Origin of the sequence: Vibrio sp. B181a, from assembly GCF_030248375.1 — a bacterium.
Classification (GTDB): Bacteria; Pseudomonadota; Gammaproteobacteria; order Enterobacterales; family Vibrionaceae; genus Vibrio; species Vibrio campbellii.
The window spans coordinates 1-115,343 of the sequence record NZ_JAHGAD010000045.1 but is presented as its reverse complement, the minus strand read 5'-3'; the positions used below and the strand labels follow the sequence as shown (position 1 = coordinate 115,343).

The window sequence follows — 115,343 nt, the reverse complement described above, 5'->3', positions numbered from 1 at the left end:
CGAGTTAAAGCAGCTTGAGAAAGAGTTTCAATTTGGCTCGGAGAATACTGAATCAGTCCAGCGCATAAGACGAGATATTGATGAGTTATCTACTCAGGTCTCTGACTTGGAGTTGCAATGGAACAAAGAACAAGCGTGGGTTGAACAAGCGATAGCGTTACGCGAAAAAATTGCTCTAGAACCATTAAGTGAAGATAAGAAAAAATTAATGGGAATCGAAAGCGACTTAAACGCGAGTGCGCAGCCTTTAGTGTTTTCCCATGTTAGCGAGGCTTTGATTGCTGAAGTGATATCAGATTGGACTGGGATTCCACTAGGCAAACTGCAAGATGATGAAATAAAAGCTGTTCTAAACCTAAAAGAGAGTTTAATCGAGAGGGTTGTTGGCCAAGACCACGCGCTAGAAATCATGTCTGAGGTGATCAAAACGGCGAGTGCGCAATTGACTGATGAATCCAAGCCAAACGGAGTGTTTTTATTAACTGGTCCAAGTGGTGTGGGTAAAACGGAATCTGCGTTAGCGATTGCGGAAAAAGTGTATGGTAGTGAGGACAACGTTACGACAATCAACATGTCGGAGTTCAAAGAAGAACATAAGGTCTCATTGTTGTTAGGTTCTCCTCCTGGTTACGTGGGTTATGGTGAAGGTGGTGTATTAACCGAAGCCGTCAGACGTAAGCCATATAGTGTAATACTGCTGGATGAAATGGAAAAAGCGCACCCAGGAGTTCAAGACATTTTCTACCAAGTCTTTGATAAAGGCATAATTAAGGACGGGGAAGGCAGAGATATCGATTTCAAAAATACGATTATCATCATGACAGCGAATACGGGGACGGATACCACCATGTCACTGTTCGATGACCCAGAACTTGCTCCTGATCCAAGTACACTAAAAGAAGCACTACACGATGACTTACTAAACGACTTTAAGCCCGCGTTTTTGGGAAGAGTGAATGTCCTTCCGTATGTGCCTTTGGATAAGGAATTACTTGCCCAAATTACACGCCTCAAGCTGAAAAAAGTGTCAGACAGGATCGACAAACACTATTCGGCTGAACTTCATTTCAGTGACGACCTTGTAACCGACATTGTTGATAGCAGTAACGAGTCTGGGAGCGGGGCAAGAGTCGTGCAAACAACCATTGAAAATACGCTATTACCGAAAGTTTCTCATGAAATATTGAACGCTATTCTTAATGATAAGACATTTGAAATAATTAATGTTGAAGGTTCTGTTAAATCATTGAGTGTCTCACTTATTTAACAGTTTTTCTAAAGTAAAAATTATTTGAGAGTCGCTTCATAATAAACATTTTTGATCAGAAATAGCGCTTAATTTAATTCTTAATTAAAGATATAAAAGAGCGTATTTAAAATGAAGTTTTTGATACATCAATCATTAATTATCAAAACAAAATAGATAATTAAAACATTAAGCAATATGTCATTAATAATGCTATAGGAGATTAGCATGCAGTCTAACACGTATCTTAAATATGCAGATATTAAAGGTGAAGCAACTGCTGAGCAGTACAAGGATCTAATTACACTACTATCTGTAGATTGGAGTGTTGGTCGTGAAATTTCATCATTCACTGGTACTGCTATGGACCGTGAAGCAAGTGCAACACGTCTATACGACCTGACAATCACTAAGCTTCAAGACCGCGCGTCACCGGACCTATTTAAAGAAGCGACCATTGGTAAAGGTAAACCAGCTGTATTCCACATCACCAAGCAAGGTGAGAAAGTGGAAGAAATCATGAAAATCGAGCTTACAGATGCAATGATTTCAAACTACTCAGTGTCAATTCAAGATGACCGCCCAATTGAAACTATCACTATTTCATACACTGAAATGATGATGACAGTGACACCAACTGACGATAAGAACAACACATCTGCACCATTAGTATATGGCTACAGCGGTGTGAAAGGTCAACAAATGTAATTGAATTGCGGGAAGTCAACGCTTCCCGCTATTTTATAAAGAAGTATCTAATGAAAAAAGCGACACAGAAAAATAATTTTATTCGTATTTCTACACCATTTGGTACAGATGCCATTATTCTAAATTCATTTGAATATAAGGAAAAAGTATCAGATCTTTTTTCATTACATGCGCAAGCTTATTTCAACGGGCAACATGAAGATCTCAATAATATTATTGGAAAAGAGGTTGTTATCGCTATGGACAATGATCCAAGTGTTAGCTTTCAACCTCGTTACTTTCATGGTGTCGTTTCACGGGCTAAGTTAGCCGGATCGCGGGTGACCACTGTTCATCAAGGTGAAAACTATCGAAATATCGATTTACTTATTGAGCCTAAAGTTCGCTTTGCCGATTATCGAGTCCACTCCCGTATTTTTCAAAACAAAGACATTAAAGAAATTGTGTCGGAAGTATTATCTGAGCATGACGTAAGCTTTAGCCTAAAGCTTACCAAGTCGTACTCTAAATATACTTATAAAGTTCAATATGAAGAATCTGATCTGGCATTTGTTGAACGACTCCTGTCTGAAGAAGGGATTGCTTACTGCTTCTCACATACAAATTCAGCACACATACTGGAATTGTTTGATGATCTTAACTTTTACATACCCGGCTCAGAGTTTCTTGTCGAACATACGACGGGAACAGGTCAAGCAAGCCACATTTACTCTTGGAATGAAACGCAAATACTGACGACAAAAGCCGCACACAAGTCTGGCTTTAATATGCTTAAGCCTTTATCACCTCCACAGAATCTAACTAGTGGATCTGCACAACTGTTTTCGGTGCCAAATAGTGAGCACTACGAATACTTAGCTGAAGCTGAAACTGACGATGAGTTTGTGTTGCGAAATACACACGCGATTGAATCACTTCAGCAAGACGTTTATCAATGCAGTGGAGAATCGAGCTGCAGAACATTTGCTGTCGGCAAACTTTTTAAATTTAAAAAACATGAGGATAAGACTCGAGTAGGAAAAGAGTATGTGCTTTCTTCTGTCGCGCTTTCTGCTGCGGTATTTAACCAAACGGGACAGGGCGGTACGTCCTCACAAGGTGTAAGAGTTTCGTTTCATTGCGTTGACTCAAACACCATTCTGCGCCCAAAAATGCAGAGGTTTAAACCGCAGATTAGAGGTTTGCAAACCGCAATTGTGACAGGAAACAAAGATGGCGAAATCTACGTTGATAAATTTGGCCGAATCAAAGTGCAGTTTCACTGGGATCGTGAAGGTCAATATGATGCGAACAGTTCATGTTGGATTCGAGTCGCTCAAGCGAGTGCCGGCAATGGTTGGGGGAGTGTATTCCACCCAAGAGTCGGACAAGAAGTTATCGTCGATTTTGTAAATGGAGACCCAGATCAGCCAATCGTAACCGGTGCTCTCTATAACGGTACCCAGCTAACACCTTATCAATTACCTGCTCAAGCTTCCCAAAGCGGCTATAAGTCCCGTTCAGTACAAAAAGGCAGCGACAAGTTCAACGAGCTACGTTTTGAAGACAAACCCGGCGAAGAACACGTGTATTTGCATGCTGAGAAACTCTTTCAAATGGTGGTAGAAGACAATGCCGATATTGCTGTAGAGAACAATAAAAGTGAAAGGATTACCAATGATTTCGTGCAAGAGGTTGGTAATAACGCAAGTCAGAAAGTAGGCAAAAACCAAGGGGTTGATATCGGTGAAGCACTTGTCGTTAAAGCAGGTAAGAGCATTGAAATAAAGGTAGGAGGGGCGTCCATACAAATGTCGAGTTCTGGGGAGATCAACATTAAAGGTAACAAGATCTCTATTAATGGTTCAGCCATAGCACTTAAAGCTGGTCAAATTTCTCTTAACTAAAGGTGAGCAGATATGGGTAAACCAGCGGCAGTATTAGGGAGTCATCATGTGTGCCCTAAAAAGACAAATAAAGTCTCTCATGTGGGCGGGCCCGTCGTAGTTGGTTCTCCAAACGTCAAGATTTCTGGCATTCCAGCTGCGCGTCAGGGAGATAAGCTGTCTTGTGTGGGGCCACCTGACACTATTTCATCCGGGTCTTCGAGCGTTAAAGTCAACGGAAAACCTGCAGCTAGGCTAGGAGACTCCACCGCGCATGGCGGTAAAATTGTTGCCGGTAACTCAGCAATATTAATTGGTGGGTAAATGGCGCTATTGTTTCAATCCCAACTTTGTATGCTGGGCGATCAAGCGTTTTCTGTAGAGCAATTGGCTAACAACACGCTAAGGCCATCAGAAAATAACGAACGGATTCCGCAAGCTAGGGAAAGCTCAGTCCTACCTGTCTATGACAGATTAACTCACTATTCGAAAGCGCTGTCTGAATGTGGTATCGAAGGGCAAGTTTATCTTCTGTTACCAAAGCTATCGGACAAGGTTGAGCTTCAACGTATTACAACGCTGCTTCTTTCGGTGTTTCAACAAGTAGAACCGCAACATTTGGCGTTATATCCGTATGGGAGTGCGTCTTTTCTGATGGCACTGAGTCGCATCCAACGAGAAGTAAAACAAACTAAACCATTATGGATTGTCGCTTTACATGCTGCCGATGCTAAAGGGGAACATGACTCATTAGTTGTCGCGCGCAGCTCCGCGCAAAAGCAAGGACTTATATTCAATAAGATCGCAATTGATCTTCAACTCGATAGTAACAACACCGCGGTTTCAAATGTCGTTAAGCAACTCGGAAAGTCGTGTGTAGAGGAGTTGGATGAATTGATGTTGTCAGCCGAAGGCGATGAGCCTGTTTGGCTGGAATCAATTCAATTCCTTTCTCCTTGGGTTAATAGAGACACCTCCTATCGGCTAATAGGTACCACGACTGGCCCTTTGGGAGCGAGTGGAGGGGTATTGAAGGCGATTTGTACTTGCCTGCAACCGAAAGAAACACACGATAAAAATTATTCAGGTATTCAGCTTGATATTGAGCGTGGTGGGTATGCCGTTGGCGCCACTTACCGCTGGGGTAGTGAGTAACTTACAAAATGAATATACAAAGGATTGTTAAACTCACATCTTTAAACGGAATCACGTTTTACTTTTCCACGCAGCGACTCAGTACCGGCTTGGAACAAAGCTTTGCAACCGCTCGAAGTGCAGAAGCGTTTATTGAGAATTTTCATTTTTCCGATTTAGAGGAGCTCAGTGAAATTGCGTCATGGACAAGCATGAGTGCGACTTTTTCACATGAATACCAGACAAAAACTAAGTCTGAACTTCTTCAAATTATTGCTCAAGGATTACAAGAAAAAATCCTTTTTGCTATTGAGTTACCTAAGACTGCACCAAGCACATTTTATCCATCAGCCAACATACCTTCCCAAGTCATAAACCAACTGGCGAAGGTTGAGCGTAATAACTCGAACGCTACTCACTCAGGCACCAACACTTTCGCAGGTAATGGTAATCCTCAAGAAGAAAGTAGCAAAAGGCATGTAAAAGCAGGCGATCCTGTCTCCATGGTCACAGGGGAAGAAAATCTCTCATTGTCTGATGTCGTACTGCCGAATGGATTGGTTTGGTCACGAACGTATCGCTCATCGTTGTGCGATTCTACTACCACGCTTGGCTTTGGTTGGAGACATATTTTTCAATATGAGCTAACAGACGTATTGGATGAAAAATCTAATATTACGGGGTGGCTGTTCATTGACGAAATGGGGGACACAATCCTATTTCCTAATGTCGCCAAAGGCGGAATTAGTTACCAAACTTATGTAGGTGCGAGTTGTCAGTATCATCACAGCGGTTTTCGATTAGTTACGTTAAGTAATGAAGCTCAAATCAAGTTTTTCTTTAAGAATGAGCAGTGGGTTGCCACTGAAATCCGTCTAGGTCATATGAAAACGGTAAACCTCGAATACTCTCGAAATCACCGTATCACCCATATATGCGTCAACCGACAAAACCAGCTTGAGCTCCAATACAATCATCAAGGCCAACTAATAGAGATTAGAAATCCAAAGACTCAACATTTGCTAGCCAAGTATGATTTCGATGTTGATGGGCGATTGATCGTTGCTCAGAATGAAAATGGTTTAATTGAACAATACCAATACGATTACACAAACCTAATTGTTAAACGAACGAGAGCTAGCGGACTTTCTCACTACTTTACATGGTCTGGGCGAGGGCCTGATGCGCAATGCATAAAAAATTGGGCGGATGAAAGTGTTTATGATTACTCGTTTGAGTTTGATGGGAGCGAATCCAAATACCGAAATTCACTTGGACACTGTTGGCACTATAAACACAATGAACAAGGCAAGCTGCTTGAGAGTGTAAGCCCTGAATCGAGATGTAGAGCATTTGAGTACGACCCACTCGGTAGATTAGTTTGTACTATCAATGCAGATCAGACATACACCCATCATAGCTACAACCCATTTGGTTTGCTCGAGAAACAGACACACTCGTCTGGGGCTACAGAGGGTTTTGAGTACAATGAATTTGGTCAATGCATTAAGCATCAATTTCCTGACGGTGAAATCGAGTTTAAAGAGTTCAATGCACTTGGTCAGCTCGTATGGCATCAACACAGTAATGGGCTTCGAGAACGCGCCGTATTTGATAAATATGGCAGACAAGTAGAAAGGAGTGCAGATACTGGATCTCGTACACAATGGTGGTGGAATGAGTCGCATCAGCTGTTAGCAAAAAAAGTCGATCAAAGCTTGATTCGCTATAGCTATGACGAGCGCGATCGAGTGAACGGAGTCGCTTACCCACATGGCCTTATAAGCGGATTTGAGCGCAACGAAAGCAACTTACTCACACGCCTATACTTCCAAAGCTCAGAAGACGGTACGTCTCGAGAGCATCGCTACCAATATGACGAAGTTGGGCGAGTTAAACAGCTTAATACGCCAAGAGGGACGACCCAAATTGTTTGGGGGAACTTTGCTCAACCAACGGAAATTGTTAAACCAGATCATAGCTCTTTTTCCTTCTCGTACGATGCGGAAAGGAACCTGATATCTATCGAGCGTTCTGACGGTTGCCAATACAAGTTTGCATACACTCCAGATGGCCAGATCAGCCAGACAATTAGCTTCGATCAAGTGCAAACAAACTACACCTATGACCGCGCTGAAAGATTAAGTGAAATCTTGCATTGTAGTGGTCGCATCTCTTTTCAGTATGACGAAGTTGGTCGCATCGCTAGGGTGAAAGCCCATGGTAAAAATAGCGGTGTTGAGAACCATTACCAACACACCTTAGGCGGCAAGTTAATCCGCGCGCACAACCGTTTTTCAAACGTCTCCTATACGTATTTAGGTACAAAATTGGTAAGTGAAGAGCAGGGACGCTTTTCTTTCACCAATCAATACCAAGATAACGGTTTACTTCGCTCTCAACGTTATGACGACGGCACAGAGGTTATATATGAGCATGACCAATTTGGCACGGTATGCGGGTTAACGATTCATTCAAACTGCTCTGAAAGAGAAGATTCAATTAAGTTTGAATACGATGAATTACAACGTTTATCGATAATCACCTGTAGCGCGGGAAAAGAGCGGAGAGAGTTCGATGGAATAGGTCGCTTGAAGCGCCAAACATGGACTGGTTTTGAGCGTAAATACTATTTCAACGCACAGCATTATCTGTCGCTTATCATCGACAGTGAGAAGGGAGCTCAACATTATCAATATGATGAACTCGGCCAATTAGAAAGAGTAAAGACGGAAACTTCTGAAGAGTCATACGTTTATGACAGTTTTGGCAACTTTAATGACGAAGGTGTACAGCGAGAACATGACCGTCTTATTGAATACCATGGCATCAGGTACGACTACGATGAACTAGGAAACAGAACCAGTAGCCAAGGCAATGGACGAGAGCAGTACTGCACTTATGATGCAAAAGGGCAGCTGATTGTTGTCGAAAGCGAAGGGCATTTATGCCAATTTGAATACGATGCGCTAGGTCGAAGAACGAAGAAAATCAGCGAAAATGGGACCACTGAATTTATTTGGCAAGGAAGTCATCTAGTCGGCGAGTATTCTCGTTCAGGTTATCGGTGGTATCTATATCAACCAAACAGTTTTGTTCCGCTTGCTCTTATTGAAAACGGCGAGTGTTATTTTTACCAATGTAATCAAATCGGAACTCCTGAACGTTTGGTGGACTCGAATGGGCAGGTAGTTTGGCAAGCAACATACGATACATTTGGATTTGCGAACGTTGAAATCGAGACGGTTAAAAACAACCTTCGCTTACAGGGGCAATACTTCGATATTGAGACTGGTCTGCACTACAACTTAGCACGTTACTACGACCCTCAAATAGGTCGATTTATCCAACCCGATCCCCTAGGGCTGCTTGGCGGAACAAACCACTATCAATTTGCGCCAAATCCAGTTTCTTGGGTCGACCCCTTAGGTTTGTGTGCAAAAGAAGACACGCCGACAGTTCTTGCCGGACACAATGATAATTCGCCTGAGAGAGCAGTGTATGAAAAATCAGTAACTAATATTGCTGGGCCTACGATTGAGGAGCTCATCGCAGATCCGACATTACAGGGACTTAAACCAGTCAATATCGATCCAATGTCGATGATGGTCGAAGGAATAGAAGATATGATAGATGCTGGTAAAGCGTTTATTAATAATCCTTCGGTTGCAGGTGCAACAAATATAGCCATCTCTGCAATACCCGGTAGATATGCAGAGAAAGTTGTAAAGAAGCCAAAAAGGTTTGCTGACAACTCAAAATTAATAAGCCACTTTGAAAAACATGGGGCTGAATTTGATGCTAAAAGTGCAGATGAGTACTTATCTATGGCTAGAAAAGTTATGCAAGATGGAATTAAAGTGCAGTATCCTTACAAAGGCGAAGTTAGAATAGGGTTTGTTCAATTAATGGGGACTAATAGAAAAGGTCAGGCTAAATTTGCTTTTGTAGGTACGAATGGTCAAGGGCAAATAACAACGCTACATACCAAGAGTGGTAAGGATTTCTGGAAGACTCTAAACAACAACTCCAAAGAGAAAGTTATAAGGCCCGTTGAATAATGATTATATACAACGCAAAAGTTCTTGGATTAAATCCAGAGATTGAAGAAGAAGTTACGATTGAAGTTAATGGTATCGAATTAACCTGTTTTGCAGGAATGTGTCCCTATGAACTGAATATTGGGCAAGAGTATCCCGTTACATTTGAAATGTTGGATTTTGAATTAACAGAGCAGGAAAGTGCAGAAGAAACTAGTACGACAAGGGTCGATAGTACCTATGCTTACAAGCTATTAGGTAGACTAAACGGTGGGACCATAGACGCTGGACTTAAGATTTGCGATGATTTTTTAGAGTCTGATTATGCTTATTTGGATGGTCAGTTTATCTGCCTCTGTGTCGAGCGGCTGGACGTAGAGTTCTTGGATAGATAAACCAAGTGCTTGGGGGCATATTCTTTGCCCCCAAATAATGAGCGGGTTTGTGCAAGTAAATTAGGCAAAAGATATGAGCTCAAATGATTAATCAAAACTCTAGTTCGCTTTGTTATGAATGCTGATAAATTGAAAAAAGTACCTCATCAATCCTATAGCCTAGATGGACTAAAAAATGGTGAGTGTTTGTGTGTGATCAATCGAGATGATTCTTGGCAAGTTGTATACAACAGTCAAGGAAGAATTACGTCTGTAACTGAATGTCAAAATGAAGAAGATGCGTATGAGGAACTATATCGCCAAATCTCAGATGCTTATGGTTGGTAGATTTGAAGAACGCACAATTAGCTCGTTTATACTTTAACTTCAGCATACGCCACAAACCACATGAAAAGCTTACGAACTCAGGATATCCTAGGGGGATAATAAGATAGCGCCATGTAGATGGCAGAAAGTGAATTCGAATGAAGTTTATCCATACCTCAGATTGGCACCTTGGCCGACAGTTTCATAACGTCTCCTTGCTTGACGATCAGCAAGCCGTTCTTGACCAGTTAATCCAATACATTGAAAACAACCCTGTTGATGCGGTGGTTGTTGCTGGTGATATTTATGACCGTTCTGTCCCACCAACCATTGCGATTGAACTACTTAACAAAGTGGTGAAGCGAATCTGTGGTGAGCTAAACACGCCGATGATTCTGATTTCTGGCAACCATGATGGTGCTGAGCGCTTAGGTTTTGGCTCAGAACAGATGAAAAATGCGGGTCTTCACATTATCAGTAACTTCGAAGACATGCTTACCCCTGTTGTTATTGAAACCGAAAGCGCAGGGAGAGTGGCTTTTTATGGCATGCCTTATAACGATCCTGAGCAAGTCCGTTTTGCCTATCAAGAACCCGTTTCGACCCACGATCAAGCGCACAAGCTACTCGCAGAAAAAATCACTGAGCAGTTCCAACCAGAGCAACGCAACGTGTTGGTCAGCCACTGTTTTGTCGATGGTGCCATTGAGTCTGAATCTGAGCGTCCACTTTCGATTGGCGGTTCCGACCGTGTCAGTCACGAGCATTTTCTCAACTTTGACTATGTAGCGTTGGGGCATTTGCACCAGCCACAGAAAAAAGGCGAAGAGTACATTCGTTATTCTGGTTCACTGATGAAATACAGTTTTGGTGAACAAAACCAGAAGAAAGGTTTCACGCTGGTGGAAATTGACCAAAACGGTTTTGTCTCGGCAGAGCATATTGACCTTGCCGCACCTCATGAGATGCGAATCGTTGAAGGCGAACTTGAACAAGTAATAGAGCAGGGCAAAACTGATCCGAAAAACGAAGACTACCTGTTGGTACGTTTGATGGATAAGCACGCGATCTTAAACCCAATGGAAAAGCTACGTACTGTTTACCCAAACGTTTTGCACCTAGAAAAACCGGGCATGTTAATTGGTGTCGAGCAGGAGATGGCGCAAGCGAAGTTGGCGAGAAGTGAGATAGACATGTTCCGAGACTTCTTTTCGGAAGCGCAAGACAGTCAATTATCGCAAGAACAAGATCAAGCAATCAGTGACATCATTAAACAACTTTCCCAGCAGGCTTAGTAAGGACCAAACATGAAACCCATTAAACTGACAATGCAGGCTTTTGGTCCGTTTGCTCAAACAGAAACGATTGAATTCGACAAGCTGGGAACTAACCCTCTGTTTCTTATCAATGGTCCTACTGGTTCGGGTAAAACCTCGATTCTCGATGCGATTTGTTTTGCGCTTTATGGTGAAACAACGGGTAACGAGCGCCAAGGTGTTCAAATGCGTTGCGATATGGCAGCACCAACGTTATTGACCGAAGTGACGCTAGAATTCTCTTTACACGGCAAGTCTTATCGAGTGATTCGCTCACCAGAACAAGAAGCACCAAAGGCGCGTGGTGAGGGCATGACGGTGCGTAAGCATACCGCAGCTTTGTATGAGATTACGGAAGAAGAAAAGCTCATCACCAGCAAAACAACGCAAGTAAAGACAGAAGTGACCAATATTATTGGCTTGAACGAAACTCAGTTCCGCCAAGTGATGGTGCTACCACAAGGTAAGTTCCGAGAGTTGTTACTTGCAACGTCCAAAGAGCGTGAAGAGATATTTGGTCAGCTATTCCAAACGGATATCTACAAGAAGATTGAATATGCGCTGAAAGATAAAGCGAGTGCCATTAGCAAAGCCAAAGACGAGTTTGATAACCAAATTCGAGGCGCACTGCAGGTGGCTGGTGTTTCTTCAGAAGCGGAGTTGACAGAGCAGCGCGAAGCCTTATCTGTTCAATTTGAATCTGTACAAAAGCAAGAGCAAGAATCTCTGGCGCAATTAAATGCGGTAAAAACGGAACTGCAAAAAGCAGAAGCATTGAGCAATGAGTTCAAAAAGCGCGAGCAAGCCGAAATTGCATTGAAGCGACATTTAGAACAGAGCGATGCTGTCTCATCACGTCAATTGCAGTTAGACAATGCGAAGAAGGCAAGCAAGGTTGAGTTGCCTTATGTCACGTTACAAAATGCCTCAAAGCAAACGCAAGAACTTGAGCAAAAGGTGGCTAAGCTTTCTCAAGATCTTACTGTGGCAAATGACGCGGTAAAATCCAAAGAAGGCGCATTGCAAACCGCGAAAGAACAAGCCGCACAATTGCCAAAACTGACAGAGCAGCAATACCAACTTGAAGGCATGAAAGGAAAGTTGGTTGAAAAGTCAGAGCTAGAGAAAGCCATTAACGCAGGTTTGACGCAAAAGTCGGAGTTTGAGGCAACGCTTAAGAAATATATCACTCTGAAAGAGAAGTTAACGCTAGAGGCGCAACAAGGTCAGAAGTCACTGGATCAAGCTCGAGTCGATGTTGCAAGTATTGGCAGTGTAGAGGCTGAGATAAAACAGCAACAACGTTTGATGCAAGACCTACAGAAGCTCATTGGCTTAAACCAAGAGCTAGCGAAATTGGATGCATTGACGCCTAGCAAGCAAGCTTTGGTTGACCAAGCAAAAGCGCGATACGTAGAACTTCAACGCTCAGCAGATACACTTGAATTGAGCTGGCACAATGCTCAAGCTGCTGTATTGGCTCAGCGCTTACGGTCCGGTGAAATGTGTCCAGTGTGCGGTAGTGTAGAACACCCTCAGCCCGCTCAATTTGTTGGCGAAGAGGTAACAAAAGAGCAAGTTCAGCGCGCTCGAAACACAGAGCGAGAAGGGCAAGTTGCGCTTAACCAATTGAGCAATCAATTGGAGCAGCACAATATCGCAGTCGGACAATACAAGCAGCAGATTGAGCAACTATCCGTTGAGCTTGGCCAAAACGCATCAATGGATTTAAGCGCGTTACAAGCGTCTATGCAGCAGCTCAATGAACGTTTACAGCAATTGTCATCGATTAACTTGGATCAGCTGGAACAAAGCGTCAATGAATTAAACCAGCGTTGTGTTACTGGGGAAGGTAAGATCAATGATCTGCAAAACCAGATGGCAGCGAATGAATCGACGATAAAAGTGAACCAAGAGCAACTGGCTAAACTGTCTGCTTCGTTAGATGCCAAGTACTCATCTCTTGAAGTTCTTGAGCAAGACATTGTTACGATTCAAAAACAGATTACGGAGTTGAATACCGCATTCGAGTCTGCACAAAACCATTTACAACAAGCCGTGCTGGCGAAGACCAATATTGAAAGCCAACTGACAACCAATCAACAGTGGTTGAATGAGGCACTAGAGCGTTTGAACACAGCCAAAACTGATTGGGCGCAAGCGTTGCAGGCGAGCGCATTCGAGGATGAAGCACAATTCCTAGCAAGTAAAGTTGATGAAGCTGAGATGCAGGTTTGGCAGCAAGAAATTGATGCGTTCAAACAGACTCAAATCAAGCTAGAACAAACCTTGGCAGACTTGAGTTCAACGTTGAAAGAATTGGCGTTACCTGATTTAGAAGGGCTTAACGTTAAATTAAGCAGTGTTCAGCAAAGTTACGTTGAAGCGCGCAGTCAGCTTGATAGCACGCGCTCTTTGTTTGAACGTCTAGAGAAAGTCCGTAATGACATCGCGACGTTACATGACAAGAACACCAAGTTAGAAGACGAATACAAAGTGTTTGGCACCTTGTATGACGTTGCAAGCGGTAAAACGGGTAGCCGTATCAGTTTGCACAGATTTGTCCTTGGTGTGTTATTAGACGACGTGTTGATTCAAGCGTCACAGCGTTTAAGCCTGATGAGCAAAGGCCGTTATATCTTGGCTCGTAAAACTGAAGGCTTCAAAGGTGCGGCAGGGCGAGGCTTGGATTTGGAAGTAGAGGACAGCTACACAGGTAAAACGCGCGATGTTGCGACGTTATCAGGTGGTGAATCTTTCATGGCAGCGTTGGCATTAGCGCTCGGTCTATCTGATGTTGTGCAGTCTTATAGTGGTGGTATTCGTTTAGATACACTGTTTATTGATGAAGGTTTTGGCAGCTTAGATCCGGAATCTTTGGATCTTGCGATTCAAACCTTGGTCGACTTACAACAAACGGGTCGGATGATTGGCGTGATTTCTCACGTATCCGAGCTGAAAGAGCAAATGGCGCAGCGCATTGATGTTGAACCGTCGCGACTTGGTTCTACAGTTTCTGTGAAGTCTCAGATGGCATTTGATTCTTAATGGGTAACGGTAGGTAAACATTGATAAACAAAAAGCCCCGCTAGATTACGGTGTAAAATAGCGGGGCTTTTTGGTTCTCAGTCTCGAAGCATTTATTGTTCGCAGAAGCGACCTTCTTTAGGTGATTGCGTAATCGCATACTCACCATCAAGGTTGCGGTAAACAACCGTGTTCCAAACTGAGCCGTCATTCAATTCAAACTCTATCGCGTAGTTCACGCCACTAACAACCTGTGCATGAACGGACAAGATCTGTTTAAACGAAGCGAGAGTTTCCATTTTCTTTAGGACAAAGGCCATAGCCTTTTGAGCGTCTGGGGTGGCGTCAAATTCATTCCACCCACCTGGCATATTTCCTTGTGTATTACATACATCTGCCGAGGTTGTTGGTTGTGCCGCTTCATCTTGAGTATTTTGCTGACATCCAGCAAGAAGAATCAAGATAGCGCAAGCTGACACGGTTTTTAATTTCATAAAATTAACCTCTGTTTGCAAGCACGTATTATAAAGCTCGGTGTTAAAGCACAATGTCTACGTTGTGCAAACTTTTGATATGCAGAGGGTTAAATCCTGATGAAATCGTTGCGAGCGAGCTCCAAAAAAAGAAGATTGGTTAAGTTTTTGTGGGATTTTGATAGAACGTCACGCTTAATTGCGAGCGCAGCTATACGGTTCATTTCGCGTCGTGAATTAAGATCACAATTATAAAATAGACATTAAAAACATAACTTTGTAAGTGTATCTGTTTTCTTAGCCCAGCCATATAATCCAAACGAAATTCATTAAGTGCCAATACAAAGTACTGAATGATTGTTGTGATGAAACAAAATGGATGAGAGGTAACACGATGAAGCAAAAAGCGCTATATCTAGCAGTAGCAATGGGTTTGAGTGGTCTTGCGAACGTCGCATCCGCTAATGAGATGGTAAATCCTGATGGTGGTGTCGTAGTGGGTTACTGGCATAACTGGTGCGATGGTGCTGGTTACAAGGGAGGTAATGCACCGTGTGTAACATTGGATGAAGTTGATCCTATGTACAATGTGGTTAACGTCTCCTTTATGAAGGTATTCAATACCAGTGAAGGTCGTATTCCAACCTTTAAGCTCGATCCAAATATCGGCCTTTCAGAACAACAATTTATTGACCAAATTGAAGCTCTCAACCAACAAGGGCGTGCCGTTCTCATCGCTCTTGGTGGTGCAGATGCGCACGTTGAACTTAAAACTGGTGACGAACAAGCGTTCGCACAAGAGATTATTCGTTTAACGGATAGATTCGGTTTTGATGGTCTAGATATCGATCTAGAGCAGTCAGCAGTAACGGCAGAGAACAACCAAACCGTAATTCCAGCTGCACTTCGCCTTGTAAAAGAGCATTATCAACAACAAGGTAAGAACTTCCTAATTACGATGGCGCCTGAATTCCCTTATCTAACAGAAGGTGGCAAGTATGTTCCTTACATTACTGGTTTAGAAGGGTACTACGATTGGATCAACCCTCAGTTTTACAACCAAGGTGGTGACGGTATTTGGGTTGATGGCGTGGGTTGGATCGCGCAAAACAATGATGAGTTAAAACAAGAGTTTATTTACTACATTTCGGACGCTCTATCGAACGGTACACGCGGTTTCCACAAAATCCCGCATGACAAACTGGTGTTTGGTATCCCATCTAACATTGATGCTGCTGCAACGGGCTTTGTTCAAAACCCTCAAGACCTTTACGACGCGTTTGATCAACTTAAAGCGCAAGGGCAGGCACTTCGTGGCGTAATGACATGGTCGGTGAACTGGGATATGGGCACCGATAAAAATGGCCAAGCGTACGGTGAAAAATTCGTGAGGGATTACGGTCCGTTTATCCACGGGCAGACTCCACCACCAAGTGAAGGTGAACCAGTGTTTAGTGGCCTCAACGATGTTCGTGTGCATCACGGTAGTTCATTTGACCCGTATGCAGGTGTTACTGCGTCTGATAAAGAAGATGGAGACCTAACCAACAGCATCACTGTCGAAGGTTCAGTTGATGTAAACACCGTTGGCACTTATGTTTTGGTTTACAGTGTAAAAGACAGCGACAACAATGAAACTAAGCAAAGTAGAACGGTTGTTGTTTACAGCCTAGTGCCTGAGTTTGAAGGTGTCGCAGATACGACCATCCAGCTTGGTGACGCTTTTGACCCAATGGCAGGTGTAAAAGCGACGGATGCCGAAGACGGTGATTTGACTGATCAAGTGCGTGTAGAAGGCAGCGTAGATGTGAACGTACTAGGTGTCTACGACTTGGTTTACCGCGTAACGGACAGTGCTAATCAAACTACGACTGCGCAACGCTCTGTGATTGTTTCTGATGGCAGCAGTTACCCTCCGTATGAATCAGGAAAAACGTATGAAGAAGGTGACATTGTCACAGGTTCAGATGGCAACTTGTATCAATGTAAACCATGGCCATACACGGGCTGGTGTTCAAACCCTTCTTATGCGCCAGGTGAAACCGTTTACTGGTCAGACGCTTGGGATAAGTTGTAATTAGCCCATTAGTTGTTGCAAGCCTCCTTAATTGGAGGCTTTTTTATGCGCGTAACTTCACATCTAATTGAATCTACACTAGAACTTTAAAGCGTAATCATTAGTATCTCGCCTCCGCATTTTCCCAACTTTCCTATAGTTGGCGTGCGTTGCTCTTTGTCAATTTGGTACGGTCACCTAGGAGGATTTAATGAAAAGGATCAATGTAGTAGGCAGCAGTGGAAGCGGTAAATCGACGTTTTCAAAGCAGCTCGCAATGAAATTAGGTGTCACGTACATAGAAATGGACAGGTTGTTCTGGCTTCCCGATTGGAAAGAACTCGATGATGAGACGTTCTTCTATAAAGTCGTGGACGTGACTCAACAAGACGCTTGGGTACTCGACGGGAACTACAGCAGAACACAACCGTACAAATGGCAAAGGGTCGATACCATCATCTGGCTCGATTATTCACGTTCTATCACCACTTATCGCTCCGCAACTCGTGCTATCAAAAGGGCATGGACTCAAGAAGAGTTCTGGGAAGGAACTGGAAATAGAGAAAGTTTTAGAAAAGCGTTTTTGAGTAAGGATTCGATTATTTGGTGGTCGGTTAAGAATTACCGAAAGAATCGGAAGCGTTATTTAAAACTGAAGGAGGATTTAAAAGGTTCGCCTATCGAGTTCATCCACATCACTTCGCCCAAAATGGCAGAAGATTTTTTGCTTTCTCAAGATTTTATAAATAAATAGCTAACTTATTTAAGTGACTTTTCTGTCACAGATCGCAGCTGTGCGAATTCTGACATTCCGACTCCTTAAGATGATGAATACTAACGAAGTTCCCGTCGTATTCATTGTGGAGGTATTATGATCGGTTACGAGGAAATGGCGATATCCGGCTACCTAGGTTGGTTACTCGCTGTTTTGTTGGTTTATCCCTTTGCCTATGTTGGTATTCATATCGGTGTATTCGATATAAAAGTTCGTACCAAAGTCAGCCGTTGTTTCAATCGTATAGTATTAGCTTTGATTGCATTTCTACTGATTATGCATATGCAAACTGAAGTGGTTTACGGCAAGTACTTTCTTGGTCTTTGGGAAGCACAACAGTAACTCTGATCGCATTAATTCCCATCGCCTTGTGCTAAGTTGTCGAAATTGAACTAAAAATCGACAACTTAGCATGAAGCCATACGACATATATTTTCTTCATACTTCACCCGTACACATTCCACCTTTCTCCGAACTGTTGACAGAGCTCGCACCTGATTTAAAAGTCGCACACTTTGCCGATGCTGGCTTGTTAGAGCGTTTGGTTGCTGGGGAGGACGAATCTAAGGTGAAGCAATCAGTACAAGACAAAGTAAGCGAGCTTTCTGAGCAAGCAAACTTGGTGGTTTGTACCTGTTCTTCAATTGGTCGCTTTGCTGAATCGCTTACGGAGCAGGGCGTTAACGTTCAGCGTATCGACCGCGCGATGGGTGACCAAGCTGTAATTCATGAGCGAGTGTTGTTACTCGCGGCATTATCGACAACCATTGAACCTAGCTTGGCGTTACTTGAGACAAGTGAGGGCAATTGTATCCGTCAGCTAGATACGTTTGTGGTTGAAGGTGCTTGGGAGCGTTTTCTCGACCAAGATAACCAAGGTTATTACGACAAGATCAAAGCGGTAATAGAGCAAAAGGCTAGTGATTATGACGTAATCGTATTGGCACAAGCTTCGATGTCAGGTGCGGCATCATTAGTTGATGTCGATATACCAGTATTAAGCAGCCCACGTTTAGGCGTAAAAAGGGCGATTGAAACCTTAAGGACATTCCATGCAAATATCTAGTTGGATTCAGCTTTGCTTACGCGAGCTTGAAGGTACGCCCATAAAAGAACATTCCGATATCGACGCGTCTTTTGCGGAGTCTGAACGTTTCTCAAAATGGAAGGCAAGCAAAAGAGAAGTACGCTTGGAAGAAGTCAGTGATCGTTGCTGGATCAAGAGCTGCACAGGTGGCTACATCACAGAGGTGCACTTACATGCGGATGGTTCACTCGATGAATACACCTTGTTTGGACGCCTTCATACCAAAGGGCATTGGGAGCTAGAGGCTGGCGTACTTCATATCACGATCTACAAAGGCGAAAACACTTATGAACTTTCTGTTGTAGGAAACCGTGAACCTTCCATCCACTCTGCGATTGAATACAAAAATGGAGAAGTGCACTCCTATCTAAAACTGACTCCAATTTCTCAATAGCAATTTAACAAGGACGAGTACCACAATATGGATATTGTATTTGTAAGGCATGGCGTGCCAGATTTTACGTTAGCGGATGAGCGGCAGATGACTCAACTTGAGAAGGATTATGCGCCGCTTTGCCAAGAGCATTTGCCCGTGCTGCAAGAAAAACTCAATCATCCAGTCTTCAATGATGCTGAAATCATCATAAGCTCACCTTATACGCGTACTCTTCAAACTGCAGAAATTCTCAATCGTCATCGCGGTTTGCCTTTGTTTGTTGAGCATGACTTGAGAGAGTGGCGTGCTGACAAAGAAGGCGGCTACATTACCTTGAATGAGAGAGACCGACGCTGGCACGAATATCGAGAGCTTTTAAATGCAGGTATTCCAATGACTGACTCCCGCTATGAACATGTTGACGAGCTAAAAACACGAGCGGAGTTAGTACTGGAGCGTTACCGTCAATATCGAAAGGTTGTTGTCGTGAGCCACTTTAATGTGTTTGAAGCACTACAAGGTTTCCAAGACGTAGGACTGTCCTGTGGAGAATTTCGATACATTAATTTCTGATCGATTTCTTATCTTCTATAGTAAAATCAGACACTAAATTAATTTCAGGTTGCTGTATGAAATCTCTTAAAACACTTTTACTTTTGTCCCTTGCAACGTTGTTTGGCTGTACGTCTAAACCAGACGGCGTGGAGCCGGTCAACAACTTTGAACTTCAACCATACCTAGGTAAGTGGTATGAAATTGCGCGTCTTGATCACTCTTTTGAGCGCGGTTTATCAAATGTGACGGCTGAATACGAGCTTCGTGAGGATGGTGGCGTAACGGTTATCAACCGAGGTTATTCAGAAGAAGATAAAGAATGGACGCAAGCAGACGGCAAAGCGTACTTCGTCGATGGTGAAAACACAGGGCATTTAAAAGTGTCTTTCTTCGGTCCGTTTTATTCGTCTTACATCGTATTTGAGCTAGGTGAGAACTACGACTACGCGTTTATCTCTGGTTTCAATCACGACTACCTATGGCTACTGTCACGCACACCAACCGTCGATAAAGCAACGATCGAGCGCTTCAAAAAAGTAGCACAAGAGAAAGGCTTCGCGTTGGACGAATTGATTCTTGTAGACCAAACCAAGTAATAGTCACAGCGACAAATGAAACATGCCCCACAAAAAGTAGGGCATGCATTTTACTTAGTCCGGGATTACTTAATCAGTCGAACAACCAAAGAACCTGGCGCTCGGATCGATTCAATGTTGTGGCTCAGTACCGTGCCTTCTGTTGGCGCCGTGTAACGCTGAATCTCATCACCAAAGCTGTCGTATTGAATCGCAACCAATTGACCTTGTTCTACCTTATCCATCATCTTCACTTGTGGCAGTACAAAGCCACCCAATTCAGCGCGAATGCTGATGATGTCTTTGCCTTCTAGGCAAGGCGTGATCTCTGCAACTTCACCAGTCACTACGTCATGACGAGCGAGGATATTGAAGATGCCAGTCACGGTACGGTCGATCAGCTCTTGTTCTGTGTAACGACCCATGCCCACCTCGATGGTGATGCTTGGAATGCCGCTGTTGTTCCAGACGGTTTCAAGTACACCTGCGTCACCCGGATCGTTAAGAATCACGTCAGGGTTAATGAGGCGAGCCATTTCCAAAGATTGCTCAATACGGAAGTCGGCAAATACGTACAGTGGGTAAGCGGCACCAGTGGTTTGAGTGTGTAAATCAATCGCCAGTTCTGCGTTCGGCTTAAGAAGGTTATTCCACAAAGCAAATAGGAAGCGGTTTGCTTCGTTGCCGTTTGCATCGCCAGGGAAGAAACGGTTTAAGTTTGCAGGAGATGCATCAGGATCCGCAGAGAAGAAGTCACGGCTGTGGTTCAGCATACCAGTTAGGTTGATGGTCGGAACGACAGTTACAGAACCTGCGATGTCTTTACCAATCAGTTCCCGAGCGGTCTTTTGCGCTGCTAAAACGCCGTTGTATTCGTCACCATGAACACCTGCTGTGATCATGATTTTCTTACCTGGTTTTTCGCCTTTGAAAACCAACACAGGCAAATGTTGCCATTGAGATAGGGCGTTGGTTGCGATACGGAACCAAAACTTGTGCTCGCCTGCAGGCAAGTCTGTTACGTCAAGAGATTGAATGACTTGATGACCTTGAATTACGTCATCCAGAAATTGTGTTGCCATTAAAGTTGTCACTCCAAAACATCTTACTTCGATGCTTGTTTGCCATACGGCTTGAATTAAAAAAGGCGAGAACTTGTCTCGCCTTATTCTTTATACCCAAACTCCGCTTTCGCGTTTAAGTTGCTTGGGGATATTGGTAATCAGTTTACGCAAAACCCATCACGTGAGCTGCGACGACGACAATGCTCGATAGGGTAAAGAGTAATAGCATAAAGCGCCAGCAGAATTTCGCCCAGTCACCCCAGTCGATACGACATACACCCAGTGTTGCCATTAGAGACGCTGAAGTTGGAACGATAACGTTAGTGAAACCGTCACCAAGTTGGAACGCTAGAACCGCTACCTGACGTGTAACGCCGGCGATGTCTGCAAGAGGAGACAATAGAGGCATTGTCAGCGCTGCTTGACCAGAACCTGAAGTCACGAAGAAGTTGAAGATAGATTGGAAAACATACATCAACCAAGCCGCAGCAACATCAGGAAGACCGCTGATCACGCCACCAGCGCTGTTCAGAATCGAGTTCAACACGCTCGCTTCATCGGTAGTACCGCCACCTAGGATAAGCAATACGCCTTTCGCACAACCAACCAATAGAGCAGGTGCAAGCATGATCGCTGCACCTTCTTTAAATGCATCAGCCGCGCAGTTTAGCGTCATGCCGTTTAGACGGAAGATCGTACCGATGATCGCAACGACAAAGCCCATTGTGAAGAATTGAGACGCGATTTCTGGGATGTACCATGCGTTAGCCACTACGCCCCAAACGACCCATACTGTAGTTGCGATTACCGTAAGGATTACTAGGGTATCACCTAGGTTCCAACGAGAGTCGTGATCACCAAGTTCTTGCTGACGGAAGTATTTGTCAGTGCGGCGGCTGTAAGAAAGCTCAGGGTTTGCTTTGATACGCGCAGCATAGATCATAGTGAAAGCTATACCAATCGCGGTAAACGCAGCCCAAAGGCCCATACGCACAGTCATACCAGACAGAACCGGAATACCAGCAATACCTTGCGCGATCGCTACCGAGAATGGGTTCATCCAAGACGTCGCAAAACCAATCTGAGTCGCAACGTAGGTCACCATTACTGTAGTGATACCATCGTAGCCAAGGCGAACCATTAGTGGCGCGATAATAATCGCAAATGCAACGGCTTCTTCACCCATACCAAATACTGCGCCGCCCAAAGAGAACAGCAAGAACAGAACTGGAATGAATAGCGCCTCGTTACCTTTGGTCTTATCGATAAGGCGAAGGATACCGTTGTCGATTGTGCCTGTGCGCATTACCACACCAAATGCACCACCGATAACTAGCATGAACATGATAACGCCAATCGCGCTGCCCCATTTAGAACCTGAAACCAGGCCTTCGAATGGGAAGTTCATTAGGCCAATGCCCCCGCCTGACGCGAAAAGTCCAACCTTGTTGTAAACCAATTCACCGTTTTCGTCGGTTGCATAAGAGAAAGAAGATGGATCGATAACTGTGCGAGTTTTTTCTGCACCGTCGACCATGTACTTCACCTGTTGGCTATCGAAATGACCAGCAGGAATTAAGTAGGTAAGAATCGCAGCAAGAATACCAACAATGAAGATCAAAATGAGGGTATCAGGCATCTGCCATGATTTTGGGGTTGCCGCCGATTCCGATGGCTGAGCGTGTGTGTGAGACATAACCTATTTCACGTCGAATAATAGAAAGCATGAAATATCGATAAAATAGAATAAAAAGTCAACATTAACTGAGTTGGTGAACTATAAATTCATCAATAATTTGATCTGAAGAGGGTTGAGTTACTTATCAATGATTTATTGGTTAATTATTTTGGTTGGATGTTGTGCGAATGAAAATAGAGTTAGGACTTGTGGCGGTTCACAAGTCCCATAATTATTCACTTTTCTGCATGAGGTGTTTGTTCTGAATAAAACGCGGCAACATCGCGTAAATCTTCATCATTCAACATGCGTAATTGGGCTGCCATCATCTCAGCCAAAGGGCCTAAGCGAAGCCCATCTTGATAGGCTTTCATAGAATCATACAGGTACTGAGCATTCTGACCGGCTAGGTTAGGGTAAGCGTCGTTTGTCGTTATGCCGTTTGAGCCATGACAATAGACACAGCTTGGCGATTTAAGTTTGCCTTTTTCTGCGTCACCGAATGGTTTCGCCACAACAGAGGAAGAGAGAATAAGAGACGCTAGAAGCACGTATCTAAACATGGATAGTTCTCGAATTTAAAATATTGGTTTCGAGATAGAATAAAGCTTCCCCTTAGGGGAAGCTCAATGATCAAAATCAAGTTAAAGCATAGATTTAAGGCTAGATAGGAAAGTATCGATGTCTTGTGCCGAAATATCTTTGTGCGTCACGAAGCGGATTGGGTTTCCTGGCGTAATCGTGATGCCTTGCTCCTTCATCTTTTCTGCAATACCAGCGATATCCACTTGCGGGTCAAGCTTAGCAAAGACGATGTTGGTTTGAACAAATTCTGGATTAACAGAGAAACCAGGCAATTCCGCTAAACCTTCCGCTAATGTCTTTGCATTGATGTGGTCTTGTTTTAGTTGTTCCACTTGCTCGGTAAGGGCTAGTTTACCAGCTGCAGCAAGAATACCCGCTTGGCGCATACCACCGCCGACCATCTTTCTTAGGCGACGAGCTTTTGCGATGTACTCTTTGTTGCCAAGCAATAATGAGCCAACAGGGGCAGCCAAACCTTTAGATAAACAGATAGTCATTGAATCAAAGTACTGACCAATCTCTTTCACCGGAACATCAAGCGCAACGGCTGCGTTGAATACGCGAGCGCCATCTAGGTGCATCTGCAAGTTATGTTTGTTCACAAACTCACGAGCCTCTGCAAGGTAGGAAAGAGGAATCACTTTACCGTTGATGGTGTTCTCTAAGCTAAGTAGGCGAGTACGTGCAAAGTGCGCGTCATCTGGCTTGATTGCAGCTTCTAGCTTATCGAATGGCAAAGTACCGTCTGGGTTGTTTTCAATCGGTTGAGGTTGGATAGAGCCCAGTACCGCCGCACCGCCAGCTTCGTACTTGTAGTTATGCGCTTGCTGACCACATAGGTATTCGTCACCGCGCTCACAATGCGCCATTAAGCCAAGTAAGTTTGCTTGTGTGCCAGAGGTTGTGAACATTGCCGCTTCAAAGCCCGCAAGCTCAGCAGCAAATTGTTCTAACTCGTTAACGGTTGGGTCATCACCGTATACATCATCGCCGACAGGAGCGGTAAACATTGCTTCACGCATTGCTTGGGTAGGTTGTGTAACGGTATCTGATCGAAAGTCCATAATTCTCTCCTCGGTCGAAAAGACCTAAATATAACCGCAAAGACGAGCTTTGCTTAGGCAAGCGATAGTTTTGGCATCAGTAATCATGCCTTGAATAATCTGTTGTTCGAGTTCTTCTCGTGACAATGTCACCACTTCAATGACTTCATCGTCGTCACACTCGTATCGATTGGTCCTGTTCAGTTGCTCAGCAACAAACAAGTACTGGATTTCATCACAGAAACCAGCAAGAGGGGTAACTTGACCAAGCGATGTGAACTTTTCGGCGCTGTATCCTGTTTCTTCTTCTAACTCTCTTTGAGCGCAGTGCAAAGGATCTTCATCGCCTTCACGTGTGCCAGCAGGCAATTCAAGCAGCCATTTGTTAAGAGAGGGGCGGAATTGATTAACAAGAACGATGTTGCCATCTGAAGTAATGGGTAAGATAACGGCAGCACCGGGGTGTTGGATAGTGGTATGTTTGATCATCCGACCAGTTGGTAGCTTGATTTCCTCTTCGACCAGAGAAATCTGCTTCCATGTATGAATTGTTTTGCTCATGCAGTTGTGGATCCTAGCTGTAACCGCGTGTTGACGTGTTTTGCACATTAACCACAAACCGCGTGAAACAAAAGTAGAAAATGGTTTCATACTCTTATGAAACCTGCACTTTCAGTGAGTTATGTCCCATAAATGAAAACTATGGTTACCCGCGCACGCGCGCGAGGAGCATCTGGTATAACCGAGGTTCACTAAAAAATACACTTGTAACAAAGTGATAACAAATGTATAAAATTAAATATACAGCCTCAGTTCAACAGCCGGAGCTTTTATGATTCAACCATCTTTCGCATCAAATGCAGAAAAGGCGCTTCTTTCAGAGCGTATCAACAAGCTGGCTAAAGCACTGACCGACGGCGTTTACGAGCGTGAACACACCATCAAACTTTGTCTTCTTGCCGCTCTAGCGGGTGAGAGCGTCTTTCTTTTAGGTCCTCCAGGCATTGCAAAAAGCTTAATCGCCAAACGTCTTATCCAAGCATTTGATAACAGTAGTTACTTTGAGTACTTAATGACTCGCTTCTCAACACCAGAAGAAGTGTTTGGTCCGTTGAGCATTCAAGAGCTGAAAGATAATGGTCGTTATGTCCGTCTTACCCAAGGTTACCTGCCAACGGCGCAAGTGGTTTTCCTTGATGAGATTTGGAAAGCAGGTCCTGCCATTCTGAACACGCTTTTGACCGTTGTGAACGAAAAGACATTTAAAAACGGCAGCGATATCGAACGTGTACCGATGCGTCTTTTGGTTTCTGCATCAAACGAGCTGCCAGATGAAGACAGCGGCTTAGACGCACTTTACGACCGTATGTTGGTGCGCGTGTTTGTAAACCGCATTCAGGACAAACAAAACTTCAAATCCATGCTGACAGTGGGTACGTCTCAAGAAGCGCAAGTTCCAGAGGGCTTGGCGATCACAGACGAAGAATACCACCGCTGGCAGCAGCAACTCGACAAACTCACTCTGACCGATAACGCATTCGAAAAGCTTTTCCAACTAAAAACGATGTTGGAAACCAAAGTCGAGTCTGAGTTTGGCGACGCATCATTAACAGACATGTACGTGTCTGACCGCCGGTGGAAGAAAGCGGTCAAACTGCTTAAAGCGAGCGCGTTCTTTAATGGGCGTGACGAAATCAATCCACTTGACCTTCTGCTACTTCAAGATTGTTTATGGAACAGCCCTGAGTCACGCGATGTCGTTCGCGGTGTGATTCAAGAGTTCGCTCTTAAGCATGCCTTCGACCAGCAAGAAGCTGAGCAAGAGATCGAATACTGTCGTGAATCTTTGGTTGATGTACAGCATGAGCTTGAAGACAAGTATCGCATGACGCTAAACGCTGAAGCGGCAACAGGTCTGCTTCGCAAAGAAACCATGAGCTTCGATACATCCAAAGCGAAAACTTACAAAGTAGGCGCGGCGGTGAATCTGGTTAAGTTGGTTATTCTGCAAAGTAACATGTCGGTTTCTGAATCAGAGAAGGGTGACAGCCGCTGGGTATACGTGCCAAAAGACGAACTTGACCGAGTGATCAAAGAAGGTCATGGCGATGTGTATGGTTACGTGAACCAAAACACCAATATGTGTCGTCTGCGTTTTGATGTCGATGCAGCCAACAACCTAGTGATCCGTGACATTGCTAACCGAGGCGTGTTGGTGAGCTTGGTTACCCAACAAGGTTTAGATGTTGAGCTTTACCAAAAATGGTTGGCAGAAAGCGAAAAAGCAGTCAGCCAATTGAGTGAAGCTGAACATCATATGCGCAAGGTTAAAGCCAACTTCCATGGCGCATTACCACACAGCTTCGTGGATCCAGAGTTACCACGTCTAATGGAGTCGAGTCTACAACAGGTGAGCCAGAGACTTGAGTCTATCCAAGGTGAAAGCGAGAAGATCATTCAACGCTTTAAAAAGTTACATCAGTTTTTCTCTTAAGGAGACGACATGTTAGGTGCAGACGGACTCAACTTAGCGCTCATGGTGGCGGATTCAGGCATCATTGATAGTGCGGTTAACGATTTAATGGCGCGCTCACAAGTCATGATGGTGGCGGAAAACCGAGGTATGAAATCCTCGGTAAAAAACCATCTGCTTAAATGGCGTGGCAACGTGAAAAAGCGCATGACGAAAGTCTGTGAGACAGAACGTTTCCAACAAGAACTCGCGCTCTACCAAGAAGTCATTTATTGGGATGAGAACGAGTTCTTTGAGCGAATTGATGACGTGATCAAGAAGCTTGAATGGCACTCAGCGTTTTACATGCAAGCGCGTCGTATGATGGAGAAGAACAAAGGGGTGAACAATCCAATGTTCCCTCATTACTTCTGTGACCAGTGGTATCAAAGCCTTGCTGAAGCAATCAAACAAGCACAAGTTTCTGAGCTTGAAGAGAACAAAGAAAAAGTCCTTAACGACCTTTATCAACGTATGGAAACCATGCGTAACATGGACAAAGTGACGGAAGCTGGTGACGAAGAAAGCGTAGGGCGCTTATGGGACATGGCGTCAGCTAAGTTGAGTAAAACAGACTTAACTGTGATGAAGCGCCACGCAGAGTTCCTTAAAAAGCACAAAGGCTTGCAAGATATCGCAGAACAGCTTGGTCGCATGGCGGGACAAGTGAATGATCCTGACCTCAACCGCGCACCAGCAGAAGAGCTGCAAATGGTTGAGGAAAAGAGTGACGAAGCGACAGACGATATCGTCGGTATTCATGAAAGTGATGATCTCAACAAACTGTTACCTAACGAAACCATGTTTTTGGCGTACCCAGAGCTGGAAGTCGTGTTCTACAAGCATCTGGTGGATAAACGTTTGATGAACTACCGCACGCAAGGTAAGTCTCGCACACTACGTAAAGTGAAAGCGCACAAACCAGATCACAAAGCGGTCGACGTTGAAAAAGGACCGTTTATCGTTTGTGTTGATGCGTCAGGCTCGATGAGTGGCTTCCCAGAGCAATGTGCCAAAGCTATGGCGTACGCACTGATGCAAATCGCTCTGGCTGAACAACGTGACTGTTATGTGATTATCTTCTCCACTGAGCACATTACTTACGAGTTAACACGTCAGGATGGCTTACGTGAAGCTGCCGACTTTTTAACTTACAGCTTCCATGGTGGTACGGATTTGGAGCCAACGTTGATTAAATCCATAGATTTGATGAACAGTGACAAATACAAAAACGCCGACATGGTTGTGATTTCAGACTTCATTGCGCCAAAACAGCAAGATGAGTTGCTCGCAAAAGTTGATGCGTTAAAAGCGAAGAAGAACCGCTTCCATGCCATTAGCTTGTCGAAGTACGGCAACCCAGCGTTAATGTCGATGTTTGACCACACTTGGTCTTACCATCCAAATGTAGTGGGGCGCTTGTTTAAACGCGTTGCCAACGGTTAATCGCGAGAATAGAGATACAAAAGCGGCATCGATTGCCGCTTTTATTTCGTCTATCTGTTTTGATTTGTCTTAACCAAAGTGAGTAAATCTGTACGGTTTAGGTCGAATTAACATCGGATTGGTTTAAAACAAAGCAAACAAACAGAAATTTTGGATTTTTGTTTGACTATATTTCCTGAATCCGTAAAGTAGCAACCAACGCAACGGGGCAGAGCCTTTAAACGTAAACAATTTGGCGCCTTGGCAGAGTGGCTATGCAGCGGATTGCAAATCCGTGGACCTCGGTTCGACTCCGGGAGGCGCCTCCATATTTTTGGGTATGGCAATGGCGATATCCAGATGCGAAAGCATCAACAATAGACCAGCGAAAGCTGGTTTTTTTGTGCCCGAAATTTGGTGTGTGAATACGCCATATTCAGTATCTTAGATAGCCCTCAAGAACGTCTTACAAAAGTTTACCTCACCATACAAACTAATACGCTGTTGCTAGTTTATCTTTAACCCGATGATACAAAGAAGTTTTTGGCTTCGCTCTGCTGTTGTTTAGTGAGGCGATATCTTTTCTTGAGTGTGTATAGTATTTTGTATGTCAATCTTTGTTGTTATCATTTCTATCAATAAAAGCTGTCGCTGATTAACATCTGTGTAGCTTTGTAGCCTCTCCCATGTGCCACGGGGGGAACGCTCTTTACAATCGATACGACAACAGGAAAACAATACGTGACCTTTAGAATACATGCTGCTCATGCATATTCCCTTTTGATGTTTACCACCCTATTTGCTTTAGCAGGCTGTGGAGGTGACTCCGGCGGTACAACTGTTACACCGCTTGGTGAACCTCAAACTCCATACACCCCTAAATTTGCTTCTGAAAGTTTAGTTCTAAACTTAAAAGATAATAGGGACATTAATGTCGAACGTGTTGAAAATACAAGTCGACTCGTTTCTGCTTTTTATGATGAAGAAATGGAGAGACTCTTTTCCGCTGTAGGTTTACCTGACAATTCGACAATAGACGACTTAAGAAACAAGCTTTCAACCCTAGTTGGCGAAACGGAACGTGGGTATGACAGAATGTATTCTATTTACGATTCTGGTGTGAGTTTCCACATTGATTCAAATTCTTACCTCGCCTTTGGCCTAAAAGATATTTTTGAGGACCAATCTGAATTGCGAGGGGATCATTACACTCATATAGGGCTTGTTTCGATACCTAACCAGATAGATTGCTCTTTGATAATAAGTGTTTTTGATAAACCATCCCTCACGTGCGAGAGTAGTGATGACGGCAATCAACTTGCCATGTCATACAGAGAAACAAATCAGTGGGCTGAATACAGTTTTAAGTTGTCGTCAGATGATTTCAATTTCGATGAAACATCTGTCACCTTTCAGCCTAATACAAGGAAAATTGAGCTGAAGCAAAACGGTAACTCTGCAAAAGAAGGATGGTTAAACAATGACACATCAGTATCGTGGATTAACTAGAACGACCGATTAATTCTGACAACAAAGGCGAGCCATACCAGCTCGCCTTTCTCGTTGAGGAAGCCTTTAAAAGCCAAGTGTGAACTTTCTTGCGGCAATCTATGTGAAATCTCTTTAGAATGTCTTCTTCGACAAGGAAGCAGTGAAGACACATGAGAAATACCGACGACTACATTATTTTCTATCATTTGGTTGAGCAAGGTTCATTCAGCGCCGCTGCAAGACAAATGGAACTCACTAAGTCGGTCGTCAGTAAGCGCATTGCCAAATTAGAGCAGGAGATAGGTGTTCAACTGCTTTATCGAACCACACGCACGCTTAAACTGACAGAAGCAGGGCAATCCTTCTTCGAGCATGCGCGTAGTGTTTACCAAGCCGTCGCAACCGCAGAAGAATCCATTGTTGGTTTGGGTAAGAGCCTATCCGGCAACATCAAGATTACCGTTCCGACCATCTCTGGTGAACTTATCCTTCCTACTGTTATTTCTGAATTCAACCAAGCTTATCCAGATATCAACATTGATATGGAACTGGATAACCGCTTCGCCGACATCGTCAACGAAGGTTTTGACCTTGCCATTCGTACCGGGGTTTTGCCTGATTCAAGCCTGATAGCGCGTAAGCTGGTTGATGCAAACTGGATTGTGTGTGCATCGCCTAAGTACGTCGCCAAACATGGCAAGCCCCAAACACCGGACGATCTCACTAAACACAATTGCTTGGTTTACGCCTATCAAGAGGCAGGTGCACGTGAGTGGGCTTTCAAGAGTGATGATGAGGTGTATCAGGTTAAGGTGGATGGGAATCTATGTACCAATAACTCATCTGCGTTACGCAACGTCGCTTTGCTAGGGCAAGGTATCATTTATGTGCCTCGGGTGCTGGTTTATGAAGACTTGCAGCAAGGTAAGCTGATTCAGTTGTTTAAAGACGAAACGGCTAAGTGTTTGGGCATTTATGCCGTGTACCCATACACTCGTCAGCAACCAGAAAAGATTAAGATCTTTATCGAGCATCTGTATCAGTGCTTTCAACGTCGTAGCCATCAATTCTAGTGACTAAACTTTTCTCAAAAGGCGTTATTCTCCTTTGGTGGCAGGGGTGCGCTCTAAATTTTAAACTCTCCAATCTATCGACTTTCTTCATTAACCGACAATGTCACAGCCAGATAACGCTGCTATAACGCCATGGCATTCACATGTTGTGGTTTTGTTTTGACTGAATATTCTTTCAAGGTCAGGTATATAAGGCCTTGTTGACCCTTTCGACTTTCATTTTCTTCGATATCGTGCACATTTGTTAACAATGTACTTTGCTATTGTTTCTTTTTGGAAACGATAAGTTTCTTTGTTTACTTTATAGTTCTGAGCACTTTAAGTAATTGAATATATGGATAATTAATGTAGTTGACTTTATCTGGACGCCGTTATCGGACTTTGGCGGCATGGACGTTCAGATTCGGACTACTTATATTGGCTGGGCATAATAACTAGAGATACGGATATGAAACAGAAGCAGCTCATCGACGCATTTGTCACCATTGTCGGGGAAGAAAATGTCCTTACCGATGAAATCAAAACCAAGTATTACCGAAGCGGTTTTCGCTCAGGGAGCGGCACGGCGTTGGCGGTGGTTTTTCCCAATACTTTGCTAGAGCAGTGGAAGGTCATCCAACAATGTGTCGACAATAATTGCATCATCATCATGCAGGCGGCTAAGACGGGTCTGACCGAAGGCTCAGCGCCAAGTGGTAGTGATTACGACCGAGATGTGGTGGTGATCAATATCACCAAGATGAAGCAAATCTATCTGTTAGACGGCGGTAAGCAAGCGGTTTGTCTTCCGGGAGCAAGTTTACATTCATTAGAAAAAGAGCTGCGAGCGGTTAATCGTGCGCCGCATTCAGTGATTGGTTCTTCCTCTCTTGGCGCAACCGTCGTGGGCGGTATTGCAAACAACTCTGGTGGCGCTTTGGTTAAACGTGGTCCGGCTTACACAGAGTTAGCCATATTCGCTCAGGTGGACAAAGACGGTAAGCTCAATCTTGTTAACCACCTTGGTATTGAAGGATTAGGCTCGACGCCTGAAGAGATCTTACAGAACATCCAAGATGGTAATTTCGACCCAGATAAAGTGATTCATGATGAACGCATGGCGTCGGATAAAGAATACGACGAACGTGTTCGTGATGTGACTTCTGATATCCCATCGCGCTTTAATGCCGACGAACGTCGTCTGTACGAGGCGAGCGGTTGTGCGGGTAAACTGGGCGTGTTCGCTGTTCGAGTCGATAGCTATCCAATCCCAGAGAAAGAGCAGGTGTTCTATTTAGGCACTAACGATCCAGAGAAATTGACCAAGCTGAGAAAAGACTTCCTTACTCAGTTTGAAAACTTGCCAGAGATGGGTGAGTACCTTCACCGTGACATCTTCAACATGGCGGAAAAATACGGTAAAGATGTGTTCCTTTCTATCGATTTATTAGGCACGGACAACCTGCCTAAGATGTTCTCGCTAAAAGCTAAGGTTGAAAACTTCTTAGAGCGTGTACCGTTAGTCAGTAAATACCTGCCAGATACTATTCTCTACTACGCAAGCAAGCTATTCCCACAGCACCTTCCTAAGCGCATGTTGGAATACCGTGATAAGTACGAGCACCATCTTGTACTTAAAATGAGTGACAGCGGTATTGCCGAAGCGCAGAAATACCTCAAAGAGGTTTGGGCAGCTGAGCGCGATAGTGACTTCTTCGAATGTACACCAGAAGAGGGCAAGAAAGCGTATCTACACCGTTTTGCAGCAGCAGGTGCAGCAATTCGTTACGAAACCATTCACCGCAAGGAAGTGGAAGACATTGTGGCTCTTGATATTGCGTTACGACGTAACGATGAAGAATGGTTAGAAACATTACCTGAGGAAGTAAGTAAGAACCTCGTTAAGTCCCTCTATTACGGGCACTTTATGTGTTATGTTTTCCACCAAGACTATGTCTTCAAAAAGGGCACCGACACCAAGCTGATGAAGAAGCTAATGTTGGAACACCTAAATAGTCGTGGCGCGAAATACCCAGCGGAACACAACGTAGGGCACCTGTACGAAGCGGAAAACTCGCTGCAAAAGTTCTACCATCAACTGGATCCAACCAATACTTTTAACCCAGGCATAGGTAAAATGGACCGCTACAAGCGCAACTGTAACTGCTGTGCGTAAGCACTAAACCGATATGATGTGGAGAGTCGCTTAATACAGCGGCTCTTTTTTTAACAAGAAATAGTGTAATAAGCCGTTTGAGTTTTAATCGAATCGCTCAACTCCCATACGTTCAGTCGTGTTTTTAACCATCTGAATCAAAAAGAATAAATTTATTGTTGACCTGAAATCTTAATCCGTTAAAGTACGCCTCGTTCTCACGGCGAAGGTCGTTAGAGCAGGTGGTGTTACCATCGCATTGATTGCGTTGCCCTGGTGGTGGAATTGGTAGACACAAGGGATTTAAAATCCCTCGACGTTCGCGTTGTGCCGGTTCAAGTCCGGCCCGGGGCACCATCCGAAAATTGAGTGGGTGAATTTAATATCCCGCCGTCGAGTTGACCGGCCGAGTGTCGGACCATCAATTCTGGCTCGGGGCACCATCTCAAATTATGCGACACTAGCTCAGTTGGTAGAGCGCAACCTTGCCAAGGTTGAGGTCACGAGTTCGAACCTCGTGTGTCGCTCCAGTTGAGGCGCCTTGGCAGAGTGGCTATGCAGCGGATTGCAAATCCGTGGACCTCGGTTCGACTCCGGGAGGCGCCTCCATTATTTTCGAAAGCTCGTCATCATGACGGGCTTTCTTCGTTTTAGCGCAACAGAATTGACGCGCCTTACTTCCTCTTTCTGCTGTTTACTTATTATCTCCTCCCTGATTATTTGATCGTGATTCAATAATTGCGTTCAATTAGTTATTGGTTTTATAAATGTTACACAACTCAATAATTGTAGAGGGTGATTGGTGATAATTTCTCCACGATTGTAGTCCGAACTTTTTGTTGTACAACAGACGGTTAGTTGGATCTTTTCTTCCTGTCATGTTGGCTCTCTAAGCTCGAACTTCGTTCTAAAACGTGAGAGAAAAATAATGAAAACATTCAACCTTACACCCACACTTTTACCTTTAACTTTGCTGCTCAGTTCGCCGGTAATGGCGGCTCAAAATGGAACCATGATGCAGTATTTCCATTGGTATGTGCCAAATGACGGTGCACTCTGGACGCAAGTTGAAAACAACGCGCCAGCACTATCGGACAACGGCTTTACCGCATTATGGCTACCGCCTGCCTATAAAGGTGCTGGTGGCAGCAACGACGTAGGTTATGGCGTTTACGATATGTATGACTTGGGGGAGTTTGATCAAAAAGGATCGGTGCGAACCAAATACGGCACGAAAGACCAATACCTCGATGCCATCAAAGCGGCACACGCAAACAACATTCAAATTTATGGTGATGTGGTGTTTAACCACCGTGGCGGTGCGGATGGTAAATCGTGGGTCGACACCAAGCGAGTCGATTGGAACAATCGGAACATTGAACTCGGCGACAAATGGATTGAAGCTTGGGTCGAATTTAGCTTTCCGGGGCGTAACGACAAATACTCAGATTTCCATTGGACGTGGTATCACTTTGACGGCGTTGACTGGGACGACGCAGGTAAAGAAAAAGCGATCTTCAAATTCAAAGGCGATGGCAAAGCATGGGATAGGGAAGTCAGTTCTGAAAAAGGCAACTATGACTATCTCATGTACGCAGATTTAGATATGGACCACCCAGAAGTGAAGCAAGAGCTGAAAGACTGGGGCGAGTGGTACTTAAAAATTACGGGTGTGGATGGCTTCCGAATGGACGCAGTCAAACACATCAAATATCAATACCTGCAAGAGTGGATCGATTACTTGCGACAGAAAACGGGCAAAGAGTTGTTTACTGTCGGTGAGTACTGGAACTACGACGTGAACAATCTGCACAACTTTATCACCAAGACGTCTGGCAGTATGTCGTTGTTTGATGCACCGTTACACATGAACTTCTATAACGCTTCACGCTCCGGTGGTAACTTCGACATGCGTCGTATCATGGATGGTACCTTGATGAAGGACAACCCAGTGAAAGCAGTGACTCTGGTTGAGAACCACGATACGCAGCCTCTTCAAGCGCTAGAATCTCCTGTCGATTGGTGGTTCAAGCCTCTCGCGTACGCGTTTATCTTGTTACGTGAAGAGGGCTATCCGTCAGTCTTTTATGCTGATTACTACGGCGCGCAATACAGCGATAAAGGGCACGACATCAACATGGTGAAAGTGCCGTATATTGAGAAATTGGTGAAAGCCCGTAAAGATTATGCTTATGGCAAGCAGCACTCTTACCTTGATCATTGGGATGTGATTGGTTGGACGCGAGAAGGGGATGCAGAACACCCGAACTCAATGGCGGTTATCATGAGTGATGGCCCTGGCGGTACAAAATGGATGTACACAGGTTCACCAAGTACGCGTTACGTCGATAAGTTAGGTATTCGCACGGAAGAAGTCTGGACTGACGCCAACGGTTGGGCAGAGTTCCCAGTGAACGGTGGTTCGGTTTCTGTTTGGGTTGGCGTTAAATAATCCAACTTTCAGACTTGCAGATGTGACGAATTTCGAAAATAGTGCGCATTTAATCAATGTGTTGTTTGATATTCATGAAACATATGCGTAACTTTATACCAAAGTATTATCACTAGGCAGATTAAGGAAGGGAATCTATGGCTGACGTTTTGATTGTTGCGATTGTATTCGGTGCAATATTTGGTGGCGGTATCGTTAAGCTGATTCTTAATCATCGTAAGGAAGTAAGAGCGTTAGAGATTTCTGAACGCAACCAGATGAGTCAAGAAGAGCGAGATGGTCTGAACAAGCAAGTAGAAGACCTAAAACAACGTGTTGAAGTATTAGAGCGCATCGTTACTGACAACAGATACCAACTTGATAAAGAAATTGCGTCTTTGTAATTCCGAACCAAGAAGAAAGAGCCAGTTTAATACTGGCTCTTTTTGTATCTGCTTCTTTTTCCAAACTAAGTGAAGCGATTGACTACCGCTCATCAAAGAAGTCTTTGTTACGAATGTATTTACTCATTAGGTGGTAGGAGAAAGGGCGGATCAGCCAACTCACCAAAGAGCGTCCCAGACGCATCAATGTGGGCGTATTCTCATAAATTCTTCCGTTATAAAGCCAAAGCATTTTGCCCACATGCCAGTAGAGAAAAGGTACCGGAGGCATAAAGGTGACAATGTCGATATCACAACAAATACGATAGGTTTTATGGCCTAACCCATACCGTTTTCTAAATGTCCAATCGCCAATTGCTGGCTGCCCAAATGTGACTACACGTTTAATGCTTTTCGGGTACTTGCGTTCGATATAGTCGGCAAACACGCTGCCAATTGCGCCGCCCGATGAATGCCCAGTAATTGTGATTCGTTTGCCTTGTAGAATCAGTGGTACGACGGTGGCTTCTAGTCGCTCAATCACGCTCAAACCAAGACGATCTTCATTTCGAGAAGGTTGGCTTTCTTGAAATAGCAAATGGTAGAAACCTGCATGGATGCGATAGTTAAGCCCAAGGCGCTTGCAGCTACGAGTCCACATGGCAAAGTTCAAAAGCCAATCGCTAATGCTGTGCGACCCCTTAATGACAACAACGACTTCTGTGCGCTTTTTACTCCATAAAACACGGATCATGGTTTTGCCAAACTCGTTTTTAATGATCCGCTGTCCATTAGGATCAAACCCATAGCGGGTCTGTTTAAAGACTCTGGGGTAGGCGAGATTGCAGAGTACGGCGTAGCGTTCGTATTGGTATCGTTTTAGAGGCTTCACGTTGTCGTTCTGTTTTTTAGTCAACATAAACTCTAGACGTGAAATATGAAAAATAAATGACGAAGAGAAATGGACACAGATCACGAAGCATTTTTATCAAGAGTCAATGAAAGCAGATTATTGCGTCAGTATTCATTCAATATATGAGGATTTTGAAGTGTTTTTGTTTGTGTAGGCACCACAGTGAATAGTAGGTAAGCCATTTGATATGTATATGAATTGCGCAAAATGATCGCAGATTGTGCATGCAAGTCTGCTTTTTAACCGCATGAATAAAAAAGATAAAATTTGTTGTTGACCTAGAATCTTAATCCGTTAAAGTACGCCTCGTTCTCACGGCGAAGGTCGTTAGAGCAGGTGGTGTTACCATCGCATTGATTGCGTTGCCCTGGTGGTGGAATTGGTAGACACAAGGGATTTAAAATCCCTCGACGTTCGCGTTGTGCCGGTTCAAGTCCGGCCCGGGGCACCATCCGCAAATTGAGTGCGTGGATTTAATATCCCGCCGTCGAGTTGACCGGCCGAGTGTCGGACCATCAATTCCGGCCCGGGGCACCATCTCGCGCTAGTTGAGAACAACAATTCGGTAAGGCGCCTTGGCAGAGTGGCTATGCAGCGGATTGCAAATCCGTGGACCTCGGTTCGACTCCGGGAGGCGCCTCCATTCAACATCGACATTTAAAGGGTACCATCGCTCTAAGTGTTGAATGATAAACCGACAAGTTGCTGCTTTTTATATCGAACGACTCAGGCTTAGGTGTTTTCCTTTGACACTCACTGATAATTCCGTAAAGTAGCGGCCATCGAAAGGGGCAACCCAGACGATACATTTCAGAGTTTCTTTATTGAAACACTATGGCGCCTTGGCAGAGTGGCTATGCAGCGGATTGCAAATCCGTGGACCTCGGTTCGACTCCGGGAGGCGCCTCCATTATCTTTCTTTTCACCCGTAAATTGAATCCAAAGCCTTAGTTCAGACCTCTGACCATTGGAAATTCCCAACAAAACTAACTTCTTAGAACCCACAAAATCGTTACACTTGATCGTTATTTACGTAAGTAATTTCGACAGAACCCTCATTTTACACTTTTCGTCATTCTCTTTAGTTCCCAAAACACCGATTCAACTGTATTAACAGAACGTTGTTAATTATAAACTGAGTGCATTACCAAAGGCTAATTGATAACATCATATATAACTTATTGTTAATATATAACTTATTGTTAATATATGACATTGTTAGTTTTTGGCTCAGGATGAGCCCATTTTGTATTAGGGAGAAGTACACGTGTTATCTCATTTAAGCAGGCCATTCGTAGCCTTAACGTTAAGTGCTGCGTCGCTCACTGCTTTCGCAGCCTCAATGGCGAGTTACCCAGAAGGGTGGCAAGATTGGCCAGTGGTTAAAGAGTCACAAAACCTACCTGCAGACACTGTTCTGCCGCCTGACACCTCATTGTTTATTCAAGAATCCGTTCGAGCGTATAGCTGGATCAATAATGGTCAAGGATCACCACTCACGATCCGCGTAAACCCTCAGAAAATCCAACAATACAAAACTCACGGGCCATATACTGACGGTCCAACGGCAGTGGCTATTTCAGAAGTTGATGGGATCGTTTGGGTGACTGAGCATATCGGCGGCATGGCCATCTATGGTAGTTATGATCGTCAAGGCAAAGATATTAGCCATACTCATCCTTCTTTGGAGCCCTCATTTTGTCAGAGCTGCCACACGACATATCAGGACATTTGTATCAATGGAACATGTGCTGAGCCCGTTCTAGGTGCTTATAAAGACAAACAGTAGTTGATTGTGAGTAATCGAGTTTTCGGCTGGTTGACGATTAACCAGATGCTGTTTGTTTCGCATCTGGTGTTGGTTCTCTCCATTATCTTAGGTTTATCATTTACGCGTTTCCAAAGTGAATGGAACATGCGTATTGAGCATGCTGCGACCATGGCGAAAACCCATTTGTCTTCTCAAGTAACGTTTTTGTCTGGCTCGATAGCTGGTCGCAACTACGCCAACCTCATGATGCCATCGACGAAAGAAAATCTCAGAGCGATCGATGATCTTCTGTTTATTGAGATATCGGGTGTTTCAGATTACAAAACTCAAAATGTAGCAGTGCGCTATTTGTCTGAATCGAACCAAGTGTGGCGAATTGATGTCAGTGATCAAGAAGTTAAGGTCTTAAAAAACCAAAAGGCCAATCTGGTGAAAATGTTGTCGATGACGCCAGATACGGAGGAGATCAAACGCAATAAACTTCAATACCTAATAAACAAAACCAATGTGGATTTAGCGTCACTCTCGGCCAGTCAAACGTTAAACCGGGAGACAGAACTTCCTTGGAATAAAAGTGCTTTGCAGCAATCAGATTTTTATTATGATTCAACTCTTTCTGTATTACATGTCTGCTTGCCTTTAAGAAATATCAATGGTGGGTACATCTGGGCTGTGTTAGATGCGAGCGCATTGGATAACATTAAAGGTTACTTGATAAAAGAGCTGCTTAGTGAGGCGTTAACCGCGACACTGATTTCTATGGTGTTGATTTATATGGTCACAATATGGATTGTGAGTCCGCTTAAGCGTCTTTCTCAATCAATGAAGAAAGACATCGAAAAGATTGACCAATCACATATCCCAGAAATCACACGTTCAGATGAAATTGGTGAACTCGCACGTTCCTATTCAAGTTTGATCACCAAAATCAAAAACCAATTGAGGGTACTTCGTCAGCAAACGGATACGGATACCTTAACAGGGATTGGCTCACGTTATTTATACAAGCGCAGTGCCCCGGTATTCGTGAATGAAACCCTTAGCCACATGAATTATGCCTGCTTTGTGTTGTGCGATATCGATAACTTCAAAAAGTTTAACGATACCTATGGACACACTGAAGGGGACAACGCATTGTGTGATGTCGCTGAAGTCTTTCGTTCTCAGCTAGGTAAAGATCAAACTTCGTTTCGCTTAGGCGGAGAGGAGTTTGCTTTGCTTATCTACGGTAACACTTTAGACGTGTTGAACTCCAAAGTTGAGCACTTGAGACGAGCAGTCGAAACACTTGCCATCCCCCATATCAAAAACCTGCCATCTGAAGTTGTGACGATTTCAGTGGGTGCGGTTCCACTTACAAAAGTAACGCCACACCTTGATTTAGAAGCCTGTGAAAAAGCGTTAGAGCAAGCCTTTGAAGTTGCAGATAAGAACTTGTACACAGCAAAAGATAAAGGTCGAAACGTTGTCATTATGGCAGAACCGATCAGCCTGTAGTTTTTAGTTTCATTCCATTTAATTCGGCCGTTCGGCCATTTAAGACCAAAGAAGAGAAAGGAGTCTCGATGCATAACATCGGAGAGGATAAGCATAACTGTCGCCCACAAACACGAGTCTGGGTTGACACAGATATCACGATCGGACATCACGATGGCTTTAAACTTTGTGATGTCGATGATGGATACGCGTTAGGTTTACTACTAAGAAGCCAAGAAGTCGAAATCGTCGGAGTAAGCTCGACACTCGGCAATTGTGATGACATTGAAGTGACCACAAGTATTGCGAGAACTTTCATTAAGAAGTTTGGACCGACTTACCTTGAAGTGTCGCAAGGGAGTGCCACTTACTTAGACTCTACGAAAGATATTCCCCCGGCCGTCAACGATCTCGCCACTCAACTAGGACAAGAGCCATTAACCATTCTTGCAATTGGCGCACTGACCAACATTGCTTTGCTCATTCGTCATTTCCCAGAACAAGCTAAGAGTATTGAAAAAGTAGTGTGCGTAGCGGGTAGACGCAGTACAGAGCAGCACTTTGTTGCCAGCAAACGCCAACCGAGACCATTTCGAGATTTGAACTTTGAAGTTGATCAAGCGGCTTTTCAAGTACTGCTCGATAGCGATATCCCAGTAACACTTGTCCCATTTGAAGCTTGCGCGCAAGTTTGGATTAACTTTAAAGAGCTTCATAAAATGAGCCACGGGAGCAGTCTTAGCCATTTCTTAGAGTCCCATTCCATTGCATGGTGCGCTGAGTGGGAGGTGATCTTTGGTGCGAAAGATGGCTTTATTCCTTTTGATATGATGGCTGCCGCTTACGTTGTGAATCCTGAATGGTTTATTTCCCGCCATTGGAAATCAAAGGTAGAGCTCGCTGTGAGTGATACAGAGAAACACAAAGAGAAAGCGTATCTGATCTGTAACGAGTCGATAGAGCAGGGGCGAGAGATCGAATATGTGGTCGAAGTGTCACCGGATGCGGAGCCGGAAATGCTCAAGCGTCTTGCAGAACGCGACATTGGTGCTTTCGTGCTTGGCTTATCTCACATCAATGTCATTGTTGATGATGTTGATTTGGCAGCGGATTACTATCAGCGCGTGCTTGGATTTGAGCGTGCAGTCGATGCTCAAAGTCAAAAGATGGATTACCGGAGTGTGAGTATGGCCGAGTTTAACCAAGATGCAGGGTTAGGTGGGCAAGATGTCGTTGTTGATGTGTTATTTGTAAAGCATCCTTACGCATCAGTCTATCTTGAATTGATGAAATATCACACGCCAGTTGGGACAACCGAAATACCACCTCAACCAAAAACCTACGATATAGGTGGCCCACGCCATATTGCCCTCGAAGTCTCAAACTGTAGTGAGGTGTTCCGATACTTGAAAGAGCAAGAGGGCGTAACCATGATTGATGACTCAGATAACTATCACCCAGAAAAATTGGACGGATTCCCGATCTCGTTTTTCTACTGGATAGACAAATATGGCATTCAATGGGAAATGGAAGAAGGTCGTAGAGTAGGGACATCCCGCGGAATTATTTAACACAAACCTATGAAACCCACTTGAATTTGATTAAAAAGCAAGCGTTTAGTCGTTTGCTTTTTCTTTGTTATGAAGAAATATGACATTTATATTGGGTTGATATTAGTTGGGTTACAGAAATTTTGTTTGAATTACGAAAGCAAAGGTTTAAATACTGGTTAAAAACTACTCCTACCCCTTTAGGGTAGTTTGATTCTGTAATTGATTTACATCATGTATTAATTTTCTTTCACATTTAACAATGCGCTCAGTGATAAGAACCTAACCCTTAGGAAGTACAATGAGCAAGTTGAAGCTAGTAGTCATCGGTAACGGCATGGTAGGCCACCGTTACATTGAAGACTTAGTCGAGAAAGCTGATATGTCTAATATGGACATTACGGTTTTCTGTGAAGAACCTCGTGTCGCATACGACCGTGTGCACCTTTCCTCTTACTTTTCTCACCATACTGCAGATGAACTTTCTTTAGTGAAAGAAGGCTTCTACGAGAAACACGGTATTAACATGCTGATCGGCGAACGCGCGATTAACATCAACCGTGAAAACCGCATTGTTTACTCAAGCACTGGTCGCGAAGTTCAATACGACAAGCTGATTCTTGCTACTGGCTCATTCCCATTTGTTCCACCTATCAAAGGTCACGAAAGCAAAGACTGTTTTGTTTACCGTACTATCGAAGATCTTAAAGCGATCGAAGCGTGTGCGAAGAAGAGCAAATCAGGCGTTGTTGTCGGTGGTGGTCTGCTAGGTCTTGAAGCAGCAGGCGCATTGAAAGCTCTGGGAGTAGAAACGCACGTTGTTGAGTTCGCACCAAAGCTAATGGCTGAGCAACTTGACCTTGCTGGTGGTAACCAACTTCGTCAAAAGATCGAGCGTATGGGCGTGAACGTTCATACCAGCAAAAATACGCTTGAGATTGCGGCAGAAGGCACAAACGCACGCAATGTTATGCGTTTTGCTGACGGTTCAGAGCTAGAAACAGACTTCATCGTATTCTCTGCAGGTATTCGTCCACAAGACAAACTAGCACGCCAAATGGAGCTAGAAGTGGCACCTCGTGGCGGTGTTGCTATCAACGACTATTGTCAGACTTCTGATGAGAACATCTACGCGATTGGTGAATGTGCGTCTTGGAACGAAATGTTCTACGGCCTTGTTGCTCCAGGCTACAAGATGGCGACAGTTGCTGTTGATCACCTACTAGGTAACACAGAAAGCAAATTCGAAGGCGCTGACATGTCTGCGAAGCTGAAGCTGTTGGGCGTGAAAGTAGGCTCTATCGGTGACGCAAACGGCCGTACTGAAGGCTGTAAGAGTTACGTTTACCAAAACGAAGAGCAAGAAGTTTACAAACGTCTTATCGTTTCTGAAGACAACAAGAAACTGCTTGGCGCGGTTATGGTTGGCGATACGTCTGACTACGGCGATCTGCTTCAACTTATGTTGAACGAAATCGACCTACCAGAACACCCAGATGCGTTGATCCTTCCTGCACACGCAGGCGCAGAGAAACCAGCACTAGGTGCAGACGCTCTACCAGAAAGCGCAGTGATCTGTTCATGTTTCGACGTGACAAAAGGCAAGATCGCTCAAGCGGTTGCTGATGGTCACCACACATTGGGTGACATCAAAGAAGTGACTGGCGCAGGTACAGGCTGCGGTGGTTGTATTCCTCTCGTGACCTCTGTTCTAAATGCTGAGCTTGCTAAATCTGGCATCGAAGTGAAGAACGACGTGTGTGAGCACTTTGCATACTCACGCCAAGAGTTGTTCCACCTAATCCGCATTGAAGAGATCAAAACGTTTGATGAGCTTCTAGAGAAATACGGTAAAGGTTACGGCTGTGAGGTTTGTAAACCACTGGCTGGTTCTATCTTGGCTTCTTGCTGGGGTGAGCACATTCTTAAGCCGCAGCTGGTTAAGCTGCACGACACGAACGATAACTTCCTAGGTAACATCCAAAAAGACGGTACTTACTCTGTTATTCCACGTATGGCGGGTGGTGAAGTAACACCTCAAGCACTGGGTGCGTTAGCGAACGTTGCTGCTGAATACAACCTGTACACCAAAGTCACCGGTGCTCAACGTATTGGTCTGTTTGGTGCTCAAAAAGACGATCTTCCAGAGATCTGGCGCAAGCTTATCGATGCTGGTTTCGAAACAGGTCAAGCGTACGCAAAAGCACTTCGTATGGCGAAGACATGTGTGGGCTCTACTTGGTGTCGTTACGGTGTTCAAGACTCTGTTGGTCTAGGTTCTTATATCGAGAACCGTTACAAAGGCATTCGTACACCTCATAAGATGAAGTTCGGTGTTTCTGGCTGTACTCGTGAGTGTGCGGAAGCACAAGGTAAAGACCTAGGCATCATCGCAACTGACGCAGGCTGGAATATGTACGTATGTGGTAACGGTGGTATGAAACCTCGTCACGCAGACCTACTAGCAAGCGATCTAGATAAAGAAACGCTAATCAAGTACATCGACCGCTTCATGATGTTCTACATCCGTACTGCTGCGCCACTACAACGTACTTCGGTTTGGATGGAAAACATGGAAGGTGGAGTTGACTACCTACGCGAAGTGATTGTTAACGACAAACTTGGCATCAACGCGCAACTAGAAGCTGACGTAGCGAAGCTTGTAGACGAGTACGAATGTGAGTGGACTGCGACTATCAACGACGAATCACAACTGACTCGTTTTGCTCACTTTATCAACTCTGACAAGCGCGATGACAACGTTGTGTTTGTACAAGAGCGTGAACAGCACCGCCCAGCAACCTTCACGGAAAAACATCCTGAAGCGAAAGGCGACATCCTACACGTAGCGATCACTGAAGCATAAGGGAAGGTTGATTATGTCATTTGAAAAGATTTGCCAAATCAGCGACATCGTACCGGGCACGGGTGTTTGTGCACTGGTTGATGGTCAGCAAGTTGCGGTATTCCGCCCAACACAAGCAGAAGAAGTGCTGGCGATCAGCAACACAGACCCGTTCTTCCAATCAAACGTGCTTTCTCGCGGTTTGATTTGTGAGCACCAAGGCGAGCTTTGGGTGGCTAGTCCACTTAAGAAGCAACGTTTTAACCTGACAACAGGTGCGTGCATGGAAGACGAGCGTTTTAGCGTGAAAGCGTACAAAACGCGCGTAACCAACGGCGAAGTAGAAATTTCTGCATAAGCTTGGTTTCCATTCCCTCCTCTAAGGGGGAGGGAATGAACCGAAATCTAGATTTAATAGGCAAAGGCTTTCCGTGGTTCATCTGCGGGGACAGGGAAGCTAGGTGTTACTCAGCGGCAAGCCTTTCTCTATTCAATCTTTAATTTTTAACTTTCACTTTTGAATAAGGACACATTCATGTCTACTGATTATAAGCCTGCAGAATTCGTTCAAACCATGATCAACGTGGGTGAAGCGAAAACCAACACTAGCACTCGCGATTTGTTACTTCGCGGTACTATGGCGGGTATCATCCTATCGCTAGCCGTTGTCGTTGCTATTACCACTATGGTTCAAACGGGCATTGGCATCGTGGGTGCGCTTGTTTTCCCAGTTGGTTTCGTGATTCTAAGTGTGATGGGTTACGACCTAGTAACTGGTGTTTTTGGTCTAGCGCCTCTGGCTAAGTTTGCAAACCGTCCTGGTATCACTTGGGGGCGTATTTTCCGTTGTTGGGGTCTTGTAGGCTTGGGTAACCTTATCGGTTCTCTAATCGTTGCTTACCTTGTGGCTATCTCACTAACAGGTAACTTCTCTCTAGAACTGAACGCAGTAGCGAAGAAATTCATCGCTGTTTCTACCGCACGTAGCCTTGGTTTTGAAAACATGGGTATGGACGGATGGATCACGTGTTTCGTACGCGGCATCTTCTGTAACCTAATGGTATGTCTAGGCGTTATCGGCAACATGACAGCACGTTCAGTGTCTGGTCGCGTAGCAATGATGTGGTTCCCAATCTTCATCTTCTTCGCACTAGTATTTGAGCACACGGTAGTAAACATGTTCCTATTCCCACTAGGTATGATTCTAGGTGCGGATTTTGGTATCGCGACTTGGTTGAATTTCAACCTTATCCCTACCATCCTAGGTAACATTGTTGGTGGTCTAGTAATGACTTGTATTCCACTGTACCTAACTCACGCAAAAACTGCGCCTTCTATCAACGCTGAAGAAGAAGTAAAAGCACAACCTGCAATGGCTAAGTAATCGAGGTTTATTACCAATATTAGGTAATGAACGAGTCGGGACTCTCTTTGGACTTGAACCGAGAGATTCCCGACTACGCTCCTTCGTCGCTTTCGGGAATGACTCATATAGGAGCAATTCAACAAAGACTGCTCATCTAATGCGATAACTAGCAAAGCGAAAAGCCTGTCATTCCCTAGCTGGAGGAACGACAGAGTAGGGAATCTCGTTCCCATCTACGAATAAGCTATTTGGCTATAAAAAGCGCTTCTTTGCCAAGAGTCTCTCTTTATATCTAAATTTTTCGATAGGCGTTGATATGACTACTGCTCACTCATCTTTAAACAGCGGCTTTGTTTCTCTTGTTGGTGCAGGTCCTGGTGATCCTGACTTGCTCACAGTAAAAGGCTTAAAAGCCATTCAAGCGGCTGAAGTTGTTGTGTACGACCGTTTGGTGTCCAAAGACATTCTTGAATTGGCTCATGCATCAGCAGAGATGATCTACGTAGGCAAAAAATTAGACTTTCACTGTGTGCCTCAAGATCAAATCAATCAAATCTTGGTGCAAAAAGCGCAAGAGGGTAAGCGTGTTGTACGTCTGAAGGGCGGCGATTCATTTATCTTTGGCCGTGGTGGTGAAGAGCTAGAAGAATTAGCGGAATTTGGCATCAAATACGAAGTAGTCCCAGGTATCACAGCGGCAGCGGGTGCAACGGCTTACGCCGGTATTCCATTAACACACCGCGATCATGCTCAAAGTGTTCAGTTCATCACTGGTCATGTACAAAAAGATGGTCGTGAGATTGAATGGCACTCGCTAGCGCAGTCAAACAACACGCTTGTTTTTTATATGGGTTTGAAGCAAAGCGGTCATATTATGGACAAGCTGATCACACATGGATTAGACCCAGAAATGTCATGCGCAATCATTGAGAATGGCACGCGCCCAGAACAACGAGTGTTCCAAGGTAAGTTGAACGAACTTTCTAGCATGGCAGAGCAAGCAGTGAGTCCTGCACTGATTGTGGTGGGAAGTGTGACACAGCTGCACAACAAATTGGATTGGTTCGGCAAGTAACCGAAGACTTATTCTTAAGCATTAGATCGCGCAAGGACTGCGTTTCTGTTGCATCTCTCTTTTCCGCATTGGCATTTCATCGATAAGGTTGTTGATAAATTGCCAATCGGTCTTCGCTCCCCAGCGGTGTTTCTCTTCGCCATCTTTACCCAAAAGAATCGCCGTGTGTTGACCTGCTTTGACTTCGTAGAGAGCGGCCAGCATTTTCAAATCGAACTCTTCTTTTAACCATGAAGGTTCAGTAAAACCGTCCTCTGCAATCACTAAAGTGATCACGTCGCGGTCTTCCAATTCACATTCATTCATCAGGGCTTCGAGCAAAAACTGTTTTACGTGGTCGTCATTCGCAGGTGCAAAATACAACACGCTACGATGCGGCCAGTATTGGGCATGCGCTGGATAACCAAATACCGGGCTCGATATGAGGCATGAAAGCAACAGGGCAACGATTGTCTTACTCATGGCTTCACTCCTAGTAACGCGAATACCAAGTTATACGGTAAGTTTAGTGGAATTAGCTCATTGTGCTTTGGTGCAAAGTGGCATAGGGTATGCGACAAACAAATAAAGCGTATTAAATAGATGAATTCTGAAAGCAAACAAAAAATCGCAATCTTAGTCGACGTACAAAACGTCTATTACACCTGTCGCGAAGCGTACCGCAGCAATTTTGATTACAACCAGTTTTGGTATGTCGCGACACAAGGGAAAGAAGTGGTGAGTGCACGAGCTTATGCAATTGCGAGTAACGATCCTAAGCAGCGCCAGTTCCACCATATTTTGCGTGGTGTTGGCTTTGAGGTGATGCTTAAGCCTTACATTCAACGTCGTGACGGCAGTGCTAAAGGTGACTGGGATGTGGGTATCACGCTAGATGCGATTGAAATTGCCCCTGAAGTGGATGAAGTGATTCTGGTGTCTGGTGACGGTGATTTTAGCCTGTTAGTGGAACGCATTCAGCAACGCTTCAACAAGAAAGTCACTGTGTATGGGGTACCAAAGTTAACTTCCCAAACCTTGATTGATTGCGCGGACCATTTTGTTGCTGTCGATGAGGACTTTCTTCTTTAATCTCTCCTCACGGTATAGCTTCGGGAAAAAGAAAGGGCGAGTCACTTCAGGCTGTACGCAAACGTACAATGACTCGCCCCATATTCTGTCTAATGAATAGGTTATGACGGAATGATCATTTGCCCTAGCAAGTAACCCAAACAACACGCACCAATCACGCCGATTAAACCCACAGACATGAATGAGTGGTTGAAGTACCACTTGCCAATCTTAGTCGTACCTGAGGTATCGAAGTTAACAGTCGCGATATCTGAAGGATAGTTTGGAATAAAGAAGTAGCCGTAAACCGCTGGCATTAAACCGATAAGCAGTGCTGGCTCTAAACCTAGACCTAAACCGACCGGCAACATCATGCGAGCTGTCGCTGCTTGAGAGTTCACTACAACAGACACAATGAATAGTGCTAGTGCGAATGTCCAAGGGTAGTTGGTTACCATCTCTACGATGCCTGACTTAAACTGAGGCATTGCGTATTGGAAGTAGGTATCTGACATCCATGCAATACCGAAGATAGCAATCGCTGCCACCATACCGGATTTAAAGACCACACCGTTTGGCACGTCACGTGGGTCGGTTTTGGTCGCTAGCAAAATAATACCGCCGAAGCAGAGCATCATCATTTGAATCACAACCGCCATACTGATTGGCTTGGAGCCTTCAGCGATGGTACGGACCTCTGGCCACATCGCGATAACGACAATCACAAGAATCGATAGGATGAACAGCAGAACAGAGTTACGAGCACTAGACGGCAGTACTTCATCCAAAGAGGTTGCCGTTGTGTTTAAGATCTTGTCACGCCAAACCGGATCTTTTAGGCGCTCTTGATACTCTTCATCGTCTTCAAGCTCTTTGCCGCGTTTCAAGCTGTAAAGAGACATCAGCAATGTACCGAACAAGGTCGCAGGCACTGTGACAAGAAGAATCGATAGCAAGGTAATTTCGTGTTGAATGTCAGATAGCTGCGCTAGGTAGTAAACCACTGCTGCTGAAATTGGTGATGCAGTAATGGCGATTTGAGAAGCAACTGATGCCGCAGCCATTGGGCGCTCAGGACGAATGCCGTTTTTCAGCGCAACGTCGCCAATGATTGGCATGATGGAGTAAACCGCGTGACCAGTACCAAGTAGGAAAGTCATAAAGTAAGTCACGAACGGCGCAATAAGAGTCACACGTTTAGGGTTCTTACGTAGTACGCGTTCTGCCACCTGCAACATGTATTTTAAGCCACCTGCGGCTTCAAGAATGGAGGCACAAGTGACCACCGCGAGGATGATCAGCATTACCGTCACTGGCGGAGACGTTGGAGGCATCTTGAAGATGAAAACCTCAATCACCAAACCAATGCCAGAAACGACACCAAGACCAATGCCGCCATACCGTGAGCCGATATACAGCATCACGAGCAAAAATAAAAACTCAAGATACAACATGTTTAATTTCCTTATTAGAAACAGGGACTTCTATTGTTTCGGTATTGAAGGAAAAAATACTTAGCCTTGTTCACATTCCATTTTATAAGAAACAGCAATGTCCAATAATTGGGAATAACTCACGCTACGGAGCACAAGTGTTACGCGGCGTTTGTCGCAGTGTTGAACGAATGTTTGTATCCGCGGGTGGTTAAGTTAATTGCGTCCAAAATGGTGCAATAATCGACGTTAACAGGTTGTAATTTAAGCAATGAGTAACAGGTGCATAAAAACGTAATAAGTGATGGGTTTGGCTATATTGGCTGCTTTCATAATAACCGCAACGCATAATAGTGTGAGCGCGTAAGCAGGTAAGATACTTCGCGATAACAAATATTAAAAAAATTGATATGCATCAGGATAAGTATCTGGTTGTTTTATAGATTTTGCTTTCCAGTTGGAAAACACAATAAAAATGGCTTAATTATGAAACTTAGTAACCTATCCGTTAGAAACAAGCTGCTTGCGCTTGTTATTTTCTCTGCATTTCTTCTGATTGCGGCTTGCTTATACAACTTAAACGAACAACGTAAAAACTCGTTAAGCGAACGAGAGAGCAAACTTAGTGCACAAGTTGAAGTTGCCATTAGCTTGATTGACCATTACTACCAGCAGCGAAGTGAGTTGGGGGTTGAGGATGCAAAACAACAAGCGCTGAATGCGATCCAAACATTGCGCTATGACAGCAACAACTACTTCTGGGTACTGACGCCTGAACTCAAAGTCTTGCTTCATCCGACTAAACCTGATCTCAACGGTGCAGATGCGAGCAACTTTAAAGATGGGGCAGGTAAGTTCCACTGGCGCGAAATGGCTCAGATAGCCAAAACCACGCGTTCAGGCTTTTTGGATTACCACTGGAAAAGCCCAGAAGGGAAGTTGAAAGATAAGATCTCCTACGTACAAATCTACCCTGAGTGGCAGTGGATCGTTGGTTCAGGCATCCTTGTTGCCGATATTCAAGAAGCCTTTTACAAAGAAGCGATCAAAGAGGCAATCATCGCTACGGTGTTAATTGGTGCGTTAGCGGTTCTCGGTTACATCATTTCAAGTAATATCATCGATCCTCTTCAAAGACTGATCAGCAACACCCACAAAATTGCCGATGGTGATCTCACTGTGCGCCTAAATGCATCTCGTAAAGATGAGCTGGGTGAGATGAGTAACGAGATTGACCGTATGCTAGAAAAGCTACAAGGGACTTTACTCGCTGCCCATGAATCTGCGCAGCAGTCTGCCAATATGGCACAAAGCATTGCACAAGCAAGTGAAGAGGCTGCGACCAGTGTAAACAGTCAGCATGCACAATTAGAACAACTTTCAACAGCAATGACGGAAATGAGTACCACCATTTCAGATGTCGCCAACAATGCAGAGAATACAGCGCACAGCACGGCACTTGTAACCAACCATGCCGAGCAAAGCGGGAAAGATATGCAGCAAACCTCTCAAACCATTGCTGAAGTCTCTCAAGACATCGCCGCTGCGGACCAGATGGTCGCAGAGCTTCAAGCGGGTGTGAATGAAATCCGAGCGGTTGTAAGTGTGATTCGAGAAGTTTCTGAGCAAACAAACTTGCTTGCTTTAAATGCAGCGATTGAAGCAGCACGAGCTGGTGAGCAGGGCCGTGGATTTGCCGTTGTTGCCGATGAAGTACGAAACCTTGCGAGTCGCACACAACAATCGACCGACGAAGTTCAACAGACTATTGACTCACTGATTGAGCGTACAGAACGTACCGTCAAAGCGATGGAGCGCAGCAATGCGAAAGTGGAGCTGAGTGTCGGCATTTCACAATCTACGCAAACGCAATTGGAAACCATGGTTGAGGAGTTGATCCGTTCGAATGATATGGTGGCTCAGATTGCCGCAGCGTCAGAGCAGCAAGGCTTAGTGGCGAACGAGATGACGCAAAATGTCACGACCATTCACCTAGCGGCAAATGAAGTGAAAGAAGCGTCACAAATGCTTGCAGAGGAAAGCCAGCATTTAGCGGCAACCTCAGAGATTCTCCATGATCAACTGAGATACTTTAAAGTCTAATTCTTAAGTACCAATACAAGTAAAAGAAAAGCCGCGTTATGCGGCTTTTCTTTTATGCTTCATCTGTTGCTTGAGTCTCTTCAGCTACTCGTGAAGTTTGCTCATTTGCTTGCTCTTCGGCTTCCATCTTCGCGCGTTCTGCTTTTGAGATGTAGCGAGGCTTGTTGCTCTTATGAAGCTTTGCATTTTGTTTTTTCAACTTCGCTTTTAAGATCGAGTTGATTTTCTTCTTGCGGTTCATGGTGTTGGTCCTTTAATTTAGCGGAGCAGGATAGTGATTTTTCCGTCAAGTTACAACCCTAATGGATTCCCTATGAAAACACTTACTACTGAGCGCCTCACACTGCGTCTTGTCAGTGTAGAAGATGCGCCGTTTATTTTAGAACTCTATAACCAACCGGATTTTTATCGCTTCGTTGGTGACAAACAAATTCGAACCCTAGAAGAAGCTGAGCGTTATATCGAAGACAACATGCTACGCATGCAAGAGCTGAAAGGAGTCAGCTTGCTGGTGGTAGAAACCAAGCACGAACAACAACCCATCGGTATTTGTGGTTTGGTAAAGCGTGACACATTAACCGCGTTTGATATTGGCTACGGTTACTTACCGAGCGCTTATGGTAAAGGCTACGCTGCAGAAGCCGCTCGTGTCGTTGTGGATTTTGCTCGTGACGAAATGAAAATAGAAAACTTGGTCGCCATCACCAATAATGACAATATTCGTAGTATAAGTTTGCTAGAAAAATTGGGGTTTCAGTTTGAACGTGTCGAGCAGACTTACGATAATGGTCGGACTCTGCAACTGTACACCATGAAGTTGTAACCAGATAAGCTTCGATTAAGATGCAGCAATCAACGGCGCGTTAGCTTGAGGAAAAGAATGAGCGACATTTTATTAGGCAAACTCGCCACAGAATTTAAAACCGTCAAGGCGATGGTGGAGGTCTATTGTAAAGATCACCATGGCACGAGTGGCGAGTTATGCTCAGAATGTCGCGAATTGTTAGAGTATGCGGAAGTACGGCTTGATCGTTGCCCTTACGGAGAAGACAAGCCGACTTGCAACCAATGCCCAATTCATTGCTACAAGCCCGAGCCTAAAGAGCAAATGCGTTTAGTAATGCGTTACTCGGGGCCGAGAATGCTGCTAAAGCATCCAATCTTAGCGATTCGACACCTGTTACATGAGAAGCGGAAGGTTCCTGACAAGCCCGCTGCCAACGCATCTAATCGCCATAAACGAATGGAAAACCAAAAACGAGGGTGATAGTCCCTCGTTTTCGTATTTTGTTTTGCCGATATTACAGCCCAGCAGCCATTTGGTGTTTTGACTTAGTTGCTGCGATGAGCATGTAGATACAAGTCGCAAGCAGTGCGGCGAACAAGTAACCCAACAGTCCGTGCATTTGACCCATGAATTTATCAGCAACCACTGGGCCAGCCACTGAACCTACGCTGTAACTGAACAACATAACTTGCGTTGCAGATACGATGAAACGCTCTTCTAATCCTTCACAACCCAGGTTAATTGCGATTGGGTATAGTGCAAATGTCGCCATGCCCAATAGGAACAGTGCCGCTGCAAGTACTACCGCTGATGAAGATACAAAAGTCAGGCCGATAGAAAAAATACCAAGGATACAGAAAAACGCCATCAATACAGTACGAGCCATGTATTTATTTAACGTGGTAACCATAGGTTGAACCAGCATACCGCCAAGGATCACAAGCGCCATCAACGTACCAATGTCTTGGTGGCTAATCTTACGGTTTACAAGCTCTACTGGCATCAGGCCGTAGATTGCACCCAAAGTTAAACCCGAAACAATACAACCAATGATGGCTGCGTGGCTTAGCTTAGAAATTTGCTTAAACGATAGTGCTGTTGATTCATGGCTGTTTGGCTGTTCGCAATCAATAAAAAGCAAAACCAGAATTGCCATTAGGATCAGAGTAGTGATCGCAACAAAAGGAACGCCGCCACTTACACCAAGGATACCAATACCAAACTGACCAAGAGCAGAGCCACCGTATAGAGATAGCATGTAAAGGCTTAAGCGTTTTGCGCGAGAAGACTCATCGCCGGACATCAACCATGATTCCACAATAACAAATACGCCAGCAACCGCCATACCTGCGATGAAACGTGCAGCGAGCCATACCATGCCATTTGGAATAAGTGGAAGGGCAACGATCGTCAGTGAGAAGGTCGCCAAACAGCCAACAAACGCTTTACGGTGTCCAACACTACGAACAATACGCTCAAAGAAAATAGCACCAACTAATAGGCCACCATAAAACACACTCGCCAACCAACTCGCGTAATCAGCAGAGATGTTGTATTCACCAAGCATAAGAGGGATCAAGCTCATCAAATAGCCTGATGCCACTGCATAAAGAGACAGTGCTACGACAGGAACTGTGACTCGTGGTGATACTGAAGGAATGGCTGTGTTTTCCAATGTTTTGCGCCTATAAGTTAAGTGAAAATCAGGGTTTATTCGGCGCGAATATGAGGCTAATTAATAGGCAAGTAAAATGATATATTTGTGTCGTTTCGACAAAAGAAATTTATCGAAATTCTATGAAGAAAAGCTGAATAAAAACGCCAGCCTAAGAATAAGGCTGGCGAAGAGATTTATTTGCTAAGTGCTTGATTTAACCACTGATCAAATTGAGTTTTTGGTAGGGCGCCGTTGATCATGTCGACGCGTTGGCCATTCTTAAAAACCATAATGGTTGGGATACTACGAATACCAAATTGCGCAGCCAACTGTTGTTGCGCTTCGGTATCAATCTTGACAAAACGTGCGTTTCCGGTCTGTTCTTGCGCGACATCCTCAAAAACAGGAGCAAAACCAACACAAGGGTTACACCACGGTGCCCAAAAATCGACCACAACCGGCGTGTTGCTCTCTAGCAGCGCCGAAAAGTTATCGATAGTGCCTTCTACCGGTGAACCATCAAATAGAGCGTTCTTGCATTTACCACAGCTAGCAGCTTCTGCAACTCGCTCATTAGGGACACGATTTAAACCGCCACAAGACGGACAACGAGTTTTAAACGATGACATGACTTCTTCCTTTATGACAACTTCATGAAAACATGACTTACCAGTCAGCCTCATAATTTGTATACTTATTTTTTAGCCTGCCGAAATATAAGACGGCAAGTCTGTATTTGGACCCGAACAGGTTCTAAGAAATTTCATTAAAATACAACAATAAATAGGTCTGCGATGACAAATTACTACGCTGAAATTACCGGTTGGGGAAAATGTCTTCCACCAGCTACGCTCTCTAACGATGACCTTAGCACTTTCCTTGAAACTTCAGATGAATGGATTCGCACCCGTACTGGTATCGAAAACCGTCGCATTAGCCACGTAAACACGTCGGATATGGCAACGGTCGCTGCGCAACATGCGATGGCCCGTGCAGGTGTAGAAGCGAGTGACATCGACCTAATCATTGTTGCGACATGCTCTCCTGATTCACTTATCCCAAACATTGCGTCTAAAGTACAACAGAACCTTGGTATCCGTTCTGCTGCCGCATTCGATTTAAACGCAGCATGTACTGGCTTTGTGTATGGCCTTGAAACTGGCACACGTTTGATTCAATCAGGTAATTACCGTAACGCGATTATTATTGGAGCTGAGCGCCTGTCTTTCTACATTGACTGGGCAATGCGAGATACTGCTGTATTGTTCGGCGATGGTGCAGGGGCAGTCGTACTTACTCGTACAGAACAAGAAACCGGTCTACTGCAATCACAAATTGGTTGTGATGCGAAAGGTCGTGACATTCTTTCCGTGCCTAAGTTTGGTACATGTATGGATCGTTTTGCTGAAGATAACGGTTACTGGGACTTCAACTTTGTCGGACAAGAGATCTTCAAACGCGCAGTTAAAGGCATGGGTCTGGCTGCGAAAACGGTTCTGAAAGCTTCTCAACTAACCACAGATCAAATCGACGTGGTAATCCCGCACCAAGCAAACATCCGTATTATCCAAACGCTGTGTGACCTTTCTGGTATTCCACAAGAAAAAGCGTTTGTGAACATCCAAAACTACGGCAACACGTCAGCAGCGACTGTGCCAATTGCACTGTGTGAAGCGCTAGAACAAGGCCGTGTTAAGCCAGGCGACAACATGCTATTAGCAGCGTTCGGTGCTGGTTTGACATGGGGGGCAGCGGTACTGAAATGGGGTGACCGCGTAACGCCTATTGCTGAAAGTGACGCAGCGCTACCTGAAAGCGATAAGACAGCACTTGAGCTTTTAGAGCGAGCAATCAAGCTATGTAACGAACGCCCTCGTGGTGAAGACGCATAAGCGCTTGTATTAGCATCATAGGAAAAGGGAGCATAACGCTCCCTTTTTAATTTCTAGTTCCAGAGGTATTAAGACATAAAGCCAAGGTTTGGTGACGAGAAATTTCGAATGTTAGGGAACACGTAATCTAACGCTGCACCATCGGTAATACCCATCCATTGGGCTAGAGTTGAGCCTACTTGGTCGGTTCCGATTTTAGGAATCAAACGCCCTTTCGAATAATCATCCTCTCCACCTAATACCAATTCAGGCCAAGTGCCAATCGGCTTCGAGCCATTTACCGCACCACCCATAACCAACTGATGCCCACCCCAACCGTGATCGGTACCATTACCGTTGTTTGTCATCCGGCGGCCAAAGTCAGACATGGTAAAAGTGGTGACATTGTCACGCATCCCTAGAGCATCTATTGCACGATACATGGCCAATAGATTGGTGGCTAGATCGCCAAGTAACGCAGGGTGTTTGGAAAGCTGAGAATCATGAACGTCATATCCAGTATGTTTTACAAAGAAAACTTGTCGCTGCTGGCTTAAATGGCTTTGGCTTGCGATCAACTTGTAGACCGTTTGCATCTGTTTACCGAGCGTTGTCGATGTGAACAACGGGGCATTTTCTACGTTGTGCAGTTGTTCTGCTAACACACCGCTCATGGTCATTGACTCATCGACCATCAGATTAAAATGACCACTGAAAGGGTTACTGGCAGAAGTAGCAAGAAGCTGATCGTACACTTCTTTGTAACGAGGGTTCCCAAGCGCACTCAATTGAACCGCTCGGTCTTTCTTAAGAACCGTTTGTCGGTGCTCAAGGGAGCGCAACCACAATGAATCGCCGTGTACGCTGTATAGTGGTGTGATGTCCGAATGTGAACTCATCACATCAAGCATTCTGCCAGCCCAACCAAGATTAGCGAACGAATTCATGCCGCCGCGCATCAAGGCATTGGTTTGTGAGTTATGGGAGAAGAGCTGGTCGGGTAACGGGACTTCACCCGCGTCAATCATTCCCTTCGTCATGGGTTGTTCAAGAACTCCGCTATTAAGAACAACAGTTGCATCTCCGTTGTCAAATAGCTCCGTCAATCGAGCCAACTTAGGGTGCATGCCTAACGGCACATCATTTCCTTGTCTATCTTCCGCATTCAACCCGATAGGGATGATGCTGTTTTTAGCGACGGAAAGTTTGCCTCTAACATTCGCGTATTGGTCGTAATGAAAATCAGACAGAGGTAAGAACGTATTGATTGCATCATTGCCGCCATCTAAATACACGCAGATTAGAGCACGAAAATCATTACTTGGTGAAGCCAAGGCATAGCCGGGAAGCCCAACGGAAGCGAATGCGCTCAGAGAAGCGGTTCCTTTCATAAAATTGCGTCGTGATAGTTTCATAATTCGCTCCTAATTTTGAATGTAGAATTCGATGCCAGAAATTGCGGTGAAAATCACTAAGGCAAGTTTGGTGGTGGGAACATAATTGGTTTTGTACTCATTCAATGCGTTATGCATGATTTGTTGCAGCTGTGGTGACGCTGTATTTGCAAAGAAGCGCGCATCGATGGCTTCAACTAACGCGTCATGGTCATCGAGTAACGCATACAGCTCCGTCATGTCGAGTGTGTAGGTCGAACCTTCTCCTTTACGAACACTGTAAAGCATGAAGTTAACGGACTCTGTGTACACAGACCAATCAAGTAGCTCGTACTCAGGAGAAACAATACCGTTAAAGACAAAGTCTGCCGAAGGTTGGTAATCGGGTGAATAGAAGTTAAACACAGAAGGTGAGCGCAACGGACCTTGATTGGCGATGTTCATCACTGAAACGGCGCCATCGTATCGAGCTGCACTAAGCGTGAACCCCGCAGCACGATGGAAATTGGTAAGAGCTAAGATTGGCTCTTTCACTTTGATAGGGCGAACTTGAGTCAGGCCCCGAGCCTCATCGTCAAGTAAGATAGCGCGAATAACGGCATCAAGATCGCCTTTGGTGCCGTGGCCATTGTTATTGAACACGGTTGCTACTCGGGCTACGTATCCCGGCGTAGGGTTTGACGTCACAAAGCGTTGGATGAGCAGCTTAGAGACAAAAGGAGCAATATTATCGTGGGTCATTAAAATATCGACCACTCGCTCAAGCTCTTCCTCCGCGGTTAGACCTGCAGGAATGGTAGTGCCCAGTACCGTTTTTTCATTCGCATCATGGCGGTTCTTAATTACCCGCATCGGCAAAACGAACGCAGTATCCGATTTATTCCAACCAGTTAGTGCACGAGCTAACTCTTGGATGTCGGTTTGTGTGTAAGTTGCGAGAGCATGCCCCGTTTTCTGATCGTATTTAATGCTCCCGTCTAGGTTGAGCTGATACAAACCAATACTGAAAAGCTGCATTAGTTCGCGAGCAAAGTTCTCGTCTGGAAGCGCACCAGTGTTTACGTTTTCTTTGGCGCTGCCCATCATCGACAAATAGTTCCCCATAACAGGGTGCTTTGCCGTTTTTAGCAGTAACTCTCGGTAGTTCCCAAACGCGTTTTCAACCAGTAGATCATAATAATTCACGAGACCTTCAGGCTTGCTGCTCAGAATACCACCATGCTTAGATACAACCAGGATTTGGCTAAGGGCAAAGGCCATGCGTTGTCTGAGTTGATCCTCTGCGGTGAGGGCGATTTGATACCAAGCGTTTTCACGGTTTGCTTGAGCCCCTTTAGTAAAGGGCGTGAAGTAAAGATCACTGTGATAAGTCGGGGGGAGAAGAATTTGTTCTGAAATCCAGTCCTCGTAATTGGTCTGGTTGACTTGGTCGATTAAAGTAGGAGTAGGACCAAATGTGGTTTGATATAAAAAGCGTGCAGTAGGTAGATCTGGATCGTCTTCGTCAGCCGATACTGGCCCAACAAAGAAAAGCAGCATGGCAACAAAGCCTAATACCCAGCAAGAAATCTCATTCTGTTTCTGACGTCTCATAGTTAACTCGCTTACCCAAAGGAACGACTTAAATCCATTTAACGGGAGTAATGAAGCTCATGGTGAGCTAATTAATAAATTTAGTGAAATCAAGCAGCTGCAGAACGGATTATAGACGGTAAAATTTGCTATCAAAGTTGTTAATTACAGAAAATAGTCGCGTGGAAGCTTATTTTTTTACAAGAAATAATGATAAGTGATTGAATTGTAATTGAGTATTTTGTTGTGAGTTGGCTCAAGCAAAATATGAAACTTTTTTGAATTCATACTTTGGTGGGGAGAACGTTTTCGTCAAGTTTGAGTAACGTACGTTAAATGACATAACGCTTAGTTGTCTTGGTGTGAGCTTTTAAAGGAATTTTGAATAAGGAATGACTCAATCTAGTCTTACTGAGGGAATACTGCTCGCCAAAGGCGAAATGTTCGTGGTGACTGGGTGTTTGTACAGTATTTGATTGAGGTGCCATTAGCGGTATGTAGTAAACAAAACCACTCTATGAATGACAAAGAGTGGCTTCCCTAGATTTCAGGCTGTTACTTTCTTGCTAGCTTATGATGGGCACGAGAGAAATGATCGGCACAGAATGCACCAACAATTGAAAGCTCTCCTGCCAAACACAGACCAGCAGCGACTTCTGCTAACGCCTTTGCTTTGCCATTGCCGTGCAAGCCAAGGATATCCAAACACGCTTTTTGAGTTGGCAAGCCAGTACCACCGCCTACAGTACCAACCATGATGTTTGGCAGGGTGACAGAGGTATACAAGTTTCCTTGAGAATCCACGTCCATTCGAGTAATACCAACCGCAGATTCTGCTACGCAAGCCGCATCTTGGCCGCATGCGATGTACAAAGCGGTGAGGGCATTGGCGTAGTGTGCGTTAATACCTATGGTGCCACTTAGTAAGCCACCGACCGTATTCATCTTGCCAAATTTGACCATGGCTTCTGGCGTGGTGTGCAGGTATTTCTCAACCAAAGCCGCAGGAATCGTCACTTCAGCGGATACTTTTTTACCGCGAACGGAACGCAAGGTGTGAGCGTTGGCCTTCTTATCACCAGACAAGTTGCCGTCAAGGTAAGCATCAACCGGAGCGATAGGACTGTGTTCGAGAATGTAGTGGAATACCTTGTGTGTTGCGATGGTCACCATGTTCTGACCGGACGCATCGCCCGTCACGTATTCAAACACCAAGTAAACATGATTGCCTTCAATATTCACGTTGATGTCTTTTAGCTTGCCGTGCGTGGTGGTGGATTCTGCTTCTTTACGGAAGATATCGTATTGAGTCACCACCCAACTGACGAACTGCGCGGCTTCTGCAAGAGATTGGAAGCCAAACACAGGTGTACGGGTAACACCTTCACTGATCAAAAGGGTACTTGCGCCACCAGCGGCAGTAATTAAGTTTGCACCGCGGTTGTAAGAAGCGACCAATGCAGCTTCTGTTGTTGCGAGAGGGACTAAGTAGTCGTCGTTCGCGTAAAGACCGTTAATACGTAGAGGGCCGGCAACACCAACAGGAACATTAACTGTACCAATAAAGTGTTCGATGTTGTTGGCGTATTGGTCGTAATGCGATTGAGTAAAAGGATCCAGAAGAAGATCTTTGTCCGTCATGGATTCTAGCACTTTCCAACGGCGCGCAATGTGCTTTTCCGTCAGACCTGCGCTAAGGCAGAGTTTCTTTTCTGGCTTGTGGTATTTCGGTTCTAATGCCGATTGTACTTTTTCGCAGGTTCCATTCTCAGAGAGTGCAGAGCTATTCCTTGCGCTGTCTAAATTTAATTTCGGCATACAAACGTTTCTTTATTCATTTGGTTTGGAATTGTAGTGATACAAAACGTGATTACAATCCCGCGTATACGTTTTGCAACAAAAGGTTGCTCAGCTTCAAAGGGATGAGCATTCGTCTTGAACCGAAGATTACGAGCTATCTGCGTGACAAAAAACAAACAACACAATTGCGAACTAGCTTAACTCATTGAAAAGATGAACTTTAAAGATAGCTTGGTACGGATGGTGAATGAGTAAGAAATGAGCGAAAGCCTAAATTCTTATTATTGTTAAAATTGCGCAAGGTGGGTGAATTACTCTAATTTTGAACATCAAAATGATGGGGGTGAAATGTTCTGGCATGGCGTAAAATGGTAAATAACTTGGTTTGCGCCACGGCATAATAGCCCCACGTTTTCAATTGAGGGTAACGTATGATTGTTTACTTTCGAGTTCAGGACGTAGAAGTGCTGTGTGATGAAATAGAACTCGCAACACTGATGCAAGCCAAGCTCAAGCAATTAACTAATACCAAGCCTCAAATGGACTGAGCAGTATAACCTTACGAAGAGCTGACGTTCAGCGCTATCGACTGTTTATACACTTTAGGAGATAACCCGGACACTCTTTTAAATGCGCGTGAAAAGTGCGAAATGCTAGTGTAGCCAAGTTGATTGGATATATAGGTAAGAGAGTGTCCTTCTTCCATAAGCTCGCAAGAAACAGAGAACATCAATGACTCTTTAATATGTCGAAAAGAAGTCCCTTCATTCTTTAACTTTCTTTGAAAGGTTCGAACAGAATAGCTCAGCAACTGAGCCGCTTCTTCTATCGACAAATTACGCTCCCTTACATAAGGGCGAAGGAGTTCAAACACGCTATCGGTAAAACTCGTATGCCACTGGAGCTGACTGGGTTTAGCGCCTAACTGTGAGTCTGATATTTGGATTGGCACGTTAAGAATTTCATCGGGGATATAAACACCAGCTTTGTCTTGACCCACGAAGATCTGGCACTTGCTAGGCACGACACTTTTTACGATATCGCTGTTACTGCCCTGTAGACGTACCTTGCTCGGGTACCACGTAGTTTTGGTCAGTATGCTGATGAGTTCTGTGATGTAAATGATCGCAAATGCTTCTGACCAGTCGGCGATTTGAGTGTCTTTTTGTTCAGAGAAACGACAAAACCAAGCATGACCATGATGGGTTTCGAAAGAAACGTTACTGCCTGGAGAGTCTAAATGGAATATCTCGTCAATGTGCTGCATTGATTCACCAATGGTTTGAAAAGGCAAAAACTGATGCAAGACATTGGGTATAACGCGGCGACGAAAGACCAACACCAATAAGTCGGTAAATTTAGTGACGCCAAGTTGAGATGAAGTTAAGTGAATCAAACGTTTTACCGATTCAGACGGAATGTAGTCAGAATCGGTTTGGAACAAGTCTGCAGGTAAACCAGCATCACTGAGTAATTTGTGTTTATCCAACCCATAGTCGGCAAAGACTTCGACCAAGATACGCGCGTAGTTGGTCTGGATGACAGGTAAGTGGAACGTTTGATTCGGCATTGCTTTGATACTCCTTTATCAAGGATCCATCTTAGCGCATAACGCACGGTTTTTGATATAGCTCGCTAATTATTCTTCAATTAATGGCAGGTTGGACAGAACGATATATTCTTAAAATGTTCAATCTATTCAATGGTAAGGGGATAACATGTCCGAGAGCGAAAAAGAAAAACAGCCAACGGAAGTGTCGGAAAACAAAGAGACAAACAAAAAAGACAAAGTGAAGACGGTCACCAACTATCTGCTTTTGTTTATTGTCGTCATGCTCGGCTTCAGCATTGTGTCAGACCGTATTATTCCAGTGACCGATAATGCGCGTGTTAAAGGTTACATCGTGCCGATTAAGCCGCAGGTCTCTGGCAATGTACTCAATATTAACGTTCGTCCGAACCAACTTGTTGAAGAAGGTGATGAGCTCGCCGTTCTCGATAAATCTGACTATGAAATCGCGGTAAAGCAAGCCGAAGAGAATCTTGAAATCGCAGGGCAAAACGTTGGCGCGCAAACCGCATCAATCGCTTCGGCTCAAGCAAGATTAACGTCTGCGATTGTTGAGCGCCAAAACACCGAAGCGCAAGCCAACCGTGTACTTGCTATGGCAGAGAAAGGTGTGGTTTCTAAATCGGATGCAGACAAAGCCAGAGCATCATTGGCAACGGCAAGAGCAAACGTCGTAAATGCCGAAGCGGATCTTGAAAAAGCGAAACAACAACTCGGTGCTGAAGGTGAAGAAAACAGCCAAGTTAAAGCGGCATTGCTGGCACTTGAGCAAGCTCAGCTGAACTTAGAACGTACGGTGATTCGTGCGCCAACTCAAGGCGGCGTATCAAACTTTAGCTTAACCGAAGGCTTCTACGCTTCTGCAGGTCAGCCAATTATGACGTTTGTATCGACAGAAGATATCTGGATTGAGGCTTACTTCCGTGAAAACAGCCTAGGTAATGTCAGCATTGGGGACGAAGTAGAAATTGCCCTCGATTTTGTGCCGGGCAAGGTCATCAAAGGCAAAGTGAGCAGTATCGATTGGGGCATTGATTGGGGACAAAACCAGCAGGCGGGCAAACTGGCTCAAGCAAACCAGCAGACGGGGTGGTTACGCCAGACGCAAATGCTACCAATCGCGATTGAGTTTGATCGCGAAGAAGTCAGAGGAATGCTTCGCGTTGGCGGTCAAGCAGACGTGATTGTCTACAGTGGTGACAACTTTGTGTTCAACACCCTTGGCAAACTTTGGATTCGTCTACTGAGCGTATTGTCTTATGTCCGATAACCTGAGCATTGATAACGCAACTCAACGCCGGGTTCTGCGCTTCACCATAGGTGTGGGTTTGGCGGTGTTTCTCGCTGCTTGGATTAATTGGCAACTGGCGTTTGTCGCGCCAGTATTTACTGCGAAGTTCTTGGTTGATAAACCAAATCTTCATAGAGAAACGATTTACGAGTTGCTGCTGGCATTGATTGCCACCATGGGGTTGGGGCTGCTTCTTTCAGGAGGCATCACTCAATACCCAATTGTTCTACTGATTGCTGTCGGTTTAACGATGGCATGGGGTTACTACTTGTTTACTGACCCCAAATGGAATCTGTTCGCGACCATTTTGTTGATTGCGGTATTGATGTTGCCATTTATGGCAATAAACAACCCAGCGATTTCCTTGGTGCTCGCGAGTGGCTTGGCTATTTCTGGGGCGGTATCGGTAGCGATTTTTGCTCTGGTCCATATTTATCTACCAGAGCCAGATAGCGAGTTCGCTGGCTATGCGCAGCCACCTATTGGTAAGGAACAACGTTGGCATGCGTCATTTCGAGCCATGCTGATTTCGTTTCCTGTGGTGTGCTTCTTCTTTGTTTTTCAGATTTCAGAAGCACTGCTCACCATGATGTTTGTCGCGCTACTGTCTTTGATGATAACCGCAGAGAAGTCGGTGAAATTAAGCGCGTTCTTAATCATCAGTAATGCTATCGGCGGGATGCTCGCCATCTCGGCGTTCTCGATACTCGCCATAGTGCCAAACATTTTCTTTTATACCGCTTTTATCTCGTTATTGGCGGTATGGATAGGGAAGAAAATTTATACCGTGCCAGAAAAGGCACCGATATTCGCCACCGCGTTCAGTACGTTGCTTGTTTTAATTGGCAGCACGCTTATGAGTTCGGGCGATATCGACAGCAACACATTTATCCGAATCTTCCAATTGGTATTGGTCGGGACGTACATGATTCTCGCGTCGTTATTCTTAGAAACACGGCAATGGAAGTTTTTGCAAACATAACCGCTTAAATACGAAAAGGTAACGCTATGATAGCTTCAAATGATTTCTCTAAACAGGCGATAGACGCCGCAATCAAGATCGGAGCAGTAGCGTTACTGATCTGGTGGTGTTTTTCAATCCTCAGTCCATTCATCATGCTAGTGGTGTGGGGTGGCATTATTGCTATTGCTCTCTATCCAGTCATGATGACGCTTCATAATCGCTTAGGCATTTCAAAAGGCAAGGCGAGTGCGCTCCTCAGTACCATCGGTGTGCTGTTACTTTTAGTTCCCCTTATTGCACTTTCATCCGGTCTTTATACCAGTGTTACCGAGGTCGTCACTGGGTTGCAAGATGGCACTTTAGTTGTACCTAAGCCACAAGAAAGCTTAAAAGAGATCCCTGTCGTGGGGGACAAACTGTTCGTTGCGATTAACTACGCATCGAACAACATGGAAGGCTTCTTAGTTAAGTATGGCGAGCAAGTGAAAGGCTTCCTTTCTCAAGCCGCATCTATTGTTGGTTCGGTAAGTGGTGGTTTCATCCAGTTCATCATTTCGACCATGATTGCAGGAGCATTCATGAGTAATGCAGAAGTTTGCCAGAAAGGTTTTACTAAGCTAGCTGACCGCCTCACCAATAAGAAAGGCGAAGCGTTGATTGATCTTTCAAAATCGACCGTTCGCAGTGTCGTTCAAGGTGTGATTGGCGTTGCTCTGATTCAGTCTGTCATGGCGGGTGTTGGTATGGTCGCAGTTGGCGTTCCTGCTGCTGCGCTTTGGATGGTTGCCGTTATTCTGATTGCGATTGTTCAGTTGCCGCCGATTCTGGCGTTGATTCCTGCTATTATTTACGTGTTTAGCGTCGAATCAACACTGGTTGCTGGCATCTTCCTAGTTTGGTGTATTTTGGTGAGTGCGAGTGATGCGGTACTGAAACCAGTACTTCTAAGCCGTGGTTCTGACACACCGATGCTTGTGACACTGTTGGGTGCACTGGGTGGTATGGCAATGTCTGGTATCGTAGGTCTGTTTGTTGGTGCCGTCGTGCTGAGCCTGACTTACCAGTTGATGGTGAACTGGTTAGATGAAGATGACACTGAAGCAAACAAAGCACTGAGCATTGACCAAAAAGCGAAGGAGGAAGACAAAGTAGAGGTGGTGTCATGAAACCGATGACCAGGGAAGACAACTTTTACTTTTTGTTTTTCGCGCTCATTGCGCTGTTCTTCGGCTGTGCTGTGATGCATCAGTTTTATCCAGATGGGCAGGAATTTGTTCTTGCTCTTTTGGTGGTGACATTAGGCGCTTCGATTGCAGGTATCAACAAGAAGAACAAATCCAACCGAACATGGTATGGCGTGTTACTGATTGTTGCTGTCATCTCCTATGGGATGTCGTTTTTAGAGCATTTAGATCTGTCCATTTTGACGCTAGGTGCGTTATTGGTGTTCTTGTTTTCGCACATATATTCGGCGCTAAAGCAGGTGGTGTTAACTAAGTCGGTGACGACAAACCACATCATCGGTTCGATTTGTATTTATCTGCTATTAGGACTCGCGTGGGCGGTGATTTATTTGTTGGTGTTGGAGTTCTTCCCGAGCTCTTTCACTGGTTTAGAAGCAAAGCCTTGGCTGTCGAACTTGTTTAATGCCTTGTACTTTAGTTTTATCACGTTGACGACGGTGGGCTATGGTGACATTTCACCAACGGTTCCAGTGGCTCAGTTCTTCGTTTTCTTTGAAGCGATAGTCGGGAGCTTTTACTTAGCCATCATGGTGGCAAGTTTGGTGAGTATTCGTTTGGCCCAAGCACAGAGTTAGCAAACAAATGAATGGTTTAAATGGCGGAGCTGAAAAGTCTCCGCCATTTTTGTTTTAAGATGAAATGAACTTAGCCATTAAATGCACGAGCAACGCGACCTTCACAACTGATCGTGTAGTTCCCTACATAAGCAGGAATGAAAGCCGATTGCCCTTTGCCAAGCACCAATGTTTCGCCATTTTCTGCAAGCAGCGTTACGTCCGCATCGATTGGCATCAAGATTTCCGCACTGCTCATCTCAACTTGTTGATCTTTTGGCTCTTGGAAGACAGAGAACTTGAAGTCTTGCACAGGAACAGGGAAGTGGTGCTCACAGCCATTGATTTCTGCTTGGGTTAGCAGCGTGTTCATTGGCTTTGGAACGAAGTCGGTACACTTAACCAGTTCTTCCACATCCATATGTTTTGGTGTCAAACCAGCACGAAGTACGTTGTCTGAGTTCGCCATGATTTCCAGCCCCGTACCTTTGATGTAAGCATGAGGCGTTCTTGCACTCAGGAACATGGCTTCACCGGGTTTAAGCGTAATAACGTTTAGTAGCATTGGAGCAAACAAACCAACGTCATTTGGGTACTGATCAGCAAGGTCTAAAATCAAGTCGCACACAGGGTGTGCTTGGTTCATTGCTGCATAACTTAATAGATGATCCACCGCGTTTACTTTGCGAACTTCTTCCATGGACAGAATTTCAACGAAGAAGTGACACAAGCCGTCTTGGTTAGGGTTACGCTCAAACTGTTCTAGGTAGCCGTTAATCTCAGGAATGTCACACTGGCGGAACTCAGCGATGATTTCATCAAACGGACGAAAGCCGTTCATCGCTTGGTATTCTGTTAGAGCGTAAACCAGCTCAGGCTTGTGGTTGGCATCTTTGTAATTACGATTAAATGCATTCAGCGGTACACCTAGCTGTTGTTCTTTTGCATAACCGAGCTCCGCATCTTGCTTGTTTGGATGCACTTGAATCGACAAAGCTTTATCTGCGGCAAGAATCTTGAATAGGAAAGGTAGGTCACCAAAGGCGTCTGCCGTGCTTTGGGATAGAAACGCTGACGGATCCTGCTTGATCAATTCCGATAGCGAAACATTTGTACTCGGAGCAGCACTTCCTTGTTTAACGGTAGAACAACCATTTGGATGCGTGCCCATCCAAACCTCGGCTTGAGGTTGTTGAGCTTCGTTAACAAAACCAAACAAATCTTGGATAGCAGTGCGGCTTCCCCAGTCGTAGTTTTGGATCTTATTGTCCATTTTGAAGAAGCATTTTGATGAAATAGTATTCGAATTCATGAATTTTACCCGTAGAAAGCCCTCCGAACTGAATCGGAAGCAAAAAATAGTGGAGATTAGATGGGTGAGCGGTTAACTCACCCTAAGAGGTGTAGAAGTCGCTTCTACAATGATGTGTCTACAACCTAAGCTTGGGAGCGAGCGGCTTTCTGGAAGGTTGAGCCTGTAAGAACGGTAATAACAACAAGCCAATAACGGCTGCGCATACCGAGATAGTGATAAAGAATCCGGTCCAGCTGTATTCTTCAAGAATCAATGCCAATGGGTAGCCAGAAAGTGCGGCACCCATGTAAGCAAACAAACCAACAAAGCCCGTTGCTGCACCAGCGGAATCTTTATGCGAACATTCTGCTGCAGCCATGCCTATCAACATTTGTGGACCAAACACGAAGAAGCCAATTGAGAACAACCCCGCAGCTTGAAAGGCAAAGTTGGTTAATGGCATCAACCAAAGCGCAGCAACAGATAAGAAAATACCAGCCGCAAATAACAGGTTCATCGGGCCTCGGTTACCACCGAATAATTTATCCGAGCCCCAACCAGCTACTAGAGAACCAACAAAGCCACCAATCTCAAACATCGACAATGCTGCGTTGGCATTGATTAGGCTGTAGTGGTGTTGTTCTGTCAGGTACAAGTTCCCCCAGTCATTGATGGCGGTGCGCACGATGTAAACCAGAACGTAACTGAACGCGAGCAACCAAATGTACTTGTTATTGAACACGTAATGTTTGAGGATTTCTTTGTAGCTCAGCCCTTGTCCGTGATTTTCTTGCGCCAGTTCTAACTTGTCATCACGCCATTGACCAACCGTTGGGAGTCCCTGAGTGGTCGGTTTATCGCGCAAGCGCCAACAAACAATGACACCAAGAATGACGCCGATAACGCCCGGTACGATAAAGCCTTCTCGCCAGCTGTAATGGAATGTAAGAAACCCCACGAGTAGGGGAATCAAAGCGCCGCCTACGTTATGGGCGGTGTTCCAAATTGCCCACAAGAAGCCCCGTTCTGAGCGCGAATACCAAGTCGTAAGTAACTTAGAGCACGAAGGCCAACCCCAACCTTGGAACCAAGCGTTCATCACCCAAAGTGCAGCGAGTGCAACCAAAGAGCTAGAGAAACCAAATGCGATATTGATAAGGCCCGTCGCGATTAAACCGACACCCATGAAAAAGCGAGGGTTAGAACGGTCAGAAATGGTGCCCGAGATAAACTTCGATAAACCATAGGTGATGTAGAAAAGCGTACCAATCATACCTATATCGGCTTTATCTAAACCTAAATCAGCAATCATTGCGGGTGCAGCGTAGTTGAAGGTTTTACGGGTGAAGTAAAAGCCCGCATAGCCAAGATACATGCCCAGCATGATGTGCAGGCGCCAGTAACGATAGCGTTCATCCACTTGGTCTTTGCTAAGGGGAGCTTGGTTGTAGCTCGGAGACTGAAATAATCCAAACATGCTCGTTACACCTTAGCTAATGTGATGGCGATTTGCGTGCCATCCACATGATCGTTCAAAGAGTAGATATACATTTTGCCGCCGAGCGCTTGCACGCGTTCTTGCATGCCGCGAACGCCCATGCCTTTCATGCAGTCTTCGGTTTTGAAACCAATGCCGTTGTCAGCGATGTTCAACGAAATGTTCTCGTCAATCGACAGCTCGATTACGATAGACGTCGCATTCGCGTATTTCGCTGCGTTGTTTAATGCTTCTTGGCACAAACGGAATAGGGTGACTTTTAACGTGTCGCCCAAAGACTCATAATCGCCTTGCCAATCAAGCACAACGCGAGTGCCATGATTGTCGAACTCCATTTCACGGGTTAGCTGGTGAACGGAATCTTTCAAATCCAAATCATCGAGCATTTTCGGACGTAGTTTGCTCAGCAGATGTTTGGTGGTGTCATAAACATTGAGTGAGAGGTTCTCGATCATGTCGGCACAGCGCGTGTTCATTTCTGCGTTATCAACGCGCTTAATGATGCTGGCTTGGGTACGAATCGCTGTGATGTTCTGACCAATCTCATCGTGCAGTTCCCTCGCCACGTCACGACGTACCGACTCTTCCGCTTGAATGAGTTGTCGAGACAAGGTTTGGTTTCTCGACAATTCGCCACGCAGCTTTTGGTTAAGATCTTTTTGTTTCTGCACCGCTAAACCGAGCATGATGCCCGTTAAGGTTTGCGCCGAAAGGGACAACAGAAGGTCAGTGATTTCTAGATTCGAAACACCACTGCGCGCAGCAATCAAGGCAATACTGTTTAACATGGTCGCAAGCAGTGCACCTTGCCACCCGTAACGCAGTGCCAAGACAATGATAGGGATCGCCATACAGAAAGGTGCAAATCGAGCCAGTTCATCAGGCAAGCTGGTTTGAACCAAAATGCTGGCAATCAACAGCACGCTATAAAGCAAGATATGACGAACTTTGAATTGAACTTCGTTTGCCAGTAAATTCGAGGTCAGTGGCGACCAAGGGCTTTGGAAGAGGTAGTTCCAAAGCAAGTAGCACATTGGCAGAACCAACAAACCGCCCGCAATGCTCGCTAACCATGCCATGTAGACAGACTGAACGTGATAACCAACCGCTAGTACGTTAATGCAAGATGTTACGAGCAACACGACCGCCATCACCGCTAAGTGCTGATTCTGATCGCCTTTGTAATACCGCTTGGCAAAGTAAACTACAGGAATGCTTAATACGCTGGCTACCAACACCATTAACCATTGCGGCTGTTCAAGCAGCAGAGCCAGTGCAACGGTCAATCCCCATTCGGCGAGATAAATCGTTGCCCAATACTTTGTGCGCGTGTGCAGTGTTAGCCCCAAACGCAACGCGAAGGGGAACAACAAGATCGCCAGCTCCGCATCGTTCACAAAGTAATAAGCGATCACCCACAGACAGAACCACGAGCATCCTGTCATGAATAAACCGCAAATGGAGGTGATGGTGTAGCTACGCATTAAAACGACTCTTGCGAGAACAGTTTGGCGAGCTCAACGTTGTTCTTTACGCCAAGCTTATCCATGGCGTTTGCACGGTGAACGTGAACGGTTTTATGGCTTAAGCCAAGCTCAGTGGCGATGGACTTCACATCTAAACCACGAGCCAGCAATTGGCACACTTCGTTTTCTCGGCGAGTCAGTTGAGTCAGCGTTGCTGCTTTGTCACTTGGTGTTGCGAGCTTTAACGCAATATCGGGCGTTAGGTAACAACCGCCTGAAGCACTGGTTCTTACGGCTTGAATCAACTCATCAGGGCTACAACGTTTACTCAGGTAACCTTTCGCGCCCAGTTTGAGTGACTTTTCAACCATTCCGGGTGAGTCATGCACACTTAACATGACACAAGCAATGCCTGAAGGGATTTCGGAGAGTAGGGTAAGCCCACTTTCGTCTGCCATCGAGATATCTAGGATAACTACATTTGGCTTGCACGCAGGTAATCCCACTCGAGCTTCTGCTACCGAGCTAAATTCACCTACAACATTCATGTTTGTTTCAAGGCTCAACAACTGAGCAAATCCAGAACGAACAATGACATGGTCATCAACAAGCGCTACGTTAATCATCTTAAATACCAAACTTCAGCAATACACAAACGAAAATGAGCTCAATACCAATTGGCGCGAGATAGGAGACAATCCTTTGGCACCTTTGATATAGAGAGCTCAATAAAAACCTACAATGATACTAAATTGCCCCAGTTTATTTAATGATCTCGCGCGCTTTGACTGGCAAAGCGCGCTGTTTGATTAAGCTTGGTTTTCTGCCATTTCAAGCTTCTTCTTGTTTTGACGAATCTTTTTCTCTTCCGCGATAGCAACGAAAGCAAGCAAAACAATACAAATCATTGCTGAGGTATCTAGGGCAGCGAACGTGCCTTTCCAACCCGTTAGGCCAAAGATTGGTGTGCCATCTGCAATCATACCAAGTCCCAGTTTCGCGAAGCTGTCACCAATTAGGTAAGCGAATGTGCCTTTAACGCCATCTGCAACACTGATTGCTTTCTTAGGAACAAAGCCAACCGCAGCAACACCGATAAGCAGTTGAGGACCAAACACAAGGAAGCCAAGAACAAATAGCGAGGCTAGGTACATGAACTCGCTGGTTGCGTGTTGGTAGAACTCTAGTGATACGATGATCAAACCCAAAGAAACACAAGCCACTAGCGCACGGCGACCATTAGCAAGGTCAGATAAGTAACCCCACATCAAAGTACCCACAAGCGCACCCACTTCGAATAGGGTAAAGCCAGAGATTGCTGCTTCTTTTGATAGACCAAGTTCTTGGTATGCGTAAACCGTTGACCATTGGTCGATACCGATACGCACGATGTAAAGGAAGATGTTTGCGAAGCAAAGTAGCCAGATCACTTTGTTTTTCAGAACGTACTCAACAAAGATCTCTTTCTTAGTCATTTGATTGCCTTCAGCCGCTTCATCTTCTTCGCTGACTGCTTCATCAAATAGCTCTTCAACTTTACCTAGACCGTAAGCTTCAGGAGAGTCGTTACCATAGCGCATACCGATGAAACCAACGATGATCGCAATGATAGAAGGGAACACGAACATGCCGATTACGTGACCGTCGAACAAGTAGTTAGCACCAAACAGAGCCACACCTGCAGCACCAGCGCCACCAACGTTGTGAGACATGTTCCAAAGACCTAGGTAAGAACCACGCTTGTTACGCGGTGTCCACTTAGTGATGGTCGAGTAACTAGAAGGACCACCAGTACTTTGGAAGAAACCACTTAGTGCGTAGAACGCCACCATCAAGAACAAGCTCGCGCTGCCACCGCCCATGCTGAAGCTGAAACCAAGCATTGCCAGACCAGAAAGGATAAGCATGAAAGGAAGGAACTGTTTGGTATTCTTACCATCGGCGTAGTAGGAAACCACGGTCTTACCAATACCGTAAGTGATCGAGAAACCCAGACCAATCAAACCTAGATCGGTCATCGACAAGCCGTAAGTAGAAATCATGTCGTTTTGTGCGACGTTGAAGTTTTTACGGATCAGGTACATGGTCAAGTAACCAATGAATACCACTAGGTAAGATTGGATAAATGGTTTGAACCACATTTTTCTACGTACTTCGACAGGAAGATCGAGGGTAGGCTTCCGGACTTGTTCAAGGAATTTTAACATCGTGAACTCTCTTGTATTAGTGTGATGCACTTGCGTGCTCGCTTTCTTTTAGCTGTCGGCGATTGTAGAGAGTCCTATTTTGAACCACATGAGAGGAGGGCTTAGATCGACTAGGAAAAATTCCTAGAAAACGATTGCTGATTACGAAAGCGTGAAAATCATCACATTCATAGAAATATAAATAGCGCTTAAAAAGCGGATAGAACGTATCTGTGGCGTGAATTGGCAAGTATTTGAACAGGCAATGATCTATGTTGAAGACCAATGTGTGTTGGCTCTTCTGCTCAGAGTGAGTCGCCTCCATTATCAAATTGCACTTGGATTGTGACTAATGACAGCCCGGAAGTTTGTGCTTAAACTAAAATAATCCTCGGTATTTTAAGATGATAGCTTGCATGCCCAACACTGATATTCCTTTGGTTCATTCGGAAGAAGTAAAGTTGTTCGCCACTATGCTCAATGAGCTGGATGGCGATATCCATTCCTTACTTGAATCCGCACGTATGCCACAGGATATCTTATCCACCCAATCCCCTGATGCGTTTGTGCCAGAGAGTGCATTAAAATCGGTATTCCAAACCTTAGGTGAACGAGCATCACCAGAGAAGTTTGCTTTGCTTACTTGGACGCTTTGCCACGATATCTACGTTCCTAGGTTTGCCAATCAAATTACCCAAACGCACTCACTTAAAGCGGCATTGGAAGAAGTCTCCCAACTGCTAAAACAGATCTCAGATAATGTCAGTCTTTCGGTCGTATCGCGGGGCGGTAAATGGTGGCTCGTCAGAGAAAAGCAGGACGCAGAAAGAGAATGGTTTCGTTATGCAGAAATGTTCTCCGCCATGTTCATGAATGAACTGCTCAAAAAGCTTGTGGGTTCACAATGGCGATTGGCTGAAGTCGGGATTCAAGATCTAGAAGCCGAGCCATTCAATCTATTACCGGGAATGAAGAGCGCGCAGTTCTTTACTGGTAGACCGGTTACTGCCATCTCGATTCCTAATAATTGGATTAACCAGCCGATTGCTTTTACGCCATCTCAAACTGCACCAAGCACGAGTTTTCGTGGTGAGGATGATAAGTTCAGCGATGCGTTAGCAAGGGCGCTGACGCCTTATCTCTCGATGGGTAAGATCTCTATCCAGTTTGCTGGTGAACTGATTGATATGAATGCTCGAACCATTCAAAGACGGTTGGCGAGCGAGAACACAACTTATCGAGAAGTTATCGAAGGCTTAGTGCTTAAACAAACGCTGGAACTGTTGGCGGACCGAGACCTCAGTATTACGCACATTGCACTTAAAACAGGCTATTCAGACTCAGCTCACTTCACCCGCGCGTTTAAGCGAATGATGAATCTCACGCCTAAAGCGTATCGTCAATCTTTGTCATAATGAGTTACACATAAAGCCTTTGAATTTTTGGAGGTTTTGGTGTGAATTCACGTTTCAGAAGAATATCCGCATGTTGTCGTGTAAAGGCAATTAACCCTGCTTGAACTTCTTCATTATTACTCCTAGTTTTAACGTAAGCCGTCTGTTTCATATGTACTTTTTGTATTTGGTGATCATTTGTTTTTGGTTATCACTGAATCAGGCGCCCTCATAACACCACTGTTCTTGCAGGGAAGTTATAGGAAATGGACCCCAACTATCCAAAAAACGTAGGTGTAATAATGACAATTTCTAAGAAGAACCTTTCTTTCGTTGCGCTATCTTGTGCATTTGCCTTAAACGCGAATGCAGCATCGACACTGTTTACTAACGTTGATGTTTTCAATGGCACCGATGAAAAGCTACTTCAAAACCAGAATGTCTTAGTCGTGGATAACATGATTAAGGAGATCTCACCGAAGCCCATTAAAGCTGATAAGCAAACAACAACAATTAATGGCGAAGGCTTAACCATGATTCCTGGCTTAATCGACATGCATTCCCACATGTGTATTCAAGAAGGCATGTTGGTTGGTCGAGATGGTTATGATCAAATGGCGATGGGGGCTCGTGCCCATGTTTCCATGATGCAGTATCTAGACCAAGGCTTTACGACGGCTCGTGATGCTGGCTGTAATATTCTTGGTATCGCGAAAGCCATCAATAACGGTTTACTTGAAGGGCCGCGATTGTTCCCTGCAGGCGGTTTCTTGAGCCAGACTGGTGGTCACGCGGATACCGGTAGCTTTAACGATGTTCCAGGACGCGTTGACGATCTTGAACGCCACGGCTTCGGCTATATCGTCGATGGTGAAACAGAAGCTCGTCGTGCTGCACGTCAGAACCTACGTTCGGGAGCGACGCAGATTAAAATCATGGCTGGCGGTGGTGTTGCGAGTGAGTTCGATCCAATTCACATGACGCAATTCTCTAAACAAGAGATGGAAGCGATTGTAGGCGTAGCCGAGGATTACGGTACCTACGTCATGGCGCACGCTTATCATGATCGTTCGGTTAACCGTGCCATTGATGCTGGCGTAAAAGTGATTGAGCATAACTTCTTAATTTCCGAAGAAACCATTAAGCGGATGAAAGAAAAGGGTGTGGCACTTTCTGCACAAGCAGTGATGTCTCTCGAAGCCTTTGCTGAACCTGAAAAGATCACCTTCTTCAGTCCGGATCAAAAAGCCAAAGCGACCAAAGTAAACGAAGGCGCGAAACAGATGTTTGAATGGGCGCGTAAATACGACCTTTTGATTGTTACGGGCGGCGATATGTTCGGTCCGGCTTACAACACTCGCCAAGCAGACAACATGGTTTGGATGGAGAAAGTCGGATTTACACCATATGAGATCATGAAGATGGGCACATCGAATGCAGCAGAAGTGCTGAGTTGGTCGGGCGGCATGAACCCATAAATACGGTAAACTTGGCGTTGTGGAGCCTGGTGCTTACGCTGATGTGGTGCTGGTGGATGGAAATCCTCTGCAAGACATCACAATTCTTAACGATTACCAAGATAAATTCAAAGTAATTATGAAAGACGGGAAGATCCACAAGAATACCTTGTAGTAAACTCTTTCGACTATTTGGGGACGCTGGATGTCCCCAAATTTTTCTCTAAAAGACAAAAAACTATTCAAGGGAACGTATGAAGAAGTACCTATTGGCTGGCTTAGTTTTGCTGGCTTCATCAAATGTATCCGCCGATCAATTAAGCTGGGAGCAATTGCTGCCGGTGAATGTTCCTCAGATTGAAGACCCATTTGTAAAACTCACAGACCAACAACTTTTTGAACTGGGCTCTCTTGCAAGATATCGCGATTCTCAAAATCTTAATGAGCAACAAAAGCAAACCATGAAAGAACTGGAAGACAGTTTAAAAGCTGACGACTTAGACATTGAGTGGTTGTTTAAAAAGCGCAACGAAATTACTGAACATCGTCGTATGTTGGCATCGATGCCAAACGCAACGCTAACAGAAGACACTTATGAAATTCCTGGCTTTGTAACGCCAGTAGAATTTAACAATGACGTTGTCACAAAATTTTTCCTTGTTCCAACCATGGGGGCTTGCATCCATACGCCACCGCCACCTGCAAACCAAATTGTTTTGGTTGATTATCCAAAAGGCTTAAAGCTCACCTCTCTTTACGAGCCAATCTGGGTGAAAGGGGATCTGCATGTGAAAAAGACCAAAGCAGATGTTTCATACTCTGATGGTGCTGCGAACGTAGAAACCATCTACCAAATGGACGAAGTTTCAATTCGGCCTTACCGATAAGAGTACACCACCGAAAATACAAAAAGCAGTGAGCTGTCGCTTAATGGCAATTTTCAAAACTCTGAATCATTAAACTCTTTTTCTAGAAATCAATTTAATGAGAAACCAGACATGAAAGTAACTGTTCCAAAGCTTAGTTTTATCGCTCTTTCACTTGTAATGGCGTCATCGGTTAACGCGGCAAATTTCGGTAGCCCTGATACGGTAGACAATACCATTGCTGAAAATGCACGTGAAAAACGCACTTGGCGAGAGTCATTAGCGGAAGATCATAACTTAACGTTTGGTTTGGATTACCAAGCGCTTGGCTTAACGGCTTCTGACCCACAAAGTGGTGGTGAAGATACAGCAAGCGCTGGTGTTGCTCGCTTCTACGGTAGTTGGAATCTGATCGGCCTTGATTCTGGCAATACGGGCGGATTGGTTTGGAAAGTCGAACATCGCCATGCTTACAGTGATTTGTCACCGAAAGAATTTAGCTTTATCGGTAACGGTTTAGGTTACGCGGGCATGATTGGTCCTGCATACAGCGATCAAGGTGCTCGTCTAACTAACCTATATTGGAAACAAAAGCTCAATGGTGGCAAAACCGCGTTCATGGTGGGTTTCTTAGATACCACGGACTATGTTGATACATACGCTTTAGCAAGTCCGTGGACCGGATTCAGTAACCTTGCATTCAGTACTGGTGGCGGTTCCATTGGTCTACCGGATGATGGAATTCTAGGTTTAGCCGTCGGACACATGCTGACTGATAACTTCTATATGGTTGCAGGTGTGGCCGATGGCAAAGGGCGTTCAGATGAACCATTTGATGGCTTCGATACCTTATTCAACGATCATAAATTGTTTACGACGTTCGAACTGGGTTGGACGGCATCACAAGATCAAATCTATACCGATAATGTTCACCTAACCGCTTGGCATTTGGATGGCGACACGCAACATAACCTAACGAATAAGGACAGCGGGCAGGGTATTAACTTTTCAGCAAGCTACTTTGCTACAGAACAATTAATGCCATTTGTTCGTGGCGGCTTCTCGGAAGGCGATGTGGCACTTTATGATCGCTCCCTAACGGTGGGGATTGGTTACTTTGGTTTAGGTAAACCAACCAATAACCTAGGCTTCGCGGTCAACTGGAGCCATGTTAACGATAACCTAGAGCACGCTTATGGTGTGGACGACTCTGAACAGTTCACTGCCGAGCTTTATTACAACATGCAGTTGAACGACTACATCCAAATCACACCGGATATTCAGTACATCAAAGACCCAGCATTTTCGAACAAAAGCAGCACTTGGGTATTAGGTCTTCGTGCGAGAATATTCATCTAGATGATTATGTTTATTTGCTTCACTAAGAATAACTGTATATAAATACAGTTATTCTATTTTTGGGCTAATTTTGCTGTCGCAAAGAGAAAGGGAAAGGCAATGAACATCGCGTTGAGAGACAAAATCATTCAGGTGTGTAAGAAGAAAATAGAGCAGAAAGGCGACAATGTTGGCGTGTCCTTTTACGCCTTTTTCGCTAATAAGAATGACAACCCTGCGTTACTTATGGAAGCGGCGACTTGGTGGATTCAAACTCATCAACTCGATCACTTCGAAAAAGCGACCAAGATTATTCATTTAGTTGAATCCGAAATGTAGAAAGGGGCACATAATGTGCCCCTTTTTTCAGCCCCAAACTTAGATATTTATAATCAGAGATTAAGCTCTTGCGAACTTATAGGTACGGTAACCGCCAAGTAGGTTACGTGCTTTAAATCCTGAATTGACCAGTTGACGATAAGCGACGTTACCGCGCAAACCGACCTGACAATAAATCACGATCTCTTTGTCTTTCGGCAGTTCATTCATACGTTGACGAAGTTGGTCGACAGGAATATTGATCGCGCCTTCAATGAAGCCGACAGATTCCAATTCTCCCGGATTACGAACATCAAGCAGCACTTGGTTTTCTGACAGGTTGTCGATTTCATCAAAATGAATCGCTGTTGCATCACCTTTAATGATGTTGTTCGCAACGAAAGCCGCTTGGTTAATCACATCTTTCGCTGATCCATACGGTGGCGCGTAAGTGAGCTCAAGGTGTTGCAGCTGTTCTACCGTCATACCTGCACGCTGAGCAACTGCCATTACGTCGATACGTTTATCAACGCCATCTTTACCTACGGCTTGTGCACCTAAAATCTTTCCGGTTGCTGGATCAAACAACATTTTGAACGACACAGTTTCTGCGCCAGGGTAGTAGCTAGCATGACTTGCTGTGTGGACATACACTTTTTCATAAGCGATGTTTTCACGTTTTAGCTGCTTCTCGTTTTTACCAGTAGAAGCGACGGCTAAATCAAAGATCTTACAGATCGCCGTGCCTTGTGTACCTTGGTAAGTTTCTTGGCGGCCAAGCATGTTGTCTGCTGCCATACGACCTTGACGGTTTGCCGGACCTGCCAACGGAACAAGTGTTTGTTCACCAGTGACAAAGTCTTTCTCTTCAACCGCATCACCAACGGCATAGATGGAAGGATCGCTGGTTTGCATGTACTCGTTGGTGTAGATACCACCTAGCGAGCCGATTTGAAGACCGGCTTCTTGTGCGAGTTTTGTCTCAGGGCGAACACCAATTGCCATGATCAGGATATCGGTATCAAGCTGGTCACCATTGTTTAGAGACAGCGTCAGTTTTCCTTGAAGGTGTTGGTGCGTGTCATCTTCACCCGCTTCAGTGTTAGCGACAGATTGGTTCGCCACATACTCAACAGAAGATAGAGCAACGCCTAAACGCAGGTCGATGCCTTTCTCACGAATTTCAGCATGAGCAAAGCCAGCCATTTCTCGGTCAACGGGCGTCATCACTTGATCCACCATTTCAACCAATGTGGTTTTTACGCCAAGCTGGTGGAACGCTTCCATCATTTCCAGACCTATGAAACCACCGCCAACGACCGTAGCGTGTTCAACTTTGTTGGTTTCGATCGTTTTAATGATGCGATCCATATCTGGAATATTGCGCAGCGAGTGCGTTAACGGGTTATCAATACCCGGAATAGGTGGCACAACGGGACCTGCACCAGGGCTAAGTAGAAGAAAGTCGTAGCTCTCTTGGTATTCAGAGCCATCAAGTAGGTTCTTAACCGTAACCGTTTTATCTTGGCGGTTAATTGAAACCACTTCGTTCATCACACGAACATCAACATTGAAACGCGCTAAAAAGCTTTCAGGCGTTTGAAGAAGTAGTTTGCTGCGTTCTTGGATATCGCCACCAATGTGGTACGGCAAGCCACAGTTTGCAAATGACACAAATGGACCGCGTTCAAACATAATGATTTCTGCGCCTTCACTAAGACGACGAGCGCGAGCTGCTGAAGATGCACCGCCAGCAACACCACCAATAATCACGATTTTGCTCATGGATTTCTCCTACTGAATGATCGAAAACGCCTACACCTTACTTAATTGAATTAGCCATGTCTAATGTTATCTATCCTACATTAGCATTGACTTAATAATATTAATTAGTAATATCTAATAAAAGTTAACGTATTGATGAAGGGGCATAAGAATGGGCGACAGTATGCTACAAAGCGCGACCGAAGCGAGTGAGCTACTTAAAATAATGGCTCATCCAGAGCGCTTAATCGTGATGTGCAAGCTGATTGAAGGTGAAAAAGGGGTCGGTGAGCTGTTTGAAGGCTCAACATTAAGCCAATCTGCCTTTTCACAACACCTCACCGTATTGAGAAAACACAACATCATCAAGGCACGGAAGGTGTCTCAGCAGGTGTTCTATTCGATTTCTGATGGAAGAGTCGCTCCGCTGATCGAAGCGTTTAACCAAGTTTTCTGTAAGCAGTAATTCAAAACTTTATACTGGTGGTTGTTATGTTTGAAGTTCCTTGGGTGTCGCTTTTGGGCGGTGTCATGGTTGGCGCATCAGCGGTGATATTAATGCTTTTCAATGGCAAGACCGCGGGAATCAGCGGGATCTTAAATGGTGCCGTTGAGAATGCCGACAGAGTTTGGCGAATTGTGTTTTTAATTGCGATGGCATTGGGCGGTGTGTTTGCCGTTTATGTTCTTGGCGTGCATGTACCAACTGAGTACAGCGGCAATCTTGGTTTGGTTGTAGTAGCTGGTTTGTTTGTTGGGGTGGGTACGCGTATTGGTAATGGTTGCACAAGTGGTCATGGCATTTGTGGGATGGGGCGTTTCTCTGTCCGTTCCGTCGTTGCGACGTGTACTTTTATGGCCACAGCCATGTTAACCGTCTTACTGGTATCGTGAGGAATAGTGTTGTTATGAAAACTCACGTAATGAAAAGTATTAAACAAATTTCCATTGTCGCATTTTCTGGTGCGCTTTTTGGCATTGGTATGGTGATTTCCGGTATGGCTGATCCGGCAAAAGTGATTGGCTTCCTAGATATTACCGGAGAATGGGATCCAAGCTTAGCCTTCGTCATGGGGGGAGCACTTGCGGTGTTCGTTCCTGCTTATCTGTTATTAATAAAGCCAAGAAGTGAATCTGTGTTTGGTGGTGAGATTGTCTGTCCGACTTCTAAAACGATAGACAAAAAGTTAGTTGGTGGTGCAGCACTGTTTGGTATTGGATGGGGCTTACTCGGTGTGTGTCCTGGTCCTGCGGTTGCCAGCCTCTTTACTGGCAACACACAAGTCCTGTTCTTTATAGCGGCAATGTTGGTTGGTTCGTTCACCGCTAAAACAATTGTTCGCGGCTAAAGAGTACTTCAATTCTAAAAAGTGAGTGTCGTAGAAACCGGACAATGATCACTCAGTTTGTAGTCGAGCACATCTTGTGTTTTGAAAACGGTTTGAACACCAGACGACGCTTTTAAATCACCACTCACAATGATGTGGTCTATCACCGAGCGGAATTGGTGGGTTTTCTTCGGATTACGATTAGAACGTACTTTACATTCCGCTTTGGTATTTTTGGTCACTAGCTTTGCATCGGTATTGTCCGATAGCACTTCCCATAACCAATCTCCTCGATAACCCAAATTGTGGTTAAAGTCGCCAAGTACCACATATTGTTGTTTGTTGTCCTCACGCGCTTTTATCCACTTGGCTAGAGCCTGTCCTTGTTGTTTCACTATCTTACAATCGCGGTTATTGCGATATGCGCCACTGCAACCCGCCTTTAGGTGCACAGAGAGTAGGTGAGTTTCGTTATCTTGGTCTGGATTCAAAACAAGGTAGCTGGCGAAGCGGAGCTTGCTGTTGCCTCGTGTGATAGAAAAGTCTGGCTTGTCCAACACGCTCATACCATTACGTACCGCAAAACCTGTGTATTGATTGGTGTCATTGAACTGAAGGTGTCGGTTAGAGGCGTTTGAACGATCGGAAAGATAAATAGTGAAGTCATTGCCAACGGCTTTTTGGACAGCAGCGGCACTCTCGACTTCTTGAAAAGCGAGAATGTCGGCTTGTGTTTTATCCACATAGTGGTTCAGCTTTTCAAAATCTTGTGGTGTTCTTGACACTTTTCCACCATCTATAGATAACCATTCAATATTCCAGCTGGTTAAGTTGACGGAATTTTGAGCAAATGAAAAAGAACTAAAAAGTAATATCGTCGTAACAAAAAGTGATCGCATTTTGGTCTGTTGCACTCCTATTATTTAGCGCACTCCTTTCCATCCTTTATCCTATAAGACCTCGAAAAAAAGCAAGTGGATTTCGCTCCAATTTTGCAATTTTCACAGTTTTCTTCGCAACTGAGATCAACGCCAATAAGATCGATTTGTTCTTGTTCGCTACCCATTTTTTATTGATCAAAATCAATGTTTTCAATTGGTGCTTCTCGTTAAATACGCCACAATATATTGTGTCATCAGAATAAGAAATAACCCCATATAGTGTATTTGTGGATAAGTCTGTGAGTATTTTGGGGTAAGGAGAAAAAGTGAAACCAATCGTAATCAAGCGTGACGGCTCAAGAGCTCCGTTCAACAGGGATCGTATCCAAGCAGCAGTAGAAGCCGCAGCGGAAAACAAAGACAAAGATGTCGCCATTTATGCACTAAATGTTGCTCTGGCAGTTGAGTTACAGCTTCAGGATCACGATGAAGTTCACATTCATGAGATTCAAGACCTAGTCGAAAATGAACTCATGCAAGGTCCTTACAAAGCCCTAGCTCGTTCTTACATTGAATATCGCCACGATCGCGATATCGCTCGTGAGAAGCAAAGCGCACTAACTCGCGAAATCGAAGGTCTGATTGAAGAAAGCAACCTAGACCTAATCAACGAGAACGCGAACAAAGACGGTAAAGTAATTCCGACTCAACGTGACTTGTTGGCTGGTATCGTAGCGAAACACTACGCGAAGACGCACATCCTTCCTCGCGATGTGGTTCAAGCGCACGAAGTAGGTGATATTCACTACCACGATTTGGATTACGCTCCGTTCTTCCCAATGTTTAACTGTATGCTTATTGATCTTAAAGGCATGCTAACGCACGGCTTTAAAATGGGTAACGCTGAGATTGATACACCAAAATCAATCTCGACTGCAACAGCAGTAACGGCACAGATCATTGCTCAAGTAGCGAGCCACATTTACGGCGGTACAACCATCAACCGTATTGATGAAGTTCTAGAACCGTACGTAATCACCAGCTATGAGAAACACCTAGAGATCGCAAAAGAGTGGAACATTGCTGAGCCAGAAGAGTTCGCAAAAGCACGCACTGAGAAAGAGTGTTATGACGCGTTCCAATCTCTAGAGTACGAAGTAAACACGCTACACACTGCGAACGGTCAAACACCATTCGTTACGTTTGGTTTTGGTCTTGGCACAAGCTGGGCATCACGCCTTATCCAGAAGTCGATTCTGAAGAACCGTATTGCAGGTCTAGGTAAGAACCGTAAAACAGCGGTATTCCCTAAACTTGTATTCGGCATCAAAGATGGCTTGAACCACAAATCAGAAGATCCAAACTACGACATCAAGCAACTTGCGCTTGAGTGTGCGTCTAAGCGTATGTACCCAGACATTCTTAACTACGACAAAGTAGTGGAAGTAACGGGTTCATTCAAAACACCGATGGGCTGTCGTAGCTTCCTTGGTACTTACGAAGAAAACGGTGAGCTGATTCACGAAGGTCGTAACAACCTAGGCGTAGTGAGCTTGAACCTTCCTCGTATCGCTATCCGTGCAAACGGCAGTGAAGAGAAATTCTACGAGCTTCTAAACGATCGCCTACGTCTTGCACGTAAAGCACTAGAAACACGTATCTCTCGTCTAGAAAACGTGAAAGCACGTGTTGCTCCGATCCTTTACATGGAAGGTGCGTGTGGTGTTCGTCTGAAAGCAGACGACTCAATCGCAGATATCTTCAAGAATGGTCGTGCGTCTATTTCTCTTGGTTACATCGGTGTACACGAGACAATTAACGCGCTATTCGGTACAGAAGCGCACGTTTACGATGACGCTGTTCTGCGTGAAAAAGCAGTAGCAATCATCAAGCACCTGAAAGACACAGTAAACGGTTGGGCAGAAGATACTGGTTACGGTTTCAGCCTATACGCAACGCCAAGTGAAAACCTATGTAGCCGTTTCTGCCGCATCGACGCGAAAGAGTTCGGCGTAATTAAAGGCGTAACAGACAAAGGTTACTACACAAACAGCTTTCACCTAGATGTTGAGAAGAAGGTGAACCCGTACGACAAGATCGACTTTGAGATGCCTTACCCAGAAATCTCAAGCGGCGGCTTTATCTGTTACGGCGAGTTCCCGAACATGCAACGTAACGTTGAAGCACTAGAAAACGTATGGGATTACAGTTACACCCGCGTACCTTACTACGGTACAAACACGCCAATTGATGAGTGTTACGAGTGTGGCTACAACGGTGAGTTTGACTGTACAAGTAAAGGCTTCACTTGCCCAAGTTGTGGCAACCATGACTCAACCAAAGTGTCAGTAACACGCCGCGTTTGTGGCTACCTAGGCAGCCCAGATGCGCGTCCGTTTAACTTCGGTAAACAAGAAGAAGTGAAGCGTCGAGTTAAGCACCTGTAAGGTTTACTTAAGCTCAAACCCAATAATGAAAATCAACCTGTCGTGGGTTGATTTTCTTTTCTAGCCAGCAAAACAAGGCACGATTATGAATTACCACCAATACTATCCAATCGACGTTGTTAACGGACCAGGTACACGCTGCACACTATTTGTGTCGGGCTGTGTACACCAGTGCCGCGGCTGTTATAACCAGTCGACGCAACGTTTGGATTCTGGTGTGTTTTTCACTCAAGAGGCGGAAGACAAAATCATTGCAGACTTAAACGACACGCGCATCAAACGCCGAGGTTTATCTCTGTCTGGTGGTGATCCTTTGCATCCAGCGAACGTGCCGCACATTCTTAAGCTTGTAAAACGCGTAAGAGAAGAGTGCTCAGGCAAAGATATTTGGGTTTGGACAGGTTACACGCTTGAAGAGCTCGACGATGCACAGCGCGAAGTGACGCAATACATCGACACATTAATCGATGGGAAATACGAGCAAGATAAACGAGACCTCAACCTAGAATGGCGAGGAAGCTCAAATCAAATCATCCATCGATTTACTGAGCTTTAAAGGTCCAACTCAAGAAAAACCAAATATAAAAAGGGCACATTCGGATATTTCGAATGTGCCCTTTTGGTGTGAGTTCTTTAAAGCTATTTATTAAAAACAGAGAGTTATCTTAGCTCTTACTTGTATAAACATAGCACCACTTTATAGTTACGCCGTCACTCCAGAGTCATCTTCAACCATGTTGTTAATCCAACGCTTAGATTGGATTCGGTGTGTGGTCAGAATGCCTTTTACCAACTCTTCGACCAGTAGGGACATCAACACCCAGTGCAGCGGTAAACCTAACACCATCCCGGTGTAGTAAGTGAGCGGAATGCCAATCACCCATTGACCAAATGTGTCAATGAAGATGCTATAGCGAATATCAGCGCCACTTTTCAACACGCCGCCAATACCGACCATGTTGAATACTCGCAGAATCATGCCCAGTGCTAACACCAAGCATACATTCAGTGCCATTTGCTTATCAGTAAGCGGACTCATCTCCAGCAAGTTCAAAATCAATGGTGAACATGCCCAAACAACTAAGAATAATATCGTTGCGAGTACAGCACTGGTAAACACATACCACCAAGCGGTTTTCTCTACACGGTCATATTCTTGAGCGCCAATGTCATTACCCAAAAGTACAGAGGCTGCAACAGCAAATCCCATAAACGTTGAAATCAACACACCTTCAATTGGTGATAGGAACGAGATAATCGCCAGTTCAGTTACACCTAATTGACCATAAATGATGCTGTAGACAATCAAGCCGCCAGTCCACAACGCATCATGGATAAGCATTGGCATTGAGACTCTGAAATATTTGTTTCGGTACTTCTTTACTGTGCCTTCAAGCCAGTCTGAGCGAGTAGGGAGCAGATGTGAATATCGGCGACAAAAGAAGTAAACCAGCACCGCAGTTTGGAAAAAGCGTGAGATAAAAGTACCGACAGCAGCCCCAAACACACCCCATTGTGGAAATCCGAGTAAGCCAAAGATCAAAACGGCATTGAGGAAGACATTCACAACGATTGCGGTGATACTGACGTAAGTTGGCATCTTCGCCTCACCGACGGATCTCAACACCGACTCAATGGGAACAACGACAGCGGTACCTATGAGACTCAAGCCAGTCACTACTAAGTATTCTCTCGCATAGCTAACATACACAGGATCGTCCGCCATAAAAGAAACGATCTCTTTGTCATAAACCACATACAGCCAAATAAATGGCAAAGTCACCACTAGCGAAATAAACCAAGATTGCGCTAACGTTCTGCGTATACCAGAGAGGTTTCCAGAACCATAATACTGAGAAGCCAAAACCGTCACTGCGCCACACAATCCAAACACCACGGCGAGGTTAAAGAAAAAGATTCGGTTACCAACGCCCACCGCGGCCGTTGCAGATTCACCAAGTTGGCTCACCATAAAAATGTCCACCGCACCGAGCAGTGAAAACAGCATGGATTGCAGTGACACAGGGACACCGATCGCAATCAGTTTTTTCCAAAATGCTTTGTCTATGTATTGACGTGTTAAGAGCATCGCATTTCTCCTCTAAGAACAATGCGAGTAGTTTATCCGTATGATTTGGCGGTGTATTTTTCGAAGACATCCAAAAGTTTTGTCAAACTATCCAGTCTTTATCGGTGGTTTGGTAGAACACGTTTGCCGTGAGTGCATTTGTGAGCCATCGAATCATGGAAGAAAAGCAAGAACGTTACACCATTTCAGAAAAGACCTATCAAGAGTTCATCGACCACACTCGCGTACTTGCTCTTGAAGAAAGAGGCATCGTTCAATGTGGAATCGCCACTTGCCGAGAGTTCTTTTCCGTTTATCGCAAAAACCAGAAAAAACACATGTTGCTCTATACAGTTCGCGGTAAAGGTTGGCTGGAGAGTGGCGCTTGCCGTTATGAACTTGAGCCAGGATCGTTGGTGATCGTGCCTGCGGGCATCGAAAATGGCTTTGGAATGGAAGACGAAACGTGGCAAATCGCGTGGGTGTTTCTTTCACAAGATAAAGAATGGCCGATGGTGAAAGAAGAGATTGAGTATCAACTTACACCGGCACCAGAAGTGATGTATTTCTGCATTCAGACTCTATTGCGAAGTATCAATCTACCTATCGATTACGGCGGTGAAGTTGGTGCACACAGCGTTGCCCAGTTAGAGCTCATGCTGAATATGCCGCACTCAGATTCCATATCACGCAACCAGTTAAAGTTGCGCCGCGTGTTTGATTTGGTTCAGAGACAACTCCATAAAGAATGGACGGTAGAACAACTTGCAGCCTTGTACCCATGCTCTGAACCTCACTTGCATCGTTTGACCCAACAACAGTTTGGACGAAGCCCAATGGCACACCTAACTCGGATGCGAATGGAGTATGCTGCGCGTTTGTTGCGCTCAACAGAATGGTCAATTCAGCACATCGGTGAAATAGTAGGGTACCCAACGGGCGCCAACTTCAGTACACGATTTAAAGCTTGGTCGAGTATGACTCCACGTGAATTTAGGAAAAATGGCAAGCTAGATTCAAACTTCAATGAGTGAATCGTTCTTTTTATGACCGATTGAGCTCATAAAATTCCCCAGTCACCAGAATTTTGTACTCTAATTGGCGAAATGTGTGAAAAATCGTTTCGCCATTTATAACGAAAGTGTTACCGTGAGGTTCGATACTTGAATTTCAAAGGGTTATGACTTTCATGTTTTCTAATCTACCAACACCTGTATTAGATCCTATTTTATCTCTTTCCGTCGCATACCGCGGCGATGAACGTCCAAACAAGGTTGACCTTGGTATTGGCGTGTACAAAAACAGCGCTGGTGAAACGCCAATCATGAAAGCCATTCAAATGGCACAAGAAGTGGTTGTCGAAAACCAAAAGACCAAATCCTACGTTGGGCTTGCAGGCTGTGAAGAATTCAACCAAAGCATGATCGATCTACTTCTGACGGGTACGTCAGCAACAGATCGTGTGGCAGCGATTCAAACGCCTGGTGCAAGTGGTGCGTTGCGTATGCTGGGTGACCTAATGAAGGTAGCACAACCAGATACGACGGTTTGGATTTCAAACCCAAGCTACGTAAACCACAAGCCAGTGATGGAAGCGGCTGGGCTTAAGGTGAAGTTCTACCATTACTTCTCACCAGAAACGAAACAAGTTGATACGGCGAAAATGCTAGAAGACCTATCTAAAGCAGGTCCTTCTGACGTCGTGCTTCTGCATGGCTGTTGCCACAACCCAACGGGTGCAGATATTGATTTTTCTGCGTGGCAAGCGATTACAGAGCTTTCACAAAAGAACGGTTTTACCCCATTTGTAGATATTGCTTACCAAGGTTTTGGTGATGGTCTAGAGGAAGACGCAAAAGGTCTCCGCTTTATGGCTGACAACGTTGAAGAAATGCTGATTACAACCTCATGTTCTAAGAACTTTGGTTTGTACCGTGAACGTACTGGTGCTGCAATTGTGATCGGTAAAAACACGCAAGACGTGGCGAATGCAAAAGGTAAGCTTCTTACGTTAGCTCGTTCAACTTACACTATGCCGCCAGATCACGGTGCTGCATTGGTGAAAACCATTCTTCAAGATGCCAACCTTACTTCAGTTTGGAAACAAGAATTGAACGAAATGCAGCAACGCTTGCTGAATCTTCGTCAAACTTTGTGTAACGAATTGAGAAACAACCATAATACAGATCAATTTGATTTCATTGAGAGTCACAAAGGCATGTTTACTGTGCTAGGCTTTAGTGAAAACCAAATGGCGCAACTGCGTGAAGATTATGGCATTTATGGTGTCGGTGATGGTCGTATCAACATCGCTGGTTTGACCGAAACTCATATTCCTTACGTTGCTGACGCGATCCAAAAAGTATCTCAACGTTAATTGGGAGAGTTAATGAAGAACTGGAAACTGATTCTGCCGCTAATGATGAGCGGTGGTCTTATTGCTTGTACGTCGACACCGACGACCACTGAGCCTGTTGAGCCAGAAAAACCAGTCGTGGAGCAACCGGTTGAAAAGCCGGAAGTAAAACCTGAAGTAGAGCCAAAGCCTGAGGTGAAGCCGGAACCAAAACCGGAAACGAAACCTGAGAAGAAGCCAGAACCTAAACCAGAAAAGCCAGCTAAGGTACAGAAAACACCTGATGGCATGTTGATTCTAGGTGCGGAAGAGTGGGTGCACATTCCTGCTATTAACCAGACTTTCAAAGGTCGTGTTGATACTGGTGCAACAACATCTTCAATCAGTGCGACTGAAGTGGTTCCATTTGAGCGCGACGGTAAAGATTGGGTTCAGTTCAAAATTGACATCAACGGTAAGGCGAGCAAAGAGTTCAAACTACCTGTTGAGCGCTGGGCTAAAATTCGTCAATCTTCTTCAGAAGACGTCGACAAGCGCCCAGTTGTGGTTGCCTACATCCAAGTTGGCGACTTAAAAGAACAAACCGAGTTTACGTTAACAGAACGTGGTCATATGAAGTTCCCAATCTTGTTGGGTCGTAGCTTCTTCCGTGACGTTGCGGTTGTGGATGTATCTAAGAAATACGTTCAGAACAAACCAAGCGGTAAGTAATCCAATACTCGGACGCTAAATATCGTATCGAATAACAAAAAGCCTCTCAACTGAGAGGCTTTTTTATTTTATTCAATTGGTTAGCTCAGTGTCAGTGCATGAGCTTGGCCAGTTAAACTTAGTAAGCGAAACGCGCTGACAACACAAGTTGCTGTCCGTAAGTACCGTTGTTTTTAAAATCGGCACCAAGTGACAACTGCTGTGTCGAGTGGAAGCGGGCACCAAGGTTATAGACGGTCTCAGAGTCATCATTATCGATTAACTGACCAATACGGCCGTGCAATTCAATGTTCTGCATGAACCAAATACGAGTACCGATATTTACTTCGCTTTTCCACTCGTCACCTTCACCATTGTCTTTTTTGATATTGTGAACCAGCATTTGGCCGTAAATGTCGGCAAACTGTCCGGCAGGACCGTTAAAACCAATACCACCGGCAAGGTCCCAATCTCCGCTAAATTCACTGTCGGCACGACCAATGAAATGGGTGTTTTCGGTGAAGTAGGTTGTGACTTCACCACCAAACGTACCAGGACTGGTACCCATGCGGAATTCCATCATGTTGTAGTTGAAGTTGTTTGCATGTGCAGAAAGCGGCAAAACAGCGCACAAACCAAAGGCTGCAACCTTTAGAGCTTTACCTAGCATGGGTGTCTCCGGGCAAGAAAATAATACGAACGAAAAAAAGGTCTGCAAAATGCAGACCAAGATTTACAAAATATCATTTTAGGCGTTTATAGTCACCCAATGCACTAGGACAAAGTGCTAACTGATCAATGTTTTGCTGCTCAATTGAGCGGCTAAGAAGCCAGGTTACATAACAACGAGGTGTTCAACTTCAATTTCAGGCTTGCTGCCGCCTTCAAACTCGCCAAATAGACGTACTTTTGTCGTTTGGTCGATTGGCGTAGTTAGTCGAATATCATCATCTAGCTCAACCATGATTTCACCAGAACCGTCGCTAAAGATAAATTGATCCGCGCGCGTTTGACGAAGTAGGTTACCTTCTACAACCACGTCTTTTTCGGTGAACATACTTGAGTCTTTAATCAGTGCATCGACTTTCTCAACCGTAACAGGGCCATTAAATTGAATGCTTGATTGGCCATGGTTGTGGTCTTTCGCCATTGCAACAGTAGGAGCGATAGCAAGTGCAGCGATAGTAGCGATAACAGTGTTTTTCATAATTTGGTTTCTCTATATAGGTGTTCGTTTTTGATGGTGCTATTAAAACAAACCTTATTTGAACCATTACTGATTCGAACATTCATATTCGATTCATTTTCTTGAGTCCTATGCTGAGATAACGTTATGATTGTTCACCTTCTTTTTTCTCTTATTAAACGTTCATGAAATCACCAATCCCATCATTAATGGTTCAAGGCACCACCTCAGATGCCGGAAAAAGCGTCCTTGTGGCAGGTTTATGCCGTGTCTTAGCCCGAAAAGGGATAAAGGTTGCCCCATTCAAGCCACAGAATATGGCCCTCAATAGTGCGGTAACCAAAGATGGCGGAGAGATTGGGCGTGCTCAAGCCGTTCAGGCACAAGCCTGTAACGTTGAGCCAACGGTTCACATGAATCCTGTTCTGATTAAGCCTAACAGCGACACAGGTGCTCAGATCATCTTACAAGGTAAAGCATTGTCGAATATGGACGCTGTTGGGTTTCATGATTACAAGAGAGTGGCAATGGGAACGGTGCTGGATTCATTTGTAAAACTAACGGATGAATACGAATCTGTCATGATTGAAGGCGCTGGCAGCCCTGCGGAAATCAACTTAAGAGAAAATGACATCGCGAACATGGGGTTTGCTGAAGAAGCTGACGTCCCCGTTATTATCATCGCGGATATCGACCGTGGTGGCGTATTTGCCCACTTGTATGGCACTTTGGCGTTATTATCCGAATCAGAACAAGCACGTGTGAAAGGCTTTGTGATTAACCGTTTCCGTGGTGACATCGGCTTACTTGAATCTGGCCTTGATTGGTTAGAAGAAAAGACAGGTAAACCTGTGTTGGGCGTATTGCCGTTCTTGCACGGTTTAAACCTAGAGGCAGAAGACGCCATAACGGCAGAGCAAGAGCTGTCTTCACAAGTGAAACTCAATGTTGTAGTACCAGTACTAACGCGTATCAGTAATCATACCGATTTTGATGTGTTACGTCTTAACCCAGACATTAACCTTCGCTACGTTGGCAAAGGCGAAAAGATCGACAAAGCCGATCTGGTGATCCTACCGGGAACCAAATCAGTTCGTGATGACTTAGATTATTTGCGCAGCCAAGGCTGGGATAAAGACATTCAACGTCACATTCGTCTGGGCGGCAAAGTCATTGGCATTTGTGGTGGTTACCAGATGCTTGGCAAATTAATTGACGACCCTAATGGCGTGGAAGGCAGTCCAGGGAAGAGTGAAGGGCTTGGGTTGCTAGACATTACTACGACGCTAACTGACAGCAAACAACTGACCAACACACAAGCGCAGCTTTGCTTAAACGGTAAAACAGTGAATGTGAAAGGTTACGAAATCCATGTGGGACGAAGTGAAGTGCAGGGCGCTCAACCTTTGAAGTTAAGTTCTGGCGAAGCTGAGGGTGCGATCAGTGAGTGTGGCCAAATTATGGGAACCTACCTACACGGTTTTTTCGATGAGGCCGATGTACTAAGCCTCGTGTCTGAATGGGTAAACGGCACTCAAATCAAACAGCAAGATTTTGAGCAGCTCAAAGAACAGGGCATTAATCGCATTGCAGATGCGATAGAACAACATATGAATCTTGACTTTCTGTTCAAATAAAACCAGTTTTTAACTGTTTGAAGCATAAATAGAAGTAGACATTGTGCTCTACATTTTCTTTTTCTGCCTGTCTAGCACTGGAGTGTTTTTATGAAAGCATGGAAGATTCATGCTTGCCTAGCGGCAATATTGAGCGTTTCGTCAGCAGCAAACGCAACGACTGATATTAAAGTCTACGCGGCCTCGTCAATGACTAACGCGATCGATGATATCGCGCAAAAGTTTGAGCAACAGTATGACGTAAAAGTCACGCCAGTTTACGGAGGCTCCTCATCCATCGCTCGCCAAATTCTAAACGGCGCACCAGCTGATGTGTTTATCTCTGCAAACACTAAGTGGATGAACTATCTAGTAAAATCAAAAGCAGTAAAGAGTGACAATGTCACTGAATTAGTTCACAACAGTCTCGTTCTTATTGCACCACAAGCTTCAACGGTTACTTCTTTCAACTTTTCAGATGCCAATGCATGGAGTCAAGCATTAGCAGGTAATCGCCTTGCGCTTGGCAACCCGGTCTCGGTGCCTGCTGGTATGTATGCTCGTGAATCTCTTACCAACCTTGGCGTTTGGAAGCAGCTTGAGCGACAAGTGGCGCCAGCAAAAAATGTTCGTCTTGCATTAGCGTTAGTTGAACGCGGTGAGGCACCACTTGGCGTTGTCTACAAAACCGATGCACTCTTAACGAATAAAGTAAAAGTGGTCGGCGAGTTTGCCAATAACACCCACGCGGGCATTGTTTATCCAGCGGCAATCGTAAAAGACTCAACGCAATCTAAGCAGTTTTTTGAATACTTGAAATCCGACGATGCCAAACAAGTATTTGTGCAATACGGATTTCAATAAAAAGGGCACAGAGTGACAGAACTTGAATACCAAGCCTTAATACTAAGCCTAAAAGTCGGCGCCTATGCCGTCGTTTGGTTAATACCACTCGGCATTGCTCTGGCTTGGTTACTTTCTCGAAAACAGTTTATCGGTAAATCCATTCTCGACAGTCTGATCCATTTACCACTGGTATTGCCGCCAGTGGTGATTGGTTATCTATTGCTGATCTCATTAGGTCGACAGGGGTTTCTTGGCAGTTGGCTTTATGAACACTTTGGTTTGGTGTTCAGCTTCAACTGGAAGGGGGCGGTTATCGCTTGTATCGTTGTTGCGCTGCCTTTGATGGTGCGTTCCGTTCGCCTTAGCTTAGATAATGTTGATCCTAAACTAGAACACGCAGCTTCAACGTTAGGCGCATCACCTTTAAAAGTATTCCTTACTATCACGCTGCCTTTAACGATCCCAGGCATTATCACTGGTACAATGCTTTCTTTCGCTCGCAGCTTGGGAGAGTTTGGAGCAACGATCAGTTTTGTTTCTAACATTCCCGGCGAGACCCAAACCATTCCTTTGGCGATGTACAACTTCATCGAAACGCCGGGAGCAGAGATGGAAGCCGCGCGCTTGTGCATCATTTCCATTGCTTTGGCTCTCTCGACATTAATGATATCAGAATGGTTAAATCGCAAAGCTTCAGCGCGTCTAGGAGCTAAACGATGAGCATAGAAATTCAATTTAAACGATCACTTGGTGAAACTGATTTTGACATCGCCTTATCGTTACCGGGTAACGGAATAAGCGCGTTGTTTGGCCGTTCTGGCGCCGGAAAGACTACACTAATTAACGTTATCAGCGGGTTGGTGACGCCAAAGCAAGGTAAAGTGTCGATTGGTGAACACGTTCTTTTCGATAGTGATGCCGGAATTAATTTACCGACACACAAGCGCAAGATTGGCTATGTATTCCAAGACTCTCGTTTGTTTCCGCATTACTCCGTGAAAGGCAACTTATTCTACGGCGTAGTCGAAAAAGATGATGATTATTTCGATAAAGTGACAGAGCTACTCGCTATTAAGCCACTATTGAAGCGCTTCCCAATCTCTTTATCCGGTGGTGAGAAGCAACGTGTCGCCATCGCTCGAGCCTTGCTCTCAAAACCTAATCTGCTACTGATGGATGAACCATTGGCATCATTAGATATGCCACGTAAGCGCGAAGTGATGCCATTTTTGGAGGAGTTGTCTGAGCAGGTCAACATTCCAATCGTTTACGTTACTCATAGCTTGCAAGAGATCCTTCGCCTGGCACAGCACCTGTCGATTCTTGATAAAGGCAGAATCATGACGTCAGGTAAATTAGAAGAGGTGTGGGCTTCTCATGCCATGCGCCCTTGGCAGTCATTCTCGGACCACAGCAGCTTGTTTGAAGGAAAGATCGCGACTCATCACGAGAAATACGCGTTGACGTGTGTGAAGCTCGCACCAAGTGCTTGTCTGTGGGTGCAAAAAGTCGATGGCGAGCCAGATACGCCAATCCGGCTTCAAGTGCGTGCAAACGATGTTTCTATTGCGTTAGAAAAACCGGTCTCTACGTCGATTCGTAACGTGCTGCCAGCGACCGTTGCATCTATAGAAGAGCTAACTACGGGCGACGACAAGCAAAGTATCACCGTTTCACTTAAGTTAGATGAAGAATGCCACTTATGGGCGACGATAACACCGTGGGCATTGGATGACTTGAACTTAAAAGTCGGTGATAAGGTTTATGCGCAAGTTAAAGGTGTGAGTGTCACACAACGCGATATTGCTTTGGCGCACCATTAAATTGACTAAACCGCAGATACGCAAAAGACCACAGATACACAAAAGGCCGCAGGTGCGGCCTTTATTATTAAAGAGAGTGTCGGAATTACTTCACGAATACTTCTTTGAATTCACGCTTAAGAAGAGGGTCACGACGTGCTTTCTTAAGTTGCTTAACCATGTCTTTCACGCAGTTGTGTAGAACATTGTCTAGCAGTTGAGCACGGTAGTCTTCTTTATCTTCATCTGTCATGTTTTCTGGCAGGTTTAGAGTCGGGAACTCTTCCATTACGTTTAGACCAGCGAAAGCTTGGCCTACAGACACTAGAGCGTGGAATTGCTCGAAGTTGTCCAGAATGTTTTGTGCACTTGCTGGCATTTCATTCCAAGATTCACGAACAGCTTCTTCAGACACTTCATGGATAGAGGTAACCATCTCAAACATTTGCTCAGGAACTTCGTCAAATTCGATAACTTTACGTAGTTCTGGAGAAATAGTTTCTAGATCGATTTTTTTGCTTTCGTTGTTAGTTGCTTCTGACATGGTGAGTCCTGTTAGTACATAAAAGCGCACATTATTTATAGTGCATGTTGTAACGAGATTCGAGTGGCTCTTGCTACAAAAGGCGGGAATATTAATACCAAATGCATCAAATAGCTACCATAAGAACTATTTGATTACGTGACCGTTCAACAAAAAAATATAGCACGAAATTTGTCGCGTAATGCAACAACCGTGCGTGTATGATATATGTTTAGTAAAGACTGAGAAAAAAATGGAACGCGCTATGCAACCGACAGGGACCTCTATGCGCATTCTCCTGGTTGATGACGTACAACTAGACCGAATGCAGTTGGCTATACGATTAAAACAGCAAGGTCACATTGTAAAAGCCGTTGGCAACGGGATAGAAGCACTGAACACTTATGAAAGCTTCGACCCAGAGCTCGTACTGCTGGATATCGCGATGCCAGACATGAATGGTTTCGAAGTCTCACTTCATATCAGAGAAACCTTCCCAGATTGGATCCCAATCATCTTCTTGAGTAGTCACGAAGAGCCCGAAATGATAGCAAAAGCAATAGAAGCAGGTGGTGATGACTACTTGATCAAACCTGTCGACAAACTTGTTCTCAACTCTAAGCTCATGGCAATGCAGCGTATTGCGCATATGCGTCGTGAGCTCAAGCAAGCGACTGCCCAGTTAGAGGAAATGAACTCTCTATTGCAAGAACAAGCCAACGAAGATAGTTTGACCAAGCTCTATAACCGTCGCTATATAGACCAAAAGCTAGAAACCATGATTGCGTGGCATGGACGTCATCATATGCCAATGGCGTTGATTCTTTTGGATGTAGACTTCTTTAAGCCATTCAATGACAACTACGGCCATATAGAAGGGGATCGCTGCCTACAAGCCATCGCAAATCAACTTAAAGCAACCTTCTGTCGTTCTGGAGAATATGTCGGCCGTTATGGTGGTGAAGAATTTGTCATCCTTCTAAATAGTACCGACGCGCAAACCGCAGAAAGAGAAGCGGAGAGGATTCAAGAAGCATTGTACTTCTTAGATTACCCACATGCATATTCAAGTGTGGCAAATAGAGTGACAGTGTCACAGGGTGTGTTTGCGCTCCAACCAACGGGGAAAGATAAAGTCGCCGATTTGTACGCAACAGCAGACAGGGCGCTATATACGTCTAAATCCTTGGGAAGAAATACCTACACAGTGGTAAATGCTAGTTAAGTCAGAAGGATAGAAACCATTGAATCATAGTGACACTGTCACTTATCTTGGGCGATTTTCTAGGTAGGGCTCGAAAAGTCTTGTCTCTTTAGTTTGAAAGCAGCACAGCTTCAGGATAGTTTCGTTAACTGGGCTTGTTTTAGCAGTCCTAGAGCCTAAAAAACAAGCTTTAAAGAATTGGGAAGAAAGAATTAAGCGTGGCAGTACTTCACACAGTTACGGCCCGCTTTTTTTGCTTTATATAGAGCATCATCTGCCAGCTTAATCACATCAGCAGGGTTACGTGCGCTGCGGCTATCCGCAACACCAAAACTGGCTGTTACAGATACCGTTTTCTGCTTCGAATCCGCGTTACCGCGTTTTTTGCGTCCTTGTTTATTGTCGTCAGGACGGTTGTCTTGGTCACGTAGAATCATTTCATACTGAGCAATAAGCTCACGAACTTCTTCTAAATGCGCTTCGCAATCTTCGGTGTATTTACCTTTAAACACGATGGCGAACTCTTCACCACCAAATCGGTAAACCTTTGCGCCGCCTTGTGTCTTCATCAATCGAGAAGCGACCATTTTGAGTACATCGTCGCCGGTATTGTGGCCATAGGTGTCGTTGAACTTCTTAAAGTGGTCAACATCCAGCATCGCAATAGTAAACTTGCGTCCCATATGCTTAAGGTCGAGATCCAATGCGCGACGGCTAGGGATGAGCGTCAAACTGTCGGTGAAAGCCAGTTGGTGGCTGGCTGATGTCGAGTAGATGATGATCAGCAAACCCGTAAGGGTAAACATGGTGCTCGAAATGTATTGAACATCGAAGAAGATAAACGTCGCTGATGCCAATACCATGGCTGAGTATGTCATGGCATGAATGATCTTGTTTTTCTTTAAGACCAAAATGCCCAAAAAGCACACAATGCCAATGCAATACAGCACTAAAACCAATGGTAACTTTGAAACGGTTGGAACAATAAACAAGATGCCATTGGTCCACTCCTCAAACCCACCTTCAACATAGTAGGTCAAGGTTACGTAAGACCAGAACACAAACATACTCAACATAAGTACATAAGTGAGTGTCGCTTTGGAATCGAAGCCCTCTTTATTGAAGAGGAACACGGCCAAGAACGAAACGGGAAGGAGGCTTGCTAAAATAGTGAGCTCTAAAAGTGCAGTGCCAGTTTGTAGTGGTACCTGTAAACGATGTTGAATCACAAAGTAGGCGAGCAACATGGCAATACATACCATGGACTCTCGTCCTTGCTTGAACGAGTAACACATCAACAACGCACAACCGAGCAAAATGTAGGGCAAGTTTGCCGCAATTCCCCAGTTAGATTGGGTCATCTGAATGATGTTATCCATACCCAAACTGACCATGCCCAATAACAAGACTGGGAATAGGAAGCGGAAGCCTGGGGAGGTCATTAAAGATGATGCCATCTACTACAAATTACCTGAAAATAGTTGAATATATCTAGAGGGTTACATTAAGCATTCAATTAATACCGTGCGTAAACAGTATAATTTCAGACGCTTTCAAAACTAACAAGAATACGTGTATTTCGGAATTTTCCAAGTGTTTTACAGCGAACGCTGACAAAAAGAGAGAGGTTGATTAAATTAAGAGCAATCAACGAGTTGCAGAGCGAGTTCGACTGCTATAATTTCAAGGTGTTGAACAAAGGAGAAAAATCGATGCAGATCAGTTCAGACGTACACAATTACATGGAAACCTTGGTTGGACAGGTGCTCGCTTCAGACCAATACGTAGATCAGTTCGACAACGAACAACTGGCGGATATCGCGTGTTTAGCTCTGATCCAGCTGAAGCCTGTTTATATTCGTCATGACATCGATTTTCTGTCGGCACTCCCAGAACGCAAATTGGCGCAGTTCAAACAAAGTGTTGATGTCGCTGTTGAGAATGCAGCGACAATGATTCAAGAAGACAGACGCAAAAATCGTAACAATGATGTGCCTGTAATTTTGTCGCATACCAGTTATGATGAAGACAAAGAACTGGATTGGTTCGAAAAACCGATCCTCAACGTCAACATAAAGTAAATGATGTTCGCTACCGTATATAAGAATCAATATACAGAAGAGTGGGCGTCCCCAAGGAGGAACCGTGGGATTCTTTTCGCGCTTGTTTGGTGGCAGTGATAAAACTGCTGAAGTAAAAACCGTCGAACCCGTCGAGTACAAAGGCTACCTGATCTATCAAGAAAGCCTTTCAGAAGGCGGTCAGTACCGCATTGCTGGACGCATCGAAAAAGACTTCGACGGAGAAGTGAAATCACACCGTTTTATCCGATCGGATTTGTTGGGGTCAGAGCAAGATGCCAATGAGTTGATGTTGAAAAAATCGCAGATGTTTATCGACCAAATGGGTGAAAAGATCTTCGATTAAGAAATCACTGCAACTTGATACGAATCATCTTAAAGAGAGCCATTAGTGTATATGCTGATGGCTCTCTTTCTTTTTTAGGCTTAAATATTTGTAAAACAAGCAATTAACACATATCTGGTTAGACCTCTGCTGAGTAGCGCTAATCGTAGTTATTTTTCAGCGCGAAGTAGACAAATATTCATTACTTAGCGTTATATGTAATGAAATTTAGTATTTTTATTACAAAATACTTGAAGTCACGATAGACGTTCGATAAAAACAGAAGAATAACAGGGCTGTTAGTCAAGATGTGGCTGTGCAAATGGGTGACCCCAAACACCATCATTCGTTTGTGTTTTCTTGCGTAGTAAACAGATAGAAATAAAAAAGAATTAGAGTAGAGCGACGCTCTGTTTTGGGACTAATTATTGATATGTATACAAGGAGTATGCGTTTTGCAAATCGGTGTACCTAAGGAAATACTCGCAGGTGAGTCGCGAGTAGCTGCATCACCTAAATCGGTTGAGCAGTTAATTAAGTTGGGGTTCGATGTCGCAATCGAATCACAAGCGGGGGTGCTAGCCAGTTTCGATGATGCCGCTTATGAAGCAGCAGGGGCGAAAATTGTATCTAGTGAAGAAGTATGGACGTCAGGTTTAATCCTTAAAGTGAACGCGCCACTCGTAGATGAAGAAAAAGGCATCGACGAAATCGCATTACTGCAAGATGGCGCAACATTAGTGAGCTTTATCTGGCCAGCTCAAAATGCAGAGTTAATGGAACAACTCTCTAGCAAGAACATCAACGTTCTCGCAATGGACGCGGTTCCTCGTATCTCACGTGCGCAAGCATTAGACGCACTCTCTTCTATGGCGAACATTGCCGGTTACCGTGCAGTGGTTGAAGCCGCTCATGAATTCGGTCGATTCTTCACCGGTCAAATTACCGCAGCAGGTAAAGTGCCGCCAGCGAAAGTACTGGTTGCAGGTGCAGGTGTTGCAGGTCTTGCTGCTATCGGCGCTGCTGGTAGCCTTGGCGCTATCGTTCGCTCTTTTGACGTTCGTCCTGAAGTAAAAGAGCAAGTTGAATCGATGGGCGCAGAGTTCCTAACCGTAGACTTCAAAGAAGATTCAGGTTCAGGTGACGGCTACGCGAAAGAAATGTCGGATGAATTCAACAAAAAAGCCGCTGAGCTATACGCTGAGCAAGCGAAAGACGTTGATATCATCATCACAACGGCTCTGATTCCTGGTAAACCTGCGCCAACGCTTATCACCAAAGAAATGGTGGATAGCATGAAAGCGGGCAGCGTAATCGTCGACCTTGCTGCCGCAAACGGTGGTAACTGCGAATACACAGTAAAAGATCAAGTGATCACCACGGCGAACGGCGTGAAAATCGTTGGCTATACCGACATGGTAGGTCGCCTGCCTACGCAATCTTCTCAGCTTTACGCAACCAACCTTGTAAACCTTCTAAAACTGCTTTGCAAAGAGAAAGATGGCAACATCGATATCGACTTCGAAGACGTTGTGCTTCGTGGCGTAACAGTAGTAAAAGAAGGCGAAGTGACATGGCCTGCGCCACCAATTCAGGTGTCGGCACAGCCACAAGCTAAACCGCAAGAACCCGTTAAGCCTCAGCCTAAAGTTGAAGAGCCAACGTCACCAGTGAAGAAATTCGGTGCACTCGCTGTCGGTTTAGGTGCCTTTGCTTGGGTTGCTTCTGTTGCTCCGGCTGCGTTCTTATCTCACTTCACCGTATTCGTACTGGCGTGTGTGGTAGGTTACTACGTAGTTTGGAACGTAACACATGCACTGCATACTCCACTAATGTCTGTAACCAACGCGATTTCAGGCATCATCGTAGTAGGTGCACTGCTGCAAATTGGTCAGGGTAATGGCGTCGTTACCTTCCTATCATTCATTGCTGTACTCATTGCAAGCATAAACATCTTTGGTGGCTTTACCGTGACCAAACGTATGCTTGAAATGTTCCGCAAAGATAAATAATAGGAGTGACCAATGTCTGCAGGATTAGTACAAGCGGCATACATTATTGCTGCGCTATTTTTCATATTAAGTCTCGCGGGACTTTCTAAACAAGAATCGGCAAGAAAGGGTAACTACTACGGTATTGCGGGTATGGCGATTGCGCTTATTGCGACAATCTTTAGCCCGAATGCAGAAGGGTTCGTTTGGGTCATCATCGCGATGGTCATCGGTGGTAGCATCGGTATCCACTACGCGAAGAAAGTAGAAATGACTCAAATGCCAGAACTGGTTGCGATCCTACACAGCTTTGTAGGTATGGCTGCAGTTTTGGTAGGTTACAACAGTTACCTTGAGCCACCAGCACCAGTTTCAACTGACCTTGCTGGTATTCACGCTGAGCACGTGATTCACCTAGTGGAAGTCTTCCTTGGCGTGTTCATCGGTGCGGTAACCTTTACGGGTTCAGTCGTTGCTTTCGGTAAGCTACGCGGCACGATCTCATCTTCGCCACTTAACTTGCCTCACAAGCACAAAATGAACCTTGCGGCGATCGTCGTATCTACGCTTCTTATGATTTACTTCGTAAAAGCGGACGGCAGCATGTTCGCACTGATCGTAATGACGCTGATTGCATTCGCATTCGGTTACCACTTAGTGGCGTCTATCGGTGGTGCAGATATGCCAGTTGTGGTTTCAATGCTGAACTCATACTCAGGTTGGGCAGCGGCGGCGGCAGGTTTCATGCTTGCAAACGACCTATTGATCGTGACAGGTGCACTAGTTGGTTCTTCGGGTGCGATCCTTTCTTACATCATGTGTAAAGCTATGAACCGCTCGTTCATCAGCGTTATCGCTGGCGGCTTCGGTCAAGAAGTTGTGATTTCAAGTGATGAAGAGCAGGGCGAACACCGCGAAACATCAGCTGAAGAAGTGGCAGAAATGCTGAAGAACTCAAAATCAGTGATCATCACGCCGGGATACGGCATGGCAGTAGCTCAAGCACAATACCCAGTGCATGAGATCACGGAGACATTGCGTAATCAGGGCATTGAAGTTCGCTTTGGTATTCACCCAGTAGCGGGTCGTCTACCTGGCCACATGAACGTACTGCTAGCGGAAGCAAAAGTGCCTTACGATATCGTGCTAGAAATGGACGAGATCAACGATGACTTCCCGGAAACAGATACCGTTCTGGTTATCGGCGCGAACGATACAGTGAACCCAGCAGCGCTTGAAGATCCAAATAGCCCAATCGCAGGCATGCCTGTATTAGAAGTTTGGAACGCGCAAAACGTAGTCGTATTCAAGCGTTCAATGAATACCGGTTACGCTGGCGTACAAAACCCACTGTTCTTTAAAGAAAACACCTCAATGCTATTCGGTGATGCGAAAGAAAGCGTCGAGGCAATTTTCAAAGCATTGTAAAATATTTGCTCTAAAACTAACCAAGGCCAGCATTCGCTGGCCTTTTTTTGTGGGGCTTCAATGTTATAGTACTGCAAATCCTTGAGCCGCCTAATGTCATTCGCTTGTTTATTGATGTATAGTTCTGGCTAATATAACAAGTACCGGTAACAGTTTGATTAAACAGTTTTTGCTCCGTTCTGCTTTAATGCTGCCAATTTTCTCGGCACCCGCATTTGCAGATTCATTACCAGAACGAATAGATACGTTTACAGAGCTATTTAATTACGAAGTAGCCCTTAAATCGTATGATATACGCATACTGCAATCTAACTACCCAACCAAATTGCTCTCGCCGGACTCAATGTTGCCGCAAACGGCAGACTACCCGCTGAAAGATATTCAGCAGTTGTACCGTTTAGCCAACACGTGTCGCGGAAAGTTACCGTTAAGCCCTTTAATTACTGAACCTTTAGTCTTTACGCGTGCCATATGTAAGGGGACGCTACTGACACCGCGTTGGTTCTCGCGCAGCGGTTTGATCCACCCAGGTGGGGGAACCTATGCAGCGCGTTATGCAGAAAAGTATCCAGAGCTTCGTCCTAAACTTGCTCAATACATGCATATCAAAGAGCGAACTAACGATGAAGGGGATGAACTACTCGCAAGCTTGCAAAATATGGATGACGATGCGATCAACGCACTCATCGCCGGCGCGAGCATGTTTATTGAAGGCAAAGAGCTGTGGCTACGCCGTGGCGACCATTATTTTGTATTCGCCAAAAACGTATGGCAGGAAAACGTTGCAAACGCTGGCCTGTCTTACGGATTAGCATCAGAAAGCCGAAGCTGTTTCGTAAAACGCGGCAATATCTGCTGGGATGTAGAAGATCACTCACAAGTGTTACGGATCAGTATGATCATCCTTGTGATTGCCAACATCTTGCTGGTAATAGGCTGGGCAGTGTATCGTTGGAACAGCAAGCGTGAAGAAATGCGCAGCCGTATGCTGGTACTGCAGATTCTAACGCACGAGCTAAGAACGCCAATTGCATCGTTGTCTTTAACCGTTGAGGGATTCCGTCGCGAGTTTGAACATCTTCCTGAAAGTGTTTACGACGAATTTCGCCGATTGTGCGAAGATACGCGCCGATTACGCCAGTTAGCGGAGGCAAGTAAAGATTATTTGCAATCTGATAACCAAATGCTTGCAACAGACTGGGTTCCATCGGTTGCAGAATGGCTAGAATATAAGATTGAAGAAGAATTTGATAACGCTGTACTATTCAAAATAAACGAAGATGTAGCTGCTAAAGTTAACGTGTACTGGCTTGGGACCTGTATCGACAACTTGCTACGAAACGCACTGAAGTATGGCGAAGCACCGGTAGAACTACGTGTAGAAACCAGTGCAGATAAGATCATTATCCAAGTCATAGATGCCGGCAGCTTGACTGCAAAAGATTGGGCAAACCTAAGAAAACCGTTCGTAAGTAAGAGCGGACTAGGGCTTGGATTAACAATAGTTGAATCAATGGTAGGCCGCATGGGCGGAAAAATGTCCCTAATGGGACCACCTACAACCTTTATATTGGAGATACCTTGTGAAACAGACACTGCTTCTCGTTGAGGACGATAAAAACTTGGCTGACGGCCTGTTAGTAAGCCTGGAACAAGCAGGATATGAGTGTTTACATGTGGAGCGTATTTCAGACGTTGAGCCACAATGGAAAAAGGCTGACTTAGTCATTCTGGACCGCCAACTACCAGATGGCGATTCAGTACAATCTCTTCCTGAATGGAAAAAAATTAAAGATGTTCCAGTAATTCTGCTTACTGCACTTGTTACTGTTAAAGATAAAGTTGCTGGTCTAGATTCTGGCGCGAACGACTACTTAACGAAACCTTTTGCTGAAGCCGAGCTATTTGCTCGTATTCGTGCACAACTTCGTGCACCAGATGCAGCAGAACAGGGCAACGCTGACAAAGTGATGACCAAAGACCTAGAAATCGACCGCGCGACACGCGAAGTTGTATTCAAAGGCGAAATGATCACACTGACTCGTACTGAGTTTGATCTGCTGTTGTTCTTGGCATCAAACCTTGGCCGCGTGTTTACGCGTGATGAACTACTAGACCACGTTTGGGGTTACAACCATTTCCCTACAACTCGTACAGTAGACACACACGTCCTGCAGCTTCGTCAAAAACTGCCAGGTCTTGAAATCGAAACGCTTCGTGGCGTTGGCTACAAGATGAAAGCGTAATCGCAAGAATGAAAACACTACTTCCTGTAGTTCTATCATTACTGTTAGTGAAACCAGTCCATGCAACGGACTGGTTTCAATCCAATACGCCTTTAACTCAAGCACACCAACACCTGTTAGAGGATGACCTTGGTGGCATGTTCAACTCCCTTGTTGAACTTTGGCAAAGCGAACCCAACAAAGAAACCAGACCGCATCTTAATGACTTGCTCGCTCAATCATTATCAAAAGACTGTGGTAAGTCTCTCACAGGCGTTACGCTTCCAGATTGGATCAGCGGTATTAACGTTATCCGCCAAACTATTCAAAGCCCAGGGCGAGATACCTATCGACTCGTGGTTAAGCTGCGCGCGACAACCGATATCGAAGACATCTCATTTCGGCGTTGGGTTGATAGCTCAATCTCTGCTGATAGCTCCTTCAATTATGAAGAGCCGCAAGAGGGAACCGAGCTGGCTAACGAACGCAACTTCCTTAAACGCTATAACTTAACCGGTAAGTTAGACGCGGGGTTGTACCATCTCTCTATCACCACAAAAGACAAGCGCACATATCGCACTTGGGTGATTTTGGGGGATTCAAACTCATCGCAATACGTTCGTTGGACATCAAAAGAGAATTGGAAAGTAGAAAAGAGCGCACTTCGTAACCCGCACTGTCCTTTACCGCAATTGGAAGTAGGCTTATACGACTACATCGAAGGCCAATACGATCAAGTGTGGAAAAAGACCTACGAATCGAACTACCCAAATGCACTCGAACTCGACGGTATTCCAAACGATCGCTACGTTTTAGCTGTCAGCATTAACAGTCGCCGTTGGCAAGGGGACATAATTGTGGAGCAAGCTCAAACTATTAGCCGAACTTATGATGTTTCTCTCGAAGAATAGCTAAAGAAATTAAACTTGTGCCGATATAAGTTCAGGAAGAACGAAAACACAAGTGTAGTATGAAGACACAATACAAAATTTTAGCCACCACTATGACTGCAGCGCTATTCTCAGGCGCTGCTTCTGCTGCCACTTACGCAATTGAAGCTCGCAGTGATGCAATGGGTGGCGTTGGCACCGTATCTGCCTCTTACCTAACCGCACCATTCTTTAACCCAGCGCTTACCGCCATTTACCGACGTAACGACGACGCAGGTATGATTGTGCCGAGCTTTGGTATCAACTATAACGACCAAAACGGTTTAATCGATGAGATTGAGCGAATAGGCAAGCTCACGGACCCAACCGAAATCGTAAATTCATTAAATGCCATTGATGGCCAGAAAATGGACTTCGATTTAGGCGGTGTGGTTGCCGTTGGTATCCCAAACAAGTTCTTATCTGCGACCGCTTACGGCAAACTGTATACCGAATCGTTCGTAGAGCCGACCATCGATACTGTAAGCGGCGACCCGTTAAATGACAGTTACGTGCGCGGTGTCTCCATTGGCGTGGCGGAAGCGGGTATTTCACTGGCGAAGTACACCAACTTCATGAACCAGCACCTGTCATTTGGTATCACACCAAAACTGCAACGCATCTACACCTATTCATACGCGACCAGCTTTGCCGCATTTGACACTAAAGACCTGCGTGAAAATGAAACCGCAGAAACCATGTTCAACTTAGATGCTGGCGCACTTTGGTTCTTTGGACCATATCGCTTGGGTATCTCTGCCAAGAACTTGATTGGCCGCGACGTGAAAACCAAATCGTTCACATACAACGGCGACACGATCCAATCCTATGAGTACAGCATGCGACCAGTTTACACCGTTGGTGCGGGTTACGTAGCCGATTACTTTAGCTTTAGTGTCGATTACGATTTAAACGAAGAGAAGAAGTTCTCTACATTTGATGACAACACACAAATGCTACGCGCCGGTTTTGAGATTGATGTCCTTCGCCAGCTTGCACTTCGTGGCGGTTATATGACAAACCTAGCTCGTTCAGATGACGAGGGGACGATCACTGCCGGTCTTGGCTTATCGCCACTTAACTTAATTGAAATAGACATTGCTGCCCGATACACCAACGCAGATGCAATGGGCGCTTCAATTAATTTCCTTGCGACCTATTAAGCGAATCGTTATAGTCAGCTCCTCACATTGAGGAGCTTTTTTATGTTTGACGATTTACCACCTCTGTCCCATCAAGAACAGCAACAAGCTGTAGAACGTATTCAAGAACTAATGCAAAAGGGCACTAGTACCGCAGAAGCGATTAAGATCGTTGCAGAGCAAATTCGAGCAGAATACGCCGCAAAGAAACAAGACTAAGAAATTACAAAGAGCAGGGCACAGACCCTGCTTTTTTACGCCCGTTGTATATCCCTCGAAAACAGACAACTCACCACCTTTCCGCCACGTTCATCTGACAAAACATTTAGTTACCGCGTCACACTCATAGACCCAAAGTAGAGTGGAAAACACTGCCATAATGCATTGGTAAAATTTTACTAATCGTAATTAACTGTCACCTTTTCCAAGCAGTCGAAAACCCTGCAAAAAACCCACCCCAAGCGTTAACTTGTTTAAATACAGCGACTTAACTCAATATAAAGAACTAATGCATACTCACTTGCCGCCTGCGCTTGTAATTAAATTACAAAGCTAAATTTAAAGGGTTTTCAGAGTAGTTAAATATCCTGTAAAAATCCAAAAGAGACACTGTCACTCTCAGGTTGGGTAATTTAAATATTGTATATAGGGACTTTTAAAGGCAGTAAGTACTTGCGGACTAAATTCCATAGAACCAGAAATACTCGAGGGAAACGGAAAATCTAAAAGCCTAAATCGCACGAATTGAGATTGGTTGGATGTCCAGTTAGAGCCGTTATGTGAGAGAAAATGATCACTGGGCTACATAGCGAGCCATAGCACTTTGAGGGCAGTTTTACTTACATGTTACATCGTCACTTTTGGTCTAATATAAAGAGAGGAGACCAGCCGCTCGTACCTTTGATAATGAATACAGAGAGCAAACATTGGTAACGAACATCAATTACTGCTTGGAGGGACGCTTGCTTTCTTCACTTGATTTTGCTTCAAGACGGAAACCCTCAAAACAGAAACCGAGTGGCGGGCGCCAAAAGGAAACGAAGCGTGCCGGCTGGGTGAGTTATGTAGAGTGTGTCTAAACATTGTGTAATGTGGGTCTTCAAAACGTTTAAACCTTTCGAGTGAGTTCAGAACCATACTAATGATGATTTACACAGCGTAATCTGAACCGATACCTTGGGCATGTCTATTGACCTAGACGGGCTTCGAAAATGTTAATACTTACGTTTCCATGATCAGTGAGAAGCCTACTAAAAAGCCGAACCCTTGGCGATGGGGTTCGGCTTTTTGCTCTTCATAGTAGTCTGATTCACTTCGTTCCCAACCACACCGAAAACACAACATAGTGTTGATGAAAGGTTTACCGCGTTGGTTCGCAGATAGGGCCAAACTAATCTTCAATATCAATCCATTTGGGCATTCATTGGGAAGCTTCTTGAGTTACTGTATTGGATATCCTTGTAATTACCCTTCATTGCACCATTCGCAACAGACAGATAGTTGATCGTCACTGCTGGGTTACCACCATATCCGTTAATATTAATTTCTATTTTGCCATCTTGTTTGGTGGCCACACCGACACCTGACTTAAACACATTGCCATTATGCTCGTAAGTCATGCGCACTCGGATATCGGTACTAGGGTAAGCTTGATCTAAGAACTGAAGCTTCCAGTTATCAGTCAGACTCCACTTGGTATTTGTTAGCATGTTGATTGAACTTGGGTTCGCGAAGTTTCTGGCGATTTTCATGGTGCCATATTGGTCAAGAAAAATGATCTCGTCTCTGCCATCACCATCCGTGTCACCCAAAGCAAACTGAGACACTTGATGGCCACTTAAGATCGTTTCTACAGAGAAATCGCTTTCAGCCACTGCATTGTAAGATAGGAAAAGTAGGGGTAGGCATAACGCTTTTGATTTTGTAATTAGCACAACATATTGACTCTTATTATGAATTTGCGAGCAATATATATTCTCTGTTGTAACTCAGTGCAATGATTGATTTTATAAAATCATGAGAATCTATCGAGGATCCCACAAACGACCAGATTTAACTTTAGTTCTCATTCTAAATAGAACTATCGTTTGGCTCAATAAACCGTCAGGTAGGGAAGAATGATTCTGCCTAGATAGCATGTTGGTTCTAAAAGCTTCGCGCAACGCTGACGCATAAAGGATGAAAACGTGCGACAGACTTCGAACCCACAATAATGACGATTTACACAGGGGGCAGGGAGTCAATACATTTGGCAGGTCGATTGACCTCGACAGGCTTCCAATTCGTTTTCATCGACGTCCACCAAAATCAAGAAGCCTACAAAAGCCGAACCTTAGCGATGGGGTTCGGCTTTTTTTGATTTAAAACAATAAAATACAGTCACTACAACATTCTATATGATTCGTTACTTATAGTATAATCGACTTCTTTTTTTATCGTCCAAGGTTAGTTATTTGAAAACCCTCCCAACCGCAATCAATTTTAACGATGGCTTGTCACGCGTAAAAATTGACTACAACGAACATCGTGAAAATAGTCATCAACTGCTTTTAGCAGCTGGTTTTTATCTTCGCGCCACTGAAAAGTTTGAGAAGCATTTAGCTGAAGCAGTAGACCCAAATTGTGAAATTTCATACGAGTACGTAAAGGCTGAGAATGCATCACTTGGTATCGCTCGGATAAAGAAAATGTTTAGTATCGCTGGTCAAACAATGCTAAAACAATCAGACAAGGAATGTGAAAAGATTAGTGGCATTGATAACAAAGCGATTGAAAAGCTGGAAGAAATAACAACTGAAGACGTCAACGACAAAGATAAACTGGATTGTATTTGCGAGGAAATTTCCATTTGGCTGCAAGAAGAGTTTGAACTCAAAGAAGCTCCTTTTATAGACCCTCTAATTTTATATGAGGTACTTGAAGATTTGACGAACTCATTCTCTAACTTAGAGCAATCCGAAACGATTAAGACAATCTTTAGTAGCGATAACATTCGCACTCTAAACACTTCGTTTAAAAGCACTCTGAAGCGTTCCGATGTCAAACGAGTCGTCGTCGTGCCATATAAAGATGGTCCAGACACTTTAAAGGTCATTGCTCCTATCAATGAAGGTAGGCGTAAGTGGGTAGTTAAAAGCACAAAGACGGGCGACGAGTATGTTATTTCCTCGTTTGAAGGGCAAGCCGCGAAGTGGGTAGAAGAGTATATGCGTGGCGAGCATTTAGGTATAACATCTAGAGACAACGTCGAAGTGACTGTCAGCTACAACCGTTATGAACCTGTAAATGGTAAACCTCGGGTTCGAGATGCAGTTGTATCTAAGTTAAAAGTGAATTATGACTCAACAGCAAAACAAGAATCTCTCTTCTGAGCAAAAAAAGAGACTGAGAATAGTTTTTAACTCTTATGCGTTTATCGTTATACCATTTCTAATCATAGCCTTTATCAAGGTGTATCAATTGGGTGTGTTTGAAGGTGCCAAAGCACTCTTCATGTTGTCTGATTGGTCATTGATTAGTTTTGTAATTTTCTCACAATCTATGTGCACTTACTTAACGCTCTTGGGGGAGAAAAAAGAGTTTGATGCACCGTATATGGTTACTGTTTTTCTTCGCTACATAGTCTGTGGGTTGTTACCAGCAGCTGCAACGGTATGGATAATTAATGTAGAGGAGACACCTCCAACGCCCATATATTTTATACAGGCGGCGGTTTTCATCTATGCATCGTACCGGTTCATAATAGATAACCTAAACGCACAAGTTTTAGCGAAAAAGTAATTTCAACGCTTTTTTGATGGTATCCACTCGGCGGCTTTCATTCGATGGCCGCCACGAAACGGTAGAACATTTTTCTTTGCGGGATAGACCTTAGGATGGTCTATATGCCCAAACTTTTCGACAAGCTGACGATGCTCGTCACGCCAGAACACAAAACTTTCCAATTCTTTCGGACTGAACTCACGACCAGATGGCGTGATGATGATGGCGCGTTTCTCACAGACACGAAAGCCAGACCAACGTAAATCATTATAATCAACATGAGTTTTTCTGCCATGGGATTGATTGGAACCGTGCCATTTGTTCAACACATCTTGGATAATAGAGAAACGTATCCTTAGCTGTTTGTAAGCAAAGCTTAGTATCTACGAACTAAAGAGGCATTTTAACTTGGAAATATTAGGACATTATCGCTTTGGGTTTACAAATTCAGTGCGCATTATGGGCCCTTATGTTTAATGCAGTTGCATATCACTTATTTATAAAATGTCCCGCTTTTGAGGGACAGTTCAATGAAGTATCACGAAATGACAAAAAACTATATTTTTCGTGAATTTGAATGTGGTTTAACCGTTGAAGAAGCCGCTGAACTTTGTTTGAAAAGTGTGAGGACGATCAAACAGTGGGATAAGGGAAAAGCCATTCCGCCAGAGTGTAGACGGCTGATGCGCATGAACAAGGGCAGGGAACTGAGCATCTGCGATGACTGGGAAAACTTCGTAATGAGGCATGATCGCTTAGAGCTTCCAACTGGCCAGCGAGTCACGGCTCAACAAGTGTTAATTGGTGTAGCATTGTTAGAGTTAGGCGCTTCAAATGATATGGCAATTGCTCACCAAATACTGAAGTATGCGAGAGTGTTGAAGAAAATGGTGTAAAAGTAAGGATTCCAGATTTAAATTGCGCCGCGCAATTTTTTTTGTATCTCTTGTTAGGTTGTGTTGTAATACTTCTCAAGAGAAAAGAGCCCAGATGAGCGGCAACTCATACTGAACTCTTTTTAGAGGCTTATTTGTTTTTGTCTCCTCTTATCTTGACTATAGAATTGGTTACTGCCCCTACTAAAGCTGTAATCGCGGTTAAAATTGCTATTATCTCTTCAGCACTCAAGTGAGTGGTTATTTCTATCATTCCTTGTAACGCCCTCTATTTCTATAGAACAGAAAGCCCTAGGCCCAATGCATAGGGCTTTTTTATTACCTACTGTTTTGTAAGTTTTTCTAGTATATCGATCCCTTCTGGCTATTCCAAATCGACCTACGCTACTTTTTTAAATACGGTTGTATAAGATTCAACAGGCCTTGCCTTAAATGTCCTTTATTGTCCATTTGATTTTTACGCCATGTAATTTAAATTATTGATATATAATACAATATTTCCAAATGTGTGATTTACACAGCACTTTGAATAAAAAGCATCAAACTAAAATACGAGAGATTGTAGCTATCTAGCTATGTACAAGGTGGAGGCGATAATTTTGCGTTTTTTAACGCGCTAACAGATATAGAGGAGAAAGGCTCCAAAGGGAGCCTTATTTGAATCTATACGACCTCTAGTGACTCAGGCCAAATGAAGTAGGGGCCGAAGCGCTTACTGTATTTGAACTCGCCACCAAACGACTTACCCTCATCTGTTAACGAATGCTTGCCATCATCAAAAGATAGGTATCCCTTAGTAACACACAGTTTAAGGAAATCGTCCGTTTTGAGGTTGTGCTTTTTCGCTAACTTAGAAGAGGTGATCTTCGTTTGTTCTTGTACGTTAGCAGCTGGCTCAATACTTTCGGAAGGGGATGATTCAGCTTGCACCTTCTCTAAAGATATTCTCACCTCATCACTTATACGGATGATGCGTTGCGCTTCTTCGTAAGAGTCTTTGTAGATTTCCGCATCTTCATCACGGTCAATGAAGATACCCATCTCATTGTTGTTTACCTGACTGAACTCGTAAAGATTCAAGCTTGTAATTATGCATGAGCTTTCGTTCATGTAACACTTAGCATGAAGATTCTTACAAAAGCTTGTACGAACAAAAGAGAGCCCTTTAAGCCAGTTAATCTCGTCTGGTTGAAGTTCGCTCTTACCATAGACAATTCTGATATCAATCTTTAAGCGATCTTTATCTTCTAAAAGCTCTCGAATACGGTCATTCAGTTTGAGAAAAGGGCTGATAAGAATCAGCCTTTCTGAAGCATTTTTGATAAGTTCTTCGAGGTAGTAGTTTGTAGCACTTGTGTTTAAAAACTTAGCCATTTCATATCCTTGACATATAAAACCTAGCGCACATAGGCTACGTCTAAGGGCATATTGGATCAAGCATTAGAAATGAAAAACGCGTGGTCAAATGCCACGCGTTGCGAATCACTCTTAAACAGATTGTATGGTTTATTTACCGCAGCATGCACAACCCGAAGGAGAAGGTCCAAACACAACTCGGTTTGACTTATTCAATATTGATGCTTCGGATATGTTTTCTAGCCCGATCGAGTCTTTAATCTTTCGCTCTGTGGTGTGAGGATAATCTTCGAAATCTTTAATCATTTCGAAAAACTCTCGTTTTTCTGCGTCACTTAGTTTACGAAAACCGTTTAAAACAAATTTAACACTATCATTCATATTAATTACTTCCTAAAAGTTACCGCATGTATCACATGCTGTTGGATTTAAGTTGATGGGCTTAACATTACATGTTGGACATGTACTTTTGAAATGAAAGAGACTGTACTTCATTGCGAATCTCTTTTCTTCATCGCTGATCATTTGACCCATGTCGCTTTCATTCTGACGGTCATATTCATCACGTATAGGTTGATATAGATCGTTTAGTTTTTCTTCGCTAATTTTCTTGAGCTTACTAAACTCTGTTGTTAGCCTCGTGTTACTTCGGACAGCGCCAATTGCATACGAGTACTTTTCATCCCACTTATAGACGAGTGAAAACAGTGAAAGTACAGCCTGCGCTATTGTTAATAGACCACATAAGGGCAGTAAGATTTGTTTTAACACTTCACTATCAGTGCTAAATGCCGCAACAAAGCCGCCTAAAAGAACCGGAGATAGTAATCCTAAAAATGATATTCTTTTTAGCCAAGTACCGTAATGCTTTACTCTTTTCTCAAATATTTTCACTGTTCCAAAACTATAAAACTCACAGTCAAAACATTCTTTTTTCATATCCACTGTATTCAATATTCCTCCTATATAACTAACGCCTTGTTAAGGGGTGAGCAACGCAATACCGAAGCCGCCGCACACCACCTTAAACACTAAAACCAACGCATGGTAAAAATGCCATGCGTTGCGAATCACTCTTAAACAGATTGTTAAGTTTCTTTTAGTTAACTGAAACTCACCAAATGCCAAGACCAAAGAAGCAGCAAAGTGATTGAAAGAATATAATGGGAAAAACCTAACGCTCGATACCAATATATTTTCAACTTATAGTTAAGAAGTACATCAGAATTGGATGGTTTTTTCCCATGCTCAATGAGGTAGTCCAATCTTGCAATCAGATAATCATGTGAAACATGGTTTTCGTGCCTGTTAAGGCAAATATAGTAGCTATTCACGAAGTCTAAATATTCATGTTCGGTAGATTGATATTGGTGCGTCACACGATAATGTAGTTTCCGTGAAAGTTCTGCCAACTCCAAACCACATTGATGAATATTCGAAGATCTAGCAGAGAAATCCCCCATACCAAGTAATAATGAATATGTAAGAACAACTACCGCAAAAAATAGACTAGCCATATCAATTTGGTTCTTCGTCACTGAGTCATCAACAAGATCAAACGTAGTAAACAGTGCTAGAACTATCTGCCCGACAGCTAGAAACGCGAGTGTCCATTGAGAGCACCAACTGTGGAGCCTTAAACGCCTACTAGCTTCATACCTAGCTTTAGATGTAACCAATACTCTTTTATGTAAATATTCGTATGATTTCATTTATATTTATTGTGTACCTTACTTTGAAGAAGAAACTTAACGCCCGCTTAAGTGGTGAGCAACGCAATACGATGTTTCCGCACACCACCTAAATCACTAAATTTACCGCAAACCAAGAATGCTACGCGTTGCGAATCCGTCTTGAAGCGTTTGTTATGTGTTTTCTTCGTCACCTTCGAAGACTAGAAATTCGTTCGACTCACTAAGTTCTGTTGGCATTTCATACAATTTGCCATCAGCTTGATATAGCGTAAGCCCAAAACCAAATGAAGCTAGTTGAATTCCTAACTCTGTCAGCTCCCAACCGTTTGATTTACCAGAGTTAACAGCCAAACCAACAGAGGATAATTGAGCTATATATGGCTTTGAACGTTGATAATAGGTTCTTACTTGATTGCTATATAAGTTCATTAGCCCTTGCATCGCTCTAAGAGCGGGAACTGTTGCAGCACATGTAATATGCATTAACGAGTTAAACTCATTCAGGTCGATTTTACCCTTAGCAAAACTAACACAGAGGCGTCCAAGTATTTCAGCCTTAATTGGGCGCTCTGCAGAAGTAATAATTTCAAAAATGGATTCAGCTGCTTCTTCCGCCTGCTCAGTATTAGCAAAAATCTGATCGGTGAAATATAGGGCTTCTTCCGAGTTTAGAGTGGATGCAGACTTGATAAAGTTAGCATAGTTTCTTTTAACCTTTGCGACTTGGTATTTATCATATGCATTCTTTATTGAGAACGCATACTCTACGAATGGGACTTCCGACAAGACTTCACTTTCAATGAAAAAATCTATTGAAGACTCTGTAGCCTGACAGAGTTCCTTTGCCGCTTCACCTGCATTCAAAAGCGAGTCTTTCATATTTCGAATCAATTTCATCTTACTCTCGATAATTGTGAGCTCTTCGGACACATAACGCCCTGTTAAGG

The 115,343-nt window shown here is 44.5% G+C and carries 104 protein-coding genes, 7 tRNA genes and 1 pseudogene (1 of these 112 running past the window's edge); 76 read left to right on the top strand and 36 right to left on the bottom strand.

The features are described from left to right. The 9 genes from tssH to KIO97_RS19555 form a co-directional block, all read left to right on the top strand. Nucleotides 1-1,267 carry the 3' portion of a type VI secretion system ATPase TssH gene (gene tssH / locus KIO97_RS19595; protein WP_285383739.1) on the top strand. The gene continues 1,298 nt to the left of window position 1, outside the view, so only the last 1,267 of its 2,565 coding nucleotides appear in the window; the start codon falls outside the window, past its left edge; the stop codon is at nt 1,265-1,267. Between the two features lie 207 nt (nt 1,268-1,474). Then, nucleotides 1,475-1,954 (top strand): type VI secretion system tube protein Hcp, encoded by a 480-nt coding sequence (locus KIO97_RS19590; protein WP_005426862.1) that lies wholly within the window; start codon nt 1,475-1,477, stop codon nt 1,952-1,954. Between the two features lie 50 nt (nt 1,955-2,004). Continuing rightward, entirely contained in the window at nt 2,005-3,840 is a 1,836-nt protein-coding gene (gene tssI, locus KIO97_RS19585; RefSeq protein ID WP_285383738.1) for a type VI secretion system tip protein TssI/VgrG, read from the top strand. Between the two features lie 12 nt (nt 3,841-3,852). After that, nucleotides 3,853-4,143, top strand: a complete 291-nt coding sequence (locus KIO97_RS19580; RefSeq protein WP_285383737.1) for a PAAR domain-containing protein — start codon at nt 3,853-3,855, stop codon at nt 4,141-4,143. Continuing rightward, a complete protein-coding gene (locus tag KIO97_RS19575) occupies nt 4,144-4,974 on the top strand; it encodes an NAD/NADP transhydrogenase beta subunit (protein WP_285383736.1) in 831 nt (276 codons plus the stop codon). 8 nt (nt 4,975-4,982) lie between these two features. Beyond that, nucleotides 4,983-9,014, top strand: coding sequence for an RHS repeat-associated core domain-containing protein (locus tag KIO97_RS19570; RefSeq protein WP_285383735.1), 4,032 nt, complete (start codon nt 4,983-4,985; stop codon nt 9,012-9,014). Beyond that, entirely contained in the window at nt 9,014-9,388 is a 375-nt protein-coding gene (locus KIO97_RS19565; protein WP_285383734.1) for a hypothetical protein, read from the top strand. The genes KIO97_RS19570 and KIO97_RS19565 overlap by 1 nt, the downstream gene beginning before the upstream one ends. Before the next feature lie 464 nt (nt 9,389-9,852). Continuing rightward, a complete protein-coding gene (locus KIO97_RS19560) occupies nt 9,853-10,989 on the top strand; it encodes an exonuclease SbcCD subunit D (RefSeq protein WP_285383733.1) in 1,137 nt (378 codons plus the stop codon). Nucleotides 10,990-11,001: 12 nt separating this feature from the next. Further along, nucleotides 11,002-14,058: an SMC family ATPase gene (locus tag KIO97_RS19555; RefSeq protein WP_285383732.1), complete on the top strand. Its 3,057-nt coding sequence runs from the start codon at nt 11,002-11,004 to the stop codon at nt 14,056-14,058. Nucleotides 14,059-14,150: 92 nt separating this feature from the next. Here KIO97_RS19555 and KIO97_RS19550 read toward each other — a convergent pair whose 3' ends face one another. Then, nucleotides 14,151-14,531, bottom strand: coding sequence for a cystatin domain-containing protein (locus tag KIO97_RS19550; RefSeq protein WP_038891246.1), 381 nt, complete (start codon nt 14,529-14,531; stop codon nt 14,151-14,153). Nucleotides 14,532-14,904: 373 nt separating this feature from the next. On the opposite strand from KIO97_RS19550, the gene KIO97_RS19545 reads away from it, so the two are divergent. From KIO97_RS19545 to KIO97_RS19515, 7 genes are all read left to right on the top strand, one after another. Then, nucleotides 14,905-16,587 carry an immunoglobulin-like domain-containing protein gene (locus KIO97_RS19545; protein WP_285383731.1) on the top strand — a complete coding sequence of 561 codons (1,683 nt, stop codon included), beginning with the start codon at nt 14,905-14,907 and terminating at the stop codon, nt 16,585-16,587. Between the two features lie 190 nt (nt 16,588-16,777). Next, nucleotides 16,778-17,320: a (d)CMP kinase gene (locus KIO97_RS19540; protein WP_045367932.1), complete on the top strand. Its 543-nt coding sequence runs from the start codon at nt 16,778-16,780 to the stop codon at nt 17,318-17,320. Between the two features lie 117 nt (nt 17,321-17,437). Beyond that, nucleotides 17,438-17,683 carry a hypothetical protein gene (locus tag KIO97_RS19535; protein ID WP_045401237.1) on the top strand — a complete coding sequence of 82 codons (246 nt, stop codon included), beginning with the start codon at nt 17,438-17,440 and terminating at the stop codon, nt 17,681-17,683. A 70-nt stretch (nt 17,684-17,753) separates the two neighbouring features. Then, the gene (locus KIO97_RS19530) at nt 17,754-18,407 is read left to right on the top strand and encodes an amino-acid racemase (protein ID WP_285383730.1); all 654 of its coding nucleotides are present in this window, start codon (nt 17,754-17,756) and stop codon (nt 18,405-18,407) included. Beyond that, entirely contained in the window at nt 18,394-18,822 is a 429-nt protein-coding gene (locus tag KIO97_RS19525; protein ID WP_012129279.1) for a hypothetical protein, read from the top strand. Before KIO97_RS19530 ends, KIO97_RS19525 begins: the two co-directional genes overlap by 14 nt. A 27-nt stretch (nt 18,823-18,849) precedes the next feature. Next, nucleotides 18,850-19,377, top strand: a complete 528-nt coding sequence (locus tag KIO97_RS19520; protein WP_285383729.1) for a histidine phosphatase family protein — start codon at nt 18,850-18,852, stop codon at nt 19,375-19,377. A gap of 56 nt (nt 19,378-19,433) precedes the next feature. Further along, nucleotides 19,434-19,955, top strand: a complete 522-nt coding sequence (locus tag KIO97_RS19515; protein ID WP_010644236.1) for a lipocalin family protein — start codon at nt 19,434-19,436, stop codon at nt 19,953-19,955. A 65-nt stretch (nt 19,956-20,020) separates the two neighbouring features. Here the strand turns inward: KIO97_RS19515 and KIO97_RS19510 are convergent, their stop codons facing one another. The 5 genes from KIO97_RS19510 to KIO97_RS19490 all read right to left on the bottom strand — a co-directional run bounded on the left by KIO97_RS19510 (nt 20,021) and on the right by KIO97_RS19490 (nt 24,865). After that, nucleotides 20,021-21,016 (bottom strand): succinylglutamate desuccinylase/aspartoacylase family protein, encoded by a 996-nt coding sequence (locus tag KIO97_RS19510; protein WP_077201676.1) that lies wholly within the window; start codon nt 21,014-21,016, stop codon nt 20,021-20,023. 145 nt (nt 21,017-21,161) lie between these two features. Continuing rightward, nucleotides 21,162-22,694, bottom strand: a complete 1,533-nt coding sequence (gene yfcC, locus KIO97_RS19505; RefSeq protein WP_285383728.1) for a putative basic amino acid antiporter YfcC — start codon at nt 22,692-22,694, stop codon at nt 21,162-21,164. A gap of 218 nt (nt 22,695-22,912) precedes the next feature. After that, nucleotides 22,913-23,239 (bottom strand): cytochrome c, encoded by a 327-nt coding sequence (locus KIO97_RS19500; protein ID WP_045376844.1) that lies wholly within the window; start codon nt 23,237-23,239, stop codon nt 22,913-22,915. A gap of 81 nt (nt 23,240-23,320) precedes the next feature. Beyond that, nucleotides 23,321-24,325 carry a low-specificity L-threonine aldolase gene (gene ltaE, locus KIO97_RS19495; RefSeq protein WP_005426721.1) on the bottom strand — a complete coding sequence of 335 codons (1,005 nt, stop codon included), beginning with the start codon at nt 24,323-24,325 and terminating at the stop codon, nt 23,321-23,323. A gap of 24 nt (nt 24,326-24,349) precedes the next feature. Beyond that, entirely contained in the window at nt 24,350-24,865 is a 516-nt protein-coding gene (locus KIO97_RS19490) for an NUDIX hydrolase (protein WP_005426847.1), read from the bottom strand. 271 nt (nt 24,866-25,136) lie between these two features. On the opposite strand from KIO97_RS19490, the gene KIO97_RS19485 reads away from it, so the two are divergent. The 11 genes from KIO97_RS19485 to KIO97_RS19435 all read left to right on the top strand — a co-directional run bounded on the left by KIO97_RS19485 (nt 25,137) and on the right by KIO97_RS19435 (nt 35,774). Further along, nucleotides 25,137-26,798: an ATPase RavA domain-containing protein gene (locus tag KIO97_RS19485; protein WP_285383727.1), complete on the top strand. Its 1,662-nt coding sequence runs from the start codon at nt 25,137-25,139 to the stop codon at nt 26,796-26,798. A 9-nt stretch (nt 26,799-26,807) separates the two neighbouring features. Continuing rightward, nucleotides 26,808-28,262 (top strand): ATPase RavA stimulator ViaA, encoded by a 1,455-nt coding sequence (gene viaA, locus KIO97_RS19480; RefSeq protein WP_045376836.1) that lies wholly within the window; start codon nt 26,808-26,810, stop codon nt 28,260-28,262. A gap of 234 nt (nt 28,263-28,496) precedes the next feature. Then, nucleotides 28,497-28,570, top strand: a tRNA-Cys gene (locus KIO97_RS19475). Between the two features lie 412 nt (nt 28,571-28,982). After that, on the top strand, nt 28,983-29,750 hold the full coding sequence (locus KIO97_RS19470; RefSeq protein WP_050906870.1) for a hypothetical protein: 768 nt from the start codon (nt 28,983-28,985) through the stop codon (nt 29,748-29,750). A 152-nt stretch (nt 29,751-29,902) separates the two neighbouring features. Beyond that, nucleotides 29,903-30,805, top strand: coding sequence for a LysR family transcriptional regulator (locus KIO97_RS19465; RefSeq protein WP_050906869.1), 903 nt, complete (start codon nt 29,903-29,905; stop codon nt 30,803-30,805). A gap of 448 nt (nt 30,806-31,253) precedes the next feature. Beyond that, the gene (gene dld, locus KIO97_RS19460; protein WP_050904550.1) at nt 31,254-32,960 is read left to right on the top strand and encodes a D-lactate dehydrogenase; all 1,707 of its coding nucleotides are present in this window, start codon (nt 31,254-31,256) and stop codon (nt 32,958-32,960) included. Nucleotides 32,961-33,209: 249 nt separating this feature from the next. Then, nucleotides 33,210-33,296, top strand: a tRNA-Leu gene (locus KIO97_RS19455). Nucleotides 33,297-33,393: 97 nt separating this feature from the next. Next, nucleotides 33,394-33,469 (top strand) — tRNA-Gly (locus KIO97_RS19450). A gap of 5 nt (nt 33,470-33,474) precedes the next feature. Then, nucleotides 33,475-33,548, top strand: a tRNA-Cys gene (locus KIO97_RS19445). Nucleotides 33,549-33,867: 319 nt separating this feature from the next. Continuing rightward, the gene (gene amyS / locus KIO97_RS19440; protein WP_285383726.1) at nt 33,868-35,391 is read left to right on the top strand and encodes an alpha-amylase; all 1,524 of its coding nucleotides are present in this window, start codon (nt 33,868-33,870) and stop codon (nt 35,389-35,391) included. A 137-nt stretch (nt 35,392-35,528) separates the two neighbouring features. Next, the gene (locus KIO97_RS19435; protein ID WP_005427091.1) at nt 35,529-35,774 is read left to right on the top strand and encodes a hypothetical protein; all 246 of its coding nucleotides are present in this window, start codon (nt 35,529-35,531) and stop codon (nt 35,772-35,774) included. An 82-nt stretch (nt 35,775-35,856) separates the two neighbouring features. Here KIO97_RS19435 and KIO97_RS19430 read toward each other — a convergent pair whose 3' ends face one another. Beyond that, the gene (locus tag KIO97_RS19430; protein ID WP_105066485.1) at nt 35,857-36,645 is read right to left on the bottom strand and encodes a lipase; all 789 of its coding nucleotides are present in this window, start codon (nt 36,643-36,645) and stop codon (nt 35,857-35,859) included. 385 nt (nt 36,646-37,030) lie between these two features. Here KIO97_RS19430 and KIO97_RS19425 point away from each other — a divergent pair. The 10 genes from KIO97_RS19425 (at nt 37,031) to cobA (ending at nt 46,749) form a co-directional block, all read left to right on the top strand. After that, nucleotides 37,031-37,117, top strand: a tRNA-Leu gene (locus tag KIO97_RS19425). Nucleotides 37,118-37,235: 118 nt separating this feature from the next. Further along, a tRNA-Cys gene (locus tag KIO97_RS19420) sits at nt 37,236-37,309 on the top strand. 193 nt (nt 37,310-37,502) lie between these two features. Then, a tRNA-Cys gene (locus KIO97_RS19415) sits at nt 37,503-37,576 on the top strand. A 357-nt stretch (nt 37,577-37,933) separates the two neighbouring features. Next, nucleotides 37,934-38,455: a hypothetical protein gene (locus tag KIO97_RS19410; protein WP_373417330.1), complete on the top strand. Its 522-nt coding sequence runs from the start codon at nt 37,934-37,936 to the stop codon at nt 38,453-38,455. 126 nt (nt 38,456-38,581) lie between these two features. Continuing rightward, nucleotides 38,582-39,934, top strand: coding sequence for a diguanylate cyclase (locus tag KIO97_RS19405; protein WP_306417213.1), 1,353 nt, complete (start codon nt 38,582-38,584; stop codon nt 39,932-39,934). Nucleotides 39,935-40,002: 68 nt separating this feature from the next. Continuing rightward, entirely contained in the window at nt 40,003-41,484 is a 1,482-nt protein-coding gene (locus KIO97_RS19400; protein ID WP_285383725.1) for a nucleoside hydrolase, read from the top strand. Between the two features lie 280 nt (nt 41,485-41,764). After that, entirely contained in the window at nt 41,765-44,329 is a 2,565-nt protein-coding gene (gene nirB / locus KIO97_RS19395; protein ID WP_285383724.1) for a nitrite reductase large subunit NirB, read from the top strand. Between the two features lie 13 nt (nt 44,330-44,342). After that, nucleotides 44,343-44,666 carry a nitrite reductase small subunit NirD gene (gene nirD / locus KIO97_RS19390; protein WP_005387969.1) on the top strand — a complete coding sequence of 108 codons (324 nt, stop codon included), beginning with the start codon at nt 44,343-44,345 and terminating at the stop codon, nt 44,664-44,666. A gap of 177 nt (nt 44,667-44,843) precedes the next feature. After that, nucleotides 44,844-45,692 carry a formate/nitrite transporter family protein gene (locus KIO97_RS19385; protein ID WP_038891276.1) on the top strand — a complete coding sequence of 283 codons (849 nt, stop codon included), beginning with the start codon at nt 44,844-44,846 and terminating at the stop codon, nt 45,690-45,692. Between the two features lie 298 nt (nt 45,693-45,990). Next, a complete protein-coding gene (cobA, locus tag KIO97_RS19380; RefSeq protein WP_005440981.1) occupies nt 45,991-46,749 on the top strand; it encodes a uroporphyrinogen-III C-methyltransferase in 759 nt (252 codons plus the stop codon). Between the two features lie 21 nt (nt 46,750-46,770). Here the strand turns inward: cobA and KIO97_RS19375 are convergent, their stop codons facing one another. Continuing rightward, complete coding sequence (locus KIO97_RS19375; protein WP_285383723.1) at nt 46,771-47,211, bottom strand: DUF4174 domain-containing protein; 441 nt, start codon at nt 47,209-47,211, stop codon at nt 46,771-46,773. 120 nt (nt 47,212-47,331) lie between these two features. Between KIO97_RS19375 and KIO97_RS19370 the strand changes: the two genes are divergently transcribed. Then, a complete protein-coding gene (locus tag KIO97_RS19370; RefSeq protein WP_005532134.1) occupies nt 47,332-47,820 on the top strand; it encodes an NYN domain-containing protein in 489 nt (162 codons plus the stop codon). Nucleotides 47,821-47,921: 101 nt separating this feature from the next. On the opposite strand, the gene KIO97_RS19365 is transcribed toward KIO97_RS19370, so the two are convergent. Further along, nucleotides 47,922-49,253 carry an anaerobic C4-dicarboxylate transporter gene (locus KIO97_RS19365; RefSeq protein WP_045367869.1) on the bottom strand — a complete coding sequence of 444 codons (1,332 nt, stop codon included), beginning with the start codon at nt 49,251-49,253 and terminating at the stop codon, nt 47,922-47,924. Between the two features lie 465 nt (nt 49,254-49,718). Here KIO97_RS19365 and KIO97_RS19360 point away from each other — a divergent pair, with 465 nt between their 5' ends. Then, entirely contained in the window at nt 49,719-51,335 is a 1,617-nt protein-coding gene (locus tag KIO97_RS19360) for a methyl-accepting chemotaxis protein (RefSeq protein WP_045376795.1), read from the top strand. A gap of 52 nt (nt 51,336-51,387) precedes the next feature. On the opposite strand, the gene KIO97_RS19355 is transcribed toward KIO97_RS19360, so the two are convergent. Beyond that, the gene (locus KIO97_RS19355) at nt 51,388-51,576 is read right to left on the bottom strand and encodes a DUF2986 domain-containing protein (protein WP_285383722.1); all 189 of its coding nucleotides are present in this window, start codon (nt 51,574-51,576) and stop codon (nt 51,388-51,390) included. A 72-nt stretch (nt 51,577-51,648) separates the two neighbouring features. On the opposite strand from KIO97_RS19355, the gene KIO97_RS19350 reads away from it, so the two are divergent. Both KIO97_RS19350 and KIO97_RS19345 read left to right on the top strand, forming a co-directional pair. Continuing rightward, nucleotides 51,649-52,158 carry a GNAT family N-acetyltransferase gene (locus KIO97_RS19350; RefSeq protein WP_047477103.1) on the top strand — a complete coding sequence of 170 codons (510 nt, stop codon included), beginning with the start codon at nt 51,649-51,651 and terminating at the stop codon, nt 52,156-52,158. A gap of 57 nt (nt 52,159-52,215) precedes the next feature. Continuing rightward, nucleotides 52,216-52,602, top strand: coding sequence for a nitrous oxide-stimulated promoter family protein (locus tag KIO97_RS19345; protein WP_240306480.1), 387 nt, complete (start codon nt 52,216-52,218; stop codon nt 52,600-52,602). A 34-nt stretch (nt 52,603-52,636) separates the two neighbouring features. Here the strand turns inward: KIO97_RS19345 and KIO97_RS19340 are convergent, their stop codons facing one another. Together KIO97_RS19340 and trxC are read right to left on the bottom strand one after the other, a co-directional pair. Then, nucleotides 52,637-53,797: an MFS transporter gene (locus tag KIO97_RS19340; RefSeq protein ID WP_285383721.1), complete on the bottom strand. Its 1,161-nt coding sequence runs from the start codon at nt 53,795-53,797 to the stop codon at nt 52,637-52,639. A 176-nt stretch (nt 53,798-53,973) separates the two neighbouring features. Next, nucleotides 53,974-54,408 (bottom strand): thioredoxin TrxC, encoded by a 435-nt coding sequence (gene trxC, locus KIO97_RS19335; protein WP_005427146.1) that lies wholly within the window; start codon nt 54,406-54,408, stop codon nt 53,974-53,976. A gap of 165 nt (nt 54,409-54,573) precedes the next feature. On the opposite strand from trxC, the gene KIO97_RS19330 reads away from it, so the two are divergent. Continuing rightward, nucleotides 54,574-55,671, top strand: coding sequence for a ketoacyl-ACP synthase III (locus KIO97_RS19330; protein ID WP_045367854.1), 1,098 nt, complete (start codon nt 54,574-54,576; stop codon nt 55,669-55,671). Between the two features lie 68 nt (nt 55,672-55,739). Here the strand turns inward: KIO97_RS19330 and KIO97_RS19325 are convergent, their stop codons facing one another. The 4 genes from KIO97_RS19325 to KIO97_RS19310 form a co-directional block, all read right to left on the bottom strand. Next, nucleotides 55,740-57,065: a DUF1501 domain-containing protein gene (locus KIO97_RS19325; protein ID WP_285383720.1), complete on the bottom strand. Its 1,326-nt coding sequence runs from the start codon at nt 57,063-57,065 to the stop codon at nt 55,740-55,742. A 9-nt stretch (nt 57,066-57,074) separates the two neighbouring features. Further along, the gene (locus tag KIO97_RS19320; protein WP_285383719.1) at nt 57,075-58,637 is read right to left on the bottom strand and encodes a DUF1800 family protein; all 1,563 of its coding nucleotides are present in this window, start codon (nt 58,635-58,637) and stop codon (nt 57,075-57,077) included. Nucleotides 58,638-59,171: 534 nt separating this feature from the next. After that, the gene (locus KIO97_RS19315; protein ID WP_285383718.1) at nt 59,172-60,434 is read right to left on the bottom strand and encodes a hydroxymethylglutaryl-CoA reductase; all 1,263 of its coding nucleotides are present in this window, start codon (nt 60,432-60,434) and stop codon (nt 59,172-59,174) included. Nucleotides 60,435-60,975: 541 nt separating this feature from the next. Next, the gene (locus KIO97_RS19310) at nt 60,976-61,986 is read right to left on the bottom strand and encodes an AraC family transcriptional regulator (protein WP_285383717.1); all 1,011 of its coding nucleotides are present in this window, start codon (nt 61,984-61,986) and stop codon (nt 60,976-60,978) included. Between the two features lie 148 nt (nt 61,987-62,134). Between KIO97_RS19310 and KIO97_RS19305 the strand changes: the two genes are divergently transcribed. From KIO97_RS19305 to KIO97_RS19290, 4 genes are read left to right on the top strand one after another with little or no spacing between them, the layout of a single operon-like run. Continuing rightward, the gene (locus KIO97_RS19305) at nt 62,135-63,256 is read left to right on the top strand and encodes an HlyD family secretion protein (RefSeq protein WP_005427157.1); all 1,122 of its coding nucleotides are present in this window, start codon (nt 62,135-62,137) and stop codon (nt 63,254-63,256) included. Continuing rightward, complete coding sequence (locus KIO97_RS19300) at nt 63,246-64,259, top strand: DUF2955 domain-containing protein (protein WP_285383716.1); 1,014 nt, start codon at nt 63,246-63,248, stop codon at nt 64,257-64,259. The genes KIO97_RS19305 and KIO97_RS19300 overlap by 11 nt, the downstream gene beginning before the upstream one ends. A gap of 26 nt (nt 64,260-64,285) precedes the next feature. Beyond that, on the top strand, nt 64,286-65,407 hold the full coding sequence (locus KIO97_RS19295) for an AI-2E family transporter (protein WP_285383715.1): 1,122 nt from the start codon (nt 64,286-64,288) through the stop codon (nt 65,405-65,407). Next, the gene (locus KIO97_RS19290; RefSeq protein WP_005446913.1) at nt 65,404-66,060 is read left to right on the top strand and encodes an ion channel; all 657 of its coding nucleotides are present in this window, start codon (nt 65,404-65,406) and stop codon (nt 66,058-66,060) included. Before KIO97_RS19295 ends, KIO97_RS19290 begins: the two co-directional genes overlap by 4 nt. 70 nt (nt 66,061-66,130) lie before the next feature. Here the strand turns inward: KIO97_RS19290 and manA are convergent, their stop codons facing one another. The 5 genes from manA to uhpT all read right to left on the bottom strand — a co-directional run bounded on the left by manA (nt 66,131) and on the right by uhpT (nt 72,504). Beyond that, the gene (gene manA / locus KIO97_RS19285; RefSeq protein ID WP_285383714.1) at nt 66,131-67,351 is read right to left on the bottom strand and encodes a mannose-6-phosphate isomerase, class I; all 1,221 of its coding nucleotides are present in this window, start codon (nt 67,349-67,351) and stop codon (nt 66,131-66,133) included. A 118-nt stretch (nt 67,352-67,469) separates the two neighbouring features. Beyond that, a complete protein-coding gene (locus KIO97_RS19280) occupies nt 67,470-68,810 on the bottom strand; it encodes an MFS transporter (protein ID WP_285383713.1) in 1,341 nt (446 codons plus the stop codon). Between the two features lie 5 nt (nt 68,811-68,815). Next, on the bottom strand, nt 68,816-70,315 hold the full coding sequence (uhpB, locus tag KIO97_RS19275) for a signal transduction histidine-protein kinase/phosphatase UhpB (protein ID WP_285383712.1): 1,500 nt from the start codon (nt 70,313-70,315) through the stop codon (nt 68,816-68,818). Then, complete coding sequence (gene uhpA, locus KIO97_RS19270; protein WP_285383711.1) at nt 70,315-70,923, bottom strand: transcriptional regulator UhpA; 609 nt, start codon at nt 70,921-70,923, stop codon at nt 70,315-70,317. The genes uhpB and uhpA overlap by 1 nt, the downstream gene beginning before the upstream one ends. A 183-nt stretch (nt 70,924-71,106) precedes the next feature. After that, entirely contained in the window at nt 71,107-72,504 is a 1,398-nt protein-coding gene (uhpT, locus tag KIO97_RS19265; RefSeq protein WP_038889605.1) for a hexose-6-phosphate:phosphate antiporter, read from the bottom strand. A gap of 395 nt (nt 72,505-72,899) precedes the next feature. Here uhpT and KIO97_RS19260 point away from each other — a divergent pair, with 395 nt between their 5' ends. The 5 genes from KIO97_RS19260 to KIO97_RS19240 all read left to right on the top strand — a co-directional run bounded on the left by KIO97_RS19260 (nt 72,900) and on the right by KIO97_RS19240 (nt 77,877). Then, entirely contained in the window at nt 72,900-73,898 is a 999-nt protein-coding gene (locus KIO97_RS19260) for a helix-turn-helix transcriptional regulator (protein WP_038889606.1), read from the top strand. Nucleotides 73,899-74,179: 281 nt separating this feature from the next. Continuing rightward, nucleotides 74,180-75,355 (top strand): amidohydrolase family protein, encoded by a 1,176-nt coding sequence (locus tag KIO97_RS19255; RefSeq protein ID WP_285383710.1) that lies wholly within the window; start codon nt 74,180-74,182, stop codon nt 75,353-75,355. Nucleotides 75,356-75,588: 233 nt separating this feature from the next. Continuing rightward, entirely contained in the window at nt 75,589-76,221 is a 633-nt protein-coding gene (locus KIO97_RS19250; protein ID WP_285383709.1) for a DUF3299 domain-containing protein, read from the top strand. A 111-nt stretch (nt 76,222-76,332) separates the two neighbouring features. Further along, a complete protein-coding gene (locus tag KIO97_RS19245; RefSeq protein WP_285383708.1) occupies nt 76,333-77,559 on the top strand; it encodes a carbohydrate porin in 1,227 nt (408 codons plus the stop codon). A 99-nt stretch (nt 77,560-77,658) separates the two neighbouring features. After that, nucleotides 77,659-77,877, top strand: a complete 219-nt coding sequence (locus KIO97_RS19240) for a DUF6500 family protein (RefSeq protein WP_051118657.1) — start codon at nt 77,659-77,661, stop codon at nt 77,875-77,877. Between the two features lie 60 nt (nt 77,878-77,937). On the opposite strand, the gene KIO97_RS19235 is transcribed toward KIO97_RS19240, so the two are convergent. Continuing rightward, on the bottom strand, nt 77,938-79,641 hold the full coding sequence (locus KIO97_RS19235; protein ID WP_285383707.1) for an FAD-dependent oxidoreductase: 1,704 nt from the start codon (nt 79,639-79,641) through the stop codon (nt 77,938-77,940). Nucleotides 79,642-79,792: 151 nt separating this feature from the next. Here KIO97_RS19235 and KIO97_RS19230 point away from each other — a divergent pair, with 151 nt between their 5' ends. From KIO97_RS19230 to KIO97_RS19220, 3 genes are read left to right on the top strand one after another with little or no spacing between them, the layout of a single operon-like run. Then, complete coding sequence (locus KIO97_RS19230; RefSeq protein ID WP_005536098.1) at nt 79,793-80,086, top strand: helix-turn-helix transcriptional regulator; 294 nt, start codon at nt 79,793-79,795, stop codon at nt 80,084-80,086. Nucleotides 80,087-80,112: 26 nt separating this feature from the next. After that, on the top strand, nt 80,113-80,514 hold the full coding sequence (locus KIO97_RS19225) for a YeeE/YedE family protein (RefSeq protein ID WP_285383706.1): 402 nt from the start codon (nt 80,113-80,115) through the stop codon (nt 80,512-80,514). A 14-nt stretch (nt 80,515-80,528) separates the two neighbouring features. After that, complete coding sequence (locus tag KIO97_RS19220; protein WP_285383705.1) at nt 80,529-80,969, top strand: YeeE/YedE family protein; 441 nt, start codon at nt 80,529-80,531, stop codon at nt 80,967-80,969. 14 nt (nt 80,970-80,983) lie between these two features. Here KIO97_RS19220 and KIO97_RS19215 read toward each other — a convergent pair whose 3' ends face one another. Beyond that, nucleotides 80,984-81,847, bottom strand: coding sequence for an endonuclease/exonuclease/phosphatase family protein (locus tag KIO97_RS19215; protein WP_134977091.1), 864 nt, complete (start codon nt 81,845-81,847; stop codon nt 80,984-80,986). Nucleotides 81,848-82,155: 308 nt separating this feature from the next. On the opposite strand from KIO97_RS19215, the gene nrdD reads away from it, so the two are divergent. Beyond that, the gene (gene nrdD, locus KIO97_RS19210; protein WP_045376731.1) at nt 82,156-84,276 is read left to right on the top strand and encodes an anaerobic ribonucleoside-triphosphate reductase; all 2,121 of its coding nucleotides are present in this window, start codon (nt 82,156-82,158) and stop codon (nt 84,274-84,276) included. Nucleotides 84,277-84,361: 85 nt separating this feature from the next. Continuing rightward, nucleotides 84,362-84,832, top strand: coding sequence for an anaerobic ribonucleoside-triphosphate reductase-activating protein (gene nrdG, locus KIO97_RS19205; protein ID WP_285383704.1), 471 nt, complete (start codon nt 84,362-84,364; stop codon nt 84,830-84,832). Between the two features lie 147 nt (nt 84,833-84,979). On the opposite strand, the gene KIO97_RS19200 is transcribed toward nrdG, so the two are convergent. Then, nucleotides 84,980-86,365: an MATE family efflux transporter gene (locus KIO97_RS19200; RefSeq protein WP_285383703.1), complete on the bottom strand. Its 1,386-nt coding sequence runs from the start codon at nt 86,363-86,365 to the stop codon at nt 84,980-84,982. Nucleotides 86,366-86,520: 155 nt separating this feature from the next. Here KIO97_RS19200 and KIO97_RS19195 point away from each other — a divergent pair, with 155 nt between their 5' ends. From KIO97_RS19195 to KIO97_RS19185, 3 genes are all read left to right on the top strand, one after another. Further along, nucleotides 86,521-87,378, top strand: coding sequence for an AraC family transcriptional regulator (locus tag KIO97_RS19195; protein ID WP_285383790.1), 858 nt, complete (start codon nt 86,521-86,523; stop codon nt 87,376-87,378). A 155-nt stretch (nt 87,379-87,533) separates the two neighbouring features. After that, complete coding sequence (locus KIO97_RS19190) at nt 87,534-88,721, top strand: amino acid aminotransferase (protein ID WP_009696621.1); 1,188 nt, start codon at nt 87,534-87,536, stop codon at nt 88,719-88,721. 12 nt (nt 88,722-88,733) lie between these two features. Further along, nucleotides 88,734-89,411, top strand: a complete 678-nt coding sequence (locus tag KIO97_RS19185) for an ATP-dependent zinc protease (protein WP_005427116.1) — start codon at nt 88,734-88,736, stop codon at nt 89,409-89,411. Between the two features lie 118 nt (nt 89,412-89,529). Here the strand turns inward: KIO97_RS19185 and KIO97_RS19180 are convergent, their stop codons facing one another. Both KIO97_RS19180 and KIO97_RS19175 read right to left on the bottom strand, forming a co-directional pair. Continuing rightward, entirely contained in the window at nt 89,530-90,060 is a 531-nt protein-coding gene (locus KIO97_RS19180) for a hypothetical protein (RefSeq protein WP_285383702.1), read from the bottom strand. A 165-nt stretch (nt 90,061-90,225) separates the two neighbouring features. After that, nucleotides 90,226-90,597, bottom strand: a complete 372-nt coding sequence (locus KIO97_RS19175) for a YgiW/YdeI family stress tolerance OB fold protein (RefSeq protein WP_005427087.1) — start codon at nt 90,595-90,597, stop codon at nt 90,226-90,228. Nucleotides 90,598-90,761: 164 nt separating this feature from the next. Between KIO97_RS19175 and KIO97_RS19170 the strand changes: the two genes are divergently transcribed. From KIO97_RS19170 to modC, 4 genes are all read left to right on the top strand, one after another. Continuing rightward, entirely contained in the window at nt 90,762-92,213 is a 1,452-nt protein-coding gene (locus KIO97_RS19170; protein WP_285383701.1) for a cobyric acid synthase, read from the top strand. A 90-nt stretch (nt 92,214-92,303) separates the two neighbouring features. Beyond that, nucleotides 92,304-93,056: a molybdate ABC transporter substrate-binding protein gene (gene modA / locus KIO97_RS19165; protein WP_050906268.1), complete on the top strand. Its 753-nt coding sequence runs from the start codon at nt 92,304-92,306 to the stop codon at nt 93,054-93,056. 12 nt (nt 93,057-93,068) lie between these two features. After that, nucleotides 93,069-93,758, top strand: coding sequence for a molybdate ABC transporter permease subunit (modB, locus tag KIO97_RS19160; RefSeq protein WP_045417276.1), 690 nt, complete (start codon nt 93,069-93,071; stop codon nt 93,756-93,758). Further along, nucleotides 93,755-94,861: a molybdenum ABC transporter ATP-binding protein ModC gene (gene modC, locus KIO97_RS19155; protein ID WP_285383700.1), complete on the top strand. Its 1,107-nt coding sequence runs from the start codon at nt 93,755-93,757 to the stop codon at nt 94,859-94,861. Before modB ends, modC begins: the two co-directional genes overlap by 4 nt. An 85-nt stretch (nt 94,862-94,946) precedes the next feature. Here modC and KIO97_RS19150 read toward each other — a convergent pair whose 3' ends face one another. Continuing rightward, nucleotides 94,947-95,384, bottom strand: a complete 438-nt coding sequence (locus KIO97_RS19150; RefSeq protein ID WP_005427129.1) for a DUF3069 domain-containing protein — start codon at nt 95,382-95,384, stop codon at nt 94,947-94,949. A gap of 244 nt (nt 95,385-95,628) precedes the next feature. On the opposite strand from KIO97_RS19150, the gene KIO97_RS19145 reads away from it, so the two are divergent. After that, nucleotides 95,629-96,588, top strand: coding sequence for a diguanylate cyclase (locus tag KIO97_RS19145; protein ID WP_050906272.1), 960 nt, complete (start codon nt 95,629-95,631; stop codon nt 96,586-96,588). Between the two features lie 191 nt (nt 96,589-96,779). On the opposite strand, the gene KIO97_RS19140 is transcribed toward KIO97_RS19145, so the two are convergent. Continuing rightward, nucleotides 96,780-98,024, bottom strand: a complete 1,245-nt coding sequence (locus KIO97_RS19140) for a GGDEF domain-containing protein (RefSeq protein WP_285383699.1) — start codon at nt 98,022-98,024, stop codon at nt 96,780-96,782. Nucleotides 98,025-98,279: 255 nt separating this feature from the next. Here KIO97_RS19140 and KIO97_RS19135 point away from each other — a divergent pair, with 255 nt between their 5' ends. The 9 genes from KIO97_RS19135 to KIO97_RS19095 all read left to right on the top strand — a co-directional run bounded on the left by KIO97_RS19135 (nt 98,280) and on the right by KIO97_RS19095 (nt 106,907). Further along, complete coding sequence (locus KIO97_RS19135; RefSeq protein WP_021018234.1) at nt 98,280-98,648, top strand: late competence development ComFB family protein; 369 nt, start codon at nt 98,280-98,282, stop codon at nt 98,646-98,648. 64 nt (nt 98,649-98,712) lie between these two features. After that, a complete protein-coding gene (locus KIO97_RS19130) occupies nt 98,713-98,994 on the top strand; it encodes an HlyU family transcriptional regulator (RefSeq protein ID WP_012129329.1) in 282 nt (93 codons plus the stop codon). A 434-nt stretch (nt 98,995-99,428) separates the two neighbouring features. Continuing rightward, a complete protein-coding gene (locus tag KIO97_RS19125; RefSeq protein WP_005427189.1) occupies nt 99,429-100,985 on the top strand; it encodes a Re/Si-specific NAD(P)(+) transhydrogenase subunit alpha in 1,557 nt (518 codons plus the stop codon). A 12-nt stretch (nt 100,986-100,997) separates the two neighbouring features. Further along, the gene (gene pntB, locus KIO97_RS19120) at nt 100,998-102,392 is read left to right on the top strand and encodes a Re/Si-specific NAD(P)(+) transhydrogenase subunit beta (RefSeq protein WP_005427135.1); all 1,395 of its coding nucleotides are present in this window, start codon (nt 100,998-101,000) and stop codon (nt 102,390-102,392) included. A gap of 187 nt (nt 102,393-102,579) precedes the next feature. Continuing rightward, a complete protein-coding gene (gene vxrA, locus KIO97_RS19115; protein WP_306417212.1) occupies nt 102,580-104,001 on the top strand; it encodes a sensor histidine kinase VxrA in 1,422 nt (473 codons plus the stop codon). Then, entirely contained in the window at nt 103,976-104,638 is a 663-nt protein-coding gene (gene vxrB, locus KIO97_RS19110) for a response regulator transcription factor VxrB (protein ID WP_005427102.1), read from the top strand. Before vxrA ends, vxrB begins: the two co-directional genes overlap by 26 nt. Before the next feature lie 8 nt (nt 104,639-104,646). Beyond that, nucleotides 104,647-105,528: a DUF2861 family protein gene (locus KIO97_RS19105; protein ID WP_005427200.1), complete on the top strand. Its 882-nt coding sequence runs from the start codon at nt 104,647-104,649 to the stop codon at nt 105,526-105,528. A gap of 59 nt (nt 105,529-105,587) precedes the next feature. Further along, nucleotides 105,588-106,709, top strand: a complete 1,122-nt coding sequence (locus KIO97_RS19100; protein ID WP_045457038.1) for a conjugal transfer protein TraF — start codon at nt 105,588-105,590, stop codon at nt 106,707-106,709. Between the two features lie 42 nt (nt 106,710-106,751). Further along, a complete protein-coding gene (locus tag KIO97_RS19095; protein ID WP_005427041.1) occupies nt 106,752-106,907 on the top strand; it encodes a YoaH family protein in 156 nt (51 codons plus the stop codon). 1,002 nt (nt 106,908-107,909) lie between these two features. Here KIO97_RS19095 and KIO97_RS19090 read toward each other — a convergent pair. Together KIO97_RS19090 and KIO97_RS19085 are read right to left on the bottom strand one after the other, a co-directional pair. Then, nucleotides 107,910-108,089 carry a hypothetical protein gene (locus KIO97_RS19090; protein ID WP_285383697.1) on the bottom strand — a complete coding sequence of 60 codons (180 nt, stop codon included), beginning with the start codon at nt 108,087-108,089 and terminating at the stop codon, nt 107,910-107,912. Between the two features lie 2 nt (nt 108,090-108,091). Further along, a complete protein-coding gene (locus KIO97_RS19085) occupies nt 108,092-108,622 on the bottom strand; it encodes a hypothetical protein (RefSeq protein ID WP_285383696.1) in 531 nt (176 codons plus the stop codon). A 519-nt stretch (nt 108,623-109,141) separates the two neighbouring features. Here KIO97_RS19085 and KIO97_RS19080 point away from each other — a divergent pair. Together KIO97_RS19080 and KIO97_RS19075 are read left to right on the top strand one after the other, a co-directional pair. Next, complete coding sequence (locus tag KIO97_RS19080; protein ID WP_285383695.1) at nt 109,142-110,059, top strand: hypothetical protein; 918 nt, start codon at nt 109,142-109,144, stop codon at nt 110,057-110,059. Next, a complete protein-coding gene (locus KIO97_RS19075) occupies nt 110,025-110,468 on the top strand; it encodes a hypothetical protein (protein ID WP_069218665.1) in 444 nt (147 codons plus the stop codon). The genes KIO97_RS19080 and KIO97_RS19075 overlap by 35 nt, the downstream gene beginning before the upstream one ends. A 2-nt stretch (nt 110,469-110,470) precedes the next feature. Here KIO97_RS19075 and KIO97_RS19070 read toward each other — a convergent pair. Further along, nucleotides 110,471-110,769 (bottom strand): annotated as a pseudogene (locus tag KIO97_RS19070) (phage protein); the annotation flags it as partial. A 211-nt stretch (nt 110,770-110,980) separates the two neighbouring features. Here KIO97_RS19070 and KIO97_RS19065 point away from each other — a divergent pair. Continuing rightward, nucleotides 110,981-111,346 (top strand): regulator, encoded by a 366-nt coding sequence (locus tag KIO97_RS19065; protein WP_285383694.1) that lies wholly within the window; start codon nt 110,981-110,983, stop codon nt 111,344-111,346. Between the two features lie 663 nt (nt 111,347-112,009). On the opposite strand, the gene KIO97_RS19060 is transcribed toward KIO97_RS19065, so the two are convergent. From KIO97_RS19060 to KIO97_RS19040, 5 genes are all read right to left on the bottom strand, one after another. Beyond that, nucleotides 112,010-112,720, bottom strand: coding sequence for a phospholipase D family protein (locus KIO97_RS19060; protein ID WP_285383693.1), 711 nt, complete (start codon nt 112,718-112,720; stop codon nt 112,010-112,012). Between the two features lie 132 nt (nt 112,721-112,852). Then, nucleotides 112,853-113,083, bottom strand: coding sequence for a hypothetical protein (locus tag KIO97_RS19055; RefSeq protein ID WP_285383692.1), 231 nt, complete (start codon nt 113,081-113,083; stop codon nt 112,853-112,855). A gap of 12 nt (nt 113,084-113,095) precedes the next feature. Then, nucleotides 113,096-113,647, bottom strand: coding sequence for a mobilome CxxCx(11)CxxC protein (locus KIO97_RS19050; RefSeq protein WP_285383789.1), 552 nt, complete (start codon nt 113,645-113,647; stop codon nt 113,096-113,098). A 158-nt stretch (nt 113,648-113,805) separates the two neighbouring features. Further along, a complete protein-coding gene (locus KIO97_RS27050) occupies nt 113,806-114,414 on the bottom strand; it encodes an SLATT domain-containing protein (RefSeq protein WP_373417329.1) in 609 nt (202 codons plus the stop codon). Between the two features lie 153 nt (nt 114,415-114,567). Then, a partial coding sequence (locus tag KIO97_RS19040) for a hypothetical protein (protein ID WP_285383691.1) occupies nt 114,568-115,343 on the bottom strand: 776 nt, incomplete at its 5' end.

Excerpts from the sequence above, each read along its gene's own strand:
- KIO97_RS19590 (WP_005426862.1), top strand. The coding sequence starts at position 1,475 with ATGCAGTCTAACACGTATCTTAAATATGCAGATATTAAAGGTGAAGCA.
- tssI (WP_285383738.1), top strand. The coding sequence starts at position 2,005 with ATGAAAAAAGCGACACAGAAAAATAATTTTATTCGTATTTCTACACCA.
- KIO97_RS19580 (WP_285383737.1), top strand. The coding sequence starts at position 3,853 with ATGGGTAAACCAGCGGCAGTATTAGGGAGTCATCATGTGTGCCCTAAA.
- KIO97_RS19575 (WP_285383736.1), top strand. The coding sequence starts at position 4,144 with ATGGCGCTATTGTTTCAATCCCAACTTTGTATGCTGGGCGATCAAGCG.
- KIO97_RS19570 (WP_285383735.1), top strand. The coding sequence starts at position 4,983 with ATGAATATACAAAGGATTGTTAAACTCACATCTTTAAACGGAATCACG.
- KIO97_RS19565 (WP_285383734.1), top strand. The coding sequence starts at position 9,014 with ATGATTATATACAACGCAAAAGTTCTTGGATTAAATCCAGAGATTGAA.
- KIO97_RS19560 (WP_285383733.1), top strand. The coding sequence starts at position 9,853 with ATGAAGTTTATCCATACCTCAGATTGGCACCTTGGCCGACAGTTTCAT.
- KIO97_RS19555 (WP_285383732.1), top strand. The coding sequence starts at position 11,002 with ATGAAACCCATTAAACTGACAATGCAGGCTTTTGGTCCGTTTGCTCAA.
- KIO97_RS19550 (WP_038891246.1), bottom strand. The coding sequence starts at position 14,531 with ATGAAATTAAAAACCGTGTCAGCTTGCGCTATCTTGATTCTTCTTGCT.
- KIO97_RS19545 (WP_285383731.1), top strand. The coding sequence starts at position 14,905 with ATGAAGCAAAAAGCGCTATATCTAGCAGTAGCAATGGGTTTGAGTGGT.
- KIO97_RS19540 (WP_045367932.1), top strand. The coding sequence starts at position 16,778 with ATGAAAAGGATCAATGTAGTAGGCAGCAGTGGAAGCGGTAAATCGACG.
- KIO97_RS19535 (WP_045401237.1), top strand. The coding sequence starts at position 17,438 with ATGATCGGTTACGAGGAAATGGCGATATCCGGCTACCTAGGTTGGTTA.
- KIO97_RS19530 (WP_285383730.1), top strand. The coding sequence starts at position 17,754 with ATGAAGCCATACGACATATATTTTCTTCATACTTCACCCGTACACATT.
- KIO97_RS19525 (WP_012129279.1), top strand. The coding sequence starts at position 18,394 with ATGCAAATATCTAGTTGGATTCAGCTTTGCTTACGCGAGCTTGAAGGT.
- KIO97_RS19520 (WP_285383729.1), top strand. The coding sequence starts at position 18,850 with ATGGATATTGTATTTGTAAGGCATGGCGTGCCAGATTTTACGTTAGCG.
- KIO97_RS19515 (WP_010644236.1), top strand. The coding sequence starts at position 19,434 with ATGAAATCTCTTAAAACACTTTTACTTTTGTCCCTTGCAACGTTGTTT.
- KIO97_RS19510 (WP_077201676.1), bottom strand. The coding sequence starts at position 21,016 with ATGGCAACACAATTTCTGGATGACGTAATTCAAGGTCATCAAGTCATT.
- yfcC (WP_285383728.1), bottom strand. The coding sequence starts at position 22,694 with ATGTCTCACACACACGCTCAGCCATCGGAATCGGCGGCAACCCCAAAA.
- KIO97_RS19500 (WP_045376844.1), bottom strand. The coding sequence starts at position 23,239 with ATGTTTAGATACGTGCTTCTAGCGTCTCTTATTCTCTCTTCCTCTGTT.
- ltaE (WP_005426721.1), bottom strand. The coding sequence starts at position 24,325 with ATGGACTTTCGATCAGATACCGTTACACAACCTACCCAAGCAATGCGT.
- KIO97_RS19490 (WP_005426847.1), bottom strand. The coding sequence starts at position 24,865 with ATGAGCAAAACAATTCATACATGGAAGCAGATTTCTCTGGTCGAAGAG.
- KIO97_RS19485 (WP_285383727.1), top strand. The coding sequence starts at position 25,137 with ATGATTCAACCATCTTTCGCATCAAATGCAGAAAAGGCGCTTCTTTCA.
- viaA (WP_045376836.1), top strand. The coding sequence starts at position 26,808 with ATGTTAGGTGCAGACGGACTCAACTTAGCGCTCATGGTGGCGGATTCA.
- KIO97_RS19465 (WP_050906869.1), top strand. The coding sequence starts at position 29,903 with ATGAGAAATACCGACGACTACATTATTTTCTATCATTTGGTTGAGCAA.
- dld (WP_050904550.1), top strand. The coding sequence starts at position 31,254 with ATGAAACAGAAGCAGCTCATCGACGCATTTGTCACCATTGTCGGGGAA.
- amyS (WP_285383726.1), top strand. The coding sequence starts at position 33,868 with ATGAAAACATTCAACCTTACACCCACACTTTTACCTTTAACTTTGCTG.
- KIO97_RS19435 (WP_005427091.1), top strand. The coding sequence starts at position 35,529 with ATGGCTGACGTTTTGATTGTTGCGATTGTATTCGGTGCAATATTTGGT.
- KIO97_RS19405 (WP_306417213.1), top strand. The coding sequence starts at position 38,582 with ATGCGTATTGAGCATGCTGCGACCATGGCGAAAACCCATTTGTCTTCT.
- KIO97_RS19400 (WP_285383725.1), top strand. The coding sequence starts at position 40,003 with ATGCATAACATCGGAGAGGATAAGCATAACTGTCGCCCACAAACACGA.
- nirB (WP_285383724.1), top strand. The coding sequence starts at position 41,765 with ATGAGCAAGTTGAAGCTAGTAGTCATCGGTAACGGCATGGTAGGCCAC.
- nirD (WP_005387969.1), top strand. The coding sequence starts at position 44,343 with ATGTCATTTGAAAAGATTTGCCAAATCAGCGACATCGTACCGGGCACG.
- KIO97_RS19385 (WP_038891276.1), top strand. The coding sequence starts at position 44,844 with ATGTCTACTGATTATAAGCCTGCAGAATTCGTTCAAACCATGATCAAC.
- cobA (WP_005440981.1), top strand. The coding sequence starts at position 45,991 with ATGACTACTGCTCACTCATCTTTAAACAGCGGCTTTGTTTCTCTTGTT.
- KIO97_RS19375 (WP_285383723.1), bottom strand. The coding sequence starts at position 47,211 with ATGAGTAAGACAATCGTTGCCCTGTTGCTTTCATGCCTCATATCGAGC.
- KIO97_RS19370 (WP_005532134.1), top strand. The coding sequence starts at position 47,332 with ATGAATTCTGAAAGCAAACAAAAAATCGCAATCTTAGTCGACGTACAA.
- KIO97_RS19365 (WP_045367869.1), bottom strand. The coding sequence starts at position 49,253 with ATGTTGTATCTTGAGTTTTTATTTTTGCTCGTGATGCTGTATATCGGC.
- KIO97_RS19360 (WP_045376795.1), top strand. The coding sequence starts at position 49,719 with ATGAAACTTAGTAACCTATCCGTTAGAAACAAGCTGCTTGCGCTTGTT.
- KIO97_RS19355 (WP_285383722.1), bottom strand. The coding sequence starts at position 51,576 with ATGAACCGCAAGAAGAAAATCAACTCGATCTTAAAAGCGAAGTTGAAA.
- KIO97_RS19350 (WP_047477103.1), top strand. The coding sequence starts at position 51,649 with ATGAAAACACTTACTACTGAGCGCCTCACACTGCGTCTTGTCAGTGTA.
- KIO97_RS19345 (WP_240306480.1), top strand. The coding sequence starts at position 52,216 with ATGAGCGACATTTTATTAGGCAAACTCGCCACAGAATTTAAAACCGTC.
- trxC (WP_005427146.1), bottom strand. The coding sequence starts at position 54,408 with ATGTCATCGTTTAAAACTCGTTGTCCGTCTTGTGGCGGTTTAAATCGT.
- KIO97_RS19330 (WP_045367854.1), top strand. The coding sequence starts at position 54,574 with ATGACAAATTACTACGCTGAAATTACCGGTTGGGGAAAATGTCTTCCA.
- KIO97_RS19325 (WP_285383720.1), bottom strand. The coding sequence starts at position 57,065 with ATGAAACTATCACGACGCAATTTTATGAAAGGAACCGCTTCTCTGAGC.
- KIO97_RS19320 (WP_285383719.1), bottom strand. The coding sequence starts at position 58,637 with ATGAGACGTCAGAAACAGAATGAGATTTCTTGCTGGGTATTAGGCTTT.
- KIO97_RS19315 (WP_285383718.1), bottom strand. The coding sequence starts at position 60,434 with ATGCCGAAATTAAATTTAGACAGCGCAAGGAATAGCTCTGCACTCTCT.
- KIO97_RS19310 (WP_285383717.1), bottom strand. The coding sequence starts at position 61,986 with ATGCCGAATCAAACGTTCCACTTACCTGTCATCCAGACCAACTACGCG.
- KIO97_RS19305 (WP_005427157.1), top strand. The coding sequence starts at position 62,135 with ATGTCCGAGAGCGAAAAAGAAAAACAGCCAACGGAAGTGTCGGAAAAC.
- KIO97_RS19300 (WP_285383716.1), top strand. The coding sequence starts at position 63,246 with ATGTCCGATAACCTGAGCATTGATAACGCAACTCAACGCCGGGTTCTG.
- KIO97_RS19295 (WP_285383715.1), top strand. The coding sequence starts at position 64,286 with ATGATAGCTTCAAATGATTTCTCTAAACAGGCGATAGACGCCGCAATC.
- KIO97_RS19290 (WP_005446913.1), top strand. The coding sequence starts at position 65,404 with ATGAAACCGATGACCAGGGAAGACAACTTTTACTTTTTGTTTTTCGCG.
- manA (WP_285383714.1), bottom strand. The coding sequence starts at position 67,351 with ATGAATTCGAATACTATTTCATCAAAATGCTTCTTCAAAATGGACAAT.
- KIO97_RS19280 (WP_285383713.1), bottom strand. The coding sequence starts at position 68,810 with ATGTTTGGATTATTTCAGTCTCCGAGCTACAACCAAGCTCCCCTTAGC.
- uhpB (WP_285383712.1), bottom strand. The coding sequence starts at position 70,315 with ATGCGTAGCTACACCATCACCTCCATTTGCGGTTTATTCATGACAGGA.
- uhpA (WP_285383711.1), bottom strand. The coding sequence starts at position 70,923 with ATGATTAACGTAGCGCTTGTTGATGACCATGTCATTGTTCGTTCTGGA.
- uhpT (WP_038889605.1), bottom strand. The coding sequence starts at position 72,504 with ATGTTAAAATTCCTTGAACAAGTCCGGAAGCCTACCCTCGATCTTCCT.
- KIO97_RS19260 (WP_038889606.1), top strand. The coding sequence starts at position 72,900 with ATGCCCAACACTGATATTCCTTTGGTTCATTCGGAAGAAGTAAAGTTG.
- KIO97_RS19255 (WP_285383710.1), top strand. The coding sequence starts at position 74,180 with ATGACAATTTCTAAGAAGAACCTTTCTTTCGTTGCGCTATCTTGTGCA.
- KIO97_RS19250 (WP_285383709.1), top strand. The coding sequence starts at position 75,589 with ATGAAGAAGTACCTATTGGCTGGCTTAGTTTTGCTGGCTTCATCAAAT.
- KIO97_RS19245 (WP_285383708.1), top strand. The coding sequence starts at position 76,333 with ATGAAAGTAACTGTTCCAAAGCTTAGTTTTATCGCTCTTTCACTTGTA.
- KIO97_RS19240 (WP_051118657.1), top strand. The coding sequence starts at position 77,659 with ATGAACATCGCGTTGAGAGACAAAATCATTCAGGTGTGTAAGAAGAAA.
- KIO97_RS19235 (WP_285383707.1), bottom strand. The coding sequence starts at position 79,641 with ATGAGCAAAATCGTGATTATTGGTGGTGTTGCTGGCGGTGCATCTTCA.
- KIO97_RS19230 (WP_005536098.1), top strand. The coding sequence starts at position 79,793 with ATGGGCGACAGTATGCTACAAAGCGCGACCGAAGCGAGTGAGCTACTT.
- KIO97_RS19225 (WP_285383706.1), top strand. The coding sequence starts at position 80,113 with ATGTTTGAAGTTCCTTGGGTGTCGCTTTTGGGCGGTGTCATGGTTGGC.
- KIO97_RS19220 (WP_285383705.1), top strand. The coding sequence starts at position 80,529 with ATGAAAACTCACGTAATGAAAAGTATTAAACAAATTTCCATTGTCGCA.
- KIO97_RS19215 (WP_134977091.1), bottom strand. The coding sequence starts at position 81,847 with ATGCGATCACTTTTTGTTACGACGATATTACTTTTTAGTTCTTTTTCA.
- nrdG (WP_285383704.1), top strand. The coding sequence starts at position 84,362 with ATGAATTACCACCAATACTATCCAATCGACGTTGTTAACGGACCAGGT.
- KIO97_RS19200 (WP_285383703.1), bottom strand. The coding sequence starts at position 86,365 with ATGCTCTTAACACGTCAATACATAGACAAAGCATTTTGGAAAAAACTG.
- KIO97_RS19195 (WP_285383790.1), top strand. The coding sequence starts at position 86,521 with ATGGAAGAAAAGCAAGAACGTTACACCATTTCAGAAAAGACCTATCAA.
- KIO97_RS19190 (WP_009696621.1), top strand. The coding sequence starts at position 87,534 with ATGTTTTCTAATCTACCAACACCTGTATTAGATCCTATTTTATCTCTT.
- KIO97_RS19185 (WP_005427116.1), top strand. The coding sequence starts at position 88,734 with ATGAAGAACTGGAAACTGATTCTGCCGCTAATGATGAGCGGTGGTCTT.
- KIO97_RS19180 (WP_285383702.1), bottom strand. The coding sequence starts at position 90,060 with ATGCTAGGTAAAGCTCTAAAGGTTGCAGCCTTTGGTTTGTGCGCTGTT.
- KIO97_RS19175 (WP_005427087.1), bottom strand. The coding sequence starts at position 90,597 with ATGAAAAACACTGTTATCGCTACTATCGCTGCACTTGCTATCGCTCCT.
- KIO97_RS19170 (WP_285383701.1), top strand. The coding sequence starts at position 90,762 with ATGAAATCACCAATCCCATCATTAATGGTTCAAGGCACCACCTCAGAT.
- modA (WP_050906268.1), top strand. The coding sequence starts at position 92,304 with ATGAAAGCATGGAAGATTCATGCTTGCCTAGCGGCAATATTGAGCGTT.
- modC (WP_285383700.1), top strand. The coding sequence starts at position 93,755 with ATGAGCATAGAAATTCAATTTAAACGATCACTTGGTGAAACTGATTTT.
- KIO97_RS19150 (WP_005427129.1), bottom strand. The coding sequence starts at position 95,384 with ATGTCAGAAGCAACTAACAACGAAAGCAAAAAAATCGATCTAGAAACT.
- KIO97_RS19145 (WP_050906272.1), top strand. The coding sequence starts at position 95,629 with ATGCAACCGACAGGGACCTCTATGCGCATTCTCCTGGTTGATGACGTA.
- KIO97_RS19140 (WP_285383699.1), bottom strand. The coding sequence starts at position 98,024 with ATGGCATCATCTTTAATGACCTCCCCAGGCTTCCGCTTCCTATTCCCA.
- KIO97_RS19135 (WP_021018234.1), top strand. The coding sequence starts at position 98,280 with ATGCAGATCAGTTCAGACGTACACAATTACATGGAAACCTTGGTTGGA.
- pntB (WP_005427135.1), top strand. The coding sequence starts at position 100,998 with ATGTCTGCAGGATTAGTACAAGCGGCATACATTATTGCTGCGCTATTT.
- vxrA (WP_306417212.1), top strand. The coding sequence starts at position 102,580 with ATGCTGCCAATTTTCTCGGCACCCGCATTTGCAGATTCATTACCAGAA.
- KIO97_RS19105 (WP_005427200.1), top strand. The coding sequence starts at position 104,647 with ATGAAAACACTACTTCCTGTAGTTCTATCATTACTGTTAGTGAAACCA.
- KIO97_RS19100 (WP_045457038.1), top strand. The coding sequence starts at position 105,588 with ATGAAGACACAATACAAAATTTTAGCCACCACTATGACTGCAGCGCTA.
- KIO97_RS19095 (WP_005427041.1), top strand. The coding sequence starts at position 106,752 with ATGTTTGACGATTTACCACCTCTGTCCCATCAAGAACAGCAACAAGCT.
- KIO97_RS19075 (WP_069218665.1), top strand. The coding sequence starts at position 110,025 with ATGACTCAACAGCAAAACAAGAATCTCTCTTCTGAGCAAAAAAAGAGA.
- KIO97_RS19065 (WP_285383694.1), top strand. The coding sequence starts at position 110,981 with ATGAAGTATCACGAAATGACAAAAAACTATATTTTTCGTGAATTTGAA.
- KIO97_RS19060 (WP_285383693.1), bottom strand. The coding sequence starts at position 112,720 with ATGGCTAAGTTTTTAAACACAAGTGCTACAAACTACTACCTCGAAGAA.
- KIO97_RS19055 (WP_285383692.1), bottom strand. The coding sequence starts at position 113,083 with ATGAATGATAGTGTTAAATTTGTTTTAAACGGTTTTCGTAAACTAAGT.
- KIO97_RS27050 (WP_373417329.1), bottom strand. The coding sequence starts at position 114,414 with ATGAAATCATACGAATATTTACATAAAAGAGTATTGGTTACATCTAAA.